Here is a 114,630-nt window from a genome sequence, read left to right on the forward strand (position 1 = left end):
GACACGGCCCGCCACACGGTGCGCAAGGTGCTCTCGCGCCTGGCCTCGGAGGGCATGGTGGACCTGGAAGCCAACCGAGGCGCCTTCATCGCCAGCCCTTCGCATGCCGAGGTGCGCGACATGTTCGAGTTGCGCAACATCCTCGAACATGCGGTGCTGGAGAAGGTCGGGCGCGAGGCCGGCACACGCCAGATCGCCGGCTTGCGGCGCATGGTGGAGGAAGAGCGGGATTGCTACCTGAACGGTGACCGGCCGCGCTGGATCCGGCTTTCCGCCCAGTTCCACCTGGCGCTGGCGGAGCTGACCGGCAATGCGCTATTGGTGGACACCTTGCGCAAGCTGGTCTCGCGCACCACGCTGATGATCGCCAAGACGGAGGCGCCGGGTCACAACGCCTGCTCCTTCGATGAACACGAGACCGTGCTGGAAGCGCTGGAAAAAGGCGATGTCGCCGCTGCCCAGTCGCATATGGCACATCACTTGCATTTGTGCGAGGACCGGGTACGGCCGGATGCGGATGACCAGTTCGATCTGCGTGCCGTGCTCGGCAAGGGACTGTGACCCACGGGCCGGCGCGCACACCCTGATTTTCCCGCCAGGGAGGATCAGGAAGATGGAAGAAGGAAGTGAGAAACAAACAGGGCCACGTCGCGCGGCCACATGCAATACCGACCGTGTGACCACCACCATGCCGACAAGAGCATGCAGGAAGTCCGTTGAACAGCCCGGCTGCGGCCGGGCGTGATTCGCTTCACCCCACCTTTCTCTTTGATGGAGACCGGCCATGACTACCGACGCTTCCCCCTCTGCTGCACCCGGCGCCTATATCGCCGGCGCCGACGATGCGCGCCTGACCAATGAAGACCTTGCCCCGCTGAAGAAACAGACCTGGGGTTCCTACAACATCTTTGCCTTCTGGATGTCCGACGTGCACAGCGTGGGCGGCTACGTGTTTGCCGGCAGCCTGTTCGCCCTGGGCCTGACCAGCTGGCAGGTGCTGATCTCGCTGCTGATCGGCATCAGCATCGTTTACCTGCTCTGCAACCTGGTAGCGCGTCCCAGCCAGGCGCATGGCGTGCCCTATCCGGTGATGAGCCGCCTGTCCTTTGGCGTGCTGGGCGCCAATGTCCCGGCCATGATCCGCGGCCTGATCGCGGTGGCCTGGTACGGCATCCAGACCTACCTGGCCTCAGCCGCCTTCGTGGTGGTGGTGCTGAAGTTCTTCCCGGAATTGAAGCCTTATGCCGATGTCCACGTGCACTCCTTCGCCGGTCTCTCCACCCTGGGCTGGGGCGGCTTCCTGCTGCTGTGGGTGTTGCAGGCGCTGGTGTTCTGGAACGGCATGGAGACCATCAAGAAGTTCATCGACTTTGCCGGTCCGGCGGTCTATGTGGTCATGTTCATCCTGGCGGGCTGGATGATCTACAAGGCTGGCTGGCAGAACGTGGGCCTGAACCTGGGCGAGATCAAGTACAGCGGCTGGGCGGCGGTCTCGATGATGATCACGGCGATCTCGCTGGTGGTGTCCTACTTCTCCGGGCCGATGCTCAACTTCGGCGACTTCTCCCGCTACTGCCATACTTTCGCCGATGTGAAGCGCGGCAACTTCTGGGGCCTGCCGGTCAACTTCCTGGCCTTCTCGATAGTCACGGTGGTGACGACTTCTGCCACCATCGCCGTGTTTGGCGAGCTGATTACCGACCCGGTGGAAACCGTCTCGCGCATCGACAGCACCACGGCTGCGGTGATCGGCGCGCTGACCTTCCTGACGGCCACCATCGGCATCAACATCGTGGCCAACTTCGTCTCGGCCGCCTTCGATTTCTCCAACCTCTCGCCCAGCCGCATCAGCTGGCGCGCCGGCGGCATGATCGCGGCCACGGCCTCGATCTTCATCACGCCCTGGAACCTGTTCGGCAATCCGGAAGTGATCCATTACACGCTCGATGTGCTGGGGGGCTTCATTGGCCCGCTGTACGGCATCCTGCTGTCGGACTACTACCTGGTCAAGCAACGCCAGGTGAAGGTCGAGGATCTCTACACCATGCGTCCGGAAGGCCGTTACTGGTACACCAATGGCGTCAACCGTGATGCGGTCAAGGCGCTGGTGCTGGCCGCTGCCGTCTGCGTGGCCTGCGTGATGCTGCCGCAGCTGCGTAAAGCAGCGGACTTCTCGTGGTTCATCGGTGCGGCGCTGGGCGCGGTGTTTTACCTGATGTTCGCGCGCAAGCGTTGAGCGTCGCCGACCTGGACTTCATTGCATCAAGGAACAAGCATGCGCATCAAGCTGATCAATCCCAACACCACCATGAGCATGACGGAGGCCATGACGGCCTGTGCCCGCCAGGTGGCGGCCCCCGGCACCGAGATCACGGGCGTAAGTCCGCAGATGGGGCCGGCCTCGATCGAGAGCCACTATGACGAGGCGCTGGCCGTGCCGGGGCTGCTGCAGGAAATCGAGCAGGGTGAGCGCGAGGGCGTGGATGCCTACGTGATTGCCTGTTTCGGTGATCCTGGCTTGTCGGCGGCGCGTGAGTTGGCGCGGGGGCCGGTGATCGGGATTGCTGAAGCGGCGATGCACATGGCCAGCCTGGTCGCGCCCTCCTTTTCGGTGGTGACAACGCTGGCGCGCACCAGCGGCATGGCCTGGCACCTGGCCGAGCGTTACGGCATGCAGCGTTTTTGCCGTAACGTGCGCGCCTGCGAGATTGCGGTGCTGGAGCTGGAGAATCCGGCGTCCGATGCGCGGGCGCGCATTACCGAGGAGTGCCGGCGGGCGCTGGCCGAGGACGGGGCCGAGGCCATCGTGCTGGGCTGCGCGGGCATGGCCGACCTGTGTGCGGCCATTGGCCGCGACATTGGTGCGCCGGTGATCGATGGCGTGACCGCAGCGGTCAAGCTGGCGGAGTCGCTGGTGGCACTGGGGCTGGGCACGGCCAAGGGGGGTGAATGGGCGCGGCCCTTGCCCAAGGCTTATCATGGATTGCTCAGCGGTTTTGCACGTGTGTGATTTTTCCTGCGGCGCTGTGGTCGGGCGCTGCGATTTCCTTTCTTGACAGCCAAACGAAGAACTTATGTCACAGCAACAAACTTACCCTCGCGACCTGGCCGGCTACGGCCGCAATCCGCCGCACGCGCGCTGGCCTGGCCAGGCGCGGGTGGCTTTGCAATTCGTGCTCAATTATGAAGAAGGCGGCGAGAATTGCGTCTTGCATGGCGATCCTGCGTCGGAGCAATTCCTTTCCGAGATCGTGGGGGCGGCGGCTTATCCGGCGCGGCACATGTCGATGGAATCGATTTACGAATATGGGTCGCGGGTGGGGGTGTGGCGCATCCTGCGCGAGTTCGAGAAGCGTGGTCTGCCGATGACGATCTTTGGCGTAGCGACGGCCTTGCAGCGTTCGCCTGATGTGACCCAGGCGTTCCAGGAATTGGGGCATGAGATCGCTTGCCATGGCTTGAAGTGGATTCACTACCAGAACATGGATATCGAGACCGAGCGGGCGCATATGCGGGAGGCGGTGCAGATTTTCCGTGAGCTCACCGGGAGCGCGCCGCTGGGCTGGTATACGGGGCGGGATTCGCCCAATACGCGGCAGCTGGTGGTGGAGCATGGGGGCTTTGCCTATGACTCCGATTACTACGGGGATGATCTGCCGTTCTGGACTGAAGTGGAGACCAGCGATGGAGTGAAGGCGCCGCATCTGGTGGTGCCTTACACGTTGGATTCCAATGACATGCGGTTTGCTACGCCGCAGGGGTTCAATACCAGCGAGCACTTCTACCAGTACCTGAAAGATAGCTTCGACGTGCTCTATGAAGAGGGTGAAGAGGCGCCGAAGATGCTGTCCATCGGGATGCATTGCCGCTTGCTTGGGCGGCCTGGGCGGTTCCGCGCCCTGCAGCGCTTCCTGGATTATGTGCAGTCACATGACAAGGTCTGGATCTGCCGGCGGATTGATATCGCTGAACACTGGAAGAAGACGCATCCGTTTTCCGAACGCTGATTTATTCTTTTTTGGAATTGGTCTGTGCCGCCCTTGGGTTTTGTCCTTGGGCGGTATTTCTTTGTCGGCGTTGGTTTTGTGGTTTGGGGTAGTCTGCACAGATTGCTTTCCTGCGCTCTAGCTTAATTCTTATCTTTCTCCGGTCGGAAGGACGCGCCGGGGGCGGCCCGGCAGCCGCTCACTTTTCTTGTCTCGCCAAGAAAAGTAAGCAAATGAAGGCGACCGCAACTCCGCCGCCCTCCTTCGGAGGGTCCCCGCTTCAGGAGCCAATAAAACGGGAAAAATAAAGTCGCTTCGCTCCGGTTATTTTTCTGATCCGTTTTATTGGCTCCTGAAGCGGCGGCGCAGATGCGGACAGCCGAAACGGCTCGCCTTCGGCATCGCAATACCTCCGACTCGCCTGCGGCTTTGCCTTGCCGTTCTTTAGCCTTCGATACGTCGCTGCGCGACTACTCAGGACGACCGAAGGGAAATTATTTACACAAAAGCCAAAAACAAAAAAGGAAAATCCCAAAACCCGGAACGGGAGTGGGAACGATCAAAAGGTCGATGCCACAGGCGAGCCAACCCAAAGCCGAAGGCGAGTCGGAGACGCTGCGAGGCCGAAGGCGAGCCCGTGGAGGTTGCCGTCCCCATAGAGCCAGCCGTCGCAGCGGAGCGAAAAGTGGATCAGAAGGATAGTCGGAGCGAAGCGACTCTATCCTTCCCACTTTTCGCTTCGCTGCGACGGGGACCCTCCGAAGGAGGGCTGGCTCTTTGGGGTCGCCTTCTTTTGCTTACTTTTCTTGGCGAGACAAGAAAAGTGAGCGGCTGCCGGGCCGCCCCCGGCGCGTCCTTCCGACCGGAGAGAGATAAGAATTAAGCTAGAGCGCAGGAAAGCAATCCGTGCAGACTGCCCCAAACAGAACAACCAGAAAAGCCCGCAGCCAAGACAACCCCACACTCAACAAATCACTTAACGGGAGCGCCGCTTTCGAACCACTTGCCAATGATGGCGCGTTCAGCGTCGGTGATCTGGGTCATGTTCCCTAAAGGCATGGCCTTCTGCACGACAGCCTGTTGATAGATCTGCTGAGCGTGCTGGGAGATATGTTCAGGCGAATCGAGCAGAACGCCCTTGCCGGGCACCGGCATGAGGGTAGGTTTGGCGGCATGGCACTGGATGCATCGCGCCTGGATCACTTGCTGGACTTGGGCAAACGACCCTGCGGCCACAGCGTCGCCAGCAGGAGCAGCGGATGAAGCCTCAGCAGAAGGAGAAGGAGCAACAGCCGCCACAGGTTTGGATTGCATGGCAGGACTCATCCACAAGATCACCGCCAGCAGCAGCGCAACAGCAATCCCCGGATACCACCAGTTATAAACCCCCTTGTGCCGCAACACGAAGAACTGCCGGATCAAGGCACCGGCCGCCATGATGCACAACAGGACCACCCAGTTATGCGGCGCGCTATAGGTCATGCTGTAGTGATTGGACAGCATGGCAAACAGCACCGGCAAGGTGAAGTAGGTATTGTGGACACTACGCTGCTTGCCGCGCTTGCCATGAATCGGATCGGGCGCTTGCCCGGCCCGCATGGAAGCCACCATCTTGCGCTGCCCCGGAATGATCCACACCAGCACATTCGCGCTCATGATGGTGGCCAGGGAAGCCCCGCTGATGAGGAAAGCCGCCCGCCCCGAAAACAGATGGCAAGCCGCCCAAACAGAAACGATCACCTGCAAGCCGACCAGCAGGTTGACCAGCCGATCCGCCCCTGGCCGATCCCCGATGGTGCTGCAGATCGCGTCATAGATCAGCCAGTTGAAGACCAGGAAGGCAATCGCCGTTCCGCCCGCCATCGACGCCGACATGTCGAACACATTGCGATCGACCAAAAAGACGTTCGCATTGAAGAGATACAGCAGCGAAAACAAGGCAAAGCCAGACAGCCACGTGCTGTAAGACTCCCAATAAAACCAGTGCAGATGCTCCGGCAACACCTTGGGTGCAAGAAGATACTTTTGCGGATTGTAGAAACCGCCGCCATGCACCGCCCACAACTCGCCCCCGACACCCTTCTCCTTGAGCTCCGGATCGGTCGGCGCCACCAGGCTGTTGTCCAGCCAAACGAAATAGAAGGAAGAACCGATCCACGCAATCGCCGTGATCACGTGCAGCCAGCGCAGCAGCAAGTTCAGCCAGTCAAGTAGGTATGCTTCCATGATGCTCCGCTCTCAAATCCCTGTGGATGACGAAGGCCGCAACGCGCAAACCCCCATCCTGTTCAAAACCCAGCAATTAGATATCAGCCTGGCCGATACCTCATGCCTGAAAACTTATAGCCAACATATGACAAACCACATAGCACCCTGGGTGCCACCGGCCAGCCACAGTGTAGCCAATTCCCGGCCAACGGCGAGCACCCAATAAAAATGCCGGATCCGAAGACCCGGCATCGCCATGATGCTGCAAGCAGCCGGATCAACCGGACTTAGAAGTGATACTCGGCGCGCACCATCGGGGTCTTGGCCAGCGAACCCGGCACGTTGTGCGGGTTGCCGAACTTGTTGCGCCAGTACTGGTATTCCAGGCCCACGCGCAACTTGTTCTTGCCCATGCCCATCGAAGTACCCAGGTCATACATGACCTGACCGTCGAAGTTGAGTTCGGGCGCGGTCGGACCACCAAACTCGTTCTTGCCCTTGGCGGCGATATAGTTCGTGTAGCCTTCGAAGGCCCAGCCCGAACTACCCAGCGGAATGCCCCAGGCCAGGTTCAGCATCGGGTGGGTATCGTACTCATAACGGCTTGTCACACCGATGGGCTTGTTGCTTTCGAACAGCGCCAGAATGCTGATGTTCAGGAAGCCAGGCACATCCATCATCAGGGTCGGGCCAACCACCCACATGCGCTTCTTGGAGGCGTAGCTGTTGTCGTTCTTGGTGTTCCAGTCAAAGCCCAGGGTCAGACCGACACCACGTGCCGGGCCGAAGGAAAGGTCCTTGCCGCTGATCTTGCCGATATCCAGCGTATTGCGATAGACGACGTAGAATTCCGTGGCATTGTCATTCTTGTTGTCCGACAGCAGCATGTCGATGTTGAGGAAATTGGTGCCGTACTTGTAACCATCGGAGTGCTGCAGGTTGACGATGTTCTTGCTGATGTCCTTCGAATTGAAGGGCTCGGCAAACTTCGTGCCGTAACGGTAGCCGATCGAGGTGTCCGACCAGTCCAAGGCATGAGCCGACATGCTGATTGCGGACGAAGCAACCACGGCTGCCATCATCCAGTACTTCCCCTTGATACCCTTCTTCATAAGTTTCTCCCTGTATTGCTAATCTAAAAAATGGCTGTTGAACCGGAGACCGGTTCGCATCCTGCGGCGTCCTGCACTCTCCCCGCCACAGCAGCGACTCCGGTACCCCTCGTGTGCTTGCCCTCGTCAAATAAGGTCTGGCAAATTGCTGACAGCATTGCCGACACCCGCACCGACGGCAGCGTTTACGCAAAGCCCGTGCCAGCCCCCAAGCCGGCACTTTGCGCGCGCAATCGCACCCACCAAAAGTAGCGAATCCATCGCTCCCAAAGCGAGCCGCGCAACGCTGCATCGAGCGCTGCGCCCTGCGCGCCGGGGCGCAATCCTAGCCGAGTCCGGGCACTTTCCCAAGCCCTCATGCAGGAGTTAGTTGCATGGCGGCTCGCATTGTCGACAATCGCGACAACCAGGTACGCGCGGACAAAAACTGCCAGGAGGCGCATGCCGCCTGCCTTACAGCGCCGTAAGCCAAATTTTTTTAGTGCATTTTTTTCTACTTAGGTGCAGGCAAGCACCAAATTGTCGCAAATGGATTTTTTGATTGTCGACAAAAAGAAAAGCGGATGTCGATCATCCGCAGGGCCCTTGCCGACCGCCTGGCCCCTGCCGCGCCCGGCAAAGCAGAGCAGACGCGAACCGCAGGCTGGCTTGGCACATTAAATGCTATTGAAGCCCTGGGATCTGACATTCAAACGAACAAGGAAGGAAGTCCATCGTGCATTCCAGCAAGCTCTTCAAACTCGGCACCACCGTTCTCGGCCTGGTATTGGCCGCCAGCTCCTCGCTGGCGCTGGCACAGGAAACCAAGGTCAAGTTCCAGCTGGACTGGCGCTTCGAAGGGCCGGCAGCCCTGTTCCTGGTAGCCAAGTCCAAGGGTTACTTCGCGCAGGAAAAACTGGATGTCACCATCGACGCCGGCAACGGCTCCGGCAATGCGGTCAACCGCGTGGCCTCCGGCACCTATGACATGGGCTTCGCCGACATGGCCGCCCTGATGGAATTCACGGCCAACAACCCCGATGCACCGGGCAAGCCGGTGGCCGTGATGATGGTCTACAACGACACCCCGGCCGCGGTGTTCTCGCTCAAGAAATCCGGCATCAAGAAACCGGCAGACCTGGCCGGCAAGAAGCTGGGCGCGCCGGTGTTCGACGCCGGGCGCCGCGCCTACCCGATCTTTGCCAAGGCCAACGGCCTCGATGCCACCAAGGCGCAGTGGACCAGCATGGACCCGCCGCTGCGCGAAACCATGCTGGCGCGCGGCGATGTGGATGCCATCACCGGTTTCTATTTCACCTCGCTGCTGAACCTCAACGCCCGCGGCATCAAGGATGAAGACATCAACGTGATGATGTACCCGGACTACGGCGTGCGCCTGTACGGCAATACCATCATCGCCTCCGAGACCATGGTCAAGCAGAAGCCGGAGGCCATCAAGGGCTTCCTGCGCGCCTTCGCCAAGGCCAGCCGCGACGTGATGGCCAATCCGGAAGCCGCCATCAAGGTCCTGAAGGAACGCGATGGCCTCATCGACGAGAAGCTGGAGCTGCGCCGCCTGAAGCTGGCCATCGCCAGCGCCATCGCCACGCCCCATGCCAAGTCGGAAGGCTATGGCCAGGTCTACGGTCCGCGCCTCACGCTCATGGCTTCGCAAGTCTCGGACGCCTACGGCACCAAGACCCGCGTCAATGCCGACAAGATCTGGAACGGCAGCTTCCTGCCGGCCAAGGCCGAGCTGGACGTGTTCCCCAAGTAAATCATTTATATCGTTCATTCGATTCATCTCATCTCATTTCTGGCCGACTGCATTCATGAGCGAACCCTTCGTCGATTTCCGCCACGTCTACCTGGCCTATGATGGCGCCGCCGAATTTGCGGTGGAAGACATCGACCTGCAGACCCGTGCAGGCGAGTTCATCGCCATCGTCGGGCCGTCCGGCTGCGGCAAGTCCACTTTCATGAAGCTGGCCACGGGCTTGAAGCAACCCAATCGCGGCAGCGTCGTCATCAACGGCCAGACGGTCACGGGGCCGCTCAAGTTCGTGGGCATGGCCTTCCAGGCCCCGACCCTGTTGCCCTGGCGCACCACGCTGGAAAACGTGCTGCTGCCGCTGGAGATCGTCGAACCCTATCGGCGCGACTTCAAGCAGAAGAAGGCCGAGTACACCGAACGTGCCCTCAAGTTGCTCAAGACCGTGGGGCTGGACGGCTATGCCGACAAATTCCCCTGGCAACTCTCGGGTGGCATGCAGCAGCGCGCCTCGATCTGCCGCGCGCTGATCCATGAGCCCAAGATGCTGCTGCTGGACGAACCCTTCGGCGCGCTCGATGCCTTCACCCGCGAAGAACTGTGGTGCGTGCTGCGCGACCTGTGGGCCGAGCGCCGCTTCAACGTCATCCTGGTCACGCATGACCTGCGCGAGGCGGCCTTCCTGGCCGACACCATCTACGTGATGAGCAAGCGCCCGGGGCGTATCGTGGTGCGGCGGGAAAATCCGCTGCCGCGCCCCTGTCCGCTGGAAACCACCTATACCGACGGCTTCAACGCGCTGGTGCATGAACTGCGCGAGCACATCGGCCACGTGCGCAATACCTGACCCTCACACGGCCCGGCCAAGGAAACTCATGAAAACTCCGTTCAACGGCAAACTCAACCGCGCCGCCACCACGCTGGCTCCCTGGTTCCTGCTGCTCGCCATCCTGGGCGTGTGGCAGTTCATCTGCAGCGTGTGGCAGGTCTCCGACTTCATCTTCCCCAGCCCCGCCTCCATCCTGCAGGCCATGGTGGATTACGCCGGGCCGATCACCGAACACGCCCTCTCCACCTTTTGGGTCACCATGGTGGGCTTTGCCATTGCGGTGGTGGTCGGTGTGACGCTGGGCTTCGTGATCGGCTCTTCACCCATGCTCTATGCCGCCGCCTATCCGCTCATGACGGCCTTCAATGCCTTGCCCAAGGCGGCTTTCGTGCCGGTGCTGGTGGTCTGGTTCGGTATCGGCGCGGGGCCGGCCATCCTGACCGCTTTCCTGATCTCCTTCTTCCCCATCATGGTCAACATCGCCACCGGCCTGGCCACGCTGGAACCGGAGCTGGAAGACGTCTTGCGCGTGCTGGGCGCACGCCGCATGGACATCCTGCTCAAGGTCGGCCTGCCGCGTTCGATGCCGTATTTCTTTGCCTCGCTCAAAGTGGCCATCACGCTGGCCTTCGTGGGCTCGACCGTGTCCGAGATGAATGCCTCCAACCAGGGCATCGGCTACCTGCTGGTCTCGGCCGGCTCCTCGATGAAGATGCCGCTGGCCTTTGCCGGGCTGGTGGTGATCGGGGCCATGGCCATGGCCATGTACGAACTGTTCGCCATCATCGAGAAACGCACCACCGGCTGGGCGCATCGGGGAAAATGAGATAAATCGGGCGATTACGCCGCAACAGGGGCGGAAAACCCGGCAAAAGCGGTATGCGGCGCGGCGCAATTTGTCTATGATGTCGCGCGTGCGAGCCGCTGGGGGCGCTCGCGGCGGCCGCAGGCACGCGGACCGCCTTGCATTTGGACATGACCAACCTCATCACCACAGGGAAATCACGTGAGCGCAGTTCCACTCCGTCTTGAAATCAGCCATGTGCGCAAGGCCTATCCGGGCGTGCTGGCCAATGACGATGTCAGCCTGGCCGTTGCGCCCGGCGAGATCCACGCCGTACTCGGGGAGAACGGCGCGGGCAAGTCCACCCTGATGAAGATCATCTTCGGTGCGGTCAAGCCGGATGCCGGTGAACTGCGCTGGAACGGTGAGACGGTGCAGATCGCCAATCCGCAGGTGGCGCGCAAGCTGGGCATTGCGATGGTGTTCCAGCATTTCTCGCTGTTCGATACGCTGACCGTGACCGAGAACATCGCCCTGGGCCTGGACGCCAAGACCGATCTCAAGGAACTGGCCGAACGCATCACCCGCACCGGCGAAAAATACGGGCTGGAGCTGGACCCGCAGCGCCATGTGCATACCCTGTCGGTCGGGGAACGCCAGCGCGTGGAAATCGTGCGCGCGCTGCTGACCGAACCGCAATTGCTGATCCTGGACGAGCCGACCTCGGTGCTCACGCCCCAGGCGGTGGAAAAACTCTTCGTGACGCTGCGCCGCCTGGCCGATGAGGGCTGCAGCATTCTTTACATCAGCCACAAGCTCGACGAAATCCGCGCGCTGTGCCACAGCGCCACCGTCATGCGCGGTGGCCGCGTGACCGGCAACTGCGATCCGCGCAATGAAAGCAGCGCCAGCCTCTCGCGCATGATGATCGGTGATGAGCTGGTGCGCCTGCAGCGCGAGCGCAATCCCGATTCGCTGCGCAATGAGCGCAAGCTGCACGTCAATCGTCTTTCGCTGCCCAAGGCGCACCTGTTTGCGACCGAACTGAAGGACATCGAATGCGAAGTGCGCGCCGGTGAAATCGTCGGCATCGCCGGGGTCTCGGGCAATGGCCAGCAGGAATTGCTGGCGGCGCTGTCCGGCGAAGACCAGCGCGCCGCGCCCAACATGATCATGCTGGCCGGCAAGGCGGTGGGAGACCTCTCGCCCAATCCGCGCCGCGCAGCGGGCCTGGGCCTGGTGCCGGAAGAACGCCTGGGGCGCGGTGCCGTGCCGACGCTTTCGCTCACCGCCAACATGCTGCTGTCGCACCAGAAAGCGCCCTACGTGAAGCGCGGCATGATCGATTTCGGTTTCACGCGGCGTGCTGCGGCGTCCATCATCGAACGCTTCAAGGTCAAGGCGGCCGGACCGGATGCACCGGCCAAGAGCCTGTCGGGCGGCAACCTGCAGAAATTCATCGTCGGCCGCGAAATGGAACGCAAACCCGCCGTCTTCGTGGTGGCCCAGCCGACCTGGGGGGTGGACGTCGGTGCCGCCGCCCAGATCCACGGCGAAATCTTGAAACTGAAACAGGAAGGTTGTGCAGTGCTGGTGATCTCGGAAGAACTTGACGAATTGTTCGCATTATGTGATCGCCTGCACGTCATCGCCAAGGGGCGACTGTCGCCCTCCATCCCCATCGAACAGGCCACGCGCGAACAAGTGGGCGTGTGGATGAGCGGCTTGTGGGATGAACCGGCGGCCGCCGCTGCGGAGGTGAACCATGGCTGAACGCATGCGCTTCCCCCTGCGTCTGGAACTGCGCGGTGCGCCCTCCAAGACCATGACTTATCTGTCGCCGGTGATCGCCATCGTCGCCACCCTGTTCCTGGGGGCGTTGCTGTTCCTGGCACTGGGCAAGGATCCGCTGGCGGGCCTGAAGGTATTCCTGGTCGATCCGTTCAACGGCAAGCGCGCCATCAGCGAGCTGCTGCTCAAATCCGTACCGCTGATCCTGTGCGCGCTGGGGCTGGCGGTGTGCTTCCGCGCCAGCATCTGGAATATCGGTGCCGAAGGCCAGTTCACCGTCGGTGCGCTCTGTTCGGGGGCCATGCTGGTGTGGCTGGATGTGCCGGGACACGGCATCTCCGGCGGCATGGGGCTGGTGCTCATGATCGTGGCCGGCATCATCGGCGGTGCCTTGTGGGCGGCCATCACCGCTTACCTGCGTGACCAGTTCAATGCCAATGAAATCCTGGTCTCGCTGATGCTGACCTATGTGGCGCAGCTGCTGCTGATGTGGGCCGTCAATGGTCCGCTGAAGGATCCCAATGGCATGAATTTCCCGCAATCGAAGGTGTTCTCCAGCGAATTCATGCTGCCCATGCTGATGTCGGGCACGCGCCTGCATATCGGCTTTGCGGTGGCCATCGTCGCAGCCATCCTGATGGCCATCTTCATGATGCGCAGCCTGCGCGGCTTCTCGCTCATGGTCGGTGGCGTGGCGCCGCATGCGGCGCGCTATGCGGGCTTCTCGGCACGTTCGGCCTTGTGGGTCTCGCTGCTGATCTCGGGTGCCTTTGCCGGACTGGCCGGCGCCTTCGAGATCGCCGGTCCGATCGGGCAGCTGCTGCCGTCGGTGTCGCCGGGCTATGGGTTCGCCGCCATCATCGTGGCCTTCATCGGCCGCCTGCATCCGGTCGGCGCCATCCTGGGCGGGCTGATCATGTCGTTGCTGTACCTGGGCGGCGAGCTGGCGCAGTCGCGCCTGGGCCTGCCCTCGGCCATCACGGGCGTGTTCCAGGGCATGCTGCTGTTCCTGCTGCTGGCCTGCGATACGCTCATCGATTACCGCCTGGCGTGGAAAAAGAAAGTCTAAGGAATCAGGACAGGACATGGAACAACTCGCTCCTCTCATCGCAGCCTCCATCAATGCCGGCACACCCTTGCTGCTGGCGGCCATCGGGCTGTTGATCAATGAACGCTCCGGCGTGCTCAACCTGGGTGCCGAAGGCATGATGCTGGTGGCGGCCATCGCCGGTTTCGCGGTCGGCTATGCCACCAAGAGCCCGCTCCTGGGCTTTGTCGCCGGTGCCGTCTGCGGCATGCTGATGGCCACGCTCTTTGCCTGGCTGGCGCTGCGCCTGGCCACCAACCAGGTCGCCACCGGCCTGGCGCTGTCGATCTTCGGGGCCGGCCTGTCGGCCTTCGTCGGCCAGCGCTTCGTGGGCCTGGCCCTGCCGGCGCAACCGAATTCGATTCCGCTGCTGGGGGATATTCCCTTCCTCGGCAAGGCGCTGTTCCACCAGCACTGGATGAGCTATGTCGCCTTCGCGCTGTGCCTGGCCAGCATCTGGTTCCTGTATCGCACACGGGCCGGGCTGGTCCTGCGCGCCGTGGGCGAGTCGCCGGAATCGGCGCATGCGCTGGGCTATTCGGTGCGCGGCATCCGCTACCTGGCGCTGCTGTTCGGGGGCGCCTGCTGCGGCCTGGCGGGTGCCTACATGTCGCTGGTCTATACCCCGATGTGGGTCGAGGGCCTGGTGGCCGGACGCGGCTGGATCGCGCTGGCCCTGACCGCCTTCGCCACCTGGCGTCCGGCACGCGTCTTGCTGGGTTCGCTGCTGTTTGGCGGCGTGACCATCGCGCAGTTCTACCTGCAGGGCATGGGGGTGACGGTGCCCTCGCAGATCCTGTCGATGGCCCCGTACCTGGCCACCATCGTGGTGCTGGCGCTGATCTCGCGCAACCCCGACTGGATCCGCCTGAACATGCCGGCGTCGCTGGGCAAGCCGTTCCGTCCGGGCGCTTCCTGAACCATTGATCTCGTTTATCTCGTTTAAATCGTTTATTCCGTTTTTGTAGCAGCACTTGCATTTATCCACTGACCTTGAGGGAGAACACAATGAAGATTTCGCGCAGGGCATCCTTGACGATGCTCGCCACCCTGGCCGCAGCAACCCTGATCGGTTGCGGCAAGAAGGAAGAACCTGCTGCCGCCGCGCCCGCTGCTGCGCCGGCTGCCGCCGCACCGGCGGCTGATCCGCTGAAGGTCGCCTTCGTCTACATCGGCCCGGTCGGTGACGCCGGCTGGACCTTCGCGCATGACAAGGGCCGCAAGGCAGTCGAAGAAAAGTTCGGCGACAAGGTCAAGACCACCTTCGTGGAAAACATTCCTGAATCCGCAGCGGACGCCGAGCGCGTCTTCCGCCAGCTGGCCACCGACGGCAACAAGCTGATCTTCGGCACCACCTTCGGCTACATGGAAGCCATGCTCAAGGTCGCCAAGGAATTCCCGGATGTGAAGTTCGAACACGCCACCGGCTTCAAGACCGCCGACAACCTGGCGCAATACGATGTGCGCACCTATGAAGGCGCTTACCTGGCCGGCGTGGTCGCGGGCAAGATGAGCAAGTCCGGCAAGCTGGGCGTGGTGGCTTCGGTGCCGATTCCTGAAGTGATCCGCAACATCGACTCCTTCACCCTGGGTGCGCGTTCGGTCAACCCGAAGGCCACCACCGCCGTGGTCTGGGTCAACAAGTGGTTCGATCCGGGCAAGGAACGTGAAGCCGCCACCACCCTGATCGGCCAGGGCGTGGACGTGCTGATGCAGAACACCGACTCCGCCGCCGTGGTACAGACCGCGCAGGAAAAGGGCGTGTATGCCTTCGGCTGGGACAGCGACATGACCAGCTTCGGCCCCAAGGCCCACCTGGCTGCTTCCATGATCAACTGGGGCGTGTATTACACGGCGCGCGTGCAAGCCGTGCTGGATGGCTCGTGGAAGAGCAGCACCAGCTGGATCGGCCTGAAGGAAAACGGCATCGACCTGGCCGCCTTCAATCCTGAACTGCCGGCCGACGTGAAGTCGCTGGTGGAAGAGCGCAAGAAGGGCATCGTCGACGGCTCGGCCCCGATCTGGAAGGGTCCGATCAAGGACAACGCCGGCAAGGAAGTGCTGGGCAAGGACGCCGTGGCCGATGACGGCTTCCTGCATGGCATCAAGTTCTACGTCGAGGGCGTGGACGGCAAGGTACCGGGCTGATTTCCGGATGGCTCCCCGGCGCTGCTGTCAGGCGGCCGGGGCAGGCTTCAAGAAAACCGCTGGCATCGTGAGGTGCCGGCGGTTTTTTTTGGCAATGTGCGCTCTCGCCGGGGCACTTTTCTCTCAGAAATCTTCACGACTGCAACTTTTGCCGAATCACCGAACAGTCTTGGCCAGCTCACCATCGGCTCGCCGAAAACCCCCGTTCCACCGCTATCGCAGCCGCATCCAGCCTGTATAATGCACACCCAAACCGGGTGGAAAGCCTGCATTTTCCTTCACTTTCCGCCGCATTGAACTACAGGATTTATGCAAAAAGCGCGCAAACCGATCGAAATCAAAATTTCCACTGTAGTTGCCATTTCGGCAATCCTGCATGAAACCGATCCGACTTCGCTGGAAAAAGCCCTGAAGGAAATGACCGGCGGCGTCGCCGATTTCTTCGAAGACGAATTCGCGGTGCTGGATATCGGCACCCTGGATGCGGCAGCCGCTGCGGCCATCGACTGGAGCGCCGTGGTGGCCCTGTTCAAGCGCTTCCGCTTGAATACGGTGGCCGTGCGCAATGCGCCGGAAGAATTGCATGGCGGCATCGTCGCCCAGGGCCTGGCCATCGACAACTCGGCGGTGGCCGGTGCCGGCACCGCCAATGCGCGGGCGCAAGAGGCGGCAGCCCAGCAAGCCGCACCAGCACCAACCCCGCCAGCCGCCCCGGTGGCTCCGCCTGCTGCCGCTGCACCCGCTCCCCAGCCCGCCCCGGCCCCGGTGGCCAACACCGTGGTGATCGACACCCCGGTGCGCGCCGGCCAGCGCATCTATGCGCGCGGCGCCGACCTGGTGGTGCTGGCCGTGGTCAACAACGGCGCCGAGCTCATTGCCGATGGCTGCATCCACGTCTACGCGCCGTTGCGCGGCCGTGCCCTGGCCGGTGCCTCGGGCAATACGAGCGCGCGCATCTTCGCTGCTTCACTGGAAGCGGAACTGGTTTCCATTGCGGGGGTCTATCGGACCTTCGAGAACGGTCATGCTCCGGAGCTCGTCGGCAAGCAGGTGCAGGTGCGCCTGCAAGGCGAACGTATCGACGTGCTGCCCATGTCGGCGTCGTAAGGCTCCGGCGTAAATCATTTAAACGAATCCAGCCGGGACCGCCGGCGTACTGTTCTTCTTAAGGAGTTTTTCGTGGCAAAAATCATCGTTGTGACTTCGGGTAAGGGCGGCGTCGGCAAAACGACGTCCAGCGCCAGTTTCGCATCGGGCCTGGCCATGCGCGGCCACAAGACGGCCGTGATCGACTTCGACGTCGGTCTGCGCAACCTGGACCTGATCATGGGCTGCGAACGCCGCGTGGTCTACGACCTCATCAACGTGATCAACAAGGAAGCCACGCTGAACCAGGCCCTGATCAAGGACAAGCACTGCGACAACCTGTTCATCCTGCCGGCCTCGCAAACCCGCGACAAGGACGCCCTGACCGAAGAAGGCGTGGAGCGTGTCCTCAACGACCTCTCCAAGATGGACTTCGAATACATCATCTGCGACTCCCCGGCCGGCATCGAGCACGGTGCGGTGATGGCGCTGACCTTCGCCGACGAAGCCATCGTGGTCTCCAACCCCGAAGTGTCGTCGGTGCGCGACTCGGACCGCATCCTCGGCATCATCCAGGCCAAGTCGCGCCGCGCCTCCTCGGGCGGCGAGCCGGTCAAGGAGCACCTGCTCATCACCCGCTATTCCCCCAAGCGCGTGGAAGATGGCGAAATGCTGTCCTATACCGATGTGCAGGAAATCCTGCGCATTCCCTTGATCGGCATCATCCCCGAATCGGAAACCGTGCTGCAGGCCTCCAACCAGGGTTCCCCCGCCATCCACATGAAGGACAGCGACGTGGCCCAGGCCTACCAGGACGTGGTATCGCGCTTCCTCGGCGAGACCGTCGAGCTGCGTTTCACCACCTACGAAAAGCCGGGCTTCCTGCAGCGCATCTTCGGAGGTAAGTGACATGTCCCTGCTTTCTTTCCTGTTCCCCAGCAAGCCCAAAAGTGCGGTGGCGGCGAAGGAGCGGCTGCAGATCATCATCGCCCGCGAGCGTTCCAACGGCCGCCAGGGTCCGGACTTCCTGCCGGCGCTGCACAAGGAACTCATTGAGGTCATCTCCAAGTACACCAAGGTCAATGCCGACGACATCAAGATCTCGCTGGACCGCCAGGGCAACCTGGAAGTGCTGGATGTGAACGTGGTGCTGCCCGACAGCGACGTACCGGCTGCCTGAGCGCGCACGCCGCAGCCTGCATGAAGAAAAGGGCAGCCCAGGCTGCCCTTTTTGCCAATACGGTCCACCACCCCGGGGAGCCGTGCGTTGACTGCCTTTGACTTCCATCCTGAACAGATGCAATGAAAATCGGGATTCTTTCCAAAGACGCCGACACCGTGACCCTGGTCACGCAACTGGCCGATCGCCATGAATGCCAGGTCTACAGCGGTGTGGAGGGCTTTGCTGCGGCCTGTGCCGACCGTGCCAACCTGGTCGTGCTGGATCTGGACGACCTGCAGCGGCATCAGCACGCGGTCACCATGCTGGTCCAGCAGCATCGCCCGCCGGCGGCCTCCAAGGCGCGTCCGGTGGTGCTGCTGCTGTGCACCCCCGCCCACCAGCACTGGCTGCGCAACCTGCGCATGGCCGGTGCCGATGACTTCCTGGTCAAACCGGTGGAGCGCCAGGAACTGGCCCTGCGCCTGGACCTGCTGCTGCTGGCCGCGCAGCCGTACGAAGCGCCGCCCAGCGTGGTGGAAGCCGGCGGCTTCATGGTCGACCTGGCACGCCTGCGCATCACCCATCCCGAGCGGCCCGGCCTGGATGCCACGCTCACCCGCAAGGAAGTCGAACTGGCGCTGCTGTTCATGCAGCACCTGGGACGCCCGCTGTCGCGCGCCTTCCTGCAGGAGCGCATCTGGGGCGCCGAACCGGAAACCCCCACCCGCACCATCGATACCCACGTCTCGCGCATCCGCACCAAGCTCAAGCTGCATCCGGGCAATGGCTACCAGCTCGCCACCGTCTACGGCTATGGCTACCAGCTGGAACGGCTGGAATAGCGCGCCGCACAGTGTTGCATCGGCGCCCCGGCCATCTGCGCCAAGCCTGATCCATGTCAGGGACATATACCGATTATCAGGGGGCGCCCCAACCCGAAAGTGGGCAAAGAGTATAATTATTCCCAAAACCGGGGCCGAATCTGTCTGATTTTGTACGAATTGCATTGATTCCTACGCTTTTCATTCAGGTTCACAGCCATAGAAGTGCAATATCCCAGCTCATCTGCACTGCTGCCTTTTAGTCGATTCTTCCATGCATTTGCTCGCCGTCGGACTCAACCACACTACCGCGCCGGTCTCGCTGCGCGAGAAAGTGGCATTCCCCGCTGACCAGATCGGTCAGGCGGTGGCGTCCGCGCGTGCGTGGTTCGGGGGGCATGACAAGATCGTGGCCTCGGGCGAGGCCGCCATCCTTTCCACCTGCAACCGCACCGAGCTGTATGCGGCGGCAGCCGCCGGGCAAGACGGCGTGGAATTCGCCATCGACCGCACCGCGCAGTTCCTGGCCGAGTACCACCACATTCCCTACGCCGACCTGCGTCCCTACCTGTACTCGCTGCCGCAGGACAATGCCGTGCGCCATGCCTTCCGCGTCGCCTCCGGGCTGGACTCGATGGTGCTGGGCGAGCCGCAGATCCTGGGCCAGATGAAAGATGCGGTCCGCCAGGCCGATGCCGCCGGCGGGCTGGGCACGTATCTGCACCAGCTGTTCCAGCGCACCTTTGCGGTTGCCAAGGAAGTGCGCAGCACCACCGAAATCGGCGCGCACAGCGTCTCGATGGCCGCGGCCGCCGTGCGGCTGTCGCAGCGCATCTTCGATTCGATCTCCGGCCAGAACGTGCTCTTCATCGGCGCGGGCGAAATGATCGAGCTGTGCGCCACGCACTTCGCGGCCCAGAATCCCAAGACCCTGACGGTGGCCAACCGCACCATGGAACGCGGCGAAACCCTGGCCCATCGCTTCAGCGGCCGTGCCATCCGCCTGGCCGACCTGCCGGAGCAACTGGCCAGCTTCGACATCGTGGTGTCCTGTACCGCCTCGCAGCTGCCCATCATCGGCCTCGGTCTGGTGGAACGGGCCGTCAAGGCACGCCGCCACAAACCCATCTTCATGGTCGACCTGGCCGTGCCGCGCGATATCGAGGCCGAAGTCGGCCGCCTGGACGACGTCTTCCTCTACACGGTGGATGACCTGGCCTCGGTGGTCCAAAGCGGCGTCGAAAACCGCCAGGCGGCGGTCGCCCAGGCCGAAGCCATCATCGAAACCCGGGTGCAATCCTTCATGCACTGGATCGACAGTCGCGCCATGGTGCCGCTGATCCAGGACCTGCACGAAACCGGCGAGGCCCTGCGCCTGGCCGAACTGGAGCGCGCACGCCGCATGCTGGCCAAGGGCGAGGATGTGGAAGCGGTGCTCGATGCCCTCTCCAAAGGCCTGACCGCCAAGTTCCTGCACGGCCCGCAACAGGCCCTGCATCACGCCCAGGGCGAACAGCGCAGCCAGCTGGTCTCGCTGCTGCCGCAACTGTTCCGCTCCAAGCGTTAGCGCCTTCCGCCCGGCTGGCCGCTGTCTGCGGCTGGCACCCTCGCGCCGTCGCCGACGGCTGCCGTCGTCCCTTCATTGCTGACCGATACTGACTTCCCGACCTCATGAAATCCTCAATGCTCGCCAAACTCGACCAGCTCGCCGAACGGCTGGAAGAGCTCAACAGCCTGCTGGCCCAGGAAGATGCCACGTCCAGCATGGACAACTTCCGCAAAATGACCCGCGAACACGCCGAACTGGGCCCGCTGGTGGCGCTGTACCACGACTATGTGCAGGCCAGTGAAGATATCCGCACCGCCGGCGAGCTGCTGTCGGACCCCGATATGAAGGCTTTCGCCCAGGAAGAAATCGATGGCGCCAAGGCCCGCATGGAGGCGCTGGAGCTGGATCTGCAGAAGATGCTGCTGCCCAAGGATCCCAATGATGAACGAAACATCTTCCTGGAAATCCGCGCCGGCACCGGAGGTGACGAATCGGCCCTGTTTGCCGGCGACCTGCTGCGCATGTACACCCGCTATGCCGAACGCCAGCGCTGGCAGGTGGAGATCGTCTCGGCCTCAGAATCGGAGCTGGGCGGCTACAAGGAAGTGATCGCCCGCATCGCCGGCTTCGGCGCCTATTCGCGCCTGAAGTTCGAATCCGGCGGCCACCGCGTGCAGCGCGTGCCGGCCACCGAGACCCAGGGCCGCATCCACACCTCCGCCTGCACAGTGGCGGTGATGCCCGAGGCCGATGAAGTCGAGGACGTCGACATCAACCCGGCCGACCTGCGCATCGATACCTACCGCGCCTCCGGTGCCGGCGGACAGCACATCAACAAGACCGATTCGGCCGTGCGCATCACCCACCTGCCGACCGGTATCGTGGTGGAATGCCAGGACGACCGCAGCCAGCACAAGAACAAGGCGCAGGCCATGAAAGTGCTGGCCGCCCGGATCAAGGACGTGCAGTTGCGCGAACAGCAATCCAAGGAGGCCGCCACCCGCAAGTCGCTCATCGGCTCGGGCGACCGCAGCGAGCGCATCCGCACCTACAATTTCCCGCAGGGGCGCATGACCGACCACCGCATCAACCTGACGCTCTACAAGCTCGATTTCATCATGGATGGCGACCTGGACGAACTGACCAATGCCCTCATCACCGAGCACCAGGCCGAACTGCTGGCCCAGCTGGGCGACGACTGAGGCCGCCGGAACCAAGCCGGGGGGATGGGTTCAGAGTGCCTTTGCCGCCGTTTTGCCTGCGCGGTCAGCATGCACGCAGGCCCGGACTTCTCTACAATCGCGTCATGGCAAAAAAGCCGCCCGATCATTCGGGCGGTCCTGCCCATCGAACTGCCCCGACGCTGTCCCCCATTAATGAATCACTGAACCCTCAACCATGAAATCATCCAAAGCGGTTTTCCTGCTGGTGGCGCTGGTCTGCGCTGCCCTGCTGGGCGTTGCCATGTACTTGCAGATCGTCGAAGAAATGCAGCCCTGCCCGCTGTGCGTCATCCAGCGCTACATGTTCGTCCTGGTGGGCGCCTTCGCCCTGATCGGCGCATTGATGCCCGAAGCGGCCCGCCGCGGCAGCGCCGGACTGGGCCTGCTGGCCGCGCTGGGCGGCGCCGGCACGGCGATCTGGCACCTGTATGTGAAGGCGCATCCGGGCGTGTCCTGCACCACCGATCCGCTGGAAACGGCACTGAACCAGCTGCCCACGGCCAAGCTGTGGCCGCAGATGTTCACGGCCGACGGGTTCTGCTCGGCGCCCTGGCCGCCCGTGTTCGGCCTGCAGATCCCCACCTGGTCGCTGATCTGGTTCGGCGTGCTGGCCCTGGTGCTGGCCGTGCAACTGTTCAAGCGCGCACCGCGCACCACCATCTGGAAGTGATGGAGCCGCTCTCCAGCTATGCCGGCTGCACGCTGGCCACCGTATTGAAGACGGCGCCGCTGGACCCGCTGGAGAACCGCATCCTGCTCTGCCACGCGCTGCGCATCACGCGCGTGCAGCTGATCACGCAATCCGAACGGCGGCTCGATGCCGCTCAATCGGAGGCGCTCACGGCCCTCTACGCCCGTCGCCTGCGCGGCGAGCCGATTGCCTACATCATCGGGCAGCGCGAATTCTATGGACTGAATCTGCGCGTCACGCCGGATGTATTGATCCCCCGGCCCGATACCGAGCTGCTGGTGGAACTGGCCATGGAAAGATTGCCGCAAGGCGCGGCCCTGCTGGACATGGGGACCGGTTCGGGCGCGATTGCCATCGCCATCGCCCATACGCGGCCCGATGCGGTAGTGACGGCACTGGACGCCAGTGCTGCCGCACTGGCCATCGCACGCGAAAACGCCACGACCAACCAGGTCCGCGTGACGCTGCTGGAAAGCGACTGGTACGCCGCCCTGCCCCAGGATCAACGCTTTGCGGTGATCGCCTCCAACCCGCCTTATATCGTCGCAGGGGATGTGCACCTCTCCCAAGGCGACCTGCGTTTCGAACCGGTCGATGCGCTCACCGATCACGCTGATGGCCTGACCGACCTGCGCAGCATCATCGACGGCGCACCGGGGCATCTGCTACCCGGCGGCTGGCTGCTGATGGAACACGGTTACGACCAGGCCGCTGCGGTGCGTGGACTGCTCTCCGGCACCGGCTTCAAGGAAGTCCGGAGCTGGCGCGACCTCGCCGGTATCGAACGGGTCAGCGGCGGCCGCCTGGCCTGATCCGCTGACCGTTTACAACTTTCTACCTGCGTTCTCAGGCCGCCCGCTTGCCGCCTCCTTGCGGCGAGTGCGGCTGCTGCGAGGATCCCTGTTCGAGCTGTGCCAGCAAGGCGGCCTGTTTCTGCATGGCCGCTTTCAGATGGCGTTCCTTCACGTGGCCATAGCCGCGAATCTCTTCCGGAATGCGGGCCACTGCGACGACCTGTTCCAGGTTCTCGGGCGTGAGCTTTGCCAGCAGGCGTGACAGGGTAGAACGGTACTGGCTGATCAGCGCTCGCTCCTGCTTGCGTTCCTCGGTGTAGCCGAAGGGATCGAAGGCCGTCCCCCGCAGGAAGCGCAGCTTGGCCAGCACGCCGAAGGCCGGCATCATCCAGCTGCCGAAGGCCTGCTTGCGCAGGTGTCCCTTGTCGTCGCGCTTGGCCAAGAGCGGCGGTGCCAGGTGGAAGCGCAGCTTGTAATCCCCCTCGAACATGCCGGCGATCTTGGCGCGGAAGGCCGGTTCGGTATAGAGGCGCGCGACTTCGTACTCATCCTTGTAGGCCATGAGCTTGAAGAGAGAGGTCGCCACCGCGCGGCTCAGTTTGAGGCCGCGTGCCACCTCACCCAGAGTGCTCTCGCGCGCCCGCACTTCTTCCACGGCATCGCAATAGCTGCGCGCATAGGCGGCGTTCTGGTAATCGGTAAGGAAGGCCACGCGGCGCTCCACCAGTTCATCCAGGGTCGGCGTGCGCTTGAATTCGATCACCTGCGCCGTCATGCCGTTGCGGCCCGCGGCGGCCAGCACGAAGTCCACGTCATGTGCGGCCACGCGGCCCCAGGCGAAGGCCTGCTTGTTGAAATCCACCTGCAGCGCATTGAGTTCGATGGCGCGCATCAGCGCCGCTTCGGACAACGGCACCCAGCCCTTTTGCCAGGCATAGCCGAGCATGAACATGTTGGTCGCGATCGCATCGCCCATGAGCGCCGTGGCGATGCGGCCTGCATCAATGAGTGAAAGATTGTCCCGCCCGCAGGCTTTGGCGATCTCGCCTTCGCTGGAGGCGGTGGGGAATTGCCAGTCAGGATTGCGCACGAAGGCTGCGGTCGGCATCTGCGTCGAATTGACCGCTGCATGCGTACGGCCCTCGCCCATGCGCGAGAGGGCATCGCGGCCGGCGGTGACGATCACGTCGCAGCCGATGACCAGATCAGCCATGCCGGTGCCCACGCGAGTGGACTGGATGTGCGCCGGGTCCTCGGCCACGCGTACGTGCGACATCACCGGCCCGCCCTTCTGGGCCAGGCCGCTCATGTCCAGCACCGAACAGGCCCGGCCTTCGACGTGCGCCGCCATGGCGATGATCTGGCCAATGGTGATCACGCCCGTGCCGCCCACGCCGGTGACCACGATGCCGTAGGGCTGCGCCAACCCTGGCAGCAGCGGCTGCGGCAGCGTCGGCAAGGCCGGCCCCGATTGCGTCTTGGCGCGTACAGGTTTCTTCAACTGGCCCCCTTCCACCGTCACGAAGCTGGGGCAGAAACCGTTCACGCAGGAATAATCCTTGTTGCAGGAAGACTGGTTGATCTGGCGCTTGCGGCCGAACTCGGTTTCCAGCGGCTCGACCGACAGGCAATTGGACTGCACGCTGCAATCGCCACAGCCTTCGCACACCGCCTCGTTGATGACGGCGCGCTTGGCCGGGTCGGGATAGGCATTGCGTTTGCGGCGGCGACGCTTTTCCGAGGCGCAGGTCTGGTCATAGATCATGGCCGACACACCCGGCTGTTCACGCAGTTCGCGCTGCACGGCATCGAGTTCGCTGCGATGGCGGATGGTCACGCCTTCGGCCCATTGGGTGCCGGCCGGATACTTGTCCGGCTCATCGGTGACCACGATGATGGGCCGCACGTTTTCAGCGGCCAGCTGGCGCGAGATCATGGCCGGATCGAGCGGGCCGTCGAACTCCTGGCCACCGGTCATGGCGACCGCATCGTTGTACAGGATCTTGTACGTGATATTGACCTTCGCCGCGACCGAGGCGCGCACCGCCAGCAGGCCGGAATGGAAGTAGGTGCCGTCACCGAGGTTGGCGAAGACGTGTTTTTCCGTCGTGAACGGCGCCTGTCCGACCCAGGTCACGCCCTCGCCGCCCATGTGGGTGAAGAGGCTGGTCTCGCGGTCCATCCAGGTGACCATGTAATGGCAACCGATACCGGCCAGGCCACGGCTGCCATCGGGCAATTTGGTGGAGGTGTTGTGCGGGCAGCCCGAGCAGAAATGCGGCACGCGGTCCTTGTCGGGATCGGGCTTGCTGCTGATGTTGAGGGCCGCTTCCTTGGCTTCGAGATAGGCCACGCGCGTGCGTACGCGCTGCTCCACCGGATGGCCGGCGAAATAGCGCGAGATGCGCGTGGCAATCGCGCGTGCGATCTGCGCCGGGTTCAGTTCATAGGTGGCCGGCAGCAGCCACTTGCCATGGCCTTCGCGCTGTGAACCGCTCCATTCGCCGGTGTCATCGAATTTGCCGACCACACGGGGACGAACATCGTCGCGCCAGTTGTAGAGTTCTTCCTTTAACTGGTATTCAAGAATCTGGCGCTTCTCTTCGACCACCAGGATCTCATCGAGACCCTGCGCGAATTCACGCACGCCCTCGGCTTCCAGCGGCCAGGTCATGCCGACCTTGTAGAGACGAATGCCGATGTCGGCGGCGACCTGTTCATCGATGCCCAGGTCTTCCAGCGCCTGGCGCGTATCGAGGTAGGACTTGCCGGCGGTGATGATGCCGATGCGCGCACGCGGGCTGTCCCAGATGATGCGGTTCAACTTGTTCGCGCGCGCGTAAGCGAGGGCGGCATACCACTTGTAGTTGATCATGCGCGCTTCCTGGCCCAGCACGGTATCCGGCATGCGGATGTTGAGGCCATCGGGCGGCAGTTCAAAGTCGGGCAGTTCTATCTTCACGCGCTCCGGATCGATCATCACCGACATGCCCGATTCGACCAGGTCGGTCACGCATTTCATCGCCACCCACAAGCCGGTGTAGCGGCTCATGGCCCAGCCATGCAGGCCGTAGTCGAGGTACTCCTGCACCGACGACGGATAGAGCACCGGAATGCCGCAGGCCTTCAGGATGTGCTCGCTCTGGTGCGCGGCGGTGGAGGATTTGGCGGCGTGGTCATCGCCCGCAATCACCAGCACGCCGCCGTGCCTGGAGGTGCCTGCCATGTTGGCGTGCTTGAAGACATCGCCGCAGCGATCCACCCCCGGGCCCTTGCCATACCACAGCGAGAACACGCCATCGTATTGCGCACCCTTGAAGAGATTGACCTGCTGCGTACCCCACACGCTGGTGGCGGCCAGGTCTTCATTCATGCCGGGATGGAATCTGACCTGTTTGGCTTCCAGGTATTTGCGCGCCTTCTCGGCGGTCTGGTCGACCGAGCCCAATGGCGAGCCGCGATAGCCGGTGATGAAGCCGGCTGTGTTGAGGCCTGCGCGCTCATCGTACTGCCGCTGCAGCATCGGCAGGCGGATCAGCGCCTGGATGCCGGTCATGAAGACGCGGCCGCGCTCCAGTGCATATTTGTCGTCCAGGGATACATCGTCCAGCAGCAGGCGTTGCCCGGCGGGTAGGGGTGCGTTCATGTGGTCTCCGTGCCAAAAATCTTGTTTTTGCCTTGCACATGCTCCCGGCAGTCACGGCCTGCACAGGTGTCGCTGTGCGGCTACGCCGATCTGTCGGGAATCGGGAACACCTCAGTCTTGTGAACCGGGTGTCTTCAAGTTGTAGTGTCAAGTTAGCACAAGGGTGACCGGCCCGCTACGCGCGCCGCAGCAGGGTTTCCGGGCTTTTTTGCCTTGCAGGAAACTGTTTCCGCACGTCCTGCGGCATTGCTGGCAATGCGGAGAAGAAAATGCCGGAAAGCGAAAAACAACAACATTTCCGGCTGAAAAAAAAAGGCTGCGGACGCCCCAAGTGTTACAAGCAAGACGTGAATGTAACAGCCCGTAAAAGCCGTTGGACCAGCTCGGCCGCTGACGTTTAATAGACCTCACTTGAACAGCGATTGATTGGTATCCGTTACTGTGCAAGGTTCCTCCCCTCTAGTGTTGAAAGCACCACTAGCTCGCGGATCCGGCCTCCCCTGTCGGATCCGCTTTTTTTTGCGCTTCTTCCGGACACAAAAAAAGCCGGACGCATGTCCGGCTTTCCTGAGGGCTTGCTTGCAGCGATGTCGTCTTCAGCGATTGGGCGGGAAGTTGGTTTCGCCAGGCAGCAAGGTATTGGCCGGCAAAGCCTCCTGCTGCTTGAGCCGCTCGTAGAGTGGCGTGAAGTCCGGTGCCGTGTCGTTGAAGAGCTGCTCAAAATCCTTGATGACGAAATAGGTCTCCTGGTAGGTATCGATCTTGTAGAGCGTGCGCATGATGCGCTCCACCTCGAAGGGCACCCGGCGCGGCTGGTCGCTGGAGAGGCAGTACTCGACCTCGCCGCCCGAGGACAGGATGCCGGCACCATAGATGCGCAACCCCTCCTTGCCCTGGATCAGCCCGAACTCGATGGTGTACCAGTACAGGCGCGCCAGATAGGCCAGCCCGTCCAGCTTGAGCGCCTTCAAGCCACCCTTGCCATATTCCTGCAGGTGATTGGCGAAGACGGGATTGAACAGCAGCGGCACATGGCCGAAGAAGTCATGGAACAGATCGGGCTCGACGATGTAATCGAACTCGTGCTCTTCACGCAGCCACACCGTGACCGGGAAGCGGCGGTTGGCCAGGTGCTCGAAGAAGGTGTGGTCCGGTACCAGGCCCGGCACGGCGACCAGCTGCCAGCCAGTGGCCTTGAAGAGCGCTTCGGTGGTGCGGTCAAAGCGCGGGATGCCTTGCGAGACATCGAGCGCCTTGAGGCTGTCGATAAAGACATCACAGGCGCGGCCGGGAATCAACTTGGCCTGGCGCTCGTAGAGACGACGCCACAGCGCGTGCTGGGCGGGCGTGTAAGCCTCCCAGTTCTGGGCCACGACGTAGTTGGCGTCGGCCTGGCTGTAGTCACCGCGCAAGGCTCCGCTATCGGACTTGGTGGCGACGGTGGCGAAGAAATCATCGGTGTTGGGATTGGTGCTCATGGCATACCCGTTATCAAAGTGAGGCGCATATTATGCGCTCGCGGCACGGGATGGTCATGTGCGTTCGCGCAAGCGGCGCGTCAGGCAGCAGGCGGTGGCGTACCGTCGTCCTTCTTTCTGGCACCGATGCCGGTCACGCGCGCGCCCCATTTCAGCAGGGCCTTGAAGTTGGCCTTGACGATATAGTCCAACATTGCAACTTGCTCTTCCAGCGCTTCCTGGAACACCGTGGCCGAGTTGGCAGGCTTGATCTTCAGGTAGGCATCGGCCTCGCCATAGTCGCGGTGGATTTCCATGCCGGCCTTCTTGGCGATGTGCATCATCACCTTGTTGGACGAGAGGCAGTGCATGTACAGCGTATCGACATCGGCATTGCGACAGTGCATGGAGGCGCGCATGAACAGGCGCGTGCCCACCCCGAGCCCGCGCGCGGCGGCCGTCACCGACACCCCGAACTCGGCCACCACCGGCTTGATGGTGGCACCGCTGATGCGCGTGCTTTCCTTGGGCGCAAAGGCCAGGTGGCCCACCCCGAGCAGCCGCAGGCGGCGGTCATAGACGCCGAAGACGGTATCGCGCTCGAAGTTGATGCCCTCCACGTAGCGCGTCACCATCTCATCGGAAAGCTTGGAACCGAAGCGCAGCAGGCGATCCTTTTCTTCCAGCGCGAGGAAGTGACGCAGGAGATGACGGCGCGCACGCGGCGAGAGCTCCTTGACGAAGACGTTGGGCTTGTCCTGCTTCTCCTGCTGCGCGGGTGGCAGGTCGGATCGCTGGCCGCGCAAGCGCTGGAGGAGACGGGACAGGGGATGACTCATCGTGACGCTCCCTCAAGCCTGGGCCGGACGATACCGCTCGACATAAGCCGCCACCTGGGCGGTACGTGCCGCGAGGATGGCCTCGGGAATGCGTTGCGGCTGCGTCTGCTGCTGCGCGATGGCACCGGCATCGATGGCTTGCGCGGCCTGCAGTGCGCCTTCCAGATAGGCTGCCTGCGGGAAGGGCTGCAACTCCAGGCCGGTGCGGCCGCGATGATCGCACTCCGAAGCGCGCAGCATGTCGAGGAAGCGCTGCGGTTTGCGGAAGGCGTCGCAGCGCGCGAAGAACTTGACCAAGGTATCGGGACGCATCTCGAAAGAGCGTCCCACATTGCCATGTTCGCGGGCCGTCATCAGCGCCAAGTCACGGCATTCGCCGGGGACTTTCAGGCGCGTGCAGACGTCTTCGGCCAGGCGTTCGCTGCGCGCTTCATGTCCATGGTGGCGCGGCCAGATCTCGGGCGGCGTGGTGCCTTTGCCGAGGTCGTGCAACAGCGCGGCGAAACGGATCGGCAAAGAAAAATCCTGCGCGGCGGCCCAATCAACCACCAGCATCACATGGACGCCGGTATCGATTTCAGGATGCCATTTCTCCGGTTGCGGTACGCCCCACAACGCAGCGAGTTCCGGCAGGATGCGCTGCAAGGCACCGCAGGCGCGCAAGACCTCGAACATGCGCGAAGGCTTGTGCTCCATCAGGCCGCGCGCCAGTTCCTGCCAGACGCGTTCAGGCACCAGGGCATCGACCTCGCCCTCTTGCACCATGCGCTGCATGAGCGCGTTGGTTTCCGGGGCCACCGTGAAATCGGCGAAGCGCGCCGCAAAACGGGCTACGCGCAGGATGCGGACCGGGTCTTCGACGAAGGCGTCAGAGACATGGCGAAATACACGCGCCTCAAGATCGGCACGACCGTGATACGGGTCGACCAGGGTGCCATCCTCATCCTGCGCAATGGCATTGATGGTGAGGTCACGGCGCGCGAGATCATCTTCCAGCGTCACATCGGGGGCGGCGTGGAAAGCGAAGCCCTTGTAGCCCGGCGCAGTCTTGCGCTCGGTGCGGGCCAGGGCATATTCCTCGTGGGTATCGGGGTGGAGGAACACCGGAAAATCCTTGCCGACCGGGCGGAAACCCAGCTCCAGCAACTGCTGCGGCGTGGCCCCCACTACCACGTGGTCGCGGTCTTTCACCGGCAGCCCCAGCAAGCCGTCGCGCACTGCGCCGCCGACGGTGTAGGTCTTCATCGGCTGCGCCTCACTGGTGATCCGGAAGGATTTCCTTCTCGGCCAGCGCCTCGGCGATCCAGCGCGCCACCGCCGGATGCTCGCGCACGCGGTCGGCATAGGCTTGCAGGGCCGGGGCCAGCGGCACCTGGTAGCTGACGAAGCGCATCACCACCGGTGCATAGAAGGCATCGGCAATGGAGAAATCGCCGAAGAGGAATTCATGATGGCCAAATTGCGAGAGGCACTCTTCCCAGATCTCACACACGCGCGCGATGTCGGCCTGTGCCTCGGCGGTGCGCCCCTTGCCGGGGTAGCGGCCACGGATGTCCATGCTCATGGCGGTGCGCAGGCCGGTGAAACCGGAGTGCATCTCGGCACAGATGCTGCGTGCGATGGCGCGGGCATCGGTGCGCGCCGGCCACAGGTGGCGGTCGGGGAATTGCTCGGCCAGGTATTCGCAGATGGACAGCGAATCCCAGATCGCGATGTCCCCATCAAGCAGCACCGGTACGCGGCCCGAGCCGGTGTAGCGGGCGATCTCGCCGGCGGTCTCGGGCTGGTCCAGCAGCACGCGCACTTCCTTGAAAGGAATATCGAAGGCCACGGCAGTGACCCACGGGCGCATCGACCACGAGGAGTAATTCTTGTTGGCGATCACCAGGGTGGGCATGTGGCGTCCGGCCTTTTGCAGGGTTTCGGACAAGACCGGATCCAGTTCTGTATCTTGCATGGGAGCTCGTTTCTCGAAGTTCAATGACGCGACGACTGAACCATTCAGCGCCGCGCGGTGCTGCGGAAGAAGTCGAATTGCTGTTGCGGGCTGCGCGGCAGGAGATAGCCGGGAACGACTTCCTCCAGCGCGCGCGGCGTGAGCTGCAGCTCGGGGGCGATGGGGCCGTGCAGGACATTGTCCACCTTCATCGAGGCGACGTTGTCGCGACTCATCAGCTTGCCTGGCAGGTGTTCCAGCGCGAAGGCCTGCAGCCAGCCGGCCGCATCGGGCAAGCCGATCACCGGACGCGGATGACCGCTGTACCAGCCCGACAGGCGTACCAGTTCGCGCAGCGTGTATTGCTTGGGACCGCCCAGTTCGAACACCTTGCCGCCCAGGCGCGGCAAGGCCAGCGCGTTGACGAAAGCCTGCGCCACATCGCCCACGTAGACCGGCTGGAAGCGCGCATCGGGACTGCCCAGCGGGATCACCGGGAACATGCGGTTCAGGCCGGCGAACATGTTGATGAAATTGTCGCCCTCGCCGAACACGACCGAGGGGCGGAAGATGGCCACATCCAGCGCCGGCGAGGCCAGCGCTTCCTGTTCGCCGGCGGCCTTGGAACGCAGGTACATCGATGGCCCTTGGGCATCGGCGCACAGCGCGCTCATGTGCAGGTAGCGCGGCACCCCCTGCTGCACGCAGGCGGCCACGATGCGGCGCGGCAGCAGCACATGCTGGCGTTCGAAATCCGGACCATAGGGTGCGCCGCCACGTGCCGGGCGCGATTGCAGGATGCCGACCAGGTTGATGACCACGTCAGCTTCCGCCACCAGGCGTGCCAGCACGGCATCGTCATGGATGTTGGCCTGGACCACGCTGACCACAGGCGAGACCAGCAAGTGCTTGGCGCGCTCGTAGCGGCGCGTGGGCACCATGACGCGATAGCCGGTGGTGCTGCCCAGCAGTTCGATCAGGCGGGTGCCGATGAAGCCGGAACCGCCGATGACGAGGATCTTCTTGACTGCCATTTGTCTCTCTCCGATTTCCAGGGGGAAGCGCTGGCCACCGCATCAACTGCGGACGGCGGCCGCGGCGACGGGATCAGGGCAGGTCGGTGGCGACATTGGCATTGGGTGCCACCGTGCCCATGCGCTGCTTCAGGGATTGCGGGCGGTTCTCGAACATGGCCGCATAGTAGGTCGCATTGGACATCACGTTCTTGACATAGCCCCGGGTTTCATTGAAAGGGATGATTTCGGCGAAGATCGCGCCTTCCACCGGTCGCGGCAAGGTCGCGCGCCAGGTGCGCGGACGGCCGGGACCGGCATTGTAGCCGGCGGTGGCCAGGGTTTCCGATCCTTCCAGGTTGTTCAACACCATGTCCAGGTAGCTGGTGCCCAGCAGCAGGTTGGTGTTGATGTCGTTGACCTGGTCAGCCGTGAATTCGGTCATCCCGATCTTTTTGGCGACGAACTTGGCGGTGGCCGGCATCAACTGCATCAGGCCGGAAGCGCCCACGTGCGAACGGGCCGACTTGATGAAGCGCGACTCCTGGCGGATCAGGCCATAGACCCAGGCATTCTCCATGCCCAGCGGACGCGTGGCCGCATTCATCTCCGGCAGGTGCGGTGCCGGGAAGCGCTGGGTGAAATCGAACTCGGTCTTGGTGCGGTCGGAGGTGTTGACCATGCGGTCCAGGACGTCGTTCTGGCGTGCGTATTCAGCGGCGGCCAGCAACTGGCGGTCGGTCATGTTGCGCAGTTCCCAGTTCCATTCGCGGATGGCTTCGAAACGCAGGTTCAGCTGGTAGAACTTGAGCGAACGCTTGAAGCCGGCATTCTGCGAATACAGCGCCACTTCACCGGCGCCCGGCGGCGTCGGGCCGGGCGGGATGGTGATCTGCTGGCCCAGCTCTTCCAGCGCCAGCTGGCCATAGAAGCTGAAGTTGGGTGCAATCGACTCGAACAGGCGGCGAGCCGCCTCGTTCTGGCCTTCGGCCTTCAGCGCACGGCCGAGCCAGTAGACCCAGGCGGTGTCACTGCGCAGCGGGGCCGGCATGGCTTCGATGGTCTTGCGCACGGTCTTCCAGTCACCGTCGCGCAGGGCCATGCGGACCTTCCATTGCATCGCATCCTGGGTCAGTGGCGCGTCCTTGGCCTTGCGCCAGTAATCCGAGGCTTCCGGTGCCAGCTTGTAGGACGCGGCCAGGGCGATCTGTGCCCAAGCCTGTGCAACTTCCTGCGAGGTCAGGTTACGGCCGGCATCGTTGAGATAGGTCGCGGCCTGGGAAGGATTGGTCTTGGCGATGCGGCCCAGCGCGATGATATAAAGCTGGTGGTTCGCCGGACCACGGCCCGGCCCCTTGGCCAGCATCAGCGCGGGACGATCCATCACCTGGGTCACGCTGACGTCGCCGCTGTCGACCAGCACGGCTGCCCGGCGGGCCACGGTGGCATTGCCGTTCTCGGCGGCCTGGCGGATCTGGAACCAGACGTCGGCATCGCTGAACTGGCCATTCTGGGCGAGCGTCGCGATCAGGTCGCTGCAGCCCTGGCCGTAATCCTTGGGATTGCTCAGCAGGGTGCGCGCCTCGTCGGCGACATTGGCGCCCTTGAGTGCGCGCGAGTTCAGGGCAAAGCATTTGACCTGGGTATCGTCATCGAGCACGAACTTGGGATACTGCTCATCGAAGACGGCCCAGTTGCCGGTCTTGCCCAAGGCCAGCAGCCAGTCGTTGCGCAGCCGGTCGACGATGGCCTGGCCGTCCCAGCGTGCCAGGAAATCGCGGATTTCCTGCTCGCTGGCGCTGTAATCGCGCACGCGTGGCTTGAGGCGATAGTAGTCGACATAGGATGCCAGCTCATAGCCCGACAAGCGTGAGGCCAGGTCCTGCGCCAGCGCGGCATTGTCGCTGGCGGCAGCCTGTCGCAGGGCCAGGAAGATATCGTCAGGCGCGGCGTCAGGCGCCACACGCTTCTGGGCGTGGGCGGCCGGTGCAGCGGCAAGCATGGCGCCAGTCGCCAGCGCCAGGGGGAGCGCCAATGAGGCGGCCAGCGCGCGCAGGCGCTGGTTGAACGGATGATTCTTCGGACGCATACTCATGCAAGCTTCTTCATGCAGATTGGTGAAACGGAAAATGAACCCAAGCATAGCACGCGACACGCCCCCGCCAATGACGCAACAGCAGGCGGCCGCCCTTCACAAACAGCGCTTGCGCACCGAGTTGCTGGCGCGCCGCAAGGTCTTGGGCGAGCAGGACAAGATCGCAGCCGATGCCGTCATCGGCCAGCGGATACTGGACTGGTGCGCCACCCACGCCATCCACAGCCTGGCGGTGTACCAGCCGATCCGGCGCGAACCGGATCTGTCTGCGACCTATAACGCGCTGGCCGCGCGCGGGGTGCACCTGTGCCTGCCGGTGGTGGTCGATAAAGATGCGGCGTTGGAATTCCGCGCCTGGCAGCCCGGCGATCCCCTGCAAAAGGATGGGATGGGTACCCTAGTGCCACCTGCCGGCACGACCGTCGTGCGGCCACAGGCGCTGCTGATTCCTTGCCTGGGTGTCAATCCGGCAGGATACCGTCTGGGCTATGGCGGCGGCTTCTATGACCGCACGCTGGCGGCCAGCCCGCGGCCGCTGGCCGTGGGGGTCTGTCACAGCTTCGGGCGGGTTGAGTTCGAGGCGCAGGCGCACGATATCCCGCTGGACAGCATCATTTTCGAGGACGTATGAAAAAAAAAAGCCGGACCCAAGTCCGGCTCGCAGAAGCAGCTGCAGTCTACTTCACCAGTTGTTGCCAGATCGCCTCGGTCGGCCCGGCCTGGTTCAGTGAATAAAAATGCAAACCGGGCGCACCGCCTGCCAGCAGGCGCTGGCACAGCTGGGTCACCACATCCTGGCCGAAGGCGCGGATCGATTCCGTATCGTCGCCGTAACTGGCCAGCTTGAGACGGATCCAGCGCGGGATCTCGGTGCCGCACATGTCCGAGAAACGCATCAGCTGCGTGTAGTTGGTGATGGGCATGATGCCCGCGATCACCGGCACGGTGGCACCCAGTTTGGCGGCGTCATCCACGAAGCGGAAGTAGGCGTCGGCATTGTAGAAATACTGGGTGATGGCCGAATTGGCACCGGCCTTCACTTTGCGCGCGAAGTTCTGCACGTCGTCCTGGGGCGAGCGCGCCTGCGGGTGCATCTCGGGATAGGCGGCCACTTCGATGTGGAACCAGTCACCGGTTTCGGCGCGCACGAACTCGACCAGTTCGTTGGCATGGCGGAATTCGCTGGAAGCCTGGTCCATGGCACCGTAGCCGCTTGGCAGGTCGCCACGCAAGGCCACCAGGCGCTTGATGCCTTGCGCACGATAGTCTTCCAGGATGGCGCGCAGGCTGGCGCGCGAGCTGCCGATGCAGGACAGGTGCGGCGCGGCGTCATGCCCTTCACCGATGATTTCCAGCACGGTGTCGCGCGTGCCTTGCTGCGTCGAGCCCCCGGCACCGAAGGTTACCGAGAAATACTTCGGTGCCAGCTCAGCCAGCCGGGCACGGGTAGCGCGCAGCTTTTCCGTGCCTTCAGCGGTCTTGGGCGGGAAAAATTCGATACTGAAATTATGTTTACTCATTGATTCGAACCCGATTTCAGCAACAGTGTGGACAGAGCCCAGGACACGATGCTGTAGAGCAGTGCGCCGCCGACCGCCGACCAGAATCCGGCCACGTGGAAGCCGCCGACCAGTTGCGCCACGACCCAGAACATCAGGCCGTTGATGACCAGGATGAACAAGCCCAGGGTGAGCATGGTCACCGGCAGGGTCAGCACCACCAGCACCGGACGCACGATGGTATTGACGAAGCCCAGGATGAGCGCGGCCAGCAGGGCCGAACCGAAGCTGTCGACCTGCACCGAGTGCATCAGGTAAGGAACGGCCAGCAAGGCCAATGCATTGATGAGCCAGGTCAGCAGCAGGCGCATGGAAAACCTTTCGACCCCGTCAGGGAGTAATGAAGATACCCGTGAAGCTTGCATCACCTCAAGAGGGGATGCAAGGTCCGCAGGCGGGAGACGATGCTGAGGCTGCCGGGCCGGCCCTCTCCATGCAAGAGAAGGCCGGCGCCAGGCAGGGATCAGTAGCGGTAGTGCTCAGGCTTGTAGGGGCCTTCGACCTTCACGCCGATGTAGGCGGCCTGTTCGGCGGTCAGTTCGCTCAACTGCGCATTGAGTTTCTTCAATTGCAGGCGGGCGACCTTTTCATCCAGGTGCTTGGGCAGCGTGTAGACGCCGACCGGGTAGTCCTTGGTGTTGACGAACAGTTCGATCTGGGCAATGGTCTGGTTGGCGAAGGACGAGCTCATCACGTAGGACGGGTGGCCGGTAGCGCAACCCAGGTTCACCAGGCGGCCTTCGGCCAGCAGAATGATGCGCTTGCCGTCCGGGAAGATCACGTGGTCGACCTGCGGCTTGATGTTTTCCCAGGTGTACTGCTTCAGGGCGGCGACTTCGATTTCATTATCGAAGTGACCGATGTTGCAGACGATGGCCTGGTCCTTCATCTTCTTCATGTGCTCATGGGTGATCACATGGTAGTTGCCGGTGGCGGTCACGAAGATGTCGCCATGCTCAGCGGCATAGTCCATGGTGACCACGCGGTAGCCTTCCATGGCGGCCTGCAGGGCACAGATCGGATCGATTTCGGTGACCCACACTTGCGCCGACAGCGCGCGCAGGGCCTGGGCCGAACCCTTGCCGACGTCACCGTAACCGGCCACGATGGCGACCTTGCCGGCGATCATCACGTCGGTGGCGCGCTTGATGCCGTCCACCAGCGATTCGCGGCAGCCGTACAGGTTGTCGAACTTGGACTTGGTGACCGAGTCGTTGACGTTGATGGCCGGGAAGGCCAGCTTGCCTTCCTTGAACATCTGGTACAGGCGGTGCACGCCGGTAGTGGTCTCTTCGGTGACGCCCTTGATTTCCTTGATGCGCTTGGAATACCACTGCGGGTCCTTGGCCAGGTAACGCTTGATGGCGTTGAAGAGGCACACGGCTTCTTCCGAATCCGGCTTGTCCAGCACCGAGATATCGGCCTCGGCACGGGTACCCAGGTGCAGCAGCACGGTGGCGTCGCCGCCATCGTCCAGGATCATGTTGGAATAGCCGCCATCGGTCCATTCGAAGATGCGGTGGGTGTATTCCCAGTATTCATCCAGGGTTTCGCCCTTGACGGCGAACACCGGGGTGCCGTTGGCCGCGATGGCAGCAGCAGCGTGATCCTGGGTCGAATAGATGTTGCAGGAAGCCCAGCGCACTTGCGCGCCCAGTGCTTCCAGGGTCTGGATCAGCACGGCGGTCTGGATGGTCATGTGCAGCGAACCGGTGATGCGCGCGCCCTTCAGGGGCTGGGAAGCAGCGAATTCCTCGCGGATCGCCATCAGGCCCGGCATTTCGGTTTCGGCGATCTTGATTTCCTTGTGGCCCCAGTCGGCCAGCTTGATGTCTGCGACGATGTAGTCTTGGGTAGGATTGGTGGTCATGGCAATGGCGCTGTTCACGCCCTCCTTTCATGAAAAAGCCAGAAAAAAAGTAACGTGAGCGCGGTTGCCAGGCGACCTGCGCCTGTTCACCGCTTCAAGCCTGGCAGGGTGATAGCCCTGTCGCAACGCTCCTTGCAGCGGTGAGGCATTGTGAGGTTCCAGGTTCCGGACGCAATGCCAACATCGGAACAGTGCACGAATCTTCGTTCGCGGGAACAGCATTGTAGCGCGGGTCAGGCGCTAGTCAATCCCCGGAACAGGCGTGTGAATCGGTCTTCACACGCCTTTCATGCCGGTTTGCAGATGCATTGGCGCTTCATCATGCATGCTGCAAGCCGGCAGTTGCCGGACAGGCTGGCTTACAGGCCAGCCGAGGCGCGCAGGGCGGCGACCTTGTCGGTACGCTCCCAGGTGAATTCCGGCTCTTCGCGGCCGAAGTGGCCATAGGCGGCGGTCTTGGCGTAGATCGGACGCAGCAGGTCCAGCATCTGCACGATGCCCTTGGGGCGCAGGTCGAAGTGCTCCTGCACCAGCTGGGCCAGCTTTTCATCGCTGATCTTGCCGGTACCGAAGGTGGTCACCATGACCGAGGTCGGCTTGGCGATGCCGATGGCGTAGGACACCTGGATCTGGCAACGCTCGGCCAGGCCGGCGGCGACGATGTTCTTGGCCACGTAGCGGCCGGCGTAGGCAGCCGAACGGTCGACCTTGGACGGGTCCTTGCCGGAGAAGGCACCGCCACCGTGGGGCGCTGCGCCACCGTAGGTATCGACGATGATCTTGCGCCCGGTCAGGCCGCAGTCGCCCTGCGGGCCGCCGATGACGAAGCGGCCGGTCGGGTTGATCAGGTAGCGGGTGTTCTTGAGCCACTCGGCCGGCAGCACCGGCTTGATGATTTCCTCGATGGCGGCTTCGTGGATGGCCTTCTGCTCCATCTCCGGCGCATGCTGGGTCGACAGCACCACGGTATCGATGGCGACGGGCTTGCCGTCCACATACTTCAGCGTGACCTGGGACTTGGCGTCGGGACGCAGCCAGGGCAGGCGGCCATCCTTGCGCAGTTGCGACTGGCGCTCGACGATGCGGTGCGCGTAGTAGATCGCGGCCGGCATCAGTTCCGGGGTTTCGTTGCAGGCGTAGCCGAACATCAGGCCTTGGTCGCCGGCGCCTTGCTCCAGGTCAACACCGCGGCCTTCATCAACACCTTGGGCGATGTCGGGGGATTGCTTGTCGTATGCCACCAGTACGGCGCAGCTCTTGTAGTCGATGCCGAAGTCGGCGTTGTCGTAGCCGATGCGCTTGATGGTTTCGCGGGCAACGTCGATGTAATCGATGTTGGCGCGGGTAGTGATTTCACCGGCCAGCACCACCAGACCGGTGTTGCACAGGGTTTCGGCGGCGACGCGGGATTGGGGATCCTGGGTGAAGATGGCATCCAGGATGGCATCCGAGATCTGGTCGGCGACCTTGTCGGGATGGCCTTCGGAGACGGATTCGGACGTGAAGAGATATTCGTTGGACATGCAAGCCTCAGACTGAAAACGATTTAGCAAAATGTCGCGGCCCATCGTTAGTCGTGCCTGCGACGCTTTAGCGATATTTGTACCCCGTCTCGCAAGTTGTCATTAACTCGACGGCTTGTGCTATTTTACGCCTCCTGCGATCTTTTGCAATTTGACGGCGGAGCAACTCCGCCTTTTTGTTATCGGCAAGTATGCTCGTTTCTTTATTCCGCCTGCTTTCTTTCCTGCCGTTGCCGGCCTTGCATGCCCTCGGCGTGGTGGTGGGCTGGCTGGTATTCCTGCTCTCGCCCTCCTATCGCCGCCGCCTGACTGACAACATCACGCTGGCCGGCCATCGCGGCAGTCTCTGGAAATCGGTCGGCGAAGCTGGCAAGGGCATGTTCGAGCTGCCCTTCATCTGGTGCGCAAGTCCGCAACGGGTGCTGCGCACGGCACGCATCGTCAACTGGGACCTGGTGCAGCAGGCGCTGGACGCCAAGGCCGGCATCGTCTTCCTGACGCCGCACCTGGGCTGTTTCGAGATTTCAGCGCAATCGGTGGCGCGCCATGACAGCCTGAGCGTGCTGTATCGCCCGCCGCGCAAGGCCGCGCTCAAGCCCTTGATCGAAGGCGCCCGCGCCCGCGCCAACCTGCACCTGGCACCGGCCAACCTGTCGGGCGTGCGCATCCTGCTCAAGGCCTTGAAGAACGGCCAGGCCATCGGCCTGCTGCCGGACCAGGTACCGCAGAACGGCGAAGGCGTGTGGGCGGATTTCTTCGGCAAGCCGGCCTATACCATGACCCTGCCGGCCAAACTGCAACAGATGAGCGGCGCACCCATCATCCTGGCCTACGCCGAGCGCCTCTCTTGGGGCCGCGGTTATGCAATCCATTTCGTGCCCTTCGAGGGCGAACTCGGCCAGACGCCCGAGCAACAGGCCCGTGCCATCAATGCCGCCATGGAAAAGCTGATCGCCCGCTGCCCGGCGCAGTACATCTGGAGCTACAACCGCTACAAGACGCCGCCAGGCGTGACCCCGCCGGGAGCGGCGCAATGAGAGCCCTGATCGGGCTGATGTGGCTGCTGCACTGGCTGCCGCTGCCCATCCTGGGGCGACTGGGCGAGGCGCTGGGTTGGCTGCTCTATATCTATATGCGTCCGCGTCGCCGCATCACCCTGATCAACCTGCGCCTGTGCTTTCCTGAAAAAACGGAACAGGAACGCCGCCTGCTGGCCCGGCGCCACTTCCAGGCCTATGCCCGCAGCGCCCTGGAGCGCGGCATTTTGTGGTGGGCACCGGAGTCTCGCCTGAAGCGCCTGATCCAGGTCGAACCCGGCATTCCCTTCGAAACGCTCAACCGCGGCCCGACCATCCTGCTGTGCCCCCATTTCGTCTGCCTGGAAATCCCCGGCATCGCGCTGGTGCTCAATTCGGACTATTCAGTCTGCACCATCTACGCCCGCCAGCAGAACGAAGTGGTGGACCAGGCCTTGCTCAAGGGCCGCTCGCGCTTCCGCCCGGTGACGCTGCTGGCGCGCGAGAAAGGCGTCAAGCCCATCATTCGCGCCATGCGCGAAGGACTGCCCTTCATCATGCTGCCCGATATGGATTTCGGCACGCGCGATGCGGAATTCGTCCCCTTCTTCGGCGTGCCTGCGGCCACCCTCACCGCCACCGCCCGCATCGCGGCGGCCACCGGGGCGTCCGTGGTACCGGTCATCACCACCTTCCTGCCCGGCTATCGCGGCTGGAAGACTACCTTCTATCCAGCCTGGGAAAATTATCCGGGCGACGATATCGTGGCCGCCACCCGCCGCATGAATGCCTTTATCGAAGAGCGTGTACTGGAAGCCCCGGCCGAATATTTCTGGGCGCACAAGCGTTTCAAGAATCGCCCCCCGGGCGAACCGGACTTCTATCGCAAGGGCCAGCACTGACGCTGGCAGCGCCGACCACCCCGCCGCCCTTTGAATCGGGCGCAGCGTACTTATAATGATGTGATGAAAATCAAATTTACCAAGATGCACGGTGCCGGCAACGACTTTGTCGTCCTTGATGCCGTCAATCAAGCCATCTCGCTCACGCCTGGCCAGTGGAAGTTCATCGCGGATCGCCGCTTCGGCATCGGCGCTGACCAGATGCTGGTGGTGGAAAAGGCGCAAGGCGCCGGGGTCGATTTCCGTTATCGCATCTACAACGCCGATGGCGGCGAAGTCGAGCAATGCGGCAATGGCGCCCGTGCCTTCGTGCGCTTCGTCACCGAAAAGGGTCTCACCGAGAAGCGCGCGATCCGGGTGGAAACCATGTCCGGCGTGATCGAGCCGCGCCTGGAAGACGACGGCCAGATCACCGTGGACATGGGCGCGCCCATCCTCACGCCCGCCGACGTCCCCTTCGACAGCCGCAACCTTCAGCATCGCAGCGAGGCTGAAGACTCGCTCTGGCCACTGGACGTGGCCGGCAAGACCACCTGGATCTCGGTGGTGTCGATGGGCAATCCGCACGCGGTGCAGGTGGTGGAGGACAGCGAAGCCGCCCCGGTGCTGGTGGACGGGCCGTTGATCGAGCACCATGAACGCTTTCCCAAGCGGGTCAATGCCGGCTTCATGCAGGTGGTGGACCGCCACCACATCAACCTGCGCGTCTATGAACGCGGCGCAGGCGAAACCCTGGCCTGCGGCACCGGTGCCTGTGCGGCCGTGGTCGCAGGCATCCGCCGCGGCCTGCTGGATTCGCCGGTAGCGGTCCAGACCCACGGCGGCGTCCTCAACATCGCCTGGGCCGGTCCGGGCGAGGCAGTGATGATGACCGGGCCCGCCGTGACCGTCTTCGAAGGCGAGATTGACGTGCCTGACGCACTTTGATCGCCTTGCCTCCCTGCAACGAAAAAGCGGCTTGCTGAACCATCATCAGCAAGCCGCTTTTCATTTCAGCCCCACGCGCGGGCTGGCCGGCTCAGGCCGCCAGGTCTTGCGCTTCGGCTTCCTCGTCATCCTGAGACTGTGGCAGGACCGTCTTCAGCCGATACAGGCGCTGGCGATAGTTGCCTTCCGGACCGCTGGGCCCGCAATCCATGTCTTCGAAGAGGCGTCCGATACGGTTGAGCGCACCGCGCTGCTCCCCGGTTTCGACCATGATGAGCCGCCGCTTGCTGCGTGCGTACTGGCTGCGGATGTCGACCATCAGGCAATGCCCGCAATCGGCCTGTTTCAAGTCGATCAACAAGGCTTCCGGCCGGGTCAGGCCAAACAGCATGGCCAGCTCGATGCGGGCCGCCAGGAAAGGATGGGCATTGACCTGCTCACGGCTCATCTGCGCGCGCGCCTGCACGGCCCAGGCCGCAGCTTGCGGGCGGTCGGCCACCTTGTCGAGCAGCGCTTGTGCCTGCTGCGCCCCTTGGGTCGCGGCCTTCTGCAGCCAGTACAGCGCGCGCACGTCGTTGGCGGGATCGTCGCGCCGGTTGCGCCATGCGCCCACGCCGCACTCCACCTGCGCCTCCACATGCCCCATCTCGGCGGCACGCTCCAGGTAATGCTGCACATCCGCAAGATTGCGCTGTGAAAACTCAGGTTTCAGATAGATGCGGGAGAGCACGTACCAAGCCGCGGCCATCCCCTGCTCTCCTGCCAGGGTCAGCCAGCGGATGGCCTTCTTGTAATTGGCCGAACCTTGCCCGGCGAAACGCCGCTCACCCGAGGCATCGACCCGACCGTACAACAGGCCCAGGGCCAGTTGCGCATCGCGGTCGCAGGCCAGGGCTGCCAGCTCCAACAATTGCTGCGCCTGCTGCAGGTCAGGACGCCTGTCAGCCAGATGTACCTCGCCCAGGCGGCGCAGCAATTGGATGTTTTGCGCTCCCAGGGCGGACGCCAAGGCCTCTGAGGGCCCATTGAGCTGAGCCTGGAGCTGGTCATGCTGGCGCAGCATGGCGTCGGCCAGGGGCTGGGCGCGCTGGCGGAACACCGCGAAGTCCGACTGGCGCCAGGCGCTGTCGGCCAGCGCATGCTGGGCCTGCTCGATGCCGGCATCGGCGGCTTTCCGTGTCCAGTGCTGCAATTGCTCCGGCTGCACCGGCACTGCTGCCTGCGGCTCAGCGGCCGCCTGCGGCGCTCCTGCTGCCGGCGCGATCATGCGTTCGCCCTGGCGCGCCAGCAGCCACTGCGCATCCGCATCGCCCTCGGCCGCCACGGCCTCCAGCGCGCGCAAGGCGCGGCTCTTCTGTTGAGCACTGGCCGCCGCAGCGCCTGCCGGATGCTCCAGCACCAGGCGGGCCAGCGTGAGGCCCGCACGCATGGAACCATCCTCAAACGCCCGCTCATACCACTGGGCCGCTTCATGCGGCCGGGCCACCTGGCTTATCACTTCATACGGAATGTGCTGCGCCATGAGCTTCCACGCATCGGCCTGCCCCTGGCGCGCCGCTCGCTCCAGCCAGTGGAATGCAGTACCCGGACTTTGCGGCAGTCCATTGCCCCCAAACAGGTAGCGCTGGCCCAGGTTCAGTTGCGCCTGGGCATCTCCGGCACGTGCTGCGCGGATGATTGCAAGATCCTCGCGATTGGCCATCCAGCCTCCACATCAGGTCAGAAAGCCAAAATTATGCCCCACAATCGACATTTTTTTAAAAAACCATCGAAAACAATCGAAACGCATCTTTTTAACAACAAGGTGGCTGGCGAGACGGGACGGATCAAGTTTTGGGGTGCAATGCCGTTAATGAGTGACAAGCTGCAAGCCAAAATTTGCCTGTCAGGCATTGACGGGCAGGAAAGCGTTTGAAAAAAACAACACTACGCTAGCGGTTTGACGCTTTCAACCAAAATTCCGCCTTCCACGTGACCAATCTGCGGCCACGCCAAATGAGAACCCTTAATGTCTCACCATCCGACCAGAAGTACGGATCCTCAAGACTATTTTTATAGAAGGATGTCAAATGAAAAAATCTCTGCTGGCACTGGCCGTCCTCGGCGCGTTCGCAGGTGCTGCTCAAGCACAAAGCTCCGTTACTATCTACGGTATCGTTGATACTGGTATCGCTTACTCCAGCAAGGTCGTCAACGCTGCTGGCACTGGCACTGGCAGCAAGTTCGGTCTGAACTCGGGCGTGGTCCAAGGTTCGCGTATCGGCTTCAAGGGCGTGGAAGACCTGGGCGGCGGTCTGTCGGCCGTGTTCCAACTGGAAACTGGCTTCACCAACGACGACGGCGGCCTGCAAGGCGCCGACGCCGTGACCTCCTCCAACCTGTTCCGCCGCAAGTCGGTGGTCGGTCTGGCTGGTGGCTTCGGTACCGTGCTGCTGGGTCGTCAAACCGATTTCGCTGACACCATCTCCGCTTACACCGCTGTGAACGACTTCGGTGGCGTGGTCTCCAACTCGGGTTCGGGCCTGAACCGCCTGCAAGGTGTTCGTACCAACAACTCGATCAGCTACACCACCAACAACCTGAGCGGCTTCACCGGTAACCTGATCTACGGTTTCGGCGAACAAGCTGGCAAGACCTCCGCTGGTCAAGCCTACGGCATCGGCGGCAAGTACGACAACGGTCCTCTGGGTCTGGGTATCAACTACTACCAGTCCAAGATTGGCACCACCCCGTCGGACACTTCGCTGATCCAAGGCGTCGCTCCTTCGGCTAGCGCTTCGGCCTCCACCCTGGCAACCTACAACGCCACCACCGCAGCTAACGCCGCCAACGCTGGCAGCACCGCTCTGAAGAGCCTGAACGTTGTGGCTTCCTACCAGTTCGGCCCGGCCCGCGTGTACGCTAACTACTCGCGCGTCAAGCAAGATCTGAAGGGCACCCCGACCGTTGCTACCGCAACCCTGGCCAACGCACAGAAGGTTGATACCTATGAAATCGGTACCGCCTACTCCCTGTCGCCTTCCCTGAAGCTGCTGGCAGCTGTTGACCACTCCCGCGCGACCTTCAACGGCGTCAACGGCAAGGGTAAGCTGACCCAGATCAGCCTGGGTGCTGACTACTGGCTGTCCAAGCGTACCGACCTGTACGCCTTCGTGTCCAACATGCGTGCTACCGACATCCAAAACCCGGGTGTCATCGGCGGCGCAACCGGTTCCGATGCCAGCCAAACCGCTGTCATCACCGGTATCCGTCACAAGTTCTAATTCATGGATCTGAAGCCGGTGTGATTACATCGGTTTCAACCTGAGTTGAACCTGAGCCGTACCGAAAGAGGCCTGCATGAGCAATCATGCAGGCCTCTTTCTTTTTTGTCCTCGCCCGCCCTGCCGGCCCCGGCAAGCCCGTCCCGCCAGTGCCGATGATTGTCAGTGTGTCCGATAGCGAGGATAATCTCGCGATACTTCCGGTACGCTCCTCCCCGCGCGCCACCGGCACTCCAACACAGACCCCGCGACGATGACCACCGAACTGGATTCCAGCCTGATTGCCGACTACCTGCTCGACCACCCTCATTTCTTCGAGGAGCATGCCGAACTGCTTTCGACGGTCAAGCTGACCAGCCCCGTGATGGGCCGCGCCGTGTCGCTGCAGGAACGCCAGATGGAAATCCTGCGCGAGAAGATCCGCGTGCAGGAACTGCGCATGGCCGACCTCATGCGCATCGCCCAGGAAAACGACGAGATCACAAGCAAGTTCCAGGCATGGAGCCGCGCCCTGCTTCTGACCCGCGATGCCGCAGACCTGCCGCGCGTGCTGGTAGACCGGCTGCAGGAGATCTTCCACGTGCCGCAAGTGACGGTACGCCTGTGGAACCTGGGCCCCGCGCACGCCGGCCATTGGGCCACGCAGGAAGTCTCGGATGATGCACGCATTTTCGCCAATGGCTTGTCGGCGCCCTTCTGCGGCCCCAACAAGGATTTCGAAGCGGCCGGCTGGCTGGAGGACGCCGCCTCCGTAAAATCGGTCGCCATGCTGCCGCTGCGCGTGGGTGCTGCGCCCGAAGCCTTCGGCCTGCTGGTCCTGGGTTCGCCCGATCCCAGCCGCTTCACCGCCGACATGGGCACCGATTTCCTGACCCGCATCGGCGAAACCGGCAGCGCCGCCCTGGCCTGCCTGCTGCGCTGAGCGCGGCGGCCAGCGCCGAGGAGTCACCGCATGGATGACACAACGGTGCCGGCTACGTCCCTGATCGGACAGTATCTTTCCTTCCTGCGCAGCCAGCGCAAGCTTTCGCCGCATACGCTGGACGGCTATGCGCGCGACCTGCAAGAGCTGTGCGCCCTGCTGGCGCCCGCCGACCCGGAGCAGGACGCCAGTGAACCTGCCCTGCAGCACGTCACCCAGGCCCAGATCCGCAAATGCGCTGCCCGCCTGCATGCCCGCGGCCTCAACGCGCGCTCCATCTCGCGCAAGCTGTCGGCCTGGCGCGGCCTGTTCGCCTGGCTGGCGCTGGAACAGGCGATGCCGGCCAATCCGGTCGATGGCGTCAAGCCACCCAAGAAAAGCAAACCCCTGCCCAAGGCCTTGCCGGCCGATGAGGCCATCCGCCTGGTCTCCCAGGCCGATCCGGCGCGCGATCCCGATTCCACGCTGGCGGCCTGCAACCGGGCCATGTTCGAGTTGCTGTATTCGAGTGGATTGCGGGTCTCGGAACTGGTTGGCATTGATGTCGCCGATGTGCGCGAAGGCCCCTACGAATCAGCCGGCTGGATCGACCTGGACGAGGCGGAAGTCACCGTCACCGGCAAGGGTGGCAAGAAGCGCAAGGTCCCGGTGGGCCAGGCAGCCTTGCAGGCTATCCGCGACTGGCTGCCCTTGCGCGCCGGACTGGTCAAGGCCGACCGTGGGACCGATGGTCACGCGCTGTTTCTCAATGAACGCGGCGCGCGCATGTCGCCCCGGGTGACGCAGCTGCGGCTCAAGGCCCATGGCAAGGGGGTGGAGATGCCGGCTGACGTGCATCCCCACATGCTGCGCCATTCGTTCGCCTCGCACGTGCTGCAGAGTTCCGGCGACCTGCGCGCGGTGCAGGAAATGCTGGGCCACGCCTCCATCACCGCCACCCAGGTCTACACCGCGCTGGACTTCCAGCGCTTGGCCCAGGTCTATGACCAGGCCCATCCACGGGCCCGCAAAGGCGGCGGCAAGTAACTGCCGGCCGGCTGGCGGCCGCGCCTTCGCGAGCGCCGGGCCGTGATCGGATAAAATGGAGGCTTCCGCACGCCACGTGCTACCGAACCGTTGGCCAGTCCCGCTGGCCCAGCACACTCGCCCATGCCGACCATGAAAGCCAAAGCCGCCGAATCCTCTCCCGCCAGCACTGCCGCCCAGGCTGCGACGGTGACCGCGCTGGCCGAGGCACAACTGCGCGAGGCCGGCGTACGCGTGACGCAGGCCCGCGTCAATGTCCTGGGTGCGCTGCTGGAAACCCGCAGCGCGGCGTCCCACCAGGATATCCAGGATCGCTTTGCCGACATGGACCGGGTCACGCTCTACCGTGCCCTGGATTGCCTGACCGAAGCCGGCCTGGCGCACAAGATCTCCAGCGACGACCGCATCTTCCGCTACAGCGCCGGTGCCGATCACGCCGAACACGGCCTGCACGACCATGCCCAAGGCAAGCAGCACCAGCACGGCCACTTCAAGTGCACCCGCTGCAACCGCGTGTTCTGCCTGGATGCCAGCGATGGCACCGACTTCCTGGCTACCGTCCTGCCCGACGCCGACCGTCACCGCTCCACCGCCGCGCAATTGCAATCGGCCTTGCGCAAGACCCTGGGCAAAGGCTTCCAGAGTCATGAAGTGGAACTGACCATCAAAGGTTGGTGCGCCGACTGCGCCGACTGACTTTTGGCAGATCCCTTCAGCTCAGCGCGCGGCCCCCAGCGCCGCAAGCCGTCGTGGCAACTGCCGCACTGAACGAACCTTCACATCGACAAAACCCGGCAAGCGACTCAATGCGCGTTGGCCGCCCATGTGCCCGAGCAGCGCCTGGCTACCGCGCAGATACTGCGTGACCCAGGCCGTGCGCACGCCCAGCTCCCGCGCGCTCTTGAGGTTATCGACCGTATCCTCGACCAGGATGCAGCGGCGCGGCGCCACCTTGTGGCGCGCCAGCAGCTTGCGCAGCATGATGCGCGAAGGCTTGGGACGCAGCTGGCGATGCACGTGCATGGACTCGATGGAGATGTGATGCGAGAAATGCCGGTGCAGCCCCAGGTGCCGCACCAGCTCACGGGAATAACGGCGCGGTGCGTTGGTCAGCAGGATCTTCTGCCCCGGCAACTGCGACAGCCAGCGCCCGATACCGCGCTCTGCACGCACCATGCCCGGCAGGTCATCGAACAGATGCGCTTCATGCAGGAATTCATCCACCCCCAGCCCGTGGTGGCGCACCAGCCCCAGCAGGGTGGCGCCGTAGAGCTTCCAGTAGTGCCGCCGCAGGTAATTGACCGCCGCTTCGTCGCTGGGCTGGCCATCGTTGTCCAGCACCCGCTTGATGATGCGGTTCATGTTGGTGTTGATGGCCGGGAAGATCGCGTGCGAGGCGTTGTGCAGGGTATTGTCGAGATCGAACAGCCAGAGCGGTGTAGTATTGGACGCCATAAAAAGACCGGCGCGCCGCCGTCACCGGGGCGCACCTTCAGCAAGCTAGGAAAGAAAGGCCAGCAGTGACCGGATTGATGCAACGCTTGATTATAGTGAGTTTGACCTGGCTGTCCTGCCTGAACTTGCTCTCCCCCGCCCGCGCTGCCACGCCAACCGATGCGGCCCCGCCGGCGCCACCGCGCGGCGCCCTTTACCAGGTCTCCGACGGCCGCCATACCTTGCTGCTGTTTGGCACGATCCACGTCGGCGCTCCCGACTTCTATCCGCTGGAACCGAAGCTGCAACAAGCCCTGGCCGTGGCGCCCGCACTGGCGCTGGAACTGGACCCGCAGAACAGCGCCGCCATGCAGAGCGCCGTACAGCGCTACGCGGTCTATCCTGCCGGACAACAGTTGCTGGACCAACTCGACCCGGCACTGCGCGAACGGACCCGGACCACGCTGCAGCGTTTCGGCATGACGCCGGACAACGTGCAGCAACTGCGCCCCTGGATGCTGGCCATGGCCCTGACCGTGCAGGAATACGTACGTCACGGCTATCGCACCGACCTGGCCGTGGACAGCCATCTGGCGGCCACCGTCCGTGCACATGGCGGCAAGGTGATTGAACTGGAAAGCGCCGATCGCCAGATGGGCCTGTTCAGCAAGCTCACGCCGGCACAGCAGGCGCAATTCCTCTCCGATACCCTGCAGGAGCTGGACGATGCCGACCTCACCCGCAAGCTGGACCGCCTGGTCGCCGCCTGGCGCCGCGCCGACAGCGCCGACTTCGCTGCCGCCTTGCAGGAGATGCAGCAGGATGAGAGTTTCGCCAGCCGCTTTGCGGTGCAAACCCTGCTGCGCGAGCGCAACCCCGGCCTGGCGGCGGGCATTGCAGGACTGCTGCGCCAGCAGGACAAGGCCGTGGCGGCCATCGGCATCCTGCATCTGGTCGGGCCGGGCAGCGTGCCGGTCCTGCTGGAAAAGCAGGGCTTGCAGGTGCGGCAACTTTACTGAATCCGCCCGGCCGCGACGCATCAAAGGCGCGGCAATGCGCTGTGCACAAAAAAAGGGATGAGCAAGCTCATCCCTTTTTGCATGACCGGAGCCCTGCAGCGATCAGTGTGAACGGATCATGGTCCCGAAGGCCTGCTCGGTCAGCACTTCCAGCAGCAGCGAATGCTCGATGCGGCCGTCGATGATGTGGACCGTGTTCACGCCCGACTTGGCCGCATCCAGGGCCGAGGAGATCTTGGGCAGCATGCCGCCGGAGATGGTGCCGTCGGCGAACATCTCATCGATCTCGCGCGCCGACAGGTCGGTCAGCAGGTTGCCGGCCTTGTCCTGGACACCGGCGATGTTGGTCATCATGATCAGCTTTTCGGCGTGCAGGATCTCGGCGATCTTGCCGGCCACCACGTCGGCATTGATGTTGTAGGCCTGGCCATCGTCACCGAAACCGATCGGCGAGATGATGGGGATGAATGCATCGTCCTGCAGCGCCTTGACCACCGCCGGGTTGATGGCGTCGATCTCGCCGACGTAACCGATGTCGAGGAATTGACCGGGATGCTCCTTGTCCGGCATCTGCATCTTGCGCGCGCGGATCAGGCCGCCGTCCTTGCCGGTCAGGCCCACCGCCTGGCCGCCGTAGTGATTGATCAGCATCACGATGTCCTGCTGCACTTCACCGCCCAGCACCCATTCCACCACTTCCATGGTTTCTTCATCGGTAATGCGCATGCCCTGCACGAAGGTCCCCTGCTTGCCGATCTTCTTGAGCGCCGCATCGATCTGCGGGCCGCCGCCGTGGACCACCACCGGGTTCATGCCGACCAGCTTCAACAGGATCACGTCGCGGGCGAAGCCGTGCTTGAGGCTTTCTTCGGTCATCGCATTGCCGCCGTACTTGACCACGATGGTCTTGCCGTGGAATTTGCGGATATACGGCAGCGCCTCGGCCAGGATTTCGGCTTTGATCTGGGGAGCTACGTTGGTGAGGTCGGTGGTCATGGCAATGTCCTGTCGATGCGATGAGGAAAAAGTGATGGGGTGATGCGGTTAGGGACGCGATTTTACATGGAAAGCCGCTTGCCTTCGCACTGCAACATGCGGCGTGTCCTATCCAGACAACGCCGCCGCGCTCAGGCGCTGCAGGCGCGGATTTCCTGATCCGGGAAGGCGCTCTTGATGTTCTCCAGCGCGGTGCGGGCTTCCGGGCTCAGATCGCGCAGCTGGAACACCTGCTTGCCGGCCCCCGAGCGGCGCGCAATGATGCGGGCGCTGCGCACCCCGCGCGAGATCAGCTGGCCCACATAGGCCTTGGCCGCCTCCTCGGTGCGGAAAATGCCCAGCGAGACACCCGAACGCAGCGCCGGATTGGGGAAACTGTCAGGAATGACATAGAAATCGCCGATGCCCAGCCGGCGCAGCTCGGCAACGCGGCGCTCGGCGCCCTCGCGGCCATCCTGGGGCGGGATGTAGACCATGTGGCTGGTCACGTCCTGGGTCAGCTTCTGGACCACCTTGTCACCCAGCTTGAGGCCGGCCAGCTGGTCCGAAAAGCGGCGCGCATCGGCGGCAGTGAAGTTGCCGACCTCAGTACAGGAAGGGGTGACCGTGGCGACCTGCGCAGCCGCAGGCTGGGCCGGGGACGCCGTGGCGGGGGTTGCCGCCGGGGCGGCAGCGGCAGGCGCTGCGGCCGCCGTCGCAGGGTCGGCAGCGGACGCCTGCGTCGTCGCCGGCTGCGCGCGCAGTTGCGACGCCAGTTTCTCGCTGTTGGCCGGCAGCACGCTCAGCAGTTCCGGGCGCAATTGCTCAGCCAGGCGCTGCGGCTCGCGCCGTTCGGAGGCGTTGGCACCGAAATAGCCGCGCGACATCCCGAACAGGACCACGTTACCTACCAGCAACAGCCAAAAAAGCAGTTTCAGCTTCATCCGCGCCCAGTCTTCCTTGCCCTGATTGATTTGCTTGTCTGCATGGACAAGCGCTCAGCGTCCATGGTTCATACCCGCATGGTGGCCATATGAAGGCCTATGAGCACCAGATTATCCACTTTTTCCAGCGGCGTCTCGCCCGCTGCGAGGTAGGGCGCCAGCAGCAACCCGGCACCTCCGGCCAGCAGGCAGCGCAGTTGAGCGTGCGGACGCAGGCGCCGCCGTTCGGCCAGCGCATGCTCGATGGCGCCGACCTGGGCCGCGATGCAGCCGGCGACGATGGCATCGACGGTATTGTCCGCAAACATCCGTTCGGGCGGCGCAGCGCCATCGATGCGGGGCAACTGGGCCGTATTCAAGGCCAGCGAAGTGGCCATGGTGCCGAAGCCCGGCAGGATCATGCCGCCCTCGAAGCAGCCGTCGGCGCTGACCACATCGATGGTGGTGGCCGTGCCGCAGGTGGCCACCAGCAGTTCCTGATCCGGAAACAGCGCCCGCGCAGCGATGGCCGCAGCAAAGCGGTCGCAGCCCAGCTGGCCGGGATGGCGATAGCCATTGCGCACGCCGGCCCGCTCGGCAGTGGAAGCGAACCATTCGACGATCACGCGCGGCCCGAAGACATCGTGGAAGAGGGCCTGCAGGCTCTCGCGCAGGGCCGGGCCGGCGACGTTGGAGACGCAAACCTGCAGCGCTTCATCAGCAGCAGCCTGGCTGGCCAGTCCGCTCCAGTCCTGGGCCAGCGCCTCCACCTGGGCACGTTCCACTGCGCCTTGCTGCTGCCAGCGCGGCAGCGTACTCCGATCCGCATCGGCCACGACCGCCCACTTGATGCGGGTATTGCCGGCGTCGACCAGGAGCCTCATGCGTCTTGCAAGCGCAAGGAGACATCCCCGGCCAGGATCTCGACCTGTCCGCCCTCGGTGTCCATCAGGAATCGGCCCATCATGTCCACGCCCACCGCGGTGCCTTCCTGCAGCACGCGGCCATTCTCGACGATCTTGACGGCCTGCCCCGCATAGGCGTGGAAGGCTTCCCAGCGCTTGACGAAGGCCCCGAACCCGCGCGCCTCGAACTCTTCCAATACCCCTGCCAGCGCGCTGGCGATGATGGCCAGCACGGTTTCGCGCGGCGCCTTCTGCAATTCTGGCGCGGCACCGACGGCGCGCTGCAGTTCATCTTCCAGCCCCGGCGGGACCGCCAGGTTCAGTCCGATGCCGATCACGGCCCAGGTGCCATCCCCTTGGCGGCCATCGGCGGCGGTCTCGATGAGAATCCCCGCCAGCTTGGCGCCGTCGCGCAAAACGTCATTGGGCCACTTCAGTTGCGGCCGGATGCCGAACACTTCCAGCGCCTCGGCCAGCGCCACGCCCACGGCCAGCGGCAAGCCCAGCAGCGCATGCATGGGACGCTGCAGGCGCCAGGCCAGCGAAAAGGTCAGGGAATCTTCCGGGGCGGCGCGCCAGGGACGGCCGGCGCGGCCACGGCCGGCGGTCTGGCGGTCAGCCACCAGCAGCAACGGGCGCTGCAGGGACGACAGGCGCTGCATCAGGTCGACATTGGTGGAACCGGTCTCGGCCACGGCTTCGACATCGATGCGTTGCTGGCCCTGGGGATCGGATCCGGCCAGGAGCATGCCGATGCGCTCGAGACGCACCAGCGGCGCCGATTCAGGCTCGGCAGGCATGGGAAAGGTCAGTGTCATGCGCGCATTGTAACGGCAGAGCGCGCCTGCGCGGGGTGCCTGGCACGCTGCAATGGTAAAGACGGCAGCCAGCCGGCGCCGCCTGGCCCGAAATCGGTTACCCTCTGGCCCATGCCCGTGCCACCCGATTCCCGCTCCGAGCCTCCCGCTACCCCGGCCAGTGCGCCGGCAGCCTCGTCGTTCGCGCGCGTGAGCCTGCTGGTCTATACGCTGCTGATCGTCTACGCCAGCTGGTATCCCTTCTCCGGCTGGCGCGACATGGGGCTCAAGCCCTTCGATTACCTGGGCGCGCGCCTGCCTTACTACTGGACCGTGTTCGACGTCTGGACCAACGTCGCCGGCTACGTGCCGCTGGGCCTGCTGCTGGTGCTGGCCCTGCATCCGCGCCTGCGCCCCTGGTGGGCGGTATGGCCGGCCACGCTGGCCGGTGTGCTGCTGTCGGCCTGCATGGAGGCGGTGCAGACCTACCTGCCCACGCGCGTGCCCTCCAATCTCGACCTGCTGACCAATTCGCTGGGCGTGGCCCTGGGAGCCTTGCTGGGTGCGGCCTGCAGCCGTACCTTCCTGCAGGATAGCCGCCTCCTGATGCTGCGCCGGCGCTGGTTCTCAGGCGCGGCCGGACGCGGGCTGGTGGTGGCGTGGCTGTGGCCGCTGGCGCTGATCTATCCCCAGAATCACCTGTTCGGCCTGGGACATCTGGTGCCGCCGCTGTCGGCGTTCTTTTCCGACCTGTTCGACACCCCCATCGACCTGGCCACCACCTGGCTCAACAGCGCGCAACCCAGCGCCGAACAATATTGGCTGGCCGACGTCATCGTCACCGCCTGCGGCCTGACCGGCGCGGCCCTGCTGGTGCTGCTGCTGATGCGTCGCCAGGCCCCGCGCCGGCGACTGGTGACGCTCTACCTGCTGGCCTGCATTGCGACCAAGTCACTGGCCTGCGCCCTGTTCTTCGCACCGCAAAACGCCTTCGTCTGGATCTCGCCCAGTGCGGTGGGCGGCATCATGCTGGGCACCCTGATGATCGTCGGCCTGGCCTGGGCCCCGCCCACGGCGCAGCGGCGGGTGGCGGCACTGGCCTTGATCCTGAGCCTGGTGGTGACCAATGCGGTGCCGGCCAACCCCTACTATCTCTCCACCCTGGAAACCTGGGTACAGGGCAAATTCCTCAACTTCGACGGTGCCGCGCAGTTCCTGTCGGTACTGTGGCCCTTCCTGGCGATCTGGTTCCTGTTGCACCCGGTGCACCGCAGGCCGGGCTGAGCGAGGTGTATCATTGACGCTTTGCCGGCCTGCGCCGGCACTGCCGTCACTCTCCACAGGGCCTTCCATGAGCGATCAAGAGCAAGCGCAAGAACAACCCTATTACGAACATCACGTCTTCTTCTGCCTGAACCAGCGCAAGCCGGGCGAGCGTACCTGCTGTGCCGACAAGGGCGCGCAGGCCGCGCAGGAGCACGCCAAGAAGCGCATCAAGCAACTGGGCCTGTCCGCGCCCGGCAAGGTCCGCATCAACAAGGCCGGCTGCCTGGAGCGCTGCGAAGAAGGCCCGGTGGTGGTGATCTACCCGCAAGGCACCTGGTACACCTACGTCGACAATGAAGACATCGACGAGATCATCGACAGCCACATCGTCGGCGGCAAGGTCGTGGATCGCCTGAAAATCTGACGATATGAAAGTTTGATCAAGCTGCCGCCCGCAATGCCGGGCGCAGCAAGCCTCCCCTCATCCGTTTCCCCGCAAGCCATGAACGTACATACCCAACACTTCCAGATCGCCGGCGCCGTCGGCCAGCTCGAATGCGCGCTGGACCTGCCCGATCCCGAGCAGTTTGCCGCTCCCGTGGGCCTGGCCCTGGTGGCCCATCCGCATCCGCTGTATGGCGGCACGATGGACAACAAGGTCGCACAAACCCTGGCCCGCACCTTCCTGGCGCTGGGCTACGTGGCGGTACGCATGAATTTCCGCGGCGTGGGCAAGTCCGAAGGCGTGCATGACCACGGCGCCGGCGAGACCGACGACATGGCCCTGCTGCTGCAGCACATGCGCGCGCAGTATCCGGAGCTGCCGCTGGCCTTGGGCGGATTCTCCTTCGGCACCTTCGTGCAGGCGCAATTGCAGCAGCGCCTGCTGCAACAGGACGCCGCCTCGGCTGCCGAGCGCCTGGTGCTGGTCGGCACGGCCGCCGGCAAGTGGCCCATGCCGCCAGCCCCGGCCAATACCATCCTGATCCACGGCGAGCAGGACGAGACCATTCCCCTGTCCGCCGTGCTGGACTGGGCGCGCCCGCAGGAGCTGCCGGTGGTGGTGATTCCGGGCTCGGATCACTTTTTTCACCGCAAGCTGCAACATATCAAGAACGTCGTGGTCGAAAGCTGGCATCGCCGCCCGGCGCAGCTTCAGGCCTGAAGATTTCCGGCACGACCGGTGTTCATCCGGAAGCATGGCGGCGCTGTACGAGGCCAGGACCAGGGTGCATGCCGGTATCGTGAGGGGATTTTCGGGGATGAAGATCCATTCAATTGGGAACGATGCCACATGACGTTTTATAATTCAGTGCGGCCAGCCAGACCGGCGCAGCGCGCCATTGCGGTTGTTCGCATCGATTGACCAGACTGATCCGTCCTGCCTCACCCTCTTTTCAAACCAACAGCTACGATGTTCCCCCGTGCTGGCAATTTTTCTTAGGCACCGATGAAAAAGCTTCTCGCGGCATTCGCCGCAACCGTCCTTTCCCTTTCCGCCCTGACCGCCTCCGCCCAAAGCCTGCCGCCGCCGACCGTGGCGGCCAAGAGCTGGCTGCTGCTCGATGCCTCGGCCAACCAGGTCATCGCCTCAGCCGACCCCGATACCCGCGTGGAGCCGGCCTCCCTGACCAAGCTGATGACCGCCTACCTGGCCTTCGCCGCCCTGCGCGACAAGCGCCTGAGCCTGGAGCAGGAAGTCAGCGTTTCGGTCAACGCCTGGAAGGTCGATCCGAGCAGCTCCAAGATGTTCATCGAGCCCAACAAGCCGGTCTCGATCGACAACCTGTTGTACGGCCTGATCTCGGTGTCCGGCAATGATGCCGCCGTGGCCGTGGCCGAAGCGGTCTCCGGCACCGAAGATGCCTTCGTGCAGCTGATGAACCGCGAAGCGCAGCGCCAGGGGCTGACCAACACCCACTTCAGCAATCCGCATGGCCTGCCCAGCGCCGACACCTACACGACCGCGCGCGACCTGTCGATCCTGTGCCGCAACCTGATCAACGACTTCCCCGACTATTACAAGCGCTTTTACTCGGTCAAGAAGTTCACCTACAACAACATCACCCAACCCAACCGCAACCGCCTGCTGTGGCTGGATCCGACGGTCGACGGCATGAAGACCGGCCACACCTCCAGCGCCGGCTATTCGCTGATCACCTCGGCCCATCGCCCGGTGCCCAACGGCGAGCGTCGCCTGATCTCGGTGGTGATCGGTACCGTGTCCGACCAGGTCCGCACCCAGGAAAGCCAGAAGCTGCTGAACTGGGGCTTCCAGAACTTCGACGCCGTGAAGCTGTACGCCAAGGGCCAGGCCGTGGATACGCCTGACGTGTGGAAGGGTTCGCAGGGCAAGATCAAGGTCGGCTTCAAGAACGATGTCTACATCACCATCCCCAAGGGCAGCGCTGACAAGGTCAAGACCAAGCTGGAACGCAATGATCCGCTGATCGCCCCGATCTCGGAAAACGCCAAGGTCGGTACCCTGAAGGTGACCATCGATGACAAGACCGTGGCCGAACTGCCGGTGATCGCACTGGAATCGGTGGGCCCGGCAGGCTTCATCGGCCGCGCCTGGGACTCGCTGCGTTTGATGTTCAAGTAATCATCAGGCAGTTCCGCCGCCACGGCGGCAGATGAGCAAGTCAAGAAAACGCCATCGGTCAGCCGATGGCGTTTTTTCATCTGCGCTGCCAAGACCACGCATTGCATACCGATACGTATCCGCAAACCCTTGGATGCATCGGATCACATACCCCAGGCCAGAAACAAAAACGCCACCGGCGAACCGGTGGCGTTTCTTTTACTGCCTTACTGGCTGGCCGGAATCAATCAGGCCGCAACCGCTTCCTTGGCCACAGCCGGTGCCACATCATCCGCCGACGAACGGATGAGGTGATCGAAAGCCGACAGAGCAGCGGTAGCCCCTGCGCCCACGGCGATGACGATCTGCTTGTACGGCACCGTGGTCACGTCGCCGGCCGCGAAGACGCCAGGAATCGAGGTCTGGCCCTTGGCGTCGATCTCGATCTCGCCGTGCTTGGACAAGGCCAGGGTTCCCTTGAGCCATTCGGTATTGGGCACCAGGCCGATCTGGACGAACACGCCTTCCAGCGCCACGTGCTTGACCTCACCGGTGTCGCGTTCCTTGTAGCTGATGCCGTTGACGCGCTGGCCGTCGCCGGTGATCTCGGTAGTCTGTGCCGAGGTTACGATGGTCACGTTGGGCAGGCTCTTGAGCTTGCGCACCAGCACCGCATCAGCCTTCAGTTCGGCTGCGAACTCAATCAGGGTCACATGGGCGACGATACCGGCCAGGTCGATGGCCGCTTCCACGCCCGAGTTGCCGCCACCGATCACCGACACGCGCTTGCCCTTGAACAGCGGACCATCGCAGTGCGGGCAATAGGCCACGCCCTTGTTCTTGTATTCCTGCTCGCCCGGCACGTTGACGTTGCGCCAGCGGGCACCGGTGGACAGGATCACGGTCTTGCCCTTCAACACGCCGCCATTGGCCAGCTTCACTTCGATCAGCTTGTCGCCCGGCACCAGGGCTTCGGCACGCTGTACGTTCATGATGTCGACGTCATAGGCCTTCACGTGCTGTTCCAGCGCGGTGGCGAATTGCGGGCCTTCGGTTTCCTGCACCGAGATGAAGTTTTCGATGGCCAGCGTATCGAGCACCTGGCCGCCGAAACGCTCGGCCACCACGCCGGTACGGATGCCCTTGCGCGCTGCATAGATGGCAGCGGCTGCACCGGCGGGGCCACCGCCGACGATGAGCACGTCATACGGCTCCTTGGCGCTCAGTTCTTCACCCTTGCGGGCAGCGGCACCGGTGTCGAGCTTGGCGAGGATCTCTTCCACGCCGGTACGGCCCTGACCGAAGACTTCACCGTTCATGTAGACGGTCGGCACGGCCATGATCTGGCGTTGCTCGACTTCACCCTGGAACAGCGCGCCGTCAATGGTCACCGACTGGATGCGCGGATTGATGATGGACATCACGTTGAGCGCCTGCACGACTTCCGGGCAGTTCTGGCAGGTCAGCGAGACGTAGGTCTCGAAGCGATAGTCGCCGTCCAGGTTCTTGATCTGCTCGATGACCTTGTCGTCGAGCTTGACCGGGTGCCCGCCGACTTGCAGCAGCGCCAGCACCAGGGAGGTAAATTCGTGGCCCATGGGGATCGCGGCGAATTCGACGCTGATATCGGTCCCGGGGCGGTTCAGTTTGAAGGACGGGGTACGTCCCTGGGCATCGGCACCGCGTTGCTCGACCAGCTTGATGCGGTCCGAAAGCAGCACGATGTCTTGCAGGAGTTCCTGCATCTCACGGGACTTGGCGCCATCATCGAGCGACGCGACGATCTCGATCGGGTGGCTGACCTTTTCCAGATAGGCCTTCAATTGGGTCTTGAGATTGGCATCAAGCATGATGATTACTTCCTCGTTGAGAGATTCTAGGGTCGCCCTGACCACGGCCTCGCCCTTGTGGGGGTCGGCCGCTTGCCCGGGGGGAGCGGGTCAGGACGGATACTGCGGGATATTCAGTGCGGCGCCAGCCGGAGAACAGCGCTTGGCTGGCGCGATACGGCGGGATGTTGCTTAGATCTTGCCGACCAGATCCAGCGAAGGCTTCAGGGTGGCAGCGCCTTCTTCCCACTTGGCGGGGCAGACTTCACCCGGGTGCGATGCCACGTACTGGGCGGCCTTGACCTTGCGCAGCAGTTCCGAAGCGTCACGGCCGATGCCGTTGTCATGCACTTCCATGACCTTGATTTCGCCTTCCGGATTGATCACGAAGGTGCCGCGCAGTGCCAGGCCTTCTTCTTCGATCAGCACTTCGAAGTTGCGTGCCAGGGTGGCGGTCGGGTCGCCCACCAGCGGGTACTGGACCTTCTTGATGGCTTCCGAGGTGTCGTGCCATGCCTTGTGAGCGAAGTGGGTGTCGGTGGACACGCCGTAGATTTCAACGCCCAGCTTCTTGAATTCAGCGTAGTTGTCGGCCAGATCTTCCAGCTCGGTCGGGCACACGAAAGTGAAGTCGGCCGGGTAGAACACGAACACGGACCACTTGCCCTTCAGGGTGGCTTCGGTGATGTCGACGAACTTGCCATCGTGGTAAGCGGTTGCCTTGAACGGCTTGATAGTGGTGTTGATCAGGGACATTGTCGATTTCCTTTTAAAGGGGGTTGAGTGAAGCGATGGGTTGAATAGTAGAACGCCAAACAAAATAGATCAATTTTATTTAATCAATACTTTTGATTGGATTTAACTATCAGTCTTGAGGATCTGGCTATCGGCAGTGCCGGCGAGCGCAAAACGAGGGCGATCACCGAAAATACATGGCGTCGGCCTGCGCCGATGCAAGCACGGCACTGGCCAATCTCTGGCCGTGATCGCTTAAGATGAAACACTCCCGGCCGCGCCATGAGCAGGTGCGAGCGGAAGTGGGAGCAATGTTACTGCAAGCACGCCGTTCTTGTGCAGGCGCACAAGCTGACCAATCCCGACCCTGATGAACCGATGAGCGAGCACCGTCCCCAACCTGGCCACCGCGCCGATTTCCAGCATTTTCACGCCATTGCGACACGCTGGATGGACAACGACGTCTATGGCCACGTCAACAATGTCATCTACTACAGCTGGTTCGATACCGCCGTGAACCATTACCTGGTGCAGCGGGGCGTGCTGGATATCGAGCGAGGGGAAGTGATCGGGCTGGTCATTGAAACGCAGTGCAACTATTTCGCTTCCGTCGCCTTTCCGGACTTGATCGAAGTGGGCATTCGGGTGGCGCATCTGGGCCGCAGCAGCGTGCGTTACGAGCTGGCCATCTTCAAGGCGGGGGAGGAGACTGCCGCTGCGCAAGGCCATTTCGTGCATGTGTACGTGGATCGTGGCAGCCGCAGGCCGGTGGCGTTGCCGGAGGCATTGCGGGCGGCGCTGATGCCGCTGACCTTGCTGATGCCTGGCTGAAAAACCCGTCCGCCAGATCCGCCACGCAAAAAGAAAACGCCCGCCGCATCACTGCGGCAGGCGCTTCCTGTCTTCTCCGAACCGGTCAGCTTAGGCTGCCAGCTTCTTCTCCAGCTTGTCCTTCACGCCCTGCAGTTCGACCGGCAGCTTGTGCTTGAGCTTGTCGAACAGTTCGGCATGCAGCTCCAGTTCCTTGGCCCAGGCGGCCTTGTCGATGGAGGTGATGGTGGCGAATTGTTCGGCGCTGAAGTCCAGGCCTTCCCATTGCAGGTCATCGAAGCGCGGGGTGAGGCCGAACAGATGCTCGACACCGCCGGTCTTGACGCCCTGCGGATCCTCGATGCGGTCCAGCATCCACTTCAGCACGCGCATGTTGTCGCCGAAACCGGGCCAGACGAACTTGCCATCGGCATCGGTACGGAACCAGTTCACGCAGTAGATCTTGGGCAGCTCGGCAGGCGAGGCGGCGATCTTCTTGCCGATGTCCAGCCAGTGCTGGAAGTATTCGCTCATGTTGTAGCCGGCAAACGGCAGCATGGCGAACGGATCGCGGCGCACCACGCCCTGCTGGCCGACAGCCGCAGCGGTGGTTTCCGAACCCATGGTCGCGGCCATGTAGACGCCTTCGACCCAGTTGCGGGCTTCGGTCACCAGCGGCACGGTGGTGGAACGGCGGCCACCGAAGATGAAGGCCGAGATCGGCACGCCGGCCGGATCGTCCCAGGCCGGATCGATCACCGGGTTCTGGGTGGCTGCGACGGTGAAGCGGGCGTTCGGATGCGCTGCCTTGCGGCCGGTTTCCTTGCCGATTTCCGGGGTCCAGTCCTTGCCCTGCCAGTCGATCAGGTGCGCCGGGGCCTCCTTGGTCATGCCTTCCCACCACACGTCGCCGTCATCGGTCAGCGCCACGTTGGTGAAGATGGTGTTGGCCGAGACCGAGGCCATGCAGTTGTAGTTGCTCTTTTCGTTGGTGCCCGGGGCCACGCCGAAATAGCCGGCTTCCGGGTTGATGGCATACAGGCGGCCATCGGCACCCGGCTTGATCCAGGCGATGTCGTCACCGATGGTGGTGACCTTCCAGCCGCCGAAGGCCTTGGGCGGGATCAGCATGGCGAAGTTGGTCTTGCCGCAAGCCGAGGGGAAAGCGGCGGCCACGTAGTGCTTCTTGCCTTCCGGGGATTCCACACCCAGGATCAGCATGTGCTCGGCCAGCCAGCCCTGGGCGCGGCCCATGGTGGAGGCGATGCGCAAAGCGAAGCACTTCTTGCCCAAGAGCGCATTGCCGCCGTAGCCCGAACCGTAGGACCAGATCTCGCGGGTTTCCGGATAGTGGACGATGTATTTGGTGGCATTGCACGGCCAGGCCACATCCTTCTGGCCAGCTGCCAGCGGTGCGCCCACGGTGTGCACGCAAGGCACGAACTCGCCATCGCTGCCCAGCACGTCATACACGGCTTTGCCCATGCGGGTCATGATGCGCATGTTCACGGCCACATAGGGAGAGTCGGACAATTCCACGCCAATGTGGGCGATGGGCGAACCCAGCGGACCCATCGAGAACGGCACCACGTACAAGGTGCGGCCGGCCATGCAACCGTCGAAGAGACCGTTCAGGGTCTGGCGCATCTCGGCCGGATCGGTCCAGTTGTTGGTCGGGCCGGCGTCTTCCTTGTTCTGCGAGCAGATGAAGGTGCGGTCTTCCACGCGGGCCACGTCCGACGGATCGGAACAGGCCAGGTAGCTGTTGGGACGCTTGGCTTCGTTGAGCTTCTTCATGGTGCCGGCGGCAACCATTTCAGCGCACAGGCGATCGTATTCTTCCTGCGAACCATCGCACCAGTAAATGCGAGCCGGCTTGGTCAGCGCAGCGATTTCGGCGACCCAGTTGATCAGTTTCTGGTGTTTGACGTAGGCGGGCGCATTGACTGCGGGAATGCCTGCCATGAGGGGTTGGTTCATATGCTACCTCCAATGCCACAAGTTGATGAATTCGGTTGGCACGGCAGGATCGTCGTTGCACGGATCCGGCGGAATGAACACGCCAGTCAGCAGTACGGCGGTCTTGTCGGTGGCAGCCGTCTCCAGGAGCCCGGCTACCCACCCCGCCTCCTTGCTGGCGGCGGGTTTTGCTCACTCTTCGACAGTCGAGAGTGCAGGAAAGTGGCAGCGATTGTACCCCGATAAAACGGAATTTACGCAAATTTGTAGCGAAAAATACCCGACTTATGTAGTAGGTAATTACAAATCAAAAAAAATCTGTTTTTTCATTACCGTGACATATAACAGCCATTCCTTGATAAACCGCATAAACACTGGATTTGCGGGGCATTGCGGCCGACGAGCCATTCACGTTGTGAATATCTCCTGCAGAAATGCGACAAAAACTTTCACCTTGGCTGTCTCCCGGCGTGTCGGCTGGTAAAGCGCCACGATGTCCGGACCGGCCACCTGCCATTCCGGCAGTACCGGCACCAGGCTACCCTCCTGCAAGGCTGGATCGAGGGTCACCGACATCTGCTGGATGATGCCCCCGCCGGCCTGCGCCGCAGCCACCATGGATTCCACGTGATCCATGGCCAGCAGGCCCTTTGGAATATGCGAGCTTTCCACGCCGTCACGGCCAAAACGCCAGGGCTTGACCATGCGCGTGCGCGGGTTCATGAAACCCAGGCAGGCGAACTGGTCCAGCGCCTCGGGCGTCTGCGGCCAGCCGTGCTGCTGCAGGTAGGACGGTGCCGCGCAGCACAGGTAACGGGTACCGGCCAGCTTGCGCGCCACCATGCCGGAGTCGGCCAGGGTGCCGATGCGCACCACCACGTCCAATCCCTCTTCCACCATGTCGACCATGCGGTCGCTGACGGTCACGCGCAGTTCCAGTTCGGGATATTGGCGCAGGAAGCGCGGCAGCGCCGGCGCCACGTAACGCCGGCTGATGACGCTGGGCAGGTCGACGCGCAGCAAGCCAGCCGGGCGCGTATCGGAAGCCCGCAAACCCGCCTCCAGCTCGCCCATGTCGGCCAGCAGCCGCAGCGCCTGCTCATGGCAGTGACGCCCCTCTTCGGTGAGCGACATGCTGCGCGTGGTCCGATTGAGCAGGCGCACCTTGAAATGCGCCTCCAGTGCGGCGACGTGGTTGGTCACCGAGGACGTGGACATGGAGAGCTTTTCAGCCGCCCGGCTGAATGCCCCCGCCTCGACCACGGTGCAAAAGACCTTGAGCATATCCAGTCGGTCCATGGTGTTCTCCCTGTGCTGTCGATATCAGTGCGCTGATTCTAGGGCATGGCGCCCTGCCGATTATTCGCCGATGCGCAATTCTGACTTTGGCGCCGCCCGCTTTTTCGGCGCAAGGCAAACCGGGAGACTGCGTGCATCGACCTGCCGCCTTGCGGTGAGGCGATGCTTTCACCACCCAGACCATCATCAGGAGTCATCATGTCCAACGCCCCTTCCCTCATGCAAGCCGCCCTGCTGCCCCGGTTCGGCACCCCGCTGTCGATTGCCCCCATCGAGGTACCGACGCTGCGCCCCGGCCAGGTGCTGGTGCGCATCGCCGCCAGCGGCGTCAATCCGCTCGATGCCAAGATCCAGGCCGGCAACGCCGCCCACGCCCAGGCCCGCCTGCCGGCCATCCTCGGCATCGACCTGGCCGGCGTGGTCGAGGCGGTCGCGCCTGGCGAAACCCGTTTCGTTGCCGGTGACGAGGTCTATGGCATGACCGGCGGCATCGGCGGCGTGCCCGGTTCGCTGGCCCAGTTCGCCGCCGTCGATGGCGACCTGCTGGCCCACAAGCCGCGCAGCCTGGACATGCGCCAGGCCGCCGCCCTGCCGCTGGTCTTCATCACCGCCTGGGAAGGCCTGGTCGAGCGCGCCCGCGTACAGCCCGGCCAGAAAGTGCTGGTGCATGGCGGCGCCGGCGGGGTCGGCCACATCGCGGTGCAGATCGCCCGTGCACTGGGTGCCGAGGTCTACGCCACCGGCAGCGCCGACCAGAAGGGCCTCATCGAGAGCCTGGGCGCCACCGCCATCGACTACCGCAGCCTGCAGGTGGAAGACTACGTGCAGCAATACACCGACGGCAAAGGCTTCGACGTCATCTATGACACCGTCGGCGGCGCTACCCTGGACGCCTCCTTCGCCGCGGCCCGCCGCTATGTCGGGCACGTCGTCAGCTGCCTCGGCTGGGGTGCGCACAAGCTGGCGCCGCTCTCCTTCCGGGGTGCCACCTATTCGGGCGTCTTCACCCTGCTGCCCCTGCTGACCGGCGAAGACCGCGCACGCCATGGCCAGATCATGCGCGAAGCCGCGCGCCTGGCCGATGCCGGGAAATTGCGCATCCTGATGGACGAACGCCGCTTCACCCTGGAGCAGGTCAACCAGGCCCACGCCCTGCTGGCCGAGGGGCAGGCGCGCGGCAAGCTGGTCATCGACATCGGCAGGTGAATGGCGGGGAATCGGCCCCGGCAGCGCGGCCCGTGCCGAATCCCGGCAATCGCTTTATGATGGACGCCCACGCCGGCCACCCAGGTGGCCGGACACCGCCCATCAAGAGTGCCAGGAGACTTCCCATGAAAATCGCCATCCTCGACGACTACCAGGATGCCGTGCGCCACCTCGACTGCTTCGGCCTGCTCGACGGCCACGACGTCAAGGTCTTCACCAACACCGTGCGCGGCGTCGGCCAGCTGGCCGCGCGGCTGGCGCCGTTTGACGCCGTGGTGCTCATCCGCGAACGCACCGCCCTCACCCAGCCCCTGCTGGAAAAACTCCCCCTGCTCAAACTGATTTCCCAGACCGGCAAGGTCAGCGGCCATGTGGACGTGGCCGCCGCCACCGCGCGCGGCATCGCCATCGTCGAAGGCGTGGGCGACCCCACCGCACCGGCCGAATTGACCTGGGCCCTCATCATGGCCGCCATGCGCCGCGTGCCGCAATACTGCAGCGCCCTGCGCGCGGGCGCCTGGCAGCAGGTCTCACCCACCCCGCATCACAACCTGATCGGCACCGCCCTGAAGGGCCGTACCCTGGGCATCTGGGGCTACGGCAAGATCGGCAAGCTGGTGGCCGGCTACGGCCGCGCCTTCGGCATGCAGGTAGTGGTGTGGGGACGCGAGGCCAGCCGCGAACAAGCCATCAAGGATGGCCTGCAGGCCGCCGCCAGCAAGGAGGATTTCTTCGCCCAGGCAGACGTGCTGAGCCTGCACCTGCGCTTGAACGACGCCACACGCGGCATCGTCAAGGCCAGCGACCTGGCCCACATGAAGCCGACCGCCTGCTTCGTCAACACCAGCCGTGCCGAACTGGTCGAGGCCGATGCGCTGGAAGCGGCCCTGCAAGCCGGCCACCCCGGGCTGGCCGCGCTGGATGTCTTCGAGCGCGAGCCGCTGCCGGTGGATTCACCGCTGCTGAAGATGGACAACGTGGTGGCCGCGCCGCACCTGGGCTATGTGGAAAAAGACGGCTATGAACTTTACTTCCGCGCGGCCTTCCAGAACATCGTCGACTACGCCGCCGGGACGCCGAAGAACGTGCTCAATCCTGAGGCTCTGGGGTGATGCGGTGAATGGTTCTGACCGGCGGGTCATAGGTCAGCTGGGGCATGGCCCCGGCGCGCTTCCACAGGTGCCGCCAACCCGGCGGCCAGGGTAGTGGCGGACCGGCGTATTCGGGGACATTGCGCCGGATCGGGATCACCGGCAGGTGTTCCGGGATGCTGCCGTTGCTGTGCCAGCCGAGGCTGAAGGCGTAATCCGGCAGGAGCGTGGCGCAGACCAGTTCGAACCAGCTGGCGTGGGCCTCGTCCTCGCCCAGCGCCTGGGCCAGTCCTTGCGGGTCGAACTGGGCCAGCAGGCGCGCCAGTTCCTCGGGGGACGAGGAGGGCCCATCACCCCAGCCCATCACCGGATTGAAGTTGTAATCGGCCCCCGAGCCATACCAGCCTTCGCGCCAGGGCCGCTCGATCCAGTTGCGCGGGCCGCTGAAGAGATGCCAGCGCCAGTGCAGTCCGGACGGCTTGGGCCAGCTATAGAGGTAGAGCCGCTGGTAGCCGGCACGATGCAGCTCGCGCACCATGGCCATCAGGCGCGCATGCGGCATGCGGTCCGGCGGGGCGCGACGGAACAGGATGGGCGTGCCATCGGCATGCTGCACTTCGTCCGACGACAGGTTCAGGTCCAGGGTGCGCACCTCGCTGCCGAAGCGCGCAGAAATCCAGCCCGTCATCAGGTTGACGAGCACGATCACGCCATAGCCGCGATGGCGGTGGAAGATGACGGTGCCGGGTGCCAGAGGTTTCATATCCGGTCCATTATAAATGTCCTTGGAAAATCGCTCCGGCCCCGCCCGTCTCCCCACGAAAATGAAGCTACCTGCGTGTAAGATAGCGCCTGCCAGCAGCCATTGCGGCGGCTATCCGGGGGGAAGCGGCTGGCACGCGGCGTCCGGGATCGCATCTTGCTTATCCCGCGATGTGAATATTTTGACCAGTTGGAAGATAGGAAACCCATGAGCCTGCGCATCATCGCCACCGGTGGCACCTTCGACAAGCATTACGACGAAATCGCAGGCCAGCTTGGCTTTGGCGAGAGCCACCTGCCGGACGTCATCGCCCGCGCCCGCATCACCACCGAAGTCTCCCTGGAAACCCTGCGCCTGCTCGATTCGCTGGAGATGCAGGACGGCGACCGCCAGCGCGTGCTGCAAGCCTGCCAGGCCTCGGCGCAACAGGCCATCGTCATCATCCACGGCACCGACACCATGCAGCAGACCGCCCAGGTGCTGGGGCAGGCGCTTACCGACAAGACGGTGGTGCTGACCGGCGCCATGATCCCCTACGAGATCGCCAACTCCGACGCCTTCTTCAACTTCGGCTTTGCCTGCGGCGTGGCCCAGGTGTTGCCGCCGGGCGTGTATGTGGCGATGAACGGCCGCATCTTCGCCTGGAACAAGGTTGCCAAGAACCGCAGCGCGGGCGTCTTCGAGCCGATCTGACCGCAGCTACTGGCAGGCCCCGTCCTTCAGCGCGGCGCCTGCCGCTGCGCCCAGTCGCGGCAGAACGACAGCAGGGCCGAGAGGCCAGGTGAAGGCGCGCGATGGCGGCTGATTACCATATAGAAATGCCGGCGCAAGGTCGGCAGGGGCGTGTCCAGTTCGACCAGCTTCTTCGATTCGATCAGATCTTCCACCACCGAGCGTGACAGGCAGCTGATGCCCAGGCCTTCGGCGGTAGCGCGCTTGATGGCTTCCGAATTGCCGAACTCGAAGGACGACGGCAGGTGATGCAGGTAGGGAATGAGCGCATGCTCGACCGCCTCGCGCGTGCCGGACCCGGCCTCGCGCAGCAGCCAGTCGGCCTCGCGCAGCATCTTCAGGGTGATCTTGCGGCGCGCGCGGACGATGGGGTGTTTGGGTGCAGCCACCACGATTAGTTCATCGGTCATCCACGGTTCCACATGCACATCATCGGCATGGCAAGGCCCCTCGATGAGCCCGGCATCCACTTCGAAATTGACCACCGCATCGACGATGTCGGCCGTATTGGCGACCAGCGCGCGCACCCGCGCTCCTGCATGGCTGCGCCGGTAGGCCGCGATCATCGCCGGCAGCAGATAGCTGCCAATGGTGGTGGAAGCACCCAGGTGCAGGTCGCTGCCGGCGGCCGGATCGCTGAACTGGCGCTCGATGGTCTGGGCAGCATCCAGCATGTGGCGCGCCTGCGGCAGCAGCAGGCGGCCGCTGTCGTTCAACACCAGCCGCTTGCCGACACGGTCGAACAACTGCACGCCCAGCAGGCTCTCCAGTTCATTGAGCGCTGCGCTGGCCGCCGACTGCGACAGCGCCACCAGGCCAGCTGCCGCCGTGGTCGAGCCCGACTGGGCCACGGCCAGGAAAATCTGCAATTGCCGCAGCGTGATCCTCATCGATCCTCCTTTATGCATTTCTGACATGGGGGTGCGCAGAAAACGTCACCACGCCTCTACCTGCTCAACAGGTAGATATTAGCAAAATAACGCGTTTTTCTTTTATAGGCCCGGCGCGTAAAGTGCACTCCATCGACAGCACACCTTACATGGAGAGCCCCATGCGTACCGCCATCCAGACTCCCTCCCTGCCGCCGGCCGCCGCCGGACTGGCGCTGTCAGGCGCCGTCGCCTGGGCCGCCATGAGCCTGGGCAATATCGGCTGGCTGCAGAATCACGGTTTCTCGGCCCTTACCGTGGCCATCGTGCTGGGCATCGTGATCGGCAACACCGTCTATCCGCGCCTGGGGGCGTATTGCGGCGAGGGCGTGCGCTTTTCCAAGCAGACGCTGCTGCGTGCGGGCATCATCCTCTACGGATTCCGCCTCACCTTCCAGGACATCGCCCACGTCGGCATGGCCGGTGTGGTGATCGATGCGGCCATGCTGCTCTCCACCTTCGGGCTGGCCTGGCTGGTCGGTACCAAGCTGTTGAAGCTGGATCGCGATGCCGCGCTCCTGATCGGGGCCGGCAGCTCGATCTGCGGCGCGGCAGCCGTCATGGCCACCGAGCCGGTACTGCGCGCCCGTAGCGAGCAGGTCACCGTGGCGGTCTCGACCGTGGTCATCTTCGGTTCGCTGGCGATCTTCCTCTATCCGCTGCTCTATACGTTGCAGGCCGAACCGGTGTGGGGCCTGCGCCTGCCGGACTTCGGCGTCTATATCGGCTCCACCGTCCATGAAGTGGCGCAGGTACTCGCCGCTGCGCGCTCCATCGACCAGCACACGGCTGACGTGGCGGTGATCACCAAGATGGTCCGCGTGATGATGCTGGCGCCCTTCCTGCTGATGCTGTCGATGAAGGCGGCGCCGTCCGTCACCGGACACCAGCACGAGCACCGCAAGCTGTCCATCCCCTGGTTCGCCTTTGCCTTCATCGGTGTGGTGGTGTTCAACTCCTTCTTCCCGCTGCCGGCCGCCGTCAACCAGCTGGTGCTGCAGGCCGATACGCTGATGCTGGCCATGGCCATGGCGGCCCTGGGCTTGTCGACCCACCTCTCGGCGCTGCGCAGTGCGGGCATCAAGCCCATGATCCTCGGTGCGGTGCTGTTTGCCTGGCTGGTGATCGGTGGTGCCCTGGTCAATGGCGCATTGGGACGCTTGCTGGCCTGAGCGGCCTGAGCCTGACCGGATCCCATCAAGCAAAAAGGCGCGCTCCGCAGGGAGCGCGCCTTATTTGTTGCATCAGGAAAACTGACTCAACGGCAAACCTGGTTCAGTTTCTTCAATGCAGCTCACCGCGCTGGGTCAGTTCACGGATGATGCGCACCGTATCGATATCGGCTTCCTGGTAGGCCGAGCGGCGGAAGTTGTCATAGAAGGCTTCTTCGCCGGTGACGTCCTCGGGCTTGCCGTCGTCGTATTCAAAACGCACGAACAGGACATCGGCCTGTGGTTCCTCGATGGTCATGCTCATCCGCGAAGCCGGGATCTCGCCCTGCGCGGGCACGTCATAGAGCACCTGGATCTGCGGCAGGTAGGTGACCTTGTCGATGATGACCAGCTCGCCATAGCGCAACTCGCGGCGCACGCTGTCCAGGCTTTTGTCGGAGAGGCGGCAGTCGTCCAGGTGCGGCATGAACAGGCGCGGCGACTCCGCCCGCAGGACCAGGCCGCGCCAGAGCTGCTCGCGGGTCAGGGAATCGATCAGCGGATTGGTCGGATCGTTGATCTGGATGAGATGGTTGAATTTCATGGTTGCTCTCGTGTTGTTGTTGCCGCCGGCAATGCGGGCATTGTCCCACAGGCGCCGCCGGGCCGGTCGGGCGGGCTGCTACAATGGCGCCTCGTTTCTTCTCCTGCCCACGCCGATCGCCTCCGTATGTCCGCACCCTCCTTCGGCCTGAACAAGCCGCAAAGCGAAGCCGTCCACTACATGGCCGGGCCCTGCCTGGTGCTGGCCGGTGCCGGTTCGGGCAAGACCCGCGTGATCACGCAGAAGATCGCGCACCTGATCGAGAATTGCGGCTACGAATCGCGCAACATCGCCGCGCTCACCTTCACCAACAAGGCCGCGCTGGAAATGCAGGAGCGCATCGCGAAGCTGCTCAAGGACCCCAAGCAGGCCAAGCACCTCACGGTCTCGACCTTCCATTCGCTGGGCGTGAAGATCCTGCGGCAGGAGTCCAAGCATCTGGGGCTGAAGGACCGCTTTTCAATCATGGACAGCGACGATTGTTTTTCCCTCGTGCAAGAATTGGCGGTCACCACCGACAAGGCCATCATTCGCGGCATCCAGAATTCCATTTCCTTGTGGAAGAACGGCCTGGTCGATCCCGATCTGGCCGAAAAGAATGCCCGCACCGAAGACGAAGCCCAGGCCGCGCGCATCTATCGCAGCTATGTGGCCACGCTCAAGGCTTACCAGGCGGTCGATTTCGACGACCTGATCCGCCTGCCGGTGGAGCTGTTCCGCAGCAACGAGGAAGTGCGCGACCGCTGGCAGCGCAAGCTGCGCTACCTGCTCATCGACGAATACCAGGACACCAACACCTGCCAGTACGAACTGGTCAAGCTGCTGGTGACCGGCGTGGGCAAGAAGCCGATGTTTACCGCCGTGGGTGACGATGACCAGGCCATCTATGCCTGGCGCGGCGCGACCATCGAGAACCTGAAACTGTTGGGCGTGGATTTCCCCAACCTGCACCTGATCAAGCTGGAACAGAACTATCGCTCCAGCACGCGCATCCTGCAGGCGGCCAACGCGGTGATCTCCAACAATCCCAAGCTGTTCGACAAGACCCTGTGGTCCGAACACGGGCTGGGGGACCCGATCACCGTCATGGCCATGGATGACGAAGAAGCCGAAGCTGACCAGATCGCCATCACGCTCTCGGCGCACCGCTTCGAGCGGCGCGCCAAGTTTGCCGATTATGCGATTCTCTATCGCGGCAACCACCAGGCGCGCATCCTGGAAAAATCCTTGCGGCGCGAACGCATCCCCTACGTGATGTCGGGCGGGCAGAGTTACTTCGACCGTGCCGAGATCAAGGACATCATTGCCTACCTGCGCCTGATTGCCAACCAGGACGATGACCCGGCTTTCATCCGCGCCGTCACCACGCCGCGCCGTGGCGTCGGCCAGGCGACCTTGGAAGTGCTGGGCACGCTGGCCGGGCAGTGGCAGTGTTCGCTGTTCGAGGCGGTCTACAAGGGCGGCCTGGAAGACAAGCTGACCGACCGCCAGCTGCTGCCGCTGCGCAAGTTCTGCGACTTCATCAATGCGCTGGAATCGCGCGCCACGCGGCCGGGTCCGTCGGGCAGCGGCGAAGAGGCCGGCCGGGTGCTGGACGACATGATGGAGGCGATCAACTACGAGTTCTACCTCTACGACAGCTTCGAGGAACGCGCGGCGCAGGCGCGCTGGCAGAACGTGGTGGACTTCATCAACTGGTTGAAGGAGCGTGCCTGTGGCGGGCGCGATGGCGAGGGCGAGGAAAAGAACCTGCTGGAGATCACGCAGATGGTGGCGCTGATGAGCATGCTCGAAGGGCGCGACGAAGAACAGGATGCGGTGCGCATGTCGACCCTGCATGCCTCCAAGGGACTGGAGTTTCCGCACGTGTTCCTGGTCGGTGTGGAGGAAGGCATCCTGCCGCACAAGGGCGACCCCGACACCCCGCCCGAGGCTGCTGCTGCGCGCGTGGAAGAGGAGCGCCGCCTGATGTACGTGGGCATCACCCGTGCGCAGCGTTCGCTGCACCTGTCCTGGTGCAAGCGCCGCAAGCGCGCCAAGGAAGTGATCGAATGCCAGATCTCGCGCTTCGTCAAGGAGATGCGCCTGGATGAAGGCGAAGCGGTGCCGCAGGAGAGCGAGAAGATCACGCCGCAGGCGCGGCTGGCCAATTTGAAGGCGTTGTTGCAGAAGCCGCGCAATACGCCGGAGCAAAGTTAGCACCTGGCGTATCGGGGACTGACAGGGCGGCTTCTCTTACCCCGCTGCATCCATCCGTTTGACCGTCATTGCCTCACAACGAGTGGACCGGAAATCAAAACTGCCAAAATGATTTGGCAAAAAATCGAATTACTTCCATTGAGAAAGTGCCTCGTGCAACGGAGACTGTCGCCTTCGTCGCCCGAGGCCTCTGCTCTACCGAGGAGTCCATGGGCATTGGCCGCATCCGGGACGTCCTCTTCCAAACCGGGCAGGCGCGCTTCGCAAGAAGTCCTGCGTTTTTTTCCTGTTTGTTCACTGGCATGGTCCCGACTGCGCGAATTCTCTCTGGAAGCCGCATCGCATGCCCTCCCCCTCGCCGAATCATTCACCACGCCCCCACGCGCGCATCACGCAGCATCGCCGGCTGCTCCAACTGGACTCTCCACTCGGGCCAGACGTCCTCTTGCCACAACGGCTCATCGCCACCGAGCGACTTAACGACGGCTACGAAGTCACCGTCGATCTGCTGACCACGCACACCGGCATTGCGCTGGAGCAGTTGATTGCGCAGCCAGTCACCCTATGGATCCGGCAGCATGAAGGCGACACCCTACCCTGGCACGGCTACGTGCATACCGCAAAGCGCCTGGGCAGTGACGGCGAGATCGATTTCTGCCAGCTCTCGTTCTCTTCGTGGCTGCATTTCCTGCGCTTTCGCAAGGACGCGCGGATCTGGCAGGACAAGCGGACCGAGGACATTCTCGCTGACGTCTTCAACAACCATCCGCAAGCACGCGGCCATTACCGCTTTGTCCTTGAACGAACTTACGTCCCGCGATCCTATTGCACCCAGTACGAAACCGACTGGCATTTCGTCCAGCGCCTGATGGAAGAAGAAGGCTGGTTCGCCCATCACGAGCAGCGGGAAGATGGCAGCGGCCACGTTCTGGTCATCACCGACAATACCTGGAACCTGCCCGGCTTGCCCCGGCAAGGCATCGCCTTCCACGGCGCCGGTCCGCGCGATGAGCTCGACAAGATCCTGCATTGGAGCGCCAGCCGCACGCTTTCCTCCAAGACATGGCGAGGCCGTAGCGACGACTACAAATCGCCTCGCATGCAGAAGGAGGCCGAAGAACAGGTGATGCCCGAATACGGCCACCTGCCCGCGCAGCTGGAGATGTATGAATACACCGGCGCTTACAGTTTCAGGCTGCAGGAAGACGGCAATCGCCAAGCCGATCTGCAAGTTGAGCAATGGGAGTCTGCCATGCAGCGCTACGCAGCCGTCTCGGGCGTGCGCAATCTGGCCTGCGGGCGCTGGTTCAGGCTGGAAGAACATCCCCAGTACCGGACCGAGCCCGACAGGGAACGCCAGTTCGTCATCCTCGCCATCGACTGGTTCATCGAGAACAACCTGCCCCTGTCGCATCAGGCGCTGGATTTTCCGGGCAGCCTGAAAGGCACACTGATGGCCTTCAAGGAGTCGATCCGGCGCGAACGGCAGGTCGATGAAACGGACAACGAGCACACCGGCCATTGCTTCAAACGCTTCGAGGTACAGCGCCGCAAGCTGCCGCTTCGTGCTGCGCGCACGCATGCCAGGCCGCTCATGCTGCCGCAGACGGCCATCGTCGTGGGGCCGGCCAGTGAGGAGGTCTATACCGATCACCTCGATCGCATCAAGGTCCAGTTCCGCTGGGACCGCATCAATCCCGGCAACGAGGCGGCGTCCTGCTGGGTGCGGGTGAGCTATCCCAATGCCGGCCAGTCCTGGGGGGCCATCCAGGTGCCGCGCATCGGGCAGGAAGTCATCGTGTCCTTCCTCAACGGCGACCCTGACCGGCCAGTGGTGACCGGTCGCTTGTTCAACGGGGAGCAGCGTCCGCAGTGGCATACCGACGGACGGCTCTCGGGCGTGAAATCCAAGGAGTTCGGCGGCACCGGGTTCAACCAGATGGTGATGGACGATACCCCTGAGCAAAGCCAGATTCATCTCTACAGCACCAATACCCATGCGCAATTGAATCTCGGCCACCTGGTCAGCCAGACGGGCAATGAGCGTGGCGCCTTCTTCGGCAGCGGCTTCGCGCTCAGTACCGATGCCTATGGCGCCATCGTCACGCACAAGGGCTTGTACATCAGCACCTATGGACGGCCAGGCGCACAGGGAGCGCAACTCGATGCCAATGAGGCTACCGGCCAGCTGAAATCCGGCGCGGCCCTCAGCAGGACCCTGTCGGAAACCGCAGCGAAAGCTGGTGCGGAACCCTTGGCAGGACAGGAAGCATTGCGCGATTTCATCGATGCTACGCAGGGGGATTACGAGGATCCGTCGCAGGCGCAGGCCAATCGTTTCAAGCAGGCCGTTCTGCTGGCGGCCTCCCCGGATGGCATTGGCCTGACTACGCCCAAAGGCGTACATGCGCATGCTGGTGCGGATCTCACGTTGTCATCGGGAACGGATACCAGCATCGCTGCCGGCAAAAGCCTGCTGGCCAGCGTGGGCGAGAAGATCAGCCTGTTTGCCTTCAAGGCCGGGATCAAGCTGTTCTCCGCAAAGGGCAAGGTGGCGGTGCAGGCGCAGAGCGATGATTTGGACCTGATTGCCGAGAAGGTGGCGCGACTGCTGTCGACGAGCGGGCGGGTGGAGATTCGCGCCAAAGAAGAAGTGCTCATTACGGCAGGAGGCTCCTTCATCCGGCTCAACGCATCGGGAATCACACAAGGGACCTCAGGAGCCTGGGAGGCCAAGGCCGCTACCCATTCCATGCCGGGTCCGACAACCCTGGCCTACGAGATGAACAAGTCATCGGCGGCCCTGCCGTTCGACGAAGGGTTCGTACTGCGGTGGCCGTATGACCAATCCCCTGTCAAGAACCGGCGCTTTGAGATCGTCCGCGGCGATGGCACCAAAGTACGTGGTGTTACCGACGCACAAGGCAAGACCGGCCTGCAGAAGAGTCTGTTCGTCGAGAACACCTCCCTGCGCATCCTTCCTGAATAGCGACCTCCATCATGAGCAAAAACAAGAATGAACGCTTGCTGACTCCGACCTTTGACAAGAAGGGCAATCCTGAATGGAAGTCCACGCTCAGTAGTCCTGATGACTCGTGTGCGGTCTGCCACATGATTCCGGATCGCATCATCCCGGTGATTTTTGTGCCGGGGGTGATGGGTAGCAATTTGAAGGGAACAGGAAATGCAGGCGACATTTCTTGGCGGCTGGATAGCGTTCGTTCCATGTCGCCTTGGCTATCCCGCGGGGCGGCGCTGCGAAAGAAATATTTGGCTCCACAAAAGATGGTCGTTGATGACGATGGAGCAAGACCCGACGGAACCGCCCAGCACGACGAAGAATTGAAGCGGCGCGGCTGGGGTGAAGTTGGCGCGATGAGCTACGGTGACTTTCTGGTTTGGCTCGAGAACGCGTTGAACGATTTCGTCAATACCAAGGGTGGCCCTCGCGATTTGCTGATCAACAAGGTATTGGGATCCATGAAGAGCGATGATGCTTTACTGAAGGAACAGGTAGCCCTCAGCTACCGCTATCGATTCCCGGTGCATGCCTGTGGTTATAACTGGCTGGACAGCAATGACGCATCCGCCGAGCAGTTGAAGCAGAGGATCAATGCCGTGATTACGCGATACAAGCAGGAGAAGAAGCGCTGCGAGAAAGTGATTCTGGTGACGCACTCCATGGGGGGATTCGCACACTACGCACACGCCCCGGCGCATTCTGATCCCATCATTTCCCTCCTTCAAGAGAACTACTGATGCCCCTGCCCGTCATCCGTCTCGGCGACTCCACTTCCCATGGCGGCAAAGTGATCTCCGCCTCTCCCTCCCACACCCTCCACGGCATCGGCATTGCCCGTGTCGGTGACCTGGTCAGTTGTCCCAGGGAAGGGCACGGCACCAATCCGATCATCGAGGGGGCGCCGACCTGGCTGATCGGTGATCGCATGGTGGCCCTGCAAGGGCATCGTGCGGCCTGCGGGTGCAGCCTCATTTCCAGCCTGGCCACGGCCTCCTATGGCTGAAAGACAGCGCCACCTGTCCGGAGCAGGGCAACATTTGCGCATATCGGCCCTGAGAATTGCACAGACACCACGCTTTGCGCCATTTCCTGCCCCTTTTTGACGCACCATTGCCCGCCACCACCCCCGGGCGGTTTACAATGCCGCCTGCAAAAAAAATCCCCGAGTTTCACCCAAGCAACACCGCCCGCCGCGCTACCCGCACGCCTGCTCCTGTTGCCCCAACCATTCCAGACAAGGAAATCAAGCAATGATCAAGATGTTCTCCCGCCACGCCCGTACGCTGGCGCTGACCGCCGGCTTCGTCGGCATGCTGGGCCTGGCCGCCTGCGGCAAGCAGGAAGACAAGAGCGCCGCCGCCCCCGCGCCGCAAGCCGCAGCTGCCCGCGTCTACGTGGTCGGCGTGGAATCGGCTTATGCCCCCTTCTCCTCGGAAAACGAACAGAAGGACGTGGTCGGCTTCGACATCGACGTCATGAAGGCCCTGGCCAAGAAGATCGGCATCGAAGTCAAGTTCGTGCCCACGCCCTTCGAAGGCTTCTTCAATTTCCTGGCGCAAGGTGACCGCGACCTGCTGATCTCGGCCATCACCATCACCGATGAACGCAAGAAGACGGTGGCCTTCTCCGAGCCCTACTTCGTGGCCACCCAGACCATCGCCCTGCCGGCCGCCAATACCAAGGTCAGCAAGATGGACGACCTGAAGCCCCTGACCGTCGGTACCCAGAGCGCCACCTCCGGCGACGAACTGGTGCAGCAGGTGCTGGGCAAGAACAGCGCCAAGATCAAGCGCTTCGACTCCACCCCGCTGGCCCTGAAGGAACTGGAAAGCGGCGGCGTCGACGCCGTCGTGGCCGATGAACCGGTGGTCAAGAACTACATCGCCAACAACCCCAACAGCAAGCTGCGTACCGTCACCGATCCGGACTTCCCCAAGGAAGACTACGGCATCGCCGTGCGCAAGGATGATCCGGAACTGCTGGCCAAGATCAACAAGGGCCTGGCCGAAATGAAGGCCGATGGCAGCTTCGCCGCCATCAGCGCACAATACTTCGGCAAGTAAGCCCATATGCTGTCCTGCTGCTCCTGCGTTTCTACAGGAGCAGAGGTCTGCATGAGTGCATGAGTGCATGAGTACATGACTGCATGACAGCATGACTGCCTGATCCGGCAACAAGACGGCGGCCCGGGCCGCCGTCACCGCTTTTTCCTTTCCCGTTTTCAACCACCAATCGAGTCCGACATGGATTTTCGCTGGAGCATCATCCAAGGCTACGCGCCGCTGTTCGCCAAAGGCGTCCTCATGACCTTGCAGGTGTCGCTGATCAGTATCCTGATCGGTACCGTCATCGGCTTGCTGGTGGGCATGCTGCGCCTGGCCGACGTACAGCACGGTCCCTGGAAGTGGCCCCTCAAATGCCTGCGCTGGCTGGCCAGCTTCTACGTCGCCTTCTTCCGTGGTACACCGCTGTTCGTGCAGATCATGCTGATCCACTTCGCGGTAATGCCGCTCTTGGTGCAACAGGAACATGGCCTCTTCATCACCGGCGAACTGGCGCGCACCATCAAGCAGGACTACGGTGCCTTCCTCTCCGGCACGGTGGCGCTGTCGCTCAATGCGGGGGCCTACATCTCGGAAATCTTCCGCGCCGGCATCCAGTCCATCGAACGCGGCCAGTCCTATGCGGCCGCCAGCCTGGGCATGAACTACGGGCTCACGATGCGCTACGTGGTGCTGCCGCAGGCGTTTCGCCGCATGCTGCCGCCGCTGGGCAACGAAGCCATCACGTTGTTGAAGGATTCCTCGCTGGTCTCGGCCATCGGCCTGGCCGAACTGGCCTATGCCGCGCGTACCGTGGCGGGCACCTATGCCCGCTACTGGGAGCCGTATATCACCATCTCCATCCTGTATTTCTCCATGACCATCTGCCTGGCGCTGGTGGTGGCCCGTCTGGAAAACAGGTACAGCGCACCGCATCGCCGCTGATCGTTTTGCCCGCCGATCCGCAGCGATCAGCGGGAAGCGCGTGCGCTGCTCGCAAGCGGGCGGTATCATGCCGCGCATGACATCGATGCACACTCTTCCCCAACTCGCTCCCGGCAGCCGCCGCGTGGCCGTGATCGGCGCCGGTCCGGCCGGCCTGATGGCCGCCGAAGTGCTGGCCGCCCAAGGCGCCGCCGTGGACGTCTACGACGCAATGCCCTCGGCCGGCCGCAAATTCCTGCTGGCCGGACGCGGCGGCATGAACATCACGCACTCCGAACCGCAACCCGACTTCCTGCCACGCTACGGCAATCGCCGTGAACAGGTGGCGCCCTTCGTGCGCCGCTTCGACGCCGACCAGTTGCGCGCATGGATACACGGCCTGGGCATCGAGACCTTCGTGGGCAGCTCCGGCCGCGTCTTCCCGCGCGAGATGAAAGCCGCGCCGCTGCTGCGCGCCTGGCTGCATCGCCTGCGCGAGGCCGGCGTGCGTTTCCACATGCGCCATCGCTGGCTGGGCTGGCAGGCAGACGGCGCCCTGCGCTTTGCCCATGCTGATGGCCACACCGGTGTCCAAGCCGATGCCGTGGTGCTGGCCCTGGGCGGGGCCAGCTGGCCGCGCCTGGGCTCGGATGGCAGCTGGGTGCCGCTGCTGCAAACCCGCCAGGTGGAAGTCGCCCCGCTGCTGCCGTCCAACTGCGGCTTCGAGCTGGACTGGAGCGAACATTTCCGCAGCCGCTTCGCGGGCGAACCGGTCAAGCCGGTGGTGGCCAGCACGGCGCTGCCCAGCGGCGGCGTGCAGAATCGCCGCGGCGAATTCATCATCACCGCCGACGGCATCGAAGGCAGCCTGGTCTACGCGATGTCCTCGGCCTTGCGCGACACCATCACCGCAGAAGGCTCGGCGCGCCTGTACCTGGACCTGCTGCCCGACTGGCCGCTGGAAAAAGTGGAGGCCGAACTGGCCCACCCGCGCGGGGCGCGTTCGCTCTCCAGCCACCTGCAAAGCCGCCTGCATCTCAAGGGCGTGAAGGCCGGACTGTTGCGCGAGCTGGTCAGCAAGGACGACTTCGCCGACATGGGCAAGCTGGCGCGCGCCATCAAGGCCCTGCCGCTGACCGTGCTGCGTACGCGCCCCATCGCCGAAGCCATCAGCAGCGCCGGTGGCGTCAGCTTCGAGGCGCTCGATGATGCGCTGATGCTGCGCGCCCTGCCGGGCGTATTCTGCGCTGGCGAGATGCTGGACTGGGAAGCGCCCACCGGCGGCTACCTGCTCACCGCCTGCTTTGCCACCGGCCGCGCCGCTGCGGCGGGTGCGCTGCACTGGCTCATCAGCGATGATCGCACCGCCAGCCTCGGCAACCCTTCCGAGGAACAACACAAGTGACCCAAGACGACCGCCTCATCGACCTGGAAATGAAGATCGCCCATCAGGAACACCTGCTGGACGAACTGAACCAGACCGTCTATCGCCAGGAAAAGAAGATCGAGGAACTGGACATGCTGCTGCATGCCCTGGCCAAGCGCTTCAAGGAATTGTCCGACACCAGCCAGGACCGCGCCGCCGCCAACGAGAAGCCGCCGCATTACTGATCGCGCCGCTTCCGCTTTCTCTTCGCTGCTCGCACCACCATGGCCAACGAACGCCGCATCGCCCACCTCGACATGGATGCTTTCTATGCCTCGGTGGAACTGCTGCGCTATCCCGACCTGCGCGGCCAGGCCGTGGTCATCGGCGGCGGCTCGGCCACGCGGCCGGTGGAATTGCCCGATGGCACGCGCCAGTATTTCCGCATGCGCGATTACGCCGGGCGCGGCGTGGTCACCACCTCCACCTACGAGGCGCGCGCGCTGGGCGTGTTCTCGGCCATGGGCATCATGAAGGCGGCCCAGCTGGCACCGGACGCGATCCTGCTGCCAACCGACTTCGAGGCCTATCGCAAGTATTCGCGCCTGTTCAAGGAAGCGGTCCGCAGCATCGCCCCGCTGATCGAGGATCGCGGCATCGATGAAATCTACATCGATCTTTCTGCGTGGCCCGATACCGCGCATGAGGTCGCGCGTCAGATCAAGGATGCGGTGCATGCGGCTACCGCCCTGACCTGCTCCGTCGGTGTGGCCCCCAACAAGATGCTGGCCAAGATCTCTTCCGAACTGGACAAACCCGATGGGCTCACCATTCTCACGCCCGAGGATATCGAGCGCCGCATCTGGCCGCTGCCAGCGCGCAAGATCAATGGCATCGGACCGAAGGCCGCCGAGAAGCTGGCGGCCCTGGGCATAGAGACCGTGGCCGACCTGGCACGCGCCTCGCCTGAATTGCTGCGGGCGCATTTCGGGCGCAGTTATTCGGAATGGCTGGGACGGGTGGCGCAGGGCGTCGATGATCGACCGGTGCAGACGTATTCCGAACCCAAATCCATCAGTCGGGAAACCACCTTTGAACGCGACCTGCATGCGCGTGCCGACCGCGCGCAACTCTCGGAAATCTTCACCGCCCTGTGCGTGAAGCTGGCCGGCGACCTGGAGCGCAAGGGCTATGTCGGGCGCACCATCGGCATCAAGCTGAAATACGCCGATTTCCAGGGTGTGACGCGCGATGTCACGCTGCCCGCACCCACCGGCGACGCCGCCACCATCCGCCAGGCGGCAGGGGAATGCCTCAAGCGCGTACCGCTGGAAAAGAAGCTGCGCCTGCTCGGAGTGCGCGTGGGTGCGCTCTCGCGCAAGGATGAGCTTGCCTTGACAGCGCAGGCGCTGCAGGCGGAGTTGCCGTTCGGCGGCTGATCCACTTTTCCGCGAACTATTTGTGCGTTTTTCCGACGTACTCTGCGGCAAGCCCGGCCATGGAAAATTTAACTGCAAGCGTGGACAATCCGACATCGCTTGCGGCAGGACGGGCGTGTAAAATCTCCCCCTTTCCCTCTTTGCCCTGCTCCGGAAACCTATGTGGTTCAAGAATCTCCAGATCTACCGTCTGCCCGCACCGTGGGCGATCAATGCCGACGAACTCGAATCCCATCTCGCGCCGCAGGCCTTCACCGCCTGCTCCAGCCTGGACATGCAGAGCCAGGGCTGGGTGCCGCCGCGCAACAATGAAAAACTGGTGCATGTGGTCAACCGCCAGCTGCTCTTGAAGCTCGATACCGAGAAGAAACTGCTGCCCTCGACCGTCATCAACCAGGTCACCAAGGCCCGTGCCGCCGAGCTGGAAGAGCAGCAAGGTTTCCCGCCGGGCCGCAAGCAGACCAAGGAATTGAAGGAACAGGTCACCGACGAACTGCTGCCACGCGCCTTTTCGGTAGTGCGCAGCACCTGGGTCTGGATCGATCCGGTCAATGGCTGGCTGCTGGTCGATGCCGGCTCGCCCTCCAAGGCTGAGGAAGTCCTGAAGCTGCTGTTCAAGGCCATTCCCAAGTTCCCGCTGGAAACGCTGCGCACCGTCATGTCGCCGGCAGCGGCCATGACCGACTGGCTGGCCAGCGATGAAGCGCCCAATGGTTTCACCGTGGACCAGGATACCGAGCTGCGCTCCACCGCCGAGAGCAAGGCGACGGTGCGCTACGTGCGCCACACGCTGGAAGCCGACGACATCCGCCGCCACATCGAAGCCGGCAAGCAGTGCACGCGCCTGGCGCTGACCTGGGCCGACAAGGTCTCCTTCGTGCTGACCGAGAACCTGTCGGTCAAGCGCATCGCGCCGCTGGACGTGCTCAAGGAAGACAGCGAGATCGCCGGCAAGAACGACGATGAGCGCTTCGACGGCGACTTCATGCTGATGACCGGCGAGCTGGCCAAGCTGCTGACCGCCCTGGTCGACGCGCTGGGCGGCCAACTGAAGGAAAACGACGGCACCCTGGCCCGCGCGGCCTGACCGGAGTCGCATCACCGCGCCAGTACGAACGAAAACGCCGCGATGGGCTGACCGTCGCGGCGTTTTTTTCATGTCCGTCTCAATTCTGGTGACGACTGTAGCGATAGCCCTGGTCGAACAGGGTCGCCACCGCCACCAGCACGCCCGAGCAGGCCAGGATCAGCGTCACGCCCAGCGTGGAATGCGTGGCTGACTGCGCCACCATGGCCAGTGCCCAGAGCGGCGCCAGGCCACCGGCAAGGGCGGTACCGATCTCGCGGCCGGTCCCCACGCCGGTGGAACGGCTCTGCACCGGGAACTGGCGACTCAGGAAGGAGCCCTGCGGGGCAAACATCATGGGTGCCAGCAAGCCGGTACCGACGATGACGGCACTGTAGATGGCCATGCTCTTGCCCGTACTGAGCAAGGCCATGAAGGGGTAGGCGAACAGCGCCGAGAGCACGCCGCCGGTCATGAGCACACGCTGGCTGCTGTAGCGGTCGCACAGCCAGCCGAACAGCGGCACGGCCACGATCGCCACCAGGCTGGCCAGCGTCACCGAAAGCGAGGTGACATGCGCCGAGACGCCCTTGAACTGGGTCAGGTAGGCCAGTGAGAACGTCTTGAAGATGTAGCTCAGCGCGTTGTAGCCGACCGCCAGGAAAAACACCACGGCCAGCCCCCTGATCTGAGTGGTGAAGACTTCGCGGATGGGCTGGCGCGGCTGCGCCGGACTGTCCTGCGCATGGCTGTATTCGGGCGTCTCCGGCAGGCTGCGGCGCACCCACAGGCCCACCAGTACCAGCAGGAAACTCAGGATGAAGGGAATGCGCCAGCCACCGGCCAGCAGGAAAGCATCGCCACCCAGCGTGAGCAGGTACACCGTCAGCGAGGACAGCAGCAGTCCCAGGTTCAGGCCCAGCGCCGGCCAGGCACCCTGGCGGCCCTTGCGGTCGGCGGCGGCATGCTCGTAGGAAGTCACGGCGGCACCGGCCAGCTCCGCCCCCGCACCCAGGCCCTGCACGATGCGGATGGCCACCAGCAGCAGCGGGGCCCACACGCCGATGGTGGCGTAACCGGGAATGAGGCCGATGGCCGTGGTGCATAGCCCCATCAGGCAGAAGGTGATGAAGAGCATGCGCTTGCGGCCGATGCGGTCGCCCAGGTAGCCGAAGAAGATGCCGCCGATGGGACGCGCCACGAAGCCGATGGCAAAGGTGGCGAAGGCCTGCAGCGACGCCGTGGCCGGATCGCTGTGGTCGAAGAAGATCTTGCTGAAGACGATCGAGGCCATCGTCGCATAGAGGTAAAAGTCATACCACTCCAGCATCGATCCCACGATGGTAGCGGCGGCGACCTTGCGCAGCCGGGTACGTACTTGCTGGGGTGTTTCTGCTTGCGGTGCGTTCATTGCGTCTCTTCCTTGTGTTTTTTCTTTGGATGCGGGAGCGCCTGGCTTGCCGCCATGGATCTGCTTGCCGGGGCAAGGCCAGCGCCGGTGTATTACGGACGAATCAGATTGCGCACAATGTGTTCGCCGATGGCCAGCGACGAAGTCGCTCCCGGTGAAGGGGCATTGCGGATGTGCGTGACGCGGCGGCTCTGGCGGATCACGAAGTCATCGACCAGGCGGCCATCACTTTCCATCGCCTGCGCTCGGATGCCGCGCACTGCCGGCGTAACCGCCACATCGGCCAGCGACGGTACGTAGCGCGCAGCTTCGCGCACGAAGACCTTCTCGCTCAGCACGGTCTTGAGTTCGCGCAGCATGGCCGGCACGTTGCGTGCGCCAAATTTCCACAGCCCCGGATAGGTCAGCGCAGCGGCAATGTCGCGCAGGCTCGGATCAGTACCGGTGTAGTTCTCGCGGCCCAGCGACAGGAAAGCATTGGGTCCGATGGTCATCTGGCCGTCGATGCGTTTGGTGAAATGCACACCCAAAAAGGGAAAGCGCGGATCGGGGACCGGGTAGATCAGGCCCTTGACGTGCGATTTGTATCGCTCGTCGATGACGTAGTACTGCCCGAAGAAGGGAACGATGCGCGGCGTGGCCGCATCGCCTGACTGCCGGGCCAGGCGATCCGATTGCAAGCCGCTGCAGGCGATGGCCGCATCAAACAGCTCCGGATGCACCTGTCCGCCCTGCAGTTCGACCTGTACCTGCTCGCCCCGCTCGTCGATGCGGCGCACCGCGGCATTGAGCACAATGGTGCCGCCGCGTTGCTCGATCTCCTGTGCCATGCACTGTGCAATCTGTCCGTAGCTGACGATGGCCGTGCGCGGCGAATACAGCGCCCGCAGGCCGACGCAGTTGGGCTCGATCTCGCGCAGGCGGCCGGCATCGATCATCTCCACATCCGGTACGCCATTGGCCACAGCCTTGCGGTGAATGGCTTCCAACCGTGGGAGTTCATCCGGGGTGAGCGCTACCACCACCTTGCCGCATTCGTCATAGGGCAGGCCATTGTGCTGGCAATAGTCCTTGAGCAGGGCCACGCCGCGCCGACACAAGGTGGCCTTGAGCCCGCCCGGTTCATAGTAGAGGCCGGCATGCACCACGCCGGAATTGTGGCTGGACTGGTGCCGGGCGACGGCCGCCTCCTTCTCGAAGACGGTGACGTGGATATCCGGGCGGTCCAGCAACAGCTGGCGTGCGACGGCCAGTCCATTGATGCCGCCGCCGATGATGGCGTAACGCTGGGGTCTCTTCATGTTGTCGTTGTCGGTTGATCTGGTGCGGTCGAAAAACACAATCGCCGTGGCAAGATTCTTGGCCAGGATCTCTTCAATGAAAAGCGAAATTATCGCTAGAATGATGTTTCGATAAAGCGAACAGGATGCCTGCCCGCCATGACCCTGAAACAACTGGAAGCCTTCTACTGGGCCGCGACCTGCGCCAATTTCGCCATTGCCGCACAGCGCATCAATGTCTCCATTTCTTCGCTCTCCAAGCGCCTGCACGAACTGGAACAGTCACTGGGGGTGGTGCTGTTTGACCGCAGCGGCCATCGCGCCCTGCTCACCGATGCAGGGCGCCGGCTGATGCCGCAGGCGCTGGCGCTGCTCGACGGTGCCGCCGCCATCCGCAGTTCCTTTGGGGCCGGTAGCGTCCCGCACGGATTGGCCGGGCACTGCCGCTTCGGCGTTGGCGAACTCAGTGCCCTGACCTGGCTGGCCGGATTCGTGGCGCAGGCACGCAGCCTGCATCCGCAGCTGGTCATGGAGCCCTATGTGGATGTGGGCAGCGTCCTGCAGGAAAAGGTGGAAAGCGGCGAACTGGATTTCGCCATCGTGGCGGGACGCTCCTCGCGCCAGATGCTGCTGGCACAGGCAGTCTCGCAGGTTCCCTTCGTGTGGGCTTGCGCACCGGCCGTGCGCAAGCCGCGTACCGGCTTGGCCACGCTGTTGCGGCAGGGCTGCCCCATCATCGCCCTGCCGGCCTCGGCCGGCACCACGCGGCTCATCGATGACTGGCTGCTGGCGCAGGACATCGCCGGGGTGGAACGGCTGAGCTGCAACAACTGGGGCGCAGTGACCGGACTGCTGATGGCGGGAGTGGGCGTGGGCATGCTGCCACAGAGTTGGGCGCAGAAGCTGGTGGGGCAGAAGAAACTGGCCCTGCTGCGCGGGGATGTCCCGCTGGGGGCCATGACCTATTCATTCCATTGGCGGCGCGGAGATTCGCGCCCCCTGATCGAGCAGATGCATACCCTGGTGGCACGCTGCGCGGATTTCTCGGCCGACCTGCTGTTGCCGCTGGCGCGCTGATGTGCTGACGTGCTGACGTGCTGACGTGCTGACGCGCTGATGTGCCTCAGTCCAGCGTGCCGCGCGACACCAGCACCTGCTCCAGCGGCAGCATCGCCGGCGCCAGCGTGGCCGCCAGCCGCGCCGTGGACACGCCATCGCGCGCGCCCAGCGCCAGGCCATTGAGGAAGCTCGTATAAAAATCCCCCAGGGCCGTCACATCGGCGTCGGCCCGGATCTCCCCTTCACGCTGCGCCTGCAGCAGGCGCGCGCGGATTTCGTTGCGGCGCTTGTGGCGGCGTTGCGAGAGTGCATCACTGTGCTGGCTGTTCTCGGGCGCACAGTTGATGGCAGAAATCACGACCATACACCCCTTTCCCGCCGGCAAGCCCGGCACCGTCGTCTTGCCCGAATACATGCGCACGCTGGCGCGCAGCATGGCTTGCAGGTCGGCGCGAATGCCCTTGCCGGCCTGCAACAGGCGCAACGGCTCGGCGCTGACGGTGCGCGAATAAACCTCCACGACTTCGCGAAAGAGCGCATCCTTGTCGCCGAAGGCCGCATAGAGGCTGGGCGCCTTCACCCCGATGGCCTCAGTCAGATCGGCCATGGTGGTGCCTTCATAGCCCTTGCTCCAGAACACCTGCATGGCCTGCTGCAGCGCCTGGTCGCGGTCGAAGCTGCGCGGGCGGCCTCGGGTCTTTATCATCGGTATCCTTTGCGGGGTATTACCCCTGGCGGTAATGGTGTTGCCAGGCAGTGTAGTTTATTTTAATCAGCGTTACAAAAATAATTCACCAGCCCTTGAAGTTTGGCCCGGACATTCCTATTATCTAATGCTCGTTACGTAAATAAAGGTGTAGCGAGCAATATCTGTCATCCGATCCATTTACATTCAACGCTTGAACCCATACTGAACCAAGCATTTGACGGCACCCATCGAAAGGACATGCCATGAGCCGCAAGACCCGAATAGAAAACTACCGCAACATCGGTATCAGCGCGCATATCGACGCGGGCAAGACCACGACCACCGAGCGCATTCTTTTTTATACGGGTGTGAACCACAAGATCGGTGAAGTGCATAACGGTGCGGCCACCATGGACTGGATGGAGCAGGAGCAGGAACGCGGCATCACCATTACCTCGGCGGCCACCACGGCCTTCTGGAAGGGCATGGCCGGCAATTACCCCGAGCATCGCATCAACATCATCGACACCCCGGGCCACGTGGACTTCACCATCGAGGTGGAACGCTCCATGCGCGTGCTTGATGGCGCGGTCATGGTGTACGACTCGGTGGGTGGCGTGCAGCCGCAGTCCGAGACCGTCTGGCGCCAGGCCAACAAGTACAAGGTGCCGCGCATTGCCTTCGTCAACAAGATGGACCGCATCGGTGCGGATTTCTTCCGCGTGCAGAAGCAGATCGAGGAGCGCCTCAAAGGCAAAGCCGTCCCCATCCAGATTCCGGTGGGCGCGGAGGACCATTTCTCGGGTGTGATCGACTTGGTCAAGATGAAGGCCATCATCTGGGACGAAGCCAGCCAGGGCGTGCTGTTCAAGTATGAAGACATCCCGCTGGAGCTGGAGGACACCGCACGCCACTGGCGCGACCTGATGGTCGAGCAGGCTGCCGAGGCCAATGAGGAACTGCTGGAGAAATATCTCTCCGGCAATCCCCTGACCGAAGACGACATCAAGCGCGGCCTGCGCCTGCGCACGGTGGCCAACGAGATCGTGCCGATGCTGGCCGGCAGCGCCTTCAAGAACAAGGGCGTGCAGGCCATGCTGGATGCGGTGATCGATTACCTGCCCTCGCCCGTGGACGTGCCCGCCATTGCCGGACATGCCGAGGACGACAGCGAGATCGAGCGCCATCCTTCGGACGAGGAACCGTTCTCGGCGCTGGCCTTCAAGATCATGACCGATCCCTTCGTGGGGCAGCTGACCTTTTTCCGCGTGTATTCCGGCATCGTCAATTCGGGCGACACGGTCTACAACCCGGTCAAGGGCAAGAAGGAACGCCTGGGCCGCATCCTGCAGATGCACGCCAACGAGCGCAAGGAAATCAAGGAGGTGTTCGCGGGCGATATCGCGGCCGCCGTGGGCCTGAAGGATGTGACGACCGGTGACACGCTGTCGGATCCGGAACATCCCATCATCCTGGAACGCATGATCTTCCCTGAGCCCGTGATCTCGCAGGCGGTGGAACCGAAGACCAAGGCCGACCAGGAAAAGATGGGCATCGCCTTGAATCGCCTGGCGCAGGAGGATCCGTCCTTCCGCGTGCATACCGATGAGGAATCGGGCCAGACCATCATGTCGGGCATGGGCGAGCTGCACCTGGAAATCCTGGTGGACCGGATGAAGCGCGAATTCAACGTCGAGGCCACGGTGGGCAAGCCGCAGGTGGCTTACCGCGAAGCGATCCGCAAGGGCGTGGAGGATGTGGAAGGCAAGTTCGTCAAGCAGTCCGGTGGACGTGGGCAGTACGGCCACGTGGTGATCAAGCTGGAGCCGCAGCCGGCCGGCAAGGGCTATGAATTCGTCGATGCCATCAAGGGTGGCGTGGTCCCGCGCGAGTTCATCCCGGCGGTCGACAAGGGTATCCAGGAGTCGCTGAAGGCGGGCGTGCTGGCCGGCTACCCGGTGGTTGACGTGAAGGCTACGCTGACCTTCGGTTCGTACCACGATGTGGACTCCAACGAAAACGCCTTCCGCATGGCCGGCTCCATGGCCTTCAAGGAAGCGATGAAGCGTGCAGGTCCGATGCTGCTGGAACCGATGATGCAGGTCGAGGTGGAAACGCCCGAGGAATTCATGGGCAACGTGATGGGCGACCTGTCCTCACGGCGCGGGATGGTGCAGGGCATGGAAGACATGGTGGGCGGCGGCAAGCTGGTGCGTGCTGAAGTCCCGCTGTCGGAAATGTTCGGCTACTCGACCACGCTGCGCTCGCTCTCGCAAGGGCGCGCGACTTACTCGATGGAGTTCAAGCACTATGCCGAGGCGCCAAGGCAGGTGGTCGAGCAGTTGTCGGGGAGCAAGGGCAAGGGTTGATTGGACTTGCTGGCTGCTGGCTGCTGGCTGCATGAAGAAGCCGATGCATCTTGGGGTGCATCGGCTTTTTTCTTATTGCAGATGACGCAGAAAAGAACGTGCAAAAAAAAAAACGCCCCATTCTTTCGAATGAGGCGTTTTATTTGGCGGAGCGGACGGGGCTCGAACCCGCGACCCCCGGCGTGACAGGCCGGTATTCTAACCAACTGAACTACCACTCCTAAAACCGTTTCAGCTGTCGTTGCTTGCTGAAAGATCGCTATTATAGGAGAGGTTTTTTAAAAACGCCAGCCCTTTTTTTAAATAATTGCGAAATATTTTACGGGCCGGCATCAAGCCTTGAACTTGCCCTCAAACGCCAGCTTGGACAGCGGCTCACGCGGGCTCGGCACCTCACGTGCCTGCAGGCCTTCCGGCAGGATGGACTTGTCACCCAGCTTGCCCACCACCACCATCGCCTCCACCGAGAACTCGGCCGGAACGTTCAGCTCGGTACGTGCCTTTTCCTTGTCGAAACCGGCCATGCCGTGCGCATGCCAGCCGGACAACGACGCCTGCAGCGCCAGATAGCCCCAGGCCGAACCGGTGTCGAAGGAATGAGTCGGGGCAGGCACGGCCTCAGTCGCACCCGGCGGCACCATCACGGTACGCGACAGCACCACGATCAGGGCCGAGGCATTGGCGCACCAGGAACGGTTGAATTCATTCAACAGGCCCAGCAGGCTGTCCCAGGCGGGCGTGCCACGGCGTGCATAGACGAAGCGCCAGGGCTGGGCGTTGTAAGCCGACGGTGCCCAGCGGGCAGCTTCGAGGAAGGTCAGGACGGTTTCTTCGGAGATCTCGGCACCGTTGTAGGCGCGCGGGGACCAGCGGTTCAGGAATTGCGGATCGATGGGATAGTCGGCGTTGCGCGGATTGGCGGACATGCTCTTTTCCTATGGTGATGAGGGTGGATGAATTCAGGCAGCAGGCATCTTAGCAGCGCAGCACCTTTCCTGCAGAGCCAGCCACGCGGCCATAAAAAAACCCGCGCACCTTGCGGCGGCGGGTTAAATCCAATTCTCAGGGGTGATGAATTGGAGGGGGAGGAACTTCAGAATAACGATGGCCCTCGCGCGCCTCCAACGTTTTTACACGCTGTAACATCCGTTGCAATTGTGCAGTGGACTGTGGGGAAACTGTCAGGAATGGTGTTTCCCCTGTCATCCATGGCAGTCGCGGCTTTGCGCCGCCCCCGGCTCATTTCCCGATACAGAACCGCGAAAAGATCACCCCCAGCAAATCATCCGGCGTGAACTTGCCCGTGATGCTGGACAAGCGTTCCTGCGCCAATCGAAGCTCCTCCGCAAACAGATCCAGCGCATGTTCGCCGGCCTCATTGTCCAGCGCCGCGTGCGCCGCTGCATGGGCCAGATGCTCATCGGCCGCCTTGAGCGCCAGCAAATGCCGCTCGCGCGCGAGATAACGCGATTCCACCGTCTGCTGCCAGCCGGCAATGCGCAGCAGTTCCGCACGCAGCAGGTCCACGCCCTGCCCCTCGGCGGCCGACAGATAGACGTGCGTGGCGTCGGGCATCGGATCGACGGCCGGCTTGTGGCCCGAACGGTCGATCTTGTTCCAGATGCGGATGATGGGCACACCCTCGGGGAAGCGCGCGGTGATCTTTTCATCTTCCAGCGTCGGGCCACGGTCCGCATCCAGCATGTGCAGGATCACGTCCGCCTTGGCCACCTCGGCCCAAGTGCGCTCGATGCCGATGCGCTCGACCTCGTCCGGGCCGCTGCCATCTTCGCCCGCCTCGCGAATGCCGGCCGTATCGATGATGTTGAGCGGCATGCCTTCAATCTGTATCGTCTGCGTCACCTTGTCGCGGGTGGTGCCGGCGATCGGCGTGACGATGGCCACATCCGATCCGGCCAGCACGTTCAACAGCGAAGACTTGCCCACGTTGGGCTTGCCAGCCAGTACCGCATTGAGGCCATCACGCAGCAAGGCCCCTTGCGCGGCATGCTTGAACACCTCTTCCAGCGTGCTGCGGATGGTGGCCAGCTGGCCGCGTGCGTCGCTCTGCTTGAGGAAGTCGATTTCTTCCTCGGGGAAGTCCAGCGTCGCTTCCACCAGCATGCGCAGGCGCGTGACCTGGTCCACCAGCTCGTGGATCACCTTGGAGAAGGCCCCCGAGAGCGATTCAGAAGCCGACTTGGCCGCCGCTTCGGTGGTGGCCTCGATCAGGTCGGCCACGGCCTCGGCCTGGGCCAGGTCGATCTTGTCATTGAGGAAGGCGCGCTGGGTGAATTCACCCGGCTCGGCCAGGCGCAGGCCGATCTCGTTGCCCGCCTGCACGCAGCGCGCCAGCAGCATCTGCATCACCACCGGGCCACCGTGGCCCTGCAGTTCGAGCACGTCCTCGCCGGTATAGGAATGCGGCGCCGGGAAGTGGATCGCCAGGCCCTGGTCGATCGGGCTGCCATCCTCGTTGAGGAAGGGCAGGTAGGTGGCGTGACGCGGTGCCAGGCTGTCGCGGCCGCAGACGGCGCGGATCACCGGGGCCAGGTTTTTGCCTGAGATGCGGACCACGCCAATGCCCCCGCGTCCGGGTGCAGTGGCGATGGCGGCAATGGGAGAAGAATCGAAAGTCATCTGCGAATACTTGTTGTTGTGTTGAGGTGAGCCCGCCGCTGCATCCCCCTCGGAGCAACAGCGTAAAGCCATGTTAACCCTGCTTGCGTTCTACGACCGAAAAAAAACCCGTGGATTCCACGGGTTTTTCCTTTGATGGCCTGCAAGAACCGGATTACTTGGTCTTGCCGCTCTCGATGTTGCGGGTGATCACCCATTGCTGCGCGATCGACAGGATGTTGTTCGTCACCCAGTACAGCACCAGGCCGGACGGGAAGAAGAAGAACATGAACGAGAACACCAGCGGCATGAACATCATCACCTTGGCCTGGACCGGATCCGGCGGCGTCGGGTTCAGCTTGGTCTGCAGGAACATCGAAGCGGCCATGATGATCGGCAGCAAACCGATGGGCATGTTGAAGTACGGGATGGTACCGAACAGGCGGTCCGGGGCGGTCAGGTCATGCACCCAGCCCAGCCACGGGGCGCCGCGCATTTCCACCGAGGCCAGCAGCACCGAATACAGCGCAATGAACACCGGGATCTGGATCACGATGGGCAGGCAGCCACCCAGCGGATTGATCTTCTCGGTCTTGTAGAGCGCCATCATCTCGCGATTCATGGCCTGCGGGTCGCCCTTGTGGCGTTCGCGGATGGCTTGCATCTTCGGCGAGACCGCCTTCATCTTGGCCATGCTGCGATAGCTAGCCGCCGACAGCGGGAAGAACACCAGCTTGATCAGCACGGTCAGCAGGATGATGGTCCAGCCCCAGTTGCCCACCAGGTTGTGGATGTGGGTCATCAGCCAGAAGATCGGCTCGGCGATCACGGTCAGGTGGCCGTAGTCACGCACCAGGTCCAGGCCCGGGGCAATCGCTTGCAGAGTCTTGGAGACGGTGGGGCCGGAATACAGCTGGCTGTCCATGGTCACGCTGGCATTCGGTGCCACGCTGCCCAGCGGCAGGATGGAACCGACCGCGTACAGGTTGTCGCCGACCTTCTTGCTGAAGATGTCGCGCTGCGCGTTCTGCGGCGGGATGAAGGCCGAGACGAAGTAGTGCTGCACCATGGCGATCCAGCCATTGTCCGCCTTGTTGACGTGCTGCTGCTTGCCGTTGGCGATCTTCTCGAAGTCCAGCTTCTCGAAGTGCTCGGTGCTGCTGTAGACGGCAGGACCGGTGAAGGTGCTGTAGAAGTGCGATTCGCCGCCCGGCTTGTTGCCGTCGCGCACCAGCTGCAGGTACAGCGACGGGTTGATCGCCGCACCCGTGGTGTTGGTCACGGTGTGCTTGACGTCGATCAGGTAGCTGTCGCGCTTGAAGGTGTAGGTCTTGGTCAGCTTCACGCCGCCCTGCTCTGCCACCAGCACCAGCTGCACTTCATTGCCGTTGTCCAGCGAGCGGGCGCCGGGCTGTGCGGTGAAGATGGTCTTGTGGTTGGGGAAGGGACCGCCGATCAGGCCCGACTCCGCCAGGTACATGTGGCCGGGTTCGGAATCGAACAGCACGACATTCTTGGTCGGATCGACCACGTCGGGTTGCTTCAACAGTTCCAGGCGTTTCAACTCACCGCCCACGGTATCGATGCTGGCCTTGACCAGGTCGGTGGTGATGGTGATGGTTTCGCCCTTGGTGGCGGCAGCCACGTCAGCGCCGGGGACCGCGCCAGGTGCCGGTGCGGGCGTACCGGCCTGCGGCACGGGGGAGCCGGTCGGGCTGGCGGTGGGTGCGGCCGGATTGGCGGCGGCTTGCTCCTGAGTCGGGTTGGCCGACGGGAAGAACATCGACTGATGTCCGTTATGGCGCATCCAGCCATCCCACAGCAGCAGCAGGGAGAAGGAGAATACAACCCACAGGACGGTACGTTTGATATCCATATGCGTATTGATGAGTTCAGGAGTGGCTGCAACCGTCAGCGGCCACAGGGGGAGACAGCCGCGCGACCGAAGACGGCAGCGCAGTGGTCGGGGAATCGGGAACGACGGAAGAAGACGGGCTGTTCGCCTGCGCCTGGGCTTGCGCCTCGGCCGAGCCGGGCACGAAATCGAGCCCGCCGGCATGCCAGGGATGGCATTTGCACAGGCGCTTGCCGGCCAGCAGGCTGCCCTTGAGCGCGCCATGCAGACGGACCGCCTCGGCAGCGTAGTCGGAACAGCTGGGATAGAAACGGCAATTCTGCCCCAGGAAAGGGCTCACTCCCAGCTTGTAGGCGCGTAACAGCAGGAGCAGAGGGGTCTTCATCACTTCCTGTTTTCCTGGCTATTTCCTGGCGAACGCGGGGGCGCTCGGCAGGAAGGCGAACAATTGCATCAGTTCGGCGCGCAGCGTGGCCTTGACGGACGCGCTGCGGGCAGGATCCTTCCTGGTATTGACCGGGCGCGACAGGCGCACGATGCAGTCCACGGCAGGCAGTTCAGCCTGGCGAAACAGCTCGCGCGTGGCCCGCTTGATCGTGTTGCGGGTGACCGCACGAGGCGCCAGCCGCTTGGCCGCCACCACGCCCAGACGGGCTTGCGGCAGGCTGTTGCGGCGTGCGTACAACACGAAATGCTCGGTACGATACACGGGGCGCAAACGAAAAACGGATGAAAACTCATCCGTTTTAACGATTCGCCGATCGCGTGGGAAGTCGCCTGCTTGACGTGCTGGAAGCGGTGTACGGACGTCCGTCACACGAAACGGCAGCGCAAAGCCCCGGCTTAAACTGCAGCCAGACGCTTGCGGCCCTTGGCGCGGCGGGCGTTGATCACGGCACGGCCGCCACGGGTGGCCATACGGGCACGGAAACCATGGGTACGCTTGCGACGCACGACGGAAGGTTGGTAAGTACGTTTCATGTTGGACTCGCTAAGTTGGGCTGCCTTGGAGCAAACAGCAAAAATAAATCGGAATTCTGGAACCGCTTTCGGTGTGCCTGTTCCGCATCACCGATGCCCTGCCGCCTGTATGAGCCGGCAGCCCCTGCATCGCTGACACCATTAACTCTGTTGGCCTCTGCCGCCTCCCGGTGTGATCACTGGGTAATCGACCGGTGGACAACTGAAACAGCACTGCGTCGGCACCGCGCGCAATTCTTCAGATGGTGAACCCTGAATTAGACTGCATTTTCTACTTAGCTGTCAATGACTTATGCGCTTTTACGCCCTCCCCGGCCCCTCGACGGCCGAGTTCAGGGACAAGGCGTGGCGGAATTGCCGCATTTGCCCAAGATCGCCCCTTTCCTGGCCCCCACCGGCCCGCAAAAAGGCGATATGAAGTTGCTTGCAGGACATCACCCCGGATCCGGCAAAAGAATCACCCGATGGGCTCACGGCATGAAGAAAACGCAGACACCCCATGCGCCGCACGCATGAACAAAACCGTAAATCATCTAAAGCATTTTTCCAGCGCGGCTGGACATCGGTGCGCCGGGACTGTCCATGGGAGACGAATGAGGCAGATCAGCAACAGAGGCGGAGCACAATCGTCCTGTTACAAAAAAGATGCGTCATGCAAGCTGCACCCTGCAATATGACAAACATGCCTGGCACGATTCCAGCTATAAGGGAGATGAAGCAAAGAGACCGGTGTGCAGGCAGGAACGCATTGCACCGGCAGGAGGAGACCGGCAGCATCGCCAGCCAATCGCCGCGCTGGCCTGCGCAACCGCCCGAGTGGCATTGTCCGCCTGTTCCCTCCCGCCGGCTATCAGGGTTTTCACGATGGCGCGCTGCGCGAAAATAGCGCACCGTGAGGTCAACCGCTGAAGCAATCCGCACATTGAAAGAGCATGATGTGAATGAAGCAGCGAATATCCCTGCACACGCAAGGGAATCAACGCTTCACCCCAATGCGCGGGAAAGTGCAAAGAAAATCCAGCGCTTGGTGAATGAATCTGCACCATAGGGATCAACAAGCGGATGCAAAAAAAGGAATAGAATAAAACCACGATCTGAAAAGATCTTCGCATCACGCTGTAGAAGCTACGGCTTTCAAAGAACACACCGGCAATGACGCAATACAGAGTCACCGACGCGTTCTTCGATAACCGCAGATGGCAAGTCCAGACATATGAATCTGTTTCGTACTTTTTTGAGAGCGACGGAGGTGGTATGGATATCTACAGCAGCTTTGCAAGCCGGTTCGACAAGACCAGAGAAGAAGAATTATCGCTTGAAGAGTATCTGAATCTTTGCAAGAACGACCCGGCAGTCTATGCATCGGCTGCCGAACGGATGCTGATGGCCATCGGCGAACCGGAGAAGGTCGACACCCGGGAAGATCCGCGCCTCTCGCGCATCTTCGCCAACAAGGTCATCAAGGTCTATCCCGCCTTCAAGGAATTCTATGGCGCGGAAGAAGTGATCGAGCAGGTGGTTTCGTATTTCCGCCATGCCGCGCAAGGCCTGGAAGAGAAGAAGCAGATCCTTTATCTGCTGGGCCCGGTCGGTGGCGGCAAGTCCTCCATTGCCGAGCGCTTGAAGCAGCTCATGGAGCAGGTGCCCTTCTATTCCATCAAGGGTTCGCCGGTCAATGAATCCCCGCTGGGCCTGTTCGATTACGACGAAGACGGCCCCATCCTCGAAGAGCAGTACGGCATCCCGCGCCGCTATCTCAAACCCATCCTGAGCCCCTGGGCCGTCAAGCGCCTGCATGAGTACAACGGCGACATCCGCCAGTTCCGCGTGGTCAAGCGCTATCCGTCCATCCTGCGCCAGATCGGCATTTCCAAGACCGAGCCGGGCGATGAAAACAACCAGGACATTTCCACCCTGGTCGGCAAGGTGGACATCCGCAAGCTGGAACAGTATTCGCAGGACGATGCCGACGCCTACAGCTACTCGGGCGGCCTGTGCCTGTCCAACCAGGGCCTGCTGGAATTCGTGGAAATGTTCAAGGCGCCCATCAAGGTGCTGCACCCGCTGTTGACGGCCACGCAGGAAGGCAACTTCAAGGGCACCGAAGGTTTTGGTGCGATCCCCTTCGATGGTGTCATCCTGGCCCACTCCAACGAATCGGAATGGAAGGCCTTCCGCAACAACAAGAACAATGAAGCGCTGCTGGACCGCATCTTCATCGTCAAGGTGCCGTATTGCCTGCGCGTGTCCGAAGAAATCAAGATCTATGAAAAGCTGATCCGCAGCTCTTCGCTGGGAAAGGCCACGTGCGCACCGGGCACGCTGAAGATGATGGCGCAGTTCTCGGTGCTGACGCGCCTGAAGGAACCGGAAAACTCCAGCCTCTTCTCCAAGATGCAGGTCTATGACGGCGAGAACCTCAAGGATACCGATCCGAAAGCCAAGTCCTATCAGGAATATCGCGACTATGCCGGTGTCGATGAAGGCATGAACGGCATCTCCACGCGCTTCGCCTTCAAGATTCTTTCGCGCGTGTTCAACTTTGATACCACCGAGGTAGCGGCCAATCCGGTGCACCTGATGTACGTGCTGGAACAGCAGATCGAACGCGAACAATTCCCGCAGGAGACCGAGCAGAAATATCTCTCCTTCGTGAAGGACACGCTGGCCTCGCGCTACGCCGAATTCATCGGCAAGGAAATCCAGACCGCGTACCTGGAGTCGTATTCGGAATATGGCCAGAACGTCTTCGACCGTTACGTCACCTATGCCGACTTCTGGATCCAGGACCAGGAATACCGCGATCACGATACCGGCGAGAGCTTCGACCGCGCGGCCCTGAATGCGGAACTGGAGAAGATCGAGAAGCCGGCCGGCATCAGCAATCCCAAGGACTTCCGCAACGAGATCGTCAACTTCGTGCTGCGCGCACGGGTCAACAACGGTGGCAAGAATCCGCTGTGGACCAGTTACGAAAAACTGCGCGTGGTGATCGAGAAGAAGATGTTCTCCAATACCGAAGACCTGTTGCCGGTGATTTCCTTCAACGCCAAGGGCTCCACCGAGGAAATGCAGAAACACGAAGACTTCGTCAATCGCATGGTCAGCAAGGGATACACGCCCAAGCAGGTGCGCCTGCTGTGCGAATGGTACCTGCGCGTGCGCAAGTCCTCGTAAGCGCCGCTGTTGCGCATCGCCCGCTGCATGTGTGGCGATGCGCGCGGCGACCCTTCGGCGCCGTGCGCCTGGCGCACCGCCGACCACTAGCAGGAGAACCGAGTGCTGCATCAGATCATCGACCGCAGGCTGGCTGGCAAGAACAAGAGCATCGCCAACAGGGAGCGCTTCCTGCGGCGCTTCAAGGGGCATATCCAACGTTCGGTGGCGGACGCCGTGCGCGACCGCAGCATCACCGATCTGGAAAAATCGAAGAGCATCAGCATCCCGCGCAAGGATGTCTCGGAGCCCTTCTTCCATCACGGCAAGGGCGGCAAGCGCGAAGCCGTGCATCCGGGCAACCAGGATTACCTGCAGGGTGACCGCATCCCGCGCCAGAACGGCGGCAGCGGCGGCGGTGGCGGCAGCAGTGCCAGCAACGACGGCGAAGGACAGGACGATTTCACCTTCGAACTGACCCGCGAAGAATTCATGCATTACTTCTTCGAGGACCTGGAACTGCCGCGCCTGGTGGAAACCAACCTGCTGCAGGTACCGAACTGGAAGAACCAGCGGGCCGGTTATTCGGTCGACGGTTCGCCCAACAACATCGACGTGGTGCGCTCGCTGCGCTCCTCGCTGGGCCGCCGGATCGCCCTGGGCGGGCCCCTGCAGCGCCAGCTCGACGTGGCCGAGGAAACCCTGGCCGAGATGAAGCGCAAACCCGAGGAGCACAGCGCCGACATCCCGTTGCTGGAAGAGGAAGTGAAGCATTTGCGCGCCCGCATCCTGCGCATCCCCTTCATCGACCCCTTCGACCTGCGCTATGTGAACAGGGTGCGCCAGCCGCAACCCTCCAGCCGCGCCGTGATGTTCTGCGTGATGGACGTGTCGGGCTCGATGGATGAGCAGCGCAAGGATCTGTCGAAGCGCTTCTTCATCCTGCTGTATCTCTTCCTCACGCGCAATTACGAACACATCGAAGTGGTCTTCATCCGCCATCACACCCGCGCCGATGAAGTCGATGAAAACACTTTCTTCCATTCGCAGGAAAGCGGCGGCACGGTGGTCTCCAGCGCGCTGGAGCTGATGCACGACATCATCACCAAACGCTATTCGCCCAGCGAGTGGAACATCTATGGCGCGCAAGCCTCGGACGGCGACAACTGGAACGACGATTCTCCCAAGTGCCGTGAACTGCTGGAGTCCTCGATCCTGCCGCTGACGCGCTACTTCGCCTACATCCAGGTAGCCGAGCCGGAACAGAACCTGTGGACCGAGTACATGCAGCTGATCGAATCGCATCCGCACTTCGCCATGAAGAAGGTGCAATCGGCCGCCGAGATCTACCCGGTCTTCCGCGAACTCTTTGAAAAGCAGGTGCACGCATGAACAGCCGCTTCAAGCATGACCCGCTGCCTTGCCCCTCGGACTGGAGCTTTGATCTCATCGAGCGCTACAACGAGGAAATCGCACGCGTAGCCAAGGGTTACGAGCTGGACATCTATCCCATCCAGCTGGAGATCATTTCGGCCGAGCAGATGATGGATGCGTATGCCTCGCACGGCATGCCGGTCAACTATCGCCACTGGTCCTACGGCAAGCACTTCATGCTCACCGAACGCGATTACAAGCGCGGGCAGATGGGCCTGGCCTATGAGATCGTGATCAATTCCGATCCCTGCATCGCCTACCTGATGGAAGAGAACACGATGACCATGCAGGCCCTGGTCATCGCCCATGCAGCCTATGGGCACAACTCCTTCTTCAAGGGCAATTACCTGTTCCAGTTGTGGACGGATGCCAGCGCCATCATTGATTACCTGGTGTATGCGCGCAATTACATCGCCGAGTGCGAAGAACGGCATGGCTTCGAACGCGTGGAAGAATTGCTGGACTCCTGCCATGCGCTGATGAACTACGGCGTGGACCGCTACAAGCGTCCGCAACGCCTGTCGCTGGCGCAGGAGAAAGCACGCCAGCGCGAGCGCGAGGCCTACATGCAGTCGCAGGTCAACGAATTGTGGCGCACCCTGCCGGCCAAGAAGGAAACGGCCGCTGCAGCCGTGGAGGGCCGCTTCCCCTCCGAGCCACAGGAGAACCTGCTATATTTCGCCGAGAAGAACGCACCCCTGCTGGAGCCCTGGGAACGCGAGGTGATCCGCATCGTGCGCAAGGTCGGCCAGTATTTCTATCCCCAGCGCCAGACCCAGGTGATGAACGAAGGCTGGGCCACCTTCTGGCATTACACGCTGTTGAATACGCTCTATGACCAGGGCCGCCTGACCGATGGTTTCATGATGGAATTCCTGCATTCGCACAGCAATGTGGTGTTCCAGCCGCCCATCACCAAGCCGTATTACAACGGCATCAACCCGTATGCACTGGGCTTCTCGATGATGAGCGACATCCGCCGCATCTGCGAGAACCCCACCAATGAAGACCGCGAGTGGTTCCCCGACATCGCCGGGCGCAACTGGCTCGATACCCTGCAATACGTGATGCGCAACTACAAGGACGAGAGTTTCATCGCGCAATATCTCTCGCCCAAGCTCATGCGCGACATGCGCATGTTCGCCGTGCTAGATGACGAGGCGCGCAGCGAGATCGAGGTCTCGGCCATCCACAACGAGCGCGGCTTCCAGTACGTGCGCCAGGCGCTGTCCCGGCAGTACGACATCAACCACCGCGAACCCAACATCCAGGTCTGGTCGGTCAACACGCGCGGCAACCGCAGCCTCACGCTGCGCCATTTCCGTAGTGACGGCCGCTCGCTGGGCGACAGTACCAATGAGGTGCTGCGCCACATGGCGCGACTGTGGCAGTTCGACGTCTATCTGGAAAGCGTGGACGACAACGGCTACATCGTGCAGCGCTATGAATGCGTGGCCGAGAACCGGTATGCTCTGCGTTCGTGAGTGACCGCTGCCAGGAGTGACCATGCCCGCTGCCCCCGCTACCCCGCGCCCGCCGATCTCGGCCCAAACCATCCCGCTGTTTCCGCTGGCCAGCACACTCTTTCCTGAAGGACGGCTGCCGCTGCAGATCTTCGAGGTGCGTTACCTGGACATGATCGGCAAGTGCATCGCCGAGGGCAGCAGCTTCGGCGTGGTGGCGCTGACGGAAGGGTCGGAGGTACGGCGGCCCGGCCAGAGCGAACGCTTCGTCGGTGTGGGCACGCTGGCGCGCATCCAGGAATGGAGCACGCCCTCCCCCGGCCTCATGCGCATCGCCTGCCTGGGCGGCGAGCGTTTCCGCATCCTGCAGGCCGAACAGCAGAAACATGGACTATGGACCGCGCAGGTGGAGATGATGGAAGCGGACCGTGCCGTGACGATCCCTGAAGAGCTGCGCAATACCTCGCAGGCGCTGGACAACCTGCTGCAATCGGTACTGCGCCAGGGCCTGCCGGATAGCGAAGTGCCCATCGCCGCGCCTTACCGGCTGGACGATTGCGGCTGGGTGGCCAACCGCTGGGCAGAGATGATGCCCATCTCCGTGAACCTCAAGCAGAGCCTGCTGGCGCTGGACAATCCGCTATTGCGGCTGGAGCTGGTGCAGGATGCACTGGATGAGCTGGGCTGGCTGAAATAGTTGGTTATTTCCATATTGCAACTAACTATCCCGCTTCAGATTTACTGAAATTCCTCCCACCCCGTCACGGCGCCACGCCGCTGATCCCCGCCTCGGCCAGCAGCGCCGACATCCCCGACCAGAAGATCTGGATCCCGATACACAGCAGGATGAAGGCCGACAGGCGCAGCACCACCATGGTGCCCAGCCGCCCCATCAGGTTCACCAGCTTGTGGGCATAGTTGTAGCAAAGGAAGATCACCAGCGCCGTGAGCGCCGCGCCCAGGGCGGCACTGCCGACCGAGATCACCCAGTCCAGCAGGCGGGTCGGCGTATTGGCACCCAGCGTGATGGACGCGGCGATGGTGCCGGGGCCGACGGTCAGGGGGAAGCTCATCGGATAGAAGCTGCGCGCCTTGATTTCTTCGTCGGGCAGGTCTTCGTCATAGGTCTTGGCCACTTGGGTGGGGATGGAGCTGTCCTGGCTGTTGTCGTTGAGCAGTTTCCAGCCCGAGACCGCCACCAGCAGGCCCCCGCCCACACGCACGATGGGCAGCGAGATGCCGAAGAAGGTCAGCACGTGCGAACCGATGAAGATGGCCGCCACCAGCATGAACCAGCAATTGATGGCGACCTGGCGCGCGATGCGCTTTTCAGTGCTGCGGCTGACGTTGCCCAGCAGGTTGGCGAAGACCGGCGCGATGCCCAGGGGATTGAGGATGGGCAAGAGCGTGACCGGGATCAGGACGACCGCCTTGAGGAAAAGGATGAACATGGCGCAATCAGGAATAAACGGCGAATAATCGGCATTGAAGGTTGACCCGGCAGCGTAGCTGAAAGCCGCTACGCTGCCAACCACGGCCGCATCTGCCGTTGCGCGCTCGTCCCCTTTTCCCCTCAGGCGGCCCGCAGGCGCATGCCGCGCACGCGGCTCAGGAGCAGCAGCGCCACGGCCAGGTTCAGCAGGTTCCAGGCGATGCCATTGGCGAAGGCTGCATGGTAGTTGCCGGTAAGGTCGAAGATCTTGCCCGACATCCAGCCGCCCAGCGCCATGCCGAACATGGTGGCCATGATGACGGCGCCCACGCGCTGGCCGGCTTCGGCGGCTGGGAAGTATTCGCGCACGATGATGGCGTAGGACGGCACGATGCCGCCCTGGAACAGCCCGAACAGGGCCGAGATGAGATAGAGCGAGGCCAGGCTGTCGAAGGGGATGAACAGCAGCAGCGACAGGCCCTGCAGGGCCGAGCCCAGCAGCAGCGTGCGCAGGCCGCCGATGCGGTCGCAGATGGCGCCGGAGACCAGGCGGCTGACCACGCCACAGGCCAGCATCAGCGAGAGCATCTGGGCGCCGCGTGCCGGGCCGTAGCCGAGGTCGCCGCAGTAGGCCACGATGTGGACCTGGGGCATGGCCATGGCCACGCAACAGGCCACACCGGCCACGCACAGCAGCAGCTGGGCCGAACCCGGTGCCAGGCCGAAGGGGCGCGGGCCGCCGCCGGCGCGGGTACTGGCCGGGCCGCTGTCCTGCAGCGGCGGCCGGGCGCGCATGAGCAGGGCCAGGCTGCACATGATGAGGCTGCAGGCGATACCCATGCCGATGTAGGTGTGCTGCCAGCCGACGCTGTCGACGAAGTGCTGGATGATGGGCGGCCACAGTGCGCCGCCGAGGTAGTTGCCGCTGGCGCAGACGGCCACGGCGATGCCGCGCCGCTTGCGGAACCACAGCGAGGTATCGGCCACCAGCGGCGAGAAGGTACAGGCCGTGCCCAGCAAGCCGATCAGCAGGCAATGGGCGGCCATGAAGCACCAGATGTTGGGCGCCAGCGCGGCCGCGATGAAGCCTGCGCCCAGGCAGGCCCCGCCCAGCAGCAGCGGGCGCATGATGCCGTAGCGGTCGGCCATGCGGCCCATGAAGAGGCCGCCGACGCCCACGCCCAGCATGGTGAGGGTATAGGGCATGGAGGCCAGGCCACGATCTACCTGGAAATGCGCCTGCACTGCCGGCAGCACCACCGCCATCACGTACATGCCGCTGGCGCCCACGATCATGAGGACCATGGTGATGCACAGGCGCAGTACGGCGTAGGAGGAATCGACCTGGTAACGGTCGGTGGGTGCGGGGCTTGCGGGGGAGGATGGGGGCATGGGGGTCTCCGGGTTCATTTTTTTAATGTGGTCAACGGTGTGCGTTTGGGCTCGGGGGGCAATTTCCAATGGCGCTGCGAAGAACACTACGCGGATGAACTGCCATACGATGTCTCTGGCCGAACGCCCGTCACTGGCGGACTACTGTTGCCTGATGCCGTCAGCGATAGTGCACGAACGCGTGCCAGAGCATTGTTAGAACTATTCCCGACAAGCCGAGGTAGAGTGTGATCGAGAACATCCTTGCCGCAAGAATCAAAGAGCGTAGTTGTTTTTCCTTGAGCATCTTTCTTGATGTCTCTCCCCATATGACTTCTCGTGGCAGAGATGTCCCGATCCCACTTTGCGTGACCGAATACCATGAGCTTCCGACTGCAAAAGTACGCATCTTCAAAATCCGCTGGAACAACAGTTCTCGAATAATCTGCCTCACAATAATCGACAAGCCGGTTAATGGAGCAAAGACCATGAAGAGAAAAAAGTCGGGCTTATCGATACTCATGGGTGCACTTATTCATCAAATTCTCCCGAGCTGGACTAGCAATTTTCGCATCATTCAAACGGTCGCTTCTGGCCGCAAGCAGCCGCTCTCTTCAAGCTCGTTGGCGATACTCTCTACTAGATATCGATACCGAATTTCCATCAGGATCTTTCGCGTTAGCGAACTGATAGCCGTTTGCCTGGTGGGTACTGCCGAATTCGAGACCTCTTTGCGCAGAGTCGACCTTGAATTTTTCAACATCGGAAACGCTGAATACCAGTTTGACTACCGACTGCCCAAATTTTAAAGATTTGGCCGCCTGATGAATCAGAAGACTGATGCCGGCATCTGGTGCACTCAATTCGATGAGACCGTCACGTAGCTCCCCGGTCGTCTTGAATCCAAAATGATCTTTGTAGAATGCACTGGTGGCGGCAGGATTGCGGGCGTATATCAAAATCGTATTGAATGATGCCGTCATGGTCTCTCACACAGGAACAATAAATTCGGGGTTTTTACCGAGGGTATTCAGATGCACACTTTATCAACAAAAACTATTTTCCCCGCCAGTCTTCAATGCTTCGTGAAAGTCAGCTTCCGGGCGATAGGAGACATCTTGGACTAAAGAACATCTGAAAATAGCAGGATGTGGAAACAAGCTGAAAAATAACTCGAAAGGTCCGTTTCTGGCCGGAAGCGGACATCCGAAATCCATCCGAACTATCATGCCGGCTTCTTTACTGGCGCCACCGCCGTTTAGCGCGATTCGCCCCCCCTAAGCAAAAATCCTTACACCACCATACCGGTGGATTCAGCCCGCTTCTTGATGGACGCGACGATTCGCAACGCGTCCTTGGCCGGCGGCATTCCAAACGCCCGTCCATACTCCCGACTGAACTGTGTGGGACTGTCATAGCCCACCTCATATGCCACTGTTGTGACGTTCTTTCCGGCTATGACCAGTAGCTTGCGAGCCTGCAGCAAGCGCAATTGCTTTTGATACTGCAAAGGGCTCAATGACGTAATCGATTTGAAGTGGCGGTGGAAGGCCGACGCACTCATCGCGGCTTCCTCTGCCAACGCTTCCACAGCCAAAGGCTGAGCGAACTCTCGGCGGATACGCTGGATGACCTTATTGACTCTGGCGAGTGTCGTGTCCGGTGTTGCGATATCGCGCAACATCCATCCCATGGGGCCTTGCAATACCCGATACAAAATCTCGCGTTCGTAGGCTGCCGCAAGAACCGGAATATCTGCTGGCTGATCCATGAGTCGAAGCATGCGCACCCAAGCATCCAGTAGCTCTGGCGTCACTGGCGCAACTGAAAAACCTCGCTCTGTGGGGGCCGGTGCAGCCGGATCAGGCAGCACAGAAAACAGATCAGCCAGAACTGCGGCATCCAATGTCAGGGCAACTGCCAGATAAGGTGATCCGTCCGCTGCGGGCCTCACTGCTCCGGCGGCAGGCAGGTCTACTGACATGACGAAATATGTAGCGGGGTCATAGTCCAGCGCCTGGTCACCCACCGTCAGGGTCTTTCCACCCTGCAAGATGAGGTTGACCATGGGGTCATACACAGCGGCCAATTCGTGCTCAGGAATACTGCCTTGAACCATGAAAACACGGGGAATACCTGTCTCAGTGGGACGGTTTTCTGCACGGCTAGCCAATAGCCTCAATTCATTGAGCTGTTCTCGCATGGCAGGATTGTATCCACTAAGCCGACCGGCAGGAATAGGCAAGAATGAAGCAGAAACCGTTGCGGCTGAAAACGACCGCGTCTCTATAGTTCAGTCATCCCAACCATTGAACTTGAGGAGCTGAAAATGAATAGCAAGGTCATCGTCATCACCGGTGGCAGCCGCGGCATCGGCGCCAAAACCGCCATGGAAGCGGCTCGCCGGGGTTTTGGTGTCATCCTGACCTACAACACCGCCCCTGATGCTGCGCACGCCGTAGTACGCGCCATCGAGGCAAATGAGGGCAAGGCGGTTGCGCTGAGACTGGACGTTTCCAACACTTCTTCTTTTGCGGCCTTCCGCTCCGAAGTCGAAAAGGCGCTGAAGGAAACTTGGGGTAGCAGTCATCTGAACGGGTTGGTAAACAACGCTGGATACGGCCTGTTCCGGCCTATCGCTGCAGTGACGGAGGAGCAGTTCGATGGCCTCTTCAATGTACATCTCAAAGGCCCATTCTTCTTGACGCAATCGTTGCTGCCACTGCTGTGCAACGGCGCTAGCATCGTCAACCTTACCAGCGCCACTACTCGTGTGGCCACCGCTGGCGTCGCGCCCTATGCCTCCTTCAAGGGTGGCTTGCAGGTGCTGACACGTTACATGGCCAAGGAGTTCGGTGAGCAAGGCATTCGCGTCAACTCGGTGTCACCTGGCCCCATCCGCACCGAACTGGGTGGCGGCCTCAATGACGAATTCGAGGCGCTGCTGTCTTCCCAGACCGCTCTGGGCCGTGTTGGCGAGCCGGAAGAGGTAGCACGCGTGATCACCTCCTTGCTCACCGAAGACAGCGGCTGGATCAATGCACAAGACATCGAAGTATCCGGCGGCTATGTAGTCTAACGAGCCATAGATGCGCATGTGACTCAGGAGAACCCATGTTGGATCACGTATTTTTATCGGTGGCAGACATCGATCGCTCAATTCGTTTCTACACCCAAGCACTCGCTCCGCTGGGGATTGTTGACCGACTGGATTATGACGGTCGGAACGGACCTCGTGGCCATCCCGATCTCAAAGGTTTTGGTGCCCATGGGAGAGTTTTCTTTTGGCTGCGATCAGGGCACGCGGACGCGCGCTCGGCACACGTCGGTTTTGTAGCGGATAGCCGAGCGGCCGTCGACGCAGCTTATGCGGCTGCGATGGGTGCTGGAGCAACAGATAACGGTTGCCCAGGCGCACGACTTCACTACGATCCCCGTTATTACGCCGCCAATGTACTGGATCCTGATGGCTATAGCCTGGAGTTTGTCTACAAGCCCTGGCAGCATCCTCAAGACGCTATCAAACGAGAAGACCATGAGTGAAGCGATGGAAATAACCACCTTCCAGTTAGCGAAGGGCCTGACAATCAAGGATTTCGTCGCTGCAAATACAGACGTTGATGCATGGCTAAGAAAGCAACCCGGCTTTATTCTGCGTCGCATCTGCGAAGGCAGCGATGGCTGAGTCATTGATATGTTGCTGTGGAAGTCTGCGCGCGAAGGGCAGCGAGCGGCCTCGAGAATAATGAGCGAGCTGCCCGACTCGCCTGTACATGCGACCATTGACCAAGCCACCGTGGACTGGAGTATACAATCGTGTCGGCATGGTCTTGGCTGATCTATTCCTCTCAAATCCAGAAAGAAGGAGGTAATGCCGATATTGGATCACATCAAGTTCGCGGTTAGCGACTCAAGCGCCACTCTCGAGTTCTACAAAGCAGCATTGCCCGATGATGACGGACTGCGAGTCAATCAGCATATAGAGAAGTCAGAACCCCTTGCCAACAACCACCCACCCCCGGCTAGAGGACGATGCAGCCAGCAACGACGAGCTCGACGACCCGACCTTGGTCGCCAGGAAGACGCTGGCTTCCCACAGCGAATCGCTGCTCCAGCGCAGGCCCACGCCGATGCCAGACAAGCTGACGCTGTTGTCGCCGGTGGTCCAGGGACGGCGATTGATCCTCACGCGCGCACTGTCGATGAAGGCCAGGGCTTGCAGGTTGCCGTCGGCCACGCGCCCCATGTCACGCCGCAGTTCGACGCTGGCGAGATAACCGGTATCGCCGGAGATGGCACCCACATCATAGGCACGCACGCTGTAGGGACCGCCGATGCTCATCTTTTCGGCCGAATCGAGGTTGGTATCGGCCCATTGCGCGGCCACATTGACGAAGAGGGAATGGTTCCTGTCCAGCGTCTGCAGCCGGGAGAAGTTGACGTTCCATTTGGAGAACCCCCCGCGTGTCTGCGCACTGGCTGCATCCGATGACGCTGCTGCAGCGTCGTCGAAGCCCACACGTCCGGCGGTCCAGCCCACACCCCACGCGCTCACGGCGCTACCGAGGAAACTGTCACGCAGATTGCCCGACAGGCTCAACAGCCAGTTGTCGAGATGGCGATCGGTACGCAGACCGGTGGCCCCTATGCGGTCTTCCAGTGTCTTGGCATCGTACTGGATCTGGGCGAACACGTTGTAGTCCTTGCCACGCACCACGGGATGCTTGAGCCACAGGCTGGTCACCATGGCGTTGCCGTGGGCATCCAGCGAATCGACGTTGCCGCCCAGCTTGTAATGCACCTGCGAGTAAGCAGCACCGGCGCGCGTGCCCGCGCCGTTGAGCAGCGTGTCGTAACTGAGGCGCCCGTAGGCCATGTGCTCGCCCGTACTGACCAGGTTGGCCGACAGGACATCACCGTGACGAAGCGGGTTGAACAAACTGGCCGTACCGCTGACGCGGGCCCTGCCGATGTAGCGATTGCCATAATTGTCGATCGAGATGCTGCCCGCACCGACCTCCTTGTGCGTGGCATCGACATCGAGATCGGAAGTGCCGACCGCTTCGCCCGGCTTGAGTACCGCATTCACCCCCACCCCGGGCACATCGGACAGCAGCAGCAGGGCACGGTCCAGCTCCGTCTCGGAAACCGGCTGCCCGTTCTGCAGCGGTGACAGGATGGATTCCAGCAACCCGGTATTGACCCGGCTGCCATTGGAGAAATTGACGGATCCATAGCGGGCCTCGACCACCTGGATCACGACCACCCCCTCGGCAATGGTCTGCGCAGGAATAATGGCCCGCGCCAAAGGGTAGCCACGCTGCTGGTAATACGTACTGATGCGTGCGGCCAAGGCACCTAGCTCGACCAGCGTCAGCGTCTTTCCTTGCTGGTCTGCGACCAGGGCATGCAGTGTCGCGGTGTCGAAGGCCGTGTTGCCGACGATACGAATTTCCTTCACCAGGAAAGGCGCGGAGGCAGGCAGCGCGGCGCTGTCCTTCGATTCGATCCGCAGGTCCGGTTGATTGGGCAAGGGTGCTGTGCCCGGTGACGGCTGCAATTCCTGCAGCAGCGACCCGGCGTCGGCAGGTGCCCCCGGACCGGCAGCCCAGGCAGGAGAGACCAACAGGAGCGCCGCCGAGACGGGCATGGCGATCAGGGATGAGGCGGATACGTATTTCATGAAAAATCTTATTCTGCTGTTCTGGAAATGTCGTCCGGCAGTTGTGTACCGCCATTGCGGATTTGCAGCAACGGACCGATTGCGCCCAGGTTCGTGCGACCAAGATCGATGTTGGCGGCCCGGCTCACCTCGTCGTTTCTCGCATCGTCACGCGCTTCGGATCTCACCGTGAGCGTCGGCGAAAGCGTCAGCGACTGGGGCCGGGAAGCCGACTGCGGGGACAGGACCGACGATTGCACCTGCGTGACCGTGTCGCGCACCTGCGGCGGCAGATTCGCGGATGACGAGGATGCCACCGGGGATGCCGCCGCTACCGCAAGGATGTTGGCCAGCGTCGAGGTCTGATCGGTGATCATGTAGTTGCCGGCGTCGGCACCACCATACCTGCTGAAGAGGTTGACCAGCTTGCCGTTGCCCACAGCGGGATCCGTGAAGGCCCCGCTGGCGGTCACCGTCACGTCGTCGCCACTCACTTTCCCGCCCAGCAGCGCATTGGCTGCGTTGATGCTGGCGCTGGTGGTTCCATCAAAGGTCTTGTTGCCGGCCGTGATGCCGCTGACCACCAGCGGCGCTGGCGTGATGTTTGCCGTCTGGCTCGCAGGCTGCACCACATCGTAGTTGCCACTATCGGCTCCGGCCAGCGCATAAGTCACCGTCACCGCCTTGTTGCTGCCGACATTCTTGTCATTGAAGCGCCCTGATGCGACCAGGGTGACGGCATCTGCACCCAGGGCAGTCACGCTGGCCGCTCCGGATACCGTGGCCACCGTAGTGCCGTCATAGACCTTGCTGTTGACGGTCACGCCACCGGTCGGCGTCAGGCTGGCCTTGTTGATCGTGGCGGTCAGCCCGGTGGGCTGCACGATGTTGTAATTGCCGGCGTCGCTGCCGGTGAGCGTGAAACCGGTCACGTTCACGGTCTTGCCGGTGCCGGCGTTCTTGTCAGCAAACGTGCCCACGCCGGTGCCTGCAAGCGAGACCACGTCGCTGCCAAGCGCAGCGACACTGGCCGTACCGGTCAGGGTCGCAGTGGTCGTGGCGTCATAAGTCTTGTCGCTGGCACCTACACCGCTCACACCGAGATTGGCCTTGTTGATCGTGGCGGTCAGGCCGGTGGGCTGGATGAGGTTGTAATTGCCGGCATCGCTGCCCGTGAGCGTGTATCCCGATACGATGACGGCCTTGTTGATGCCGGCATTCTTGTCCGCGAAGCTTCCTGCGCCGGTACCGCTGACCGAGACCACGTCGCTGCCCAGGGCGGCGACGCTGGCCGTACCGCTCAAGCTCGCGTTCGTGGAGGCGTCATAGGTCTTGCTGTTGGCGCTGATGCCATTGACGTTGAGATCGGCCTTGCTGATCGTGGCAGTCAGGCCGGTGGGCTGGATGAGGTTGTAGTTGCCGGCGTCGGCGCCGCCGAGGGTGTAGCCGGTGACCGTGACGGCCTTGTTGCTGCCTGCGTTCTTGTCGCCGAACGCGCCCACCCCGCCTGTCACCGAGACCACATCGCTGCCCAGCGCCGCTACGCTGGCTGTACCGGCCAGCGTAGCGGTGGTGGTGGCATCGTAGGTCTTGTTGCTGGCGCTCACGCCGCCCACGACCAGGTCGGCCTTGCTGATCGTGGCCACCAGGCCGGTCGGCTGGACGATGTTGTAGTTGGATGCATCGGCGCCGGTGAGGGAGTAGCCGCTCACCGCGACCGCCTTGCCGCTGCCGGCATTCTTGTTGGCGAACGTTCCCACGCCGCTGCCTGTCACCGAGACCACATCGCTGCCCAGTGCCGTGACGCTGGCCGTGCCGGCGAGGGTGGCTGCTGTGGTGGCATCGTAGGTCTTGTTGTTGGCGGTGACGCCGGAGACGTTCAGGCTGGCCTTGTTGATCGTGGCCGTCAGGCCGGTCGGCTGGACGATGTTGTAGTTGCCGGCATCGCTGCCGGTCAGGCTATAACCGCTCACCGTGACGGCCTTGTTGCTGCCCGCGTTCTTGTTGATGAACGTACCCACCCCGGTGCCCGTGACCGAGACCACATCGCTACCCAGCGCCGTGACGCTGGCTGTCCCGCTCAGCGTGGCCGAGGTTGTGGTGTCGTAGGTCTTGTCGCTTGCGCTGATGCCGCCCACGGTCAGGTTGGCCTTGTTGATTGTGGCCGTCAGCCCGGTCGGATCAATGAGGTTGTAGTTGTTGGCGTCCGTACCGGTGAGCACATACGTCGCCCCCACGCCCTTGTTGCTACCGGCGTTCTTGTCGCTGAAATTGGCGCTGCTCAAGGACAACGAAATCGCATCGCTGCCGAAAGCGGTCACGGTCCCGCCAGACACCGTCGCCGTCGTGGTGCCGTCATAGGTCTTGCTGTTGGCAGTTGCGCCCGTGACCGTGACGTTGGCCTTGTTGATGTTGGCCGTCAGGCCGGTCGGCTGGATCAGGTTGTAGTTGTTGGAATCCGAGCCCGTCAGGACATACGTGGCCGTCACCGCCTTGTTGGTGCCGGCGTTCTTGTCGCTGAAGTTGGCGCTGCTCAACGAGACCGACACCGAATCACTGCCGAACGCCGCTACCGAGGCCGTGCCCGAGATCGTCGCGGTGGTCGTGCCGTTGTAGGTCTTGTCGTTGGCCGTCAGGCCGCCATTGACGGTCAGGTTGGCTTTGTTGATCGTCCCCGTCTTGCCGTCGAGTCCATTGAGGAAGTACTTGCCCGAGTCCGGACCGCTCAGGGTGACACCACTGATGGTCACCGCCTTGTTTGTCCCGGCGAACCGGTCATTGAACGTGGCGATGGCGCCGGACGTATTGATCGTCACCCATGGCGGGGTCACCATGGGGTTGATGGCACCGCTCAGGGTGGCCGTGGTGGTCCCATCATAGGTCTTGCTCACAATGCCCGCAGTGAGGTTGATCGCCATGTAGGCGTTGAATTGGCCCGATCCAATCATGGTGACAAAGAGACTGAAGTCAGTAGGATGGAAATAATCATCCGGGTTGTAGTAGATCTTGGTATAACCGTTATTGCCCTGCACGCCCAGCGCATTGGCATCGAACTTGACGCTGCCTGTGCCGGTTCCGGTGTTATCGGCACGCAGGACAATGTTGCCATTGCCGACGCTAGCATCGATTAAGGTGCCGTAACCCAAATTGATATTGCGATAGGCGCTGAGGGTCAGCGTGGTACCGCTTGTCCAATTCATACCGCCGATCAATACACCGTCGACCAGGTTGATATCGCCATTGCCCGAGATTCCTGCGCCGCAGCCTGATACGTTGGTGCAGCTGACGGTGGGGCCGGTCTTGATCGTCACATCACTGTATTGCAATGCCGCCGTGATCTGCGCCCCGGAAATATCTCCGAACGAATTGGGATCCTGGTCGTAGTAGATACTCATGTCCTGGGGATCCAGCAACCAGCTGCCGACCTTCCCCTTCGGCGCGAGCGTATTGACGACGGCCGGCTTGCCGACCGTCAGATGCTCCCCGGACGTCTCGACCTGCCCGCCGTTTCCGCCCTCCTTGCCGCCGCGCGCAGTGATGCTGCCGTTGAAGATGGTGCTGCCATCCGACCAGATCGCCACATTGCCGCCGTTGCCATTCGAGATGGCATCGGCATTGATGGTGGCCCCGACGGCTACGGTCGTGGCCTGCGCATTCTGCTCCGGCCCGGCTCCCAGGAAATTGCCACCTACCAGTGCGGTGCCTCCTCCTGTGTCGCCGGAGATGTCGATACTGCTACCGGCTGCCAGCGTGACGTCGTGGCCAAGTACCTTGACGGTTCCGCCGGTCTGGCCGGTGTTCTTTCCGGAAGCATCGAGCCTGCCGCTGTTGCTGACGGATCCGCGGTTGCCACCGTCCAGGATGATGGTGCCGTTGACGTTCTGGACGCTGCGCGCTTCGATGATGCCGGTGTTGTTGACCACGCTGGCCAGTACCGCATCCTTGGCACCGGCGGACATCACAACGCTACCGCCGTCGACGCGAATCAGGCCGCCATTTTCCGCGAGACTGTCCAGGGTGTTCTGGTTGACCTGCAGTTTCACCAGGCTGGTATCGGCGAAGGTGAGCGTGACGTCGTTGCCCGCTCCCAGCATCACCGCGCCGGACGGTGCAGTGATGTTTCCCTGGTTGCTGACCGTGTTGCCAATGAAGGCAACATAGCCACCGGAGGCGACGTTGATGTCGCCCTGGTTGACGATGCTTCCTGTGCCGTTGCCGCTGAATCGGCGGCTGGCACTGGCGAGGCTGGCATCACTCATGTCCAGCGTCGAGGCCACCAGTCCGCCGACATTGACCTGTGCACCTGCGCCAAACAGGATGCCGTTGGGATTGATGAGATAGACCTGGCCATTGGCATTGAGCTGGCCGAAGAATTGCGTCGGGTTGGTGTCATGGATACGGTTGACCGCCACTGCACTGGCCGAGGGCTGGACGAAATTGACCGTCTCGCCACGGGCGGTGTTGAACGATTGCCAGTTCGCGGACATGCTCTGGCTGGACTGCGTGACCGTGGTGGTCGTCCCGGACTGCGCGATGCTGCCCGAGCCTGCGGTCACCTGTCCGCCCACAGGCCCGGCCTGCGCCAGCAGCGGTGACATCAACAATGCCGCCGCCAATCGCTGTCGGTTCCGGCTTTTTCCCTGGCTGCGCGAGACCTCCGATACGGCGACCCAGGCCTGGTGTACGGTACTCCAGACGAGCCGATAGATGCGGTTCAACGAGGCGTGGCCTGTCATGATTTTTTCCCCTGTAGACGGATCGCCCCCGCTTGCAGAATCCCTCACGACAGCGGGTACGAATGCATGCTTTATTTAATTAGAAACCGTTTGCAACTAACTTTTTCAGTTGGTGTTTGGTCGAGCGATTTTCTGAAAAAACTTGGATGCAGTGAAATGCGATGAACAATTTTTTAAGTTTTATGTTTAATGAATTGATTGCAAATCGCTATGGCTTTCGATTTGCGGTCCGACGCTCCAGCCCATATCACGTCATGCCAGGTCGCTTCGTATCATTGAGTGAGGCGCGCTCAGACAGTAGCTTGCAGCTGCTCAGGAAAATTTGAAATGATAGTGTTCGCCTCTCCATACGCCTCGGCAGGCTATGGCAAGAAGTTGTGCAACCGACAGCCATTGGGGAGTCGACTGAATTCGGCTTTCCTCAGCTGCTCCAGATATTGGGTTTATTTCGTTCGGGCGGCTGTGGAAAGATTTCGGCGCGCTGGCACGCCTTATAGCACCAGGCGCTCAACGCTAAAGAGCCTGTCGGAGCATTAACTTGAAAGCACGTTGACCTTGGCGGCGAGGCCAGCCTGAAACTGCAAAATCAGGTCGGTATTTTTGACTTTATGATTCCTGTGGTCAATAGTCCAATTGGACTGATGCCTGCGGATGGCTTGTTGCACGTGGAAAGCTCGTCCAAAGAGCCATAGAGCTGACGGCAAGGCAGGCCGGTAGTATCCCGCCCGCTTCGTACCACCGGGTACGGCTGCTTGTCCTCAAGCAGGTCTTCAATGAGACTGTGCCACTGGATATCGCTACCCAGTCCAGATCGGACCAACCGCTGGTCAACAACCCCCATTGTGATTGTCCCGAAATTATTTTTGGAAGCCCAATTGCAGCCGTCCCATCGGAACGGTGTCATCGGCACATGTTTACTGCGAGCAGAGGCGGCTCCCGCCGCCCTGCACTCCATAGTCTTGCAAGAGCCGCCGGCTCAAATGCTGTTTTCGCAAAAATGAATTGCCGCGCAGGCGGATTGTTGTCGGGA

At 62.6% G+C, this 114,630-nt stretch carries 99 protein-coding genes, 1 tRNA gene and 1 riboswitch (1 of these 101 cut by a window edge); of the genes, 57 read left to right on the forward strand and 43 right to left on the reverse strand.

The features are described 5' to 3' along the window. The 4 genes from CEJ45_RS10295 to puuE all read left to right on the forward strand — a co-directional run. Nucleotides 1-561: the 3' portion of a GntR family transcriptional regulator gene (locus CEJ45_RS10295; RefSeq protein WP_088755042.1), read on the forward strand. Its footprint begins 180 nt before the window's first position; 561 of the gene's 741 nt are visible here — the last part of the coding sequence; its start codon lies off the left edge, out of view; its stop codon occupies nt 559-561. Nucleotides 562-784: 223 nt separating this feature from the next. Then, the gene (locus tag CEJ45_RS10300) at nt 785-2,236 is read left to right on the forward strand and encodes an NCS1 family nucleobase:cation symporter-1 (RefSeq protein ID WP_088755043.1); all 1,452 of its coding nucleotides are present in this window, start codon (nt 785-787) and stop codon (nt 2,234-2,236) included. Between the two features lie 39 nt (nt 2,237-2,275). After that, nucleotides 2,276-3,010, forward strand: coding sequence for an aspartate/glutamate racemase family protein (locus CEJ45_RS10305; protein ID WP_088755044.1), 735 nt, complete (start codon nt 2,276-2,278; stop codon nt 3,008-3,010). A 64-nt stretch (nt 3,011-3,074) separates the two neighbouring features. Then, on the forward strand, nt 3,075-4,007 hold the full coding sequence (gene puuE, locus CEJ45_RS10310) for an allantoinase PuuE (RefSeq protein ID WP_088755045.1): 933 nt from the start codon (nt 3,075-3,077) through the stop codon (nt 4,005-4,007). Nucleotides 4,008-4,958: 951 nt separating this feature from the next. On the opposite strand, the gene CEJ45_RS10315 is transcribed toward puuE, so the two are convergent. Together CEJ45_RS10315 and CEJ45_RS10320 are read right to left on the reverse strand one after the other, a co-directional pair. Next, nucleotides 4,959-6,212 carry a urate hydroxylase PuuD gene (locus tag CEJ45_RS10315; protein WP_088755046.1) on the reverse strand — a complete coding sequence of 418 codons (1,254 nt, stop codon included), beginning with the start codon at nt 6,210-6,212 and terminating at the stop codon, nt 4,959-4,961. Between the two features lie 269 nt (nt 6,213-6,481). Then, nucleotides 6,482-7,306 (reverse strand): outer envelope protein, encoded by an 825-nt coding sequence (locus CEJ45_RS10320; protein ID WP_088755047.1) that lies wholly within the window; start codon nt 7,304-7,306, stop codon nt 6,482-6,484. A 715-nt stretch (nt 7,307-8,021) separates the two neighbouring features. Between CEJ45_RS10320 and CEJ45_RS10330 the strand changes: the two genes are divergently transcribed. From CEJ45_RS10330 to prmC, 15 genes are all read left to right on the forward strand, one after another. Then, the gene (locus CEJ45_RS10330) at nt 8,022-9,062 is read left to right on the forward strand and encodes an ABC transporter substrate-binding protein (protein ID WP_088755049.1); all 1,041 of its coding nucleotides are present in this window, start codon (nt 8,022-8,024) and stop codon (nt 9,060-9,062) included. Nucleotides 9,063-9,117: 55 nt separating this feature from the next. Then, entirely contained in the window at nt 9,118-9,903 is a 786-nt protein-coding gene (locus CEJ45_RS10335; RefSeq protein WP_088755050.1) for an ABC transporter ATP-binding protein, read from the forward strand. A 28-nt stretch (nt 9,904-9,931) separates the two neighbouring features. Beyond that, the gene (locus tag CEJ45_RS10340; protein WP_088755051.1) at nt 9,932-10,711 is read left to right on the forward strand and encodes an ABC transporter permease; all 780 of its coding nucleotides are present in this window, start codon (nt 9,932-9,934) and stop codon (nt 10,709-10,711) included. Nucleotides 10,712-10,891: 180 nt separating this feature from the next. Beyond that, a complete protein-coding gene (locus CEJ45_RS10345) occupies nt 10,892-12,442 on the forward strand; it encodes an ABC transporter ATP-binding protein (RefSeq protein ID WP_088755052.1) in 1,551 nt (516 codons plus the stop codon). Further along, nucleotides 12,435-13,529 (forward strand): ABC transporter permease, encoded by a 1,095-nt coding sequence (locus CEJ45_RS10350; RefSeq protein ID WP_088755053.1) that lies wholly within the window; start codon nt 12,435-12,437, stop codon nt 13,527-13,529. Before CEJ45_RS10345 ends, CEJ45_RS10350 begins: the two co-directional genes overlap by 8 nt. 16 nt (nt 13,530-13,545) lie before the next feature. Continuing rightward, nucleotides 13,546-14,466, forward strand: coding sequence for an ABC transporter permease (locus CEJ45_RS10355; RefSeq protein WP_034332726.1), 921 nt, complete (start codon nt 13,546-13,548; stop codon nt 14,464-14,466). A gap of 89 nt (nt 14,467-14,555) precedes the next feature. Then, nucleotides 14,556-15,695 carry a BMP family ABC transporter substrate-binding protein gene (locus CEJ45_RS10360; protein ID WP_039783680.1) on the forward strand — a complete coding sequence of 380 codons (1,140 nt, stop codon included), beginning with the start codon at nt 14,556-14,558 and terminating at the stop codon, nt 15,693-15,695. 309 nt (nt 15,696-16,004) lie between these two features. Then, nucleotides 16,005-16,802, forward strand: a complete 798-nt coding sequence (gene minC, locus CEJ45_RS10365; protein WP_088755054.1) for a septum site-determining protein MinC — start codon at nt 16,005-16,007, stop codon at nt 16,800-16,802. Between the two features lie 72 nt (nt 16,803-16,874). Then, nucleotides 16,875-17,690 (forward strand): septum site-determining protein MinD, encoded by an 816-nt coding sequence (minD, locus tag CEJ45_RS10370; protein ID WP_088755055.1) that lies wholly within the window; start codon nt 16,875-16,877, stop codon nt 17,688-17,690. 1 nt (nt 17,691) lies between these two features. Further along, on the forward strand, nt 17,692-17,961 hold the full coding sequence (gene minE / locus CEJ45_RS10375) for a cell division topological specificity factor MinE (protein ID WP_006465131.1): 270 nt from the start codon (nt 17,692-17,694) through the stop codon (nt 17,959-17,961). Nucleotides 17,962-18,083: 122 nt separating this feature from the next. After that, nucleotides 18,084-18,785: a response regulator transcription factor gene (locus CEJ45_RS10380; protein WP_088755056.1), complete on the forward strand. Its 702-nt coding sequence runs from the start codon at nt 18,084-18,086 to the stop codon at nt 18,783-18,785. 253 nt (nt 18,786-19,038) lie between these two features. Next, nucleotides 19,039-20,331, forward strand: a complete 1,293-nt coding sequence (hemA, locus tag CEJ45_RS10385) for a glutamyl-tRNA reductase (RefSeq protein ID WP_088755057.1) — start codon at nt 19,039-19,041, stop codon at nt 20,329-20,331. A 104-nt stretch (nt 20,332-20,435) separates the two neighbouring features. After that, on the forward strand, nt 20,436-21,515 hold the full coding sequence (prfA, locus tag CEJ45_RS10390) for a peptide chain release factor 1 (RefSeq protein ID WP_088755058.1): 1,080 nt from the start codon (nt 20,436-20,438) through the stop codon (nt 21,513-21,515). Between the two features lie 196 nt (nt 21,516-21,711). Continuing rightward, nucleotides 21,712-22,206 (forward strand): disulfide bond formation protein B, encoded by a 495-nt coding sequence (locus CEJ45_RS10395; protein ID WP_088755059.1) that lies wholly within the window; start codon nt 21,712-21,714, stop codon nt 22,204-22,206. After that, nucleotides 22,206-23,039: a peptide chain release factor N(5)-glutamine methyltransferase gene (gene prmC, locus CEJ45_RS10400; RefSeq protein ID WP_088755060.1), complete on the forward strand. Its 834-nt coding sequence runs from the start codon at nt 22,206-22,208 to the stop codon at nt 23,037-23,039. The genes CEJ45_RS10395 and prmC overlap by 1 nt, the downstream gene beginning before the upstream one ends. A 34-nt stretch (nt 23,040-23,073) precedes the next feature. Here the strand turns inward: prmC and CEJ45_RS10405 are convergent, their stop codons facing one another. The 7 genes from CEJ45_RS10405 to CEJ45_RS10435 form a co-directional block, all read right to left on the reverse strand. Next, nucleotides 23,074-26,667, reverse strand: a complete 3,594-nt coding sequence (locus CEJ45_RS10405; protein WP_088755061.1) for an indolepyruvate ferredoxin oxidoreductase family protein — start codon at nt 26,665-26,667, stop codon at nt 23,074-23,076. A 596-nt stretch (nt 26,668-27,263) separates the two neighbouring features. Then, the gene (gene phhA / locus CEJ45_RS10410) at nt 27,264-28,145 is read right to left on the reverse strand and encodes a phenylalanine 4-monooxygenase (RefSeq protein ID WP_088755062.1); all 882 of its coding nucleotides are present in this window, start codon (nt 28,143-28,145) and stop codon (nt 27,264-27,266) included. Between the two features lie 80 nt (nt 28,146-28,225). Next, nucleotides 28,226-28,963: a GNAT family N-acetyltransferase gene (locus CEJ45_RS10415; RefSeq protein ID WP_088755063.1), complete on the reverse strand. Its 738-nt coding sequence runs from the start codon at nt 28,961-28,963 to the stop codon at nt 28,226-28,228. A 12-nt stretch (nt 28,964-28,975) separates the two neighbouring features. Next, on the reverse strand, nt 28,976-30,208 hold the full coding sequence (locus CEJ45_RS10420) for a multifunctional CCA addition/repair protein (protein ID WP_088755064.1): 1,233 nt from the start codon (nt 30,206-30,208) through the stop codon (nt 28,976-28,978). Between the two features lie 10 nt (nt 30,209-30,218). After that, a complete protein-coding gene (locus CEJ45_RS10425; RefSeq protein ID WP_088755065.1) occupies nt 30,219-30,920 on the reverse strand; it encodes a glutathione S-transferase family protein in 702 nt (233 codons plus the stop codon). Nucleotides 30,921-30,964: 44 nt separating this feature from the next. Continuing rightward, nucleotides 30,965-31,933 (reverse strand): complex I NDUFA9 subunit family protein, encoded by a 969-nt coding sequence (locus CEJ45_RS10430; protein ID WP_088755066.1) that lies wholly within the window; start codon nt 31,931-31,933, stop codon nt 30,965-30,967. A 73-nt stretch (nt 31,934-32,006) separates the two neighbouring features. Next, nucleotides 32,007-34,007, reverse strand: coding sequence for a lytic transglycosylase domain-containing protein (locus CEJ45_RS10435; RefSeq protein ID WP_088755067.1), 2,001 nt, complete (start codon nt 34,005-34,007; stop codon nt 32,007-32,009). A gap of 34 nt (nt 34,008-34,041) precedes the next feature. Here CEJ45_RS10435 and CEJ45_RS10440 point away from each other — a divergent pair, with 34 nt between their 5' ends. Beyond that, the gene (locus CEJ45_RS10440) at nt 34,042-34,638 is read left to right on the forward strand and encodes a 5-formyltetrahydrofolate cyclo-ligase (protein WP_241517321.1); all 597 of its coding nucleotides are present in this window, start codon (nt 34,042-34,044) and stop codon (nt 34,636-34,638) included. Between the two features lie 46 nt (nt 34,639-34,684). Here the strand turns inward: CEJ45_RS10440 and metF are convergent, their stop codons facing one another. The 4 genes from metF to metK all read right to left on the reverse strand — a co-directional run bounded on the left by metF (nt 34,685) and on the right by metK (nt 38,959). Then, nucleotides 34,685-35,527, reverse strand: a complete 843-nt coding sequence (gene metF, locus CEJ45_RS10445) for a methylenetetrahydrofolate reductase [NAD(P)H] (protein ID WP_088755069.1) — start codon at nt 35,525-35,527, stop codon at nt 34,685-34,687. Then, the gene (locus CEJ45_RS10450; protein WP_008332818.1) at nt 35,524-35,877 is read right to left on the reverse strand and encodes a phage holin family protein; all 354 of its coding nucleotides are present in this window, start codon (nt 35,875-35,877) and stop codon (nt 35,524-35,526) included. Before CEJ45_RS10450 ends, metF begins: the two co-directional genes overlap by 4 nt. A 152-nt stretch (nt 35,878-36,029) precedes the next feature. After that, entirely contained in the window at nt 36,030-37,436 is a 1,407-nt protein-coding gene (gene ahcY / locus CEJ45_RS10455) for an adenosylhomocysteinase (protein ID WP_088755197.1), read from the reverse strand. A 49-nt stretch (nt 37,437-37,485) separates the two neighbouring features. Continuing rightward, nucleotides 37,486-37,576, reverse strand: a riboswitch (S-adenosyl-L-homocysteine riboswitch). A gap of 219 nt (nt 37,577-37,795) precedes the next feature. Next, a complete protein-coding gene (metK, locus tag CEJ45_RS10460) occupies nt 37,796-38,959 on the reverse strand; it encodes a methionine adenosyltransferase (protein WP_088755070.1) in 1,164 nt (387 codons plus the stop codon). A 191-nt stretch (nt 38,960-39,150) separates the two neighbouring features. Between metK and CEJ45_RS10465 the strand changes: the two genes are divergently transcribed. From CEJ45_RS10465 to dapF, 3 genes are all read left to right on the forward strand, one after another. Further along, a complete protein-coding gene (locus CEJ45_RS10465; protein WP_088755071.1) occupies nt 39,151-39,996 on the forward strand; it encodes a lysophospholipid acyltransferase family protein in 846 nt (281 codons plus the stop codon). Continuing rightward, nucleotides 39,993-40,877 carry an LpxL/LpxP family acyltransferase gene (locus CEJ45_RS10470; RefSeq protein ID WP_088755072.1) on the forward strand — a complete coding sequence of 295 codons (885 nt, stop codon included), beginning with the start codon at nt 39,993-39,995 and terminating at the stop codon, nt 40,875-40,877. Before CEJ45_RS10465 ends, CEJ45_RS10470 begins: the two co-directional genes overlap by 4 nt. A 63-nt stretch (nt 40,878-40,940) precedes the next feature. Beyond that, complete coding sequence (dapF, locus tag CEJ45_RS10475) at nt 40,941-41,804, forward strand: diaminopimelate epimerase (protein ID WP_088755073.1); 864 nt, start codon at nt 40,941-40,943, stop codon at nt 41,802-41,804. Nucleotides 41,805-41,895: 91 nt separating this feature from the next. Here dapF and CEJ45_RS10480 read toward each other — a convergent pair whose 3' ends face one another. Further along, nucleotides 41,896-43,506 (reverse strand): tetratricopeptide repeat protein, encoded by a 1,611-nt coding sequence (locus CEJ45_RS10480; protein WP_088755074.1) that lies wholly within the window; start codon nt 43,504-43,506, stop codon nt 41,896-41,898. Between the two features lie 33 nt (nt 43,507-43,539). On the opposite strand from CEJ45_RS10480, the gene CEJ45_RS24810 reads away from it, so the two are divergent. The 5 genes from CEJ45_RS24810 to CEJ45_RS10500 all read left to right on the forward strand — a co-directional run bounded on the left by CEJ45_RS24810 (nt 43,540) and on the right by CEJ45_RS10500 (nt 47,711). Further along, entirely contained in the window at nt 43,540-43,719 is a 180-nt protein-coding gene (locus CEJ45_RS24810; RefSeq protein ID WP_158214913.1) for a hypothetical protein, read from the forward strand. 154 nt (nt 43,720-43,873) lie between these two features. Then, nucleotides 43,874-45,067 carry a porin gene (locus tag CEJ45_RS10485; protein WP_088755075.1) on the forward strand — a complete coding sequence of 398 codons (1,194 nt, stop codon included), beginning with the start codon at nt 43,874-43,876 and terminating at the stop codon, nt 45,065-45,067. A 253-nt stretch (nt 45,068-45,320) separates the two neighbouring features. Further along, on the forward strand, nt 45,321-45,989 hold the full coding sequence (locus CEJ45_RS10490) for a DUF484 family protein (RefSeq protein ID WP_088755076.1): 669 nt from the start codon (nt 45,321-45,323) through the stop codon (nt 45,987-45,989). Nucleotides 45,990-46,019: 30 nt separating this feature from the next. Further along, nucleotides 46,020-47,015: a tyrosine-type recombinase/integrase gene (locus CEJ45_RS10495; protein ID WP_088755077.1), complete on the forward strand. Its 996-nt coding sequence runs from the start codon at nt 46,020-46,022 to the stop codon at nt 47,013-47,015. A gap of 123 nt (nt 47,016-47,138) precedes the next feature. Further along, complete coding sequence (locus CEJ45_RS10500; RefSeq protein WP_088755078.1) at nt 47,139-47,711, forward strand: Fur family transcriptional regulator; 573 nt, start codon at nt 47,139-47,141, stop codon at nt 47,709-47,711. A 21-nt stretch (nt 47,712-47,732) separates the two neighbouring features. Here the strand turns inward: CEJ45_RS10500 and CEJ45_RS10505 are convergent, their stop codons facing one another. Next, nucleotides 47,733-48,470 (reverse strand): HAD-IA family hydrolase, encoded by a 738-nt coding sequence (locus CEJ45_RS10505; RefSeq protein WP_034331773.1) that lies wholly within the window; start codon nt 48,468-48,470, stop codon nt 47,733-47,735. Nucleotides 48,471-48,565: 95 nt separating this feature from the next. Between CEJ45_RS10505 and CEJ45_RS10510 the strand changes: the two genes are divergently transcribed. Then, complete coding sequence (locus CEJ45_RS10510) at nt 48,566-49,468, forward strand: TraB/GumN family protein (protein WP_241517322.1); 903 nt, start codon at nt 48,566-48,568, stop codon at nt 49,466-49,468. A 102-nt stretch (nt 49,469-49,570) separates the two neighbouring features. Here the strand turns inward: CEJ45_RS10510 and argB are convergent, their stop codons facing one another. The 4 genes from argB to CEJ45_RS10530 all read right to left on the reverse strand — a co-directional run bounded on the left by argB (nt 49,571) and on the right by CEJ45_RS10530 (nt 53,089). Next, nucleotides 49,571-50,464: an acetylglutamate kinase gene (gene argB, locus CEJ45_RS10515; RefSeq protein WP_088755080.1), complete on the reverse strand. Its 894-nt coding sequence runs from the start codon at nt 50,462-50,464 to the stop codon at nt 49,571-49,573. Nucleotides 50,465-50,595: 131 nt separating this feature from the next. Next, nucleotides 50,596-51,387 carry a hypothetical protein gene (locus CEJ45_RS10520; RefSeq protein ID WP_088755081.1) on the reverse strand — a complete coding sequence of 264 codons (792 nt, stop codon included), beginning with the start codon at nt 51,385-51,387 and terminating at the stop codon, nt 50,596-50,598. Nucleotides 51,388-51,455: 68 nt separating this feature from the next. Further along, the gene (locus tag CEJ45_RS10525) at nt 51,456-52,250 is read right to left on the reverse strand and encodes a type III pantothenate kinase (protein ID WP_088755082.1); all 795 of its coding nucleotides are present in this window, start codon (nt 52,248-52,250) and stop codon (nt 51,456-51,458) included. Further along, on the reverse strand, nt 52,247-53,089 hold the full coding sequence (locus tag CEJ45_RS10530) for a biotin--[acetyl-CoA-carboxylase] ligase (RefSeq protein ID WP_088755083.1): 843 nt from the start codon (nt 53,087-53,089) through the stop codon (nt 52,247-52,249). Before CEJ45_RS10530 ends, CEJ45_RS10525 begins: the two co-directional genes overlap by 4 nt. Nucleotides 53,090-53,200: 111 nt before the next feature. Between CEJ45_RS10530 and CEJ45_RS10535 the strand changes: the two genes are divergently transcribed. From CEJ45_RS10535 to CEJ45_RS10550, 4 genes are all read left to right on the forward strand, one after another. Next, nucleotides 53,201-54,352, forward strand: a complete 1,152-nt coding sequence (locus CEJ45_RS10535) for a VanZ family protein (RefSeq protein WP_088755084.1) — start codon at nt 53,201-53,203, stop codon at nt 54,350-54,352. 67 nt (nt 54,353-54,419) lie between these two features. Then, nucleotides 54,420-54,758, forward strand: a complete 339-nt coding sequence (locus tag CEJ45_RS10540) for a (2Fe-2S) ferredoxin domain-containing protein (RefSeq protein ID WP_088755085.1) — start codon at nt 54,420-54,422, stop codon at nt 54,756-54,758. Nucleotides 54,759-54,836: 78 nt separating this feature from the next. Next, nucleotides 54,837-55,499 (forward strand): alpha/beta hydrolase, encoded by a 663-nt coding sequence (locus tag CEJ45_RS10545; RefSeq protein WP_088755086.1) that lies wholly within the window; start codon nt 54,837-54,839, stop codon nt 55,497-55,499. A 285-nt stretch (nt 55,500-55,784) separates the two neighbouring features. Then, complete coding sequence (locus tag CEJ45_RS10550) at nt 55,785-56,939, forward strand: D-alanyl-D-alanine carboxypeptidase family protein (protein ID WP_088755087.1); 1,155 nt, start codon at nt 55,785-55,787, stop codon at nt 56,937-56,939. 227 nt (nt 56,940-57,166) lie between these two features. Here the strand turns inward: CEJ45_RS10550 and ahpF are convergent, their stop codons facing one another. Then, on the reverse strand, nt 57,167-58,768 hold the full coding sequence (gene ahpF, locus CEJ45_RS10555; protein WP_088755088.1) for an alkyl hydroperoxide reductase subunit F: 1,602 nt from the start codon (nt 58,766-58,768) through the stop codon (nt 57,167-57,169). A gap of 171 nt (nt 58,769-58,939) precedes the next feature. Beyond that, the gene (ahpC, locus tag CEJ45_RS10560) at nt 58,940-59,503 is read right to left on the reverse strand and encodes an alkyl hydroperoxide reductase subunit C (RefSeq protein ID WP_008332872.1); all 564 of its coding nucleotides are present in this window, start codon (nt 59,501-59,503) and stop codon (nt 58,940-58,942) included. Between the two features lie 357 nt (nt 59,504-59,860). On the opposite strand from ahpC, the gene CEJ45_RS10565 reads away from it, so the two are divergent. After that, nucleotides 59,861-60,313: an acyl-CoA thioesterase gene (locus CEJ45_RS10565; protein ID WP_088755198.1), complete on the forward strand. Its 453-nt coding sequence runs from the start codon at nt 59,861-59,863 to the stop codon at nt 60,311-60,313. 90 nt (nt 60,314-60,403) lie between these two features. Here CEJ45_RS10565 and CEJ45_RS10570 read toward each other — a convergent pair whose 3' ends face one another. Together CEJ45_RS10570 and CEJ45_RS10575 are read right to left on the reverse strand one after the other, a co-directional pair. Beyond that, a complete protein-coding gene (locus tag CEJ45_RS10570) occupies nt 60,404-62,272 on the reverse strand; it encodes a phosphoenolpyruvate carboxykinase (GTP) (RefSeq protein ID WP_088755089.1) in 1,869 nt (622 codons plus the stop codon). A 387-nt stretch (nt 62,273-62,659) separates the two neighbouring features. Continuing rightward, entirely contained in the window at nt 62,660-63,550 is an 891-nt protein-coding gene (locus CEJ45_RS10575) for a LysR family transcriptional regulator (protein ID WP_088755090.1), read from the reverse strand. Nucleotides 63,551-63,748: 198 nt separating this feature from the next. Here CEJ45_RS10575 and CEJ45_RS10580 point away from each other — a divergent pair, with 198 nt between their 5' ends. Next, nucleotides 63,749-64,756 carry a zinc-dependent alcohol dehydrogenase family protein gene (locus CEJ45_RS10580; RefSeq protein ID WP_088755091.1) on the forward strand — a complete coding sequence of 336 codons (1,008 nt, stop codon included), beginning with the start codon at nt 63,749-63,751 and terminating at the stop codon, nt 64,754-64,756. A 125-nt stretch (nt 64,757-64,881) separates the two neighbouring features. Further along, complete coding sequence (locus CEJ45_RS10585; protein WP_088755092.1) at nt 64,882-65,868, forward strand: D-2-hydroxyacid dehydrogenase family protein; 987 nt, start codon at nt 64,882-64,884, stop codon at nt 65,866-65,868. On the opposite strand, the gene CEJ45_RS10590 is transcribed toward CEJ45_RS10585, so the two are convergent. Further along, nucleotides 65,846-66,610: a hypothetical protein gene (locus CEJ45_RS10590; RefSeq protein WP_034330392.1), complete on the reverse strand. Its 765-nt coding sequence runs from the start codon at nt 66,608-66,610 to the stop codon at nt 65,846-65,848. The two genes, CEJ45_RS10585 and CEJ45_RS10590, sit on opposite strands and share 23 nt — an antisense overlap. Before the next feature lie 207 nt (nt 66,611-66,817). Here CEJ45_RS10590 and CEJ45_RS10595 point away from each other — a divergent pair, with 207 nt between their 5' ends. Next, nucleotides 66,818-67,303, forward strand: a complete 486-nt coding sequence (locus CEJ45_RS10595) for an asparaginase domain-containing protein (RefSeq protein WP_088755093.1) — start codon at nt 66,818-66,820, stop codon at nt 67,301-67,303. 26 nt (nt 67,304-67,329) lie between these two features. On the opposite strand, the gene CEJ45_RS10600 is transcribed toward CEJ45_RS10595, so the two are convergent. Further along, on the reverse strand, nt 67,330-68,232 hold the full coding sequence (locus CEJ45_RS10600; protein WP_088755094.1) for a LysR family transcriptional regulator: 903 nt from the start codon (nt 68,230-68,232) through the stop codon (nt 67,330-67,332). A 161-nt stretch (nt 68,233-68,393) separates the two neighbouring features. Between CEJ45_RS10600 and CEJ45_RS10605 the strand changes: the two genes are divergently transcribed. After that, a complete protein-coding gene (locus CEJ45_RS10605) occupies nt 68,394-69,443 on the forward strand; it encodes a YeiH family protein (RefSeq protein WP_088755095.1) in 1,050 nt (349 codons plus the stop codon). Between the two features lie 112 nt (nt 69,444-69,555). On the opposite strand, the gene CEJ45_RS10610 is transcribed toward CEJ45_RS10605, so the two are convergent. Beyond that, the gene (locus CEJ45_RS10610; RefSeq protein ID WP_088755096.1) at nt 69,556-70,026 is read right to left on the reverse strand and encodes an SRPBCC family protein; all 471 of its coding nucleotides are present in this window, start codon (nt 70,024-70,026) and stop codon (nt 69,556-69,558) included. Between the two features lie 126 nt (nt 70,027-70,152). Between CEJ45_RS10610 and CEJ45_RS10615 the strand changes: the two genes are divergently transcribed. The 10 genes from CEJ45_RS10615 to CEJ45_RS10660 all read left to right on the forward strand — a co-directional run bounded on the left by CEJ45_RS10615 (nt 70,153) and on the right by CEJ45_RS10660 (nt 82,105). After that, entirely contained in the window at nt 70,153-72,225 is a 2,073-nt protein-coding gene (locus CEJ45_RS10615; RefSeq protein ID WP_088755097.1) for a UvrD-helicase domain-containing protein, read from the forward strand. Nucleotides 72,226-72,568: 343 nt separating this feature from the next. Further along, a complete protein-coding gene (locus tag CEJ45_RS10620) occupies nt 72,569-75,214 on the forward strand; it encodes a type VI secretion system Vgr family protein (RefSeq protein WP_088755098.1) in 2,646 nt (881 codons plus the stop codon). An 11-nt stretch (nt 75,215-75,225) separates the two neighbouring features. After that, nucleotides 75,226-75,984, forward strand: a complete 759-nt coding sequence (locus CEJ45_RS10625; RefSeq protein WP_141106991.1) for an esterase/lipase family protein — start codon at nt 75,226-75,228, stop codon at nt 75,982-75,984. Continuing rightward, complete coding sequence (locus CEJ45_RS10630; RefSeq protein ID WP_088755100.1) at nt 75,984-76,250, forward strand: PAAR domain-containing protein; 267 nt, start codon at nt 75,984-75,986, stop codon at nt 76,248-76,250. The genes CEJ45_RS10625 and CEJ45_RS10630 overlap by 1 nt, the downstream gene beginning before the upstream one ends. Nucleotides 76,251-76,497: 247 nt before the next feature. Continuing rightward, complete coding sequence (locus tag CEJ45_RS10635; RefSeq protein ID WP_088755101.1) at nt 76,498-77,310, forward strand: basic amino acid ABC transporter substrate-binding protein; 813 nt, start codon at nt 76,498-76,500, stop codon at nt 77,308-77,310. A 180-nt stretch (nt 77,311-77,490) separates the two neighbouring features. Then, on the forward strand, nt 77,491-78,234 hold the full coding sequence (locus CEJ45_RS10640; RefSeq protein ID WP_088755102.1) for an amino acid ABC transporter permease: 744 nt from the start codon (nt 77,491-77,493) through the stop codon (nt 78,232-78,234). An 85-nt stretch (nt 78,235-78,319) separates the two neighbouring features. Beyond that, the gene (locus tag CEJ45_RS10645; RefSeq protein WP_088755103.1) at nt 78,320-79,618 is read left to right on the forward strand and encodes a TIGR03862 family flavoprotein; all 1,299 of its coding nucleotides are present in this window, start codon (nt 78,320-78,322) and stop codon (nt 79,616-79,618) included. Continuing rightward, nucleotides 79,615-79,824 (forward strand): SlyX family protein, encoded by a 210-nt coding sequence (locus CEJ45_RS10650; protein ID WP_008332911.1) that lies wholly within the window; start codon nt 79,615-79,617, stop codon nt 79,822-79,824. The genes CEJ45_RS10645 and CEJ45_RS10650 overlap by 4 nt, the downstream gene beginning before the upstream one ends. A gap of 39 nt (nt 79,825-79,863) precedes the next feature. Then, nucleotides 79,864-81,018: a DNA polymerase IV gene (gene dinB / locus CEJ45_RS10655; protein ID WP_088755104.1), complete on the forward strand. Its 1,155-nt coding sequence runs from the start codon at nt 79,864-79,866 to the stop codon at nt 81,016-81,018. Between the two features lie 160 nt (nt 81,019-81,178). Then, a complete protein-coding gene (locus CEJ45_RS10660) occupies nt 81,179-82,105 on the forward strand; it encodes a recombination-associated protein RdgC (RefSeq protein ID WP_034330361.1) in 927 nt (308 codons plus the stop codon). A gap of 79 nt (nt 82,106-82,184) precedes the next feature. Here CEJ45_RS10660 and CEJ45_RS10665 read toward each other — a convergent pair whose 3' ends face one another. Both CEJ45_RS10665 and lhgO read right to left on the reverse strand, forming a co-directional pair. Next, complete coding sequence (locus tag CEJ45_RS10665) at nt 82,185-83,495, reverse strand: MFS transporter (protein ID WP_088755105.1); 1,311 nt, start codon at nt 83,493-83,495, stop codon at nt 82,185-82,187. Nucleotides 83,496-83,587: 92 nt separating this feature from the next. Next, a complete protein-coding gene (gene lhgO / locus CEJ45_RS10670; protein WP_088755199.1) occupies nt 83,588-84,796 on the reverse strand; it encodes an L-2-hydroxyglutarate oxidase in 1,209 nt (402 codons plus the stop codon). A 138-nt stretch (nt 84,797-84,934) separates the two neighbouring features. Between lhgO and CEJ45_RS10675 the strand changes: the two genes are divergently transcribed. Then, entirely contained in the window at nt 84,935-85,852 is a 918-nt protein-coding gene (locus tag CEJ45_RS10675) for a LysR family transcriptional regulator (RefSeq protein ID WP_088755106.1), read from the forward strand. A gap of 46 nt (nt 85,853-85,898) precedes the next feature. On the opposite strand, the gene CEJ45_RS10680 is transcribed toward CEJ45_RS10675, so the two are convergent. After that, nucleotides 85,899-86,540 carry a TetR/AcrR family transcriptional regulator gene (locus CEJ45_RS10680; protein ID WP_088755107.1) on the reverse strand — a complete coding sequence of 214 codons (642 nt, stop codon included), beginning with the start codon at nt 86,538-86,540 and terminating at the stop codon, nt 85,899-85,901. 245 nt (nt 86,541-86,785) lie between these two features. On the opposite strand from CEJ45_RS10680, the gene fusA reads away from it, so the two are divergent. After that, on the forward strand, nt 86,786-88,891 hold the full coding sequence (gene fusA, locus CEJ45_RS10685; protein ID WP_088755108.1) for an elongation factor G: 2,106 nt from the start codon (nt 86,786-86,788) through the stop codon (nt 88,889-88,891). A gap of 144 nt (nt 88,892-89,035) precedes the next feature. Here the strand turns inward: fusA and CEJ45_RS10690 are convergent. The 7 genes from CEJ45_RS10690 to rpmH all read right to left on the reverse strand — a co-directional run bounded on the left by CEJ45_RS10690 (nt 89,036) and on the right by rpmH (nt 94,346). Beyond that, nucleotides 89,036-89,112, reverse strand: a tRNA-Asp gene (locus tag CEJ45_RS10690). Between the two features lie 111 nt (nt 89,113-89,223). Then, nucleotides 89,224-89,817, reverse strand: a complete 594-nt coding sequence (locus CEJ45_RS10695; RefSeq protein ID WP_088755109.1) for a nitroreductase family protein — start codon at nt 89,815-89,817, stop codon at nt 89,224-89,226. A gap of 313 nt (nt 89,818-90,130) precedes the next feature. After that, complete coding sequence (mnmE, locus tag CEJ45_RS10700) at nt 90,131-91,531, reverse strand: tRNA uridine-5-carboxymethylaminomethyl(34) synthesis GTPase MnmE (RefSeq protein ID WP_088755110.1); 1,401 nt, start codon at nt 91,529-91,531, stop codon at nt 90,131-90,133. A gap of 154 nt (nt 91,532-91,685) precedes the next feature. Then, nucleotides 91,686-93,386: a membrane protein insertase YidC gene (gene yidC, locus CEJ45_RS10705; RefSeq protein ID WP_088755111.1), complete on the reverse strand. Its 1,701-nt coding sequence runs from the start codon at nt 93,384-93,386 to the stop codon at nt 91,686-91,688. A gap of 16 nt (nt 93,387-93,402) precedes the next feature. Next, entirely contained in the window at nt 93,403-93,750 is a 348-nt protein-coding gene (gene yidD, locus CEJ45_RS25370; RefSeq protein WP_088755112.1) for a membrane protein insertion efficiency factor YidD, read from the reverse strand. 18 nt (nt 93,751-93,768) lie between these two features. Continuing rightward, nucleotides 93,769-94,182: a ribonuclease P protein component gene (rnpA, locus tag CEJ45_RS10715; RefSeq protein ID WP_088755113.1), complete on the reverse strand. Its 414-nt coding sequence runs from the start codon at nt 94,180-94,182 to the stop codon at nt 93,769-93,771. 26 nt (nt 94,183-94,208) lie between these two features. After that, the gene (gene rpmH, locus CEJ45_RS10720; protein WP_006461360.1) at nt 94,209-94,346 is read right to left on the reverse strand and encodes a 50S ribosomal protein L34; all 138 of its coding nucleotides are present in this window, start codon (nt 94,344-94,346) and stop codon (nt 94,209-94,211) included. A 1,254-nt stretch (nt 94,347-95,600) separates the two neighbouring features. On the opposite strand from rpmH, the gene CEJ45_RS10725 reads away from it, so the two are divergent. The 4 genes from CEJ45_RS10725 (at nt 95,601) to CEJ45_RS10740 (ending at nt 101,096) form a co-directional block, all read left to right on the forward strand. Further along, nucleotides 95,601-97,523 (forward strand): PrkA family serine protein kinase, encoded by a 1,923-nt coding sequence (locus tag CEJ45_RS10725; protein WP_013236263.1) that lies wholly within the window; start codon nt 95,601-95,603, stop codon nt 97,521-97,523. Nucleotides 97,524-97,625: 102 nt separating this feature from the next. Then, a complete protein-coding gene (locus CEJ45_RS10730) occupies nt 97,626-98,894 on the forward strand; it encodes a YeaH/YhbH family protein (protein WP_034336397.1) in 1,269 nt (422 codons plus the stop codon). Next, nucleotides 98,891-100,420 carry a SpoVR family protein gene (locus tag CEJ45_RS10735; protein WP_008332933.1) on the forward strand — a complete coding sequence of 510 codons (1,530 nt, stop codon included), beginning with the start codon at nt 98,891-98,893 and terminating at the stop codon, nt 100,418-100,420. Before CEJ45_RS10730 ends, CEJ45_RS10735 begins: the two co-directional genes overlap by 4 nt. A gap of 22 nt (nt 100,421-100,442) precedes the next feature. Next, nucleotides 100,443-101,096 carry an LON peptidase substrate-binding domain-containing protein gene (locus CEJ45_RS10740; protein WP_088755114.1) on the forward strand — a complete coding sequence of 218 codons (654 nt, stop codon included), beginning with the start codon at nt 100,443-100,445 and terminating at the stop codon, nt 101,094-101,096. Between the two features lie 64 nt (nt 101,097-101,160). On the opposite strand, the gene CEJ45_RS10745 is transcribed toward CEJ45_RS10740, so the two are convergent. The 5 genes from CEJ45_RS10745 to CEJ45_RS10765 all read right to left on the reverse strand — a co-directional run bounded on the left by CEJ45_RS10745 (nt 101,161) and on the right by CEJ45_RS10765 (nt 105,405). Continuing rightward, on the reverse strand, nt 101,161-101,850 hold the full coding sequence (locus tag CEJ45_RS10745) for a MarC family protein (protein ID WP_088755115.1): 690 nt from the start codon (nt 101,848-101,850) through the stop codon (nt 101,161-101,163). Nucleotides 101,851-101,972: 122 nt separating this feature from the next. Then, the gene (locus tag CEJ45_RS10750; protein WP_088755116.1) at nt 101,973-103,223 is read right to left on the reverse strand and encodes an MFS transporter; all 1,251 of its coding nucleotides are present in this window, start codon (nt 103,221-103,223) and stop codon (nt 101,973-101,975) included. Nucleotides 103,224-103,383: 160 nt separating this feature from the next. Then, a complete protein-coding gene (locus tag CEJ45_RS10755; protein ID WP_088755117.1) occupies nt 103,384-103,725 on the reverse strand; it encodes a hypothetical protein in 342 nt (113 codons plus the stop codon). A gap of 91 nt (nt 103,726-103,816) precedes the next feature. Continuing rightward, the gene (locus tag CEJ45_RS10760) at nt 103,817-104,185 is read right to left on the reverse strand and encodes a VOC family protein (protein WP_088755118.1); all 369 of its coding nucleotides are present in this window, start codon (nt 104,183-104,185) and stop codon (nt 103,817-103,819) included. 308 nt (nt 104,186-104,493) lie between these two features. Beyond that, nucleotides 104,494-105,405, reverse strand: coding sequence for an AraC family transcriptional regulator (locus tag CEJ45_RS10765; RefSeq protein ID WP_088755119.1), 912 nt, complete (start codon nt 105,403-105,405; stop codon nt 104,494-104,496). A gap of 126 nt (nt 105,406-105,531) precedes the next feature. Here CEJ45_RS10765 and CEJ45_RS10770 point away from each other — a divergent pair, with 126 nt between their 5' ends. The 3 genes from CEJ45_RS10770 to CEJ45_RS25025 are packed head-to-tail and all read left to right on the forward strand — an operon-like array spanning nt 105,532 to nt 106,887. Further along, nucleotides 105,532-106,281 (forward strand): SDR family NAD(P)-dependent oxidoreductase, encoded by a 750-nt coding sequence (locus CEJ45_RS10770; RefSeq protein WP_088755120.1) that lies wholly within the window; start codon nt 105,532-105,534, stop codon nt 106,279-106,281. 35 nt (nt 106,282-106,316) lie between these two features. Beyond that, nucleotides 106,317-106,745, forward strand: a complete 429-nt coding sequence (locus tag CEJ45_RS10775) for a VOC family protein (protein WP_088755121.1) — start codon at nt 106,317-106,319, stop codon at nt 106,743-106,745. After that, complete coding sequence (locus tag CEJ45_RS25025) at nt 106,738-106,887, forward strand: hypothetical protein (RefSeq protein ID WP_206601744.1); 150 nt, start codon at nt 106,738-106,740, stop codon at nt 106,885-106,887. The genes CEJ45_RS10775 and CEJ45_RS25025 overlap by 8 nt, the downstream gene beginning before the upstream one ends. Before the next feature lie 303 nt (nt 106,888-107,190). Here the strand turns inward: CEJ45_RS25025 and CEJ45_RS10785 are convergent, their stop codons facing one another. Both CEJ45_RS10785 and CEJ45_RS10790 read right to left on the reverse strand, forming a co-directional pair. Then, nucleotides 107,191-108,885, reverse strand: coding sequence for a ShlB/FhaC/HecB family hemolysin secretion/activation protein (locus CEJ45_RS10785; RefSeq protein ID WP_088755122.1), 1,695 nt, complete (start codon nt 108,883-108,885; stop codon nt 107,191-107,193). An 8-nt stretch (nt 108,886-108,893) separates the two neighbouring features. Continuing rightward, nucleotides 108,894-113,600, reverse strand: a complete 4,707-nt coding sequence (locus CEJ45_RS10790; RefSeq protein ID WP_088755123.1) for a YDG domain-containing protein — start codon at nt 113,598-113,600, stop codon at nt 108,894-108,896. Nucleotides 113,601-114,630: the final 1,030 nt, after the last annotated feature.

Source organism: Herbaspirillum aquaticum (assembly GCF_002213425.1).
Classification (GTDB): Bacteria; Pseudomonadota; Gammaproteobacteria; order Burkholderiales; family Burkholderiaceae_D; genus Herbaspirillum; species Herbaspirillum aquaticum.

What these genes read in the sequence shown, in the direction of transcription:
- CEJ45_RS10300 (WP_088755043.1), top strand. Translation starts at nt 785, where the DNA reads ATGACTACCGACGCTTCCCCCTCTGCTGCACCCGGCGCCTATATCGCC.
- CEJ45_RS10305 (WP_088755044.1), top strand. Translation starts at nt 2,276, where the DNA reads ATGCGCATCAAGCTGATCAATCCCAACACCACCATGAGCATGACGGAG.
- puuE (WP_088755045.1), top strand. Translation starts at nt 3,075, where the DNA reads ATGTCACAGCAACAAACTTACCCTCGCGACCTGGCCGGCTACGGCCGC.
- CEJ45_RS10315 (WP_088755046.1), bottom strand. Translation starts at nt 6,212, where the DNA reads ATGGAAGCATACCTACTTGACTGGCTGAACTTGCTGCTGCGCTGGCTG.
- CEJ45_RS10320 (WP_088755047.1), bottom strand. Translation starts at nt 7,306, where the DNA reads ATGAAGAAGGGTATCAAGGGGAAGTACTGGATGATGGCAGCCGTGGTT.
- CEJ45_RS10335 (WP_088755050.1), top strand. Translation starts at nt 9,118, where the DNA reads ATGAGCGAACCCTTCGTCGATTTCCGCCACGTCTACCTGGCCTATGAT.
- CEJ45_RS10340 (WP_088755051.1), top strand. Translation starts at nt 9,932, where the DNA reads ATGAAAACTCCGTTCAACGGCAAACTCAACCGCGCCGCCACCACGCTG.
- CEJ45_RS10350 (WP_088755053.1), top strand. Translation starts at nt 12,435, where the DNA reads ATGGCTGAACGCATGCGCTTCCCCCTGCGTCTGGAACTGCGCGGTGCG.
- CEJ45_RS10355 (WP_034332726.1), top strand. Translation starts at nt 13,546, where the DNA reads ATGGAACAACTCGCTCCTCTCATCGCAGCCTCCATCAATGCCGGCACA.
- CEJ45_RS10360 (WP_039783680.1), top strand. Translation starts at nt 14,556, where the DNA reads ATGAAGATTTCGCGCAGGGCATCCTTGACGATGCTCGCCACCCTGGCC.
- minC (WP_088755054.1), top strand. Translation starts at nt 16,005, where the DNA reads ATGCAAAAAGCGCGCAAACCGATCGAAATCAAAATTTCCACTGTAGTT.
- minE (WP_006465131.1), top strand. Translation starts at nt 17,692, where the DNA reads ATGTCCCTGCTTTCTTTCCTGTTCCCCAGCAAGCCCAAAAGTGCGGTG.
- CEJ45_RS10380 (WP_088755056.1), top strand. Translation starts at nt 18,084, where the DNA reads ATGAAAATCGGGATTCTTTCCAAAGACGCCGACACCGTGACCCTGGTC.
- hemA (WP_088755057.1), top strand. Translation starts at nt 19,039, where the DNA reads ATGCATTTGCTCGCCGTCGGACTCAACCACACTACCGCGCCGGTCTCG.
- prfA (WP_088755058.1), top strand. Translation starts at nt 20,436, where the DNA reads ATGAAATCCTCAATGCTCGCCAAACTCGACCAGCTCGCCGAACGGCTG.
- CEJ45_RS10395 (WP_088755059.1), top strand. Translation starts at nt 21,712, where the DNA reads ATGAAATCATCCAAAGCGGTTTTCCTGCTGGTGGCGCTGGTCTGCGCT.
- prmC (WP_088755060.1), top strand. Translation starts at nt 22,206, where the DNA reads ATGGAGCCGCTCTCCAGCTATGCCGGCTGCACGCTGGCCACCGTATTG.
- CEJ45_RS10405 (WP_088755061.1), bottom strand. Translation starts at nt 26,667, where the DNA reads ATGAACGCACCCCTACCCGCCGGGCAACGCCTGCTGCTGGACGATGTA.
- phhA (WP_088755062.1), bottom strand. Translation starts at nt 28,145, where the DNA reads ATGAGCACCAATCCCAACACCGATGATTTCTTCGCCACCGTCGCCACC.
- CEJ45_RS10415 (WP_088755063.1), bottom strand. Translation starts at nt 28,963, where the DNA reads ATGAGTCATCCCCTGTCCCGTCTCCTCCAGCGCTTGCGCGGCCAGCGA.
- CEJ45_RS10420 (WP_088755064.1), bottom strand. Translation starts at nt 30,208, where the DNA reads ATGAAGACCTACACCGTCGGCGGCGCAGTGCGCGACGGCTTGCTGGGG.
- CEJ45_RS10425 (WP_088755065.1), bottom strand. Translation starts at nt 30,920, where the DNA reads ATGCAAGATACAGAACTGGATCCGGTCTTGTCCGAAACCCTGCAAAAG.
- CEJ45_RS10430 (WP_088755066.1), bottom strand. Translation starts at nt 31,933, where the DNA reads ATGGCAGTCAAGAAGATCCTCGTCATCGGCGGTTCCGGCTTCATCGGC.
- CEJ45_RS10435 (WP_088755067.1), bottom strand. Translation starts at nt 34,007, where the DNA reads ATGAGTATGCGTCCGAAGAATCATCCGTTCAACCAGCGCCTGCGCGCG.
- CEJ45_RS10440 (WP_241517321.1), top strand. Translation starts at nt 34,042, where the DNA reads ATGAACCCAAGCATAGCACGCGACACGCCCCCGCCAATGACGCAACAG.
- metF (WP_088755069.1), bottom strand. Translation starts at nt 35,527, where the DNA reads ATGAGTAAACATAATTTCAGTATCGAATTTTTCCCGCCCAAGACCGCT.
- CEJ45_RS10450 (WP_008332818.1), bottom strand. Translation starts at nt 35,877, where the DNA reads ATGCGCCTGCTGCTGACCTGGCTCATCAATGCATTGGCCTTGCTGGCC.
- ahcY (WP_088755197.1), bottom strand. Translation starts at nt 37,436, where the DNA reads ATGACCACCAATCCTACCCAAGACTACATCGTCGCAGACATCAAGCTG.
- metK (WP_088755070.1), bottom strand. Translation starts at nt 38,959, where the DNA reads ATGTCCAACGAATATCTCTTCACGTCCGAATCCGTCTCCGAAGGCCAT.
- CEJ45_RS10465 (WP_088755071.1), top strand. Translation starts at nt 39,151, where the DNA reads ATGCTCGTTTCTTTATTCCGCCTGCTTTCTTTCCTGCCGTTGCCGGCC.
- CEJ45_RS10470 (WP_088755072.1), top strand. Translation starts at nt 39,993, where the DNA reads ATGAGAGCCCTGATCGGGCTGATGTGGCTGCTGCACTGGCTGCCGCTG.
- dapF (WP_088755073.1), top strand. Translation starts at nt 40,941, where the DNA reads ATGAAAATCAAATTTACCAAGATGCACGGTGCCGGCAACGACTTTGTC.
- CEJ45_RS10480 (WP_088755074.1), bottom strand. Translation starts at nt 43,506, where the DNA reads ATGGCCAATCGCGAGGATCTTGCAATCATCCGCGCAGCACGTGCCGGA.
- CEJ45_RS24810 (WP_158214913.1), top strand. Translation starts at nt 43,540, where the DNA reads ATGCCCCACAATCGACATTTTTTTAAAAAACCATCGAAAACAATCGAA.
- CEJ45_RS10485 (WP_088755075.1), top strand. Translation starts at nt 43,874, where the DNA reads ATGAAAAAATCTCTGCTGGCACTGGCCGTCCTCGGCGCGTTCGCAGGT.
- CEJ45_RS10490 (WP_088755076.1), top strand. Translation starts at nt 45,321, where the DNA reads ATGACCACCGAACTGGATTCCAGCCTGATTGCCGACTACCTGCTCGAC.
- CEJ45_RS10495 (WP_088755077.1), top strand. Translation starts at nt 46,020, where the DNA reads ATGGATGACACAACGGTGCCGGCTACGTCCCTGATCGGACAGTATCTT.
- CEJ45_RS10500 (WP_088755078.1), top strand. Translation starts at nt 47,139, where the DNA reads ATGCCGACCATGAAAGCCAAAGCCGCCGAATCCTCTCCCGCCAGCACT.
- CEJ45_RS10505 (WP_034331773.1), bottom strand. Translation starts at nt 48,470, where the DNA reads ATGGCGTCCAATACTACACCGCTCTGGCTGTTCGATCTCGACAATACC.
- argB (WP_088755080.1), bottom strand. Translation starts at nt 50,464, where the DNA reads ATGACCACCGACCTCACCAACGTAGCTCCCCAGATCAAAGCCGAAATC.
- CEJ45_RS10520 (WP_088755081.1), bottom strand. Translation starts at nt 51,387, where the DNA reads ATGAAGCTGAAACTGCTTTTTTGGCTGTTGCTGGTAGGTAACGTGGTC.
- CEJ45_RS10525 (WP_088755082.1), bottom strand. Translation starts at nt 52,250, where the DNA reads ATGAGGCTCCTGGTCGACGCCGGCAATACCCGCATCAAGTGGGCGGTC.
- CEJ45_RS10530 (WP_088755083.1), bottom strand. Translation starts at nt 53,089, where the DNA reads ATGACACTGACCTTTCCCATGCCTGCCGAGCCTGAATCGGCGCCGCTG.
- CEJ45_RS10535 (WP_088755084.1), top strand. Translation starts at nt 53,201, where the DNA reads ATGCCCGTGCCACCCGATTCCCGCTCCGAGCCTCCCGCTACCCCGGCC.
- CEJ45_RS10540 (WP_088755085.1), top strand. Translation starts at nt 54,420, where the DNA reads ATGAGCGATCAAGAGCAAGCGCAAGAACAACCCTATTACGAACATCAC.
- CEJ45_RS10545 (WP_088755086.1), top strand. Translation starts at nt 54,837, where the DNA reads ATGAACGTACATACCCAACACTTCCAGATCGCCGGCGCCGTCGGCCAG.
- CEJ45_RS10550 (WP_088755087.1), top strand. Translation starts at nt 55,785, where the DNA reads ATGAAAAAGCTTCTCGCGGCATTCGCCGCAACCGTCCTTTCCCTTTCC.
- ahpF (WP_088755088.1), bottom strand. Translation starts at nt 58,768, where the DNA reads ATGCTTGATGCCAATCTCAAGACCCAATTGAAGGCCTATCTGGAAAAG.
- ahpC (WP_008332872.1), bottom strand. Translation starts at nt 59,503, where the DNA reads ATGTCCCTGATCAACACCACTATCAAGCCGTTCAAGGCAACCGCTTAC.
- CEJ45_RS10565 (WP_088755198.1), top strand. Translation starts at nt 59,861, where the DNA reads ATGAGCGAGCACCGTCCCCAACCTGGCCACCGCGCCGATTTCCAGCAT.
- CEJ45_RS10570 (WP_088755089.1), bottom strand. Translation starts at nt 62,272, where the DNA reads ATGAACCAACCCCTCATGGCAGGCATTCCCGCAGTCAATGCGCCCGCC.
- CEJ45_RS10575 (WP_088755090.1), bottom strand. Translation starts at nt 63,550, where the DNA reads ATGGACCGACTGGATATGCTCAAGGTCTTTTGCACCGTGGTCGAGGCG.
- CEJ45_RS10580 (WP_088755091.1), top strand. Translation starts at nt 63,749, where the DNA reads ATGTCCAACGCCCCTTCCCTCATGCAAGCCGCCCTGCTGCCCCGGTTC.
- CEJ45_RS10585 (WP_088755092.1), top strand. Translation starts at nt 64,882, where the DNA reads ATGAAAATCGCCATCCTCGACGACTACCAGGATGCCGTGCGCCACCTC.
- CEJ45_RS10590 (WP_034330392.1), bottom strand. Translation starts at nt 66,610, where the DNA reads ATGAAACCTCTGGCACCCGGCACCGTCATCTTCCACCGCCATCGCGGC.
- CEJ45_RS10595 (WP_088755093.1), top strand. Translation starts at nt 66,818, where the DNA reads ATGAGCCTGCGCATCATCGCCACCGGTGGCACCTTCGACAAGCATTAC.
- CEJ45_RS10600 (WP_088755094.1), bottom strand. Translation starts at nt 68,232, where the DNA reads ATGAGGATCACGCTGCGGCAATTGCAGATTTTCCTGGCCGTGGCCCAG.
- CEJ45_RS10605 (WP_088755095.1), top strand. Translation starts at nt 68,394, where the DNA reads ATGCGTACCGCCATCCAGACTCCCTCCCTGCCGCCGGCCGCCGCCGGA.
- CEJ45_RS10610 (WP_088755096.1), bottom strand. Translation starts at nt 70,026, where the DNA reads ATGAAATTCAACCATCTCATCCAGATCAACGATCCGACCAATCCGCTG.
- CEJ45_RS10615 (WP_088755097.1), top strand. Translation starts at nt 70,153, where the DNA reads ATGTCCGCACCCTCCTTCGGCCTGAACAAGCCGCAAAGCGAAGCCGTC.
- CEJ45_RS10620 (WP_088755098.1), top strand. Translation starts at nt 72,569, where the DNA reads ATGCCCTCCCCCTCGCCGAATCATTCACCACGCCCCCACGCGCGCATC.
- CEJ45_RS10625 (WP_141106991.1), top strand. Translation starts at nt 75,226, where the DNA reads ATGAGCAAAAACAAGAATGAACGCTTGCTGACTCCGACCTTTGACAAG.
- CEJ45_RS10630 (WP_088755100.1), top strand. Translation starts at nt 75,984, where the DNA reads ATGCCCCTGCCCGTCATCCGTCTCGGCGACTCCACTTCCCATGGCGGC.
- CEJ45_RS10635 (WP_088755101.1), top strand. Translation starts at nt 76,498, where the DNA reads ATGATCAAGATGTTCTCCCGCCACGCCCGTACGCTGGCGCTGACCGCC.
- CEJ45_RS10640 (WP_088755102.1), top strand. Translation starts at nt 77,491, where the DNA reads ATGGATTTTCGCTGGAGCATCATCCAAGGCTACGCGCCGCTGTTCGCC.
- CEJ45_RS10645 (WP_088755103.1), top strand. Translation starts at nt 78,320, where the DNA reads ATGCACACTCTTCCCCAACTCGCTCCCGGCAGCCGCCGCGTGGCCGTG.
- dinB (WP_088755104.1), top strand. Translation starts at nt 79,864, where the DNA reads ATGGCCAACGAACGCCGCATCGCCCACCTCGACATGGATGCTTTCTAT.
- CEJ45_RS10660 (WP_034330361.1), top strand. Translation starts at nt 81,179, where the DNA reads ATGTGGTTCAAGAATCTCCAGATCTACCGTCTGCCCGCACCGTGGGCG.
- CEJ45_RS10665 (WP_088755105.1), bottom strand. Translation starts at nt 83,495, where the DNA reads ATGAACGCACCGCAAGCAGAAACACCCCAGCAAGTACGTACCCGGCTG.
- lhgO (WP_088755199.1), bottom strand. Translation starts at nt 84,796, where the DNA reads ATGAAGAGACCCCAGCGTTACGCCATCATCGGCGGCGGCATCAATGGA.
- CEJ45_RS10675 (WP_088755106.1), top strand. Translation starts at nt 84,935, where the DNA reads ATGACCCTGAAACAACTGGAAGCCTTCTACTGGGCCGCGACCTGCGCC.
- CEJ45_RS10680 (WP_088755107.1), bottom strand. Translation starts at nt 86,540, where the DNA reads ATGATAAAGACCCGAGGCCGCCCGCGCAGCTTCGACCGCGACCAGGCG.
- fusA (WP_088755108.1), top strand. Translation starts at nt 86,786, where the DNA reads ATGAGCCGCAAGACCCGAATAGAAAACTACCGCAACATCGGTATCAGC.
- CEJ45_RS10695 (WP_088755109.1), bottom strand. Translation starts at nt 89,817, where the DNA reads ATGTCCGCCAATCCGCGCAACGCCGACTATCCCATCGATCCGCAATTC.
- mnmE (WP_088755110.1), bottom strand. Translation starts at nt 91,531, where the DNA reads ATGACTTTCGATTCTTCTCCCATTGCCGCCATCGCCACTGCACCCGGA.
- yidC (WP_088755111.1), bottom strand. Translation starts at nt 93,386, where the DNA reads ATGGATATCAAACGTACCGTCCTGTGGGTTGTATTCTCCTTCTCCCTG.
- yidD (WP_088755112.1), bottom strand. Translation starts at nt 93,750, where the DNA reads ATGAAGACCCCTCTGCTCCTGCTGTTACGCGCCTACAAGCTGGGAGTG.
- rpmH (WP_006461360.1), bottom strand. Translation starts at nt 94,346, where the DNA reads ATGAAACGTACTTACCAACCTTCCGTCGTGCGTCGCAAGCGTACCCAT.
- CEJ45_RS10725 (WP_013236263.1), top strand. Translation starts at nt 95,601, where the DNA reads ATGGATATCTACAGCAGCTTTGCAAGCCGGTTCGACAAGACCAGAGAA.
- CEJ45_RS10735 (WP_008332933.1), top strand. Translation starts at nt 98,891, where the DNA reads ATGAACAGCCGCTTCAAGCATGACCCGCTGCCTTGCCCCTCGGACTGG.
- CEJ45_RS10740 (WP_088755114.1), top strand. Translation starts at nt 100,443, where the DNA reads ATGCCCGCTGCCCCCGCTACCCCGCGCCCGCCGATCTCGGCCCAAACC.
- CEJ45_RS10745 (WP_088755115.1), bottom strand. Translation starts at nt 101,850, where the DNA reads ATGTTCATCCTTTTCCTCAAGGCGGTCGTCCTGATCCCGGTCACGCTC.
- CEJ45_RS10750 (WP_088755116.1), bottom strand. Translation starts at nt 103,223, where the DNA reads ATGCCCCCATCCTCCCCCGCAAGCCCCGCACCCACCGACCGTTACCAG.
- CEJ45_RS10755 (WP_088755117.1), bottom strand. Translation starts at nt 103,725, where the DNA reads ATGAGTATCGATAAGCCCGACTTTTTTCTCTTCATGGTCTTTGCTCCA.
- CEJ45_RS10760 (WP_088755118.1), bottom strand. Translation starts at nt 104,185, where the DNA reads ATGACGGCATCATTCAATACGATTTTGATATACGCCCGCAATCCTGCC.
- CEJ45_RS10765 (WP_088755119.1), bottom strand. Translation starts at nt 105,405, where the DNA reads ATGCGAGAACAGCTCAATGAATTGAGGCTATTGGCTAGCCGTGCAGAA.
- CEJ45_RS10770 (WP_088755120.1), top strand. Translation starts at nt 105,532, where the DNA reads ATGAATAGCAAGGTCATCGTCATCACCGGTGGCAGCCGCGGCATCGGC.
- CEJ45_RS10775 (WP_088755121.1), top strand. Translation starts at nt 106,317, where the DNA reads ATGTTGGATCACGTATTTTTATCGGTGGCAGACATCGATCGCTCAATT.
- CEJ45_RS25025 (WP_206601744.1), top strand. Translation starts at nt 106,738, where the DNA reads ATGAGTGAAGCGATGGAAATAACCACCTTCCAGTTAGCGAAGGGCCTG.
- CEJ45_RS10785 (WP_088755122.1), bottom strand. Translation starts at nt 108,885, where the DNA reads ATGAAATACGTATCCGCCTCATCCCTGATCGCCATGCCCGTCTCGGCG.
- CEJ45_RS10790 (WP_088755123.1), bottom strand. Translation starts at nt 113,600, where the DNA reads ATGACAGGCCACGCCTCGTTGAACCGCATCTATCGGCTCGTCTGGAGT.